The sequence below is a fragment of the Kordia antarctica genome (genome assembly GCF_009901525.1).
GTDB classification, from domain to species: Bacteria; Bacteroidota; Bacteroidia; order Flavobacteriales; family Flavobacteriaceae; genus Kordia; species Kordia antarctica.
Map to the genome: position 1 here is coordinate 4,192,034 of NZ_CP019288.1, position 115,343 is coordinate 4,307,376.

General features: G+C 33.3%; 107 protein-coding genes and 4 tRNA genes (2 of these 111 running past the window's edge). 60 read left to right on the plus strand and 51 right to left on the minus strand.

Features of this window, described 5'->3' with window-relative positions; genetic code table 11:
* From porG to IMCC3317_RS17485, 3 genes are all read right to left on the minus strand, one after another.
* Positions 1-430: the 5' portion of a type IX secretion system protein PorG gene (gene porG, locus IMCC3317_RS17475; RefSeq protein WP_160130774.1), read on the minus strand. Its footprint begins 257 nt before the window's first position; 430 of the gene's 687 nt are visible here — the first part of the coding sequence; its start codon is at positions 428-430; its stop codon lies beyond the left edge, outside the window.
* Between the two features lie 100 nt (positions 431-530).
* Complete coding sequence (locus IMCC3317_RS17480; protein ID WP_160130775.1) at positions 531-1,415, minus strand: NAD kinase; 885 nt, start codon at positions 1,413-1,415, stop codon at positions 531-533.
* 3 nt (positions 1,416-1,418) lie between these two features.
* Positions 1,419-2,075, minus strand: a complete 657-nt coding sequence (locus IMCC3317_RS17485) for a CBS domain-containing protein (protein WP_160130776.1) — start codon at positions 2,073-2,075, stop codon at positions 1,419-1,421.
* 94 nt (positions 2,076-2,169) lie between these two features.
* Here IMCC3317_RS17485 and IMCC3317_RS17490 point away from each other — a divergent pair, with 94 nt between their 5' ends.
* The 11 genes from IMCC3317_RS17490 to IMCC3317_RS17540 all read left to right on the plus strand — a co-directional run bounded on the left by IMCC3317_RS17490 (position 2,170) and on the right by IMCC3317_RS17540 (position 14,489).
* Positions 2,170-2,889: a pyridoxine 5'-phosphate synthase gene (locus tag IMCC3317_RS17490; RefSeq protein WP_160130777.1), complete on the plus strand. Its 720-nt coding sequence runs from the start codon at positions 2,170-2,172 to the stop codon at positions 2,887-2,889.
* Positions 2,886-3,656, plus strand: a complete 771-nt coding sequence (locus IMCC3317_RS17495; protein WP_160130778.1) for an alpha/beta fold hydrolase — start codon at positions 2,886-2,888, stop codon at positions 3,654-3,656. The genes IMCC3317_RS17490 and IMCC3317_RS17495 overlap by 4 nt, the downstream gene beginning before the upstream one ends.
* Positions 3,657-3,782: 126 nt before the next feature.
* Positions 3,783-5,036 carry an OmpP1/FadL family transporter gene (locus IMCC3317_RS17500; RefSeq protein WP_160130779.1) on the plus strand — a complete coding sequence of 418 codons (1,254 nt, stop codon included), beginning with the start codon at positions 3,783-3,785 and terminating at the stop codon, positions 5,034-5,036.
* A 21-nt stretch (positions 5,037-5,057) separates the two neighbouring features.
* Positions 5,058-6,566 (plus strand): SGNH/GDSL hydrolase family protein, encoded by a 1,509-nt coding sequence (locus IMCC3317_RS17505; protein WP_160130780.1) that lies wholly within the window; start codon positions 5,058-5,060, stop codon positions 6,564-6,566.
* A 232-nt stretch (positions 6,567-6,798) separates the two neighbouring features.
* The gene (gene tig, locus IMCC3317_RS17510) at positions 6,799-8,127 is read left to right on the plus strand and encodes a trigger factor (protein ID WP_160130781.1); all 1,329 of its coding nucleotides are present in this window, start codon (positions 6,799-6,801) and stop codon (positions 8,125-8,127) included.
* Between the two features lie 77 nt (positions 8,128-8,204).
* Positions 8,205-8,894, plus strand: coding sequence for an ATP-dependent Clp endopeptidase proteolytic subunit ClpP (gene clpP / locus IMCC3317_RS17515; RefSeq protein WP_160130782.1), 690 nt, complete (start codon positions 8,205-8,207; stop codon positions 8,892-8,894).
* A gap of 26 nt (positions 8,895-8,920) precedes the next feature.
* The gene (gene clpX, locus IMCC3317_RS17520) at positions 8,921-10,153 is read left to right on the plus strand and encodes an ATP-dependent Clp protease ATP-binding subunit ClpX (protein ID WP_160130783.1); all 1,233 of its coding nucleotides are present in this window, start codon (positions 8,921-8,923) and stop codon (positions 10,151-10,153) included.
* Positions 10,154-10,167: 14 nt separating this feature from the next.
* Positions 10,168-10,980, plus strand: coding sequence for a LytTR family DNA-binding domain-containing protein (locus tag IMCC3317_RS17525; protein ID WP_160130784.1), 813 nt, complete (start codon positions 10,168-10,170; stop codon positions 10,978-10,980).
* Between the two features lie 118 nt (positions 10,981-11,098).
* Positions 11,099-12,334, plus strand: a complete 1,236-nt coding sequence (locus tag IMCC3317_RS17530; RefSeq protein ID WP_160130785.1) for a serine hydrolase domain-containing protein — start codon at positions 11,099-11,101, stop codon at positions 12,332-12,334.
* Positions 12,335-12,810: 476 nt separating this feature from the next.
* Entirely contained in the window at positions 12,811-13,920 is a 1,110-nt protein-coding gene (locus IMCC3317_RS17535) for an ImmA/IrrE family metallo-endopeptidase (protein ID WP_228054836.1), read from the plus strand.
* The gene (locus tag IMCC3317_RS17540) at positions 13,917-14,489 is read left to right on the plus strand and encodes a DUF4411 family protein (RefSeq protein WP_160130787.1); all 573 of its coding nucleotides are present in this window, start codon (positions 13,917-13,919) and stop codon (positions 14,487-14,489) included. Before IMCC3317_RS17535 ends, IMCC3317_RS17540 begins: the two co-directional genes overlap by 4 nt.
* A 186-nt stretch (positions 14,490-14,675) precedes the next feature.
* On the opposite strand, the gene IMCC3317_RS17545 is transcribed toward IMCC3317_RS17540, so the two are convergent.
* Both IMCC3317_RS17545 and IMCC3317_RS17550 read right to left on the minus strand, forming a co-directional pair.
* Positions 14,676-16,292 carry an OmpA family protein gene (locus IMCC3317_RS17545; RefSeq protein WP_160130788.1) on the minus strand — a complete coding sequence of 539 codons (1,617 nt, stop codon included), beginning with the start codon at positions 16,290-16,292 and terminating at the stop codon, positions 14,676-14,678.
* A gap of 189 nt (positions 16,293-16,481) precedes the next feature.
* A complete protein-coding gene (locus IMCC3317_RS17550) occupies positions 16,482-18,002 on the minus strand; it encodes a GH3 auxin-responsive promoter family protein (protein ID WP_160130789.1) in 1,521 nt (506 codons plus the stop codon).
* Positions 18,003-18,132: 130 nt separating this feature from the next.
* Here IMCC3317_RS17550 and IMCC3317_RS17555 point away from each other — a divergent pair, with 130 nt between their 5' ends.
* Positions 18,133-18,927, plus strand: a complete 795-nt coding sequence (locus tag IMCC3317_RS17555) for a DUF2797 domain-containing protein (RefSeq protein ID WP_160130790.1) — start codon at positions 18,133-18,135, stop codon at positions 18,925-18,927.
* A gap of 640 nt (positions 18,928-19,567) precedes the next feature.
* Here IMCC3317_RS17555 and IMCC3317_RS17560 read toward each other — a convergent pair.
* A complete protein-coding gene (locus IMCC3317_RS17560) occupies positions 19,568-22,252 on the minus strand; it encodes an AsmA-like C-terminal region-containing protein (RefSeq protein ID WP_160130791.1) in 2,685 nt (894 codons plus the stop codon).
* A gap of 51 nt (positions 22,253-22,303) precedes the next feature.
* Complete coding sequence (locus IMCC3317_RS17565; protein ID WP_160130792.1) at positions 22,304-23,035, minus strand: queuosine precursor transporter; 732 nt, start codon at positions 23,033-23,035, stop codon at positions 22,304-22,306.
* 182 nt (positions 23,036-23,217) lie between these two features.
* On the opposite strand from IMCC3317_RS17565, the gene IMCC3317_RS17570 reads away from it, so the two are divergent.
* Positions 23,218-23,379, plus strand: coding sequence for a hypothetical protein (locus IMCC3317_RS17570; RefSeq protein ID WP_160130793.1), 162 nt, complete (start codon positions 23,218-23,220; stop codon positions 23,377-23,379).
* A gap of 80 nt (positions 23,380-23,459) precedes the next feature.
* On the opposite strand, the gene sppA is transcribed toward IMCC3317_RS17570, so the two are convergent.
* On the minus strand, positions 23,460-25,226 hold the full coding sequence (gene sppA / locus IMCC3317_RS17575) for a signal peptide peptidase SppA (protein WP_160130794.1): 1,767 nt from the start codon (positions 25,224-25,226) through the stop codon (positions 23,460-23,462).
* Positions 25,227-25,484: 258 nt separating this feature from the next.
* Here sppA and folK point away from each other — a divergent pair, with 258 nt between their 5' ends.
* The gene (folK, locus tag IMCC3317_RS17580) at positions 25,485-26,618 is read left to right on the plus strand and encodes a 2-amino-4-hydroxy-6-hydroxymethyldihydropteridine diphosphokinase (RefSeq protein ID WP_160130795.1); all 1,134 of its coding nucleotides are present in this window, start codon (positions 25,485-25,487) and stop codon (positions 26,616-26,618) included.
* A 630-nt stretch (positions 26,619-27,248) separates the two neighbouring features.
* Here folK and IMCC3317_RS17585 read toward each other — a convergent pair.
* Positions 27,249-27,779 carry an RNA methyltransferase gene (locus IMCC3317_RS17585; RefSeq protein ID WP_160130796.1) on the minus strand — a complete coding sequence of 177 codons (531 nt, stop codon included), beginning with the start codon at positions 27,777-27,779 and terminating at the stop codon, positions 27,249-27,251.
* Positions 27,780-27,861: 82 nt separating this feature from the next.
* Here IMCC3317_RS17585 and mutS point away from each other — a divergent pair, with 82 nt between their 5' ends.
* The 6 genes from mutS (at position 27,862) to IMCC3317_RS17615 (ending at position 39,560) form a co-directional block, all read left to right on the plus strand.
* A complete protein-coding gene (mutS, locus tag IMCC3317_RS17590; protein WP_160130797.1) occupies positions 27,862-30,471 on the plus strand; it encodes a DNA mismatch repair protein MutS in 2,610 nt (869 codons plus the stop codon).
* 124 nt (positions 30,472-30,595) lie between these two features.
* Positions 30,596-30,668 (plus strand) — tRNA-Gly (locus IMCC3317_RS17595).
* Between the two features lie 15 nt (positions 30,669-30,683).
* Positions 30,684-30,767, plus strand: a tRNA-Leu gene (locus tag IMCC3317_RS17600).
* A gap of 541 nt (positions 30,768-31,308) precedes the next feature.
* Positions 31,309-32,355, plus strand: a complete 1,047-nt coding sequence (locus IMCC3317_RS17605) for a T9SS type A sorting domain-containing protein (RefSeq protein ID WP_160130798.1) — start codon at positions 31,309-31,311, stop codon at positions 32,353-32,355.
* 12 nt (positions 32,356-32,367) lie between these two features.
* Complete coding sequence (locus IMCC3317_RS17610; protein WP_228055066.1) at positions 32,368-39,066, plus strand: polymorphic toxin type 23 domain-containing protein; 6,699 nt, start codon at positions 32,368-32,370, stop codon at positions 39,064-39,066.
* Positions 39,060-39,560, plus strand: a complete 501-nt coding sequence (locus IMCC3317_RS17615; RefSeq protein WP_160130800.1) for a hypothetical protein — start codon at positions 39,060-39,062, stop codon at positions 39,558-39,560. The genes IMCC3317_RS17610 and IMCC3317_RS17615 overlap by 7 nt, the downstream gene beginning before the upstream one ends.
* Before the next feature lie 191 nt (positions 39,561-39,751).
* On the opposite strand, the gene IMCC3317_RS17620 is transcribed toward IMCC3317_RS17615, so the two are convergent.
* A complete protein-coding gene (locus IMCC3317_RS17620) occupies positions 39,752-40,045 on the minus strand; it encodes a hypothetical protein (protein ID WP_160130801.1) in 294 nt (97 codons plus the stop codon).
* Positions 40,046-40,460: 415 nt separating this feature from the next.
* Between IMCC3317_RS17620 and IMCC3317_RS17625 the strand changes: the two genes are divergently transcribed.
* On the plus strand, positions 40,461-40,640 hold the full coding sequence (locus IMCC3317_RS17625) for a hypothetical protein (RefSeq protein ID WP_160130802.1): 180 nt from the start codon (positions 40,461-40,463) through the stop codon (positions 40,638-40,640).
* A 642-nt stretch (positions 40,641-41,282) separates the two neighbouring features.
* Here IMCC3317_RS17625 and IMCC3317_RS17630 read toward each other — a convergent pair.
* The 4 genes from IMCC3317_RS17630 to IMCC3317_RS17645 form a co-directional block, all read right to left on the minus strand.
* Positions 41,283-42,461, minus strand: a complete 1,179-nt coding sequence (locus IMCC3317_RS17630) for an acyl-CoA dehydrogenase family protein (protein WP_160130803.1) — start codon at positions 42,459-42,461, stop codon at positions 41,283-41,285.
* A gap of 150 nt (positions 42,462-42,611) precedes the next feature.
* Positions 42,612-43,325, minus strand: coding sequence for a tRNA1(Val) (adenine(37)-N6)-methyltransferase (locus tag IMCC3317_RS17635; RefSeq protein WP_160130804.1), 714 nt, complete (start codon positions 43,323-43,325; stop codon positions 42,612-42,614).
* 3 nt (positions 43,326-43,328) lie between these two features.
* Positions 43,329-43,856, minus strand: coding sequence for a ribosome maturation factor RimM (rimM, locus tag IMCC3317_RS17640; RefSeq protein WP_160130805.1), 528 nt, complete (start codon positions 43,854-43,856; stop codon positions 43,329-43,331).
* A 73-nt stretch (positions 43,857-43,929) separates the two neighbouring features.
* Positions 43,930-44,448, minus strand: a complete 519-nt coding sequence (locus IMCC3317_RS17645; RefSeq protein ID WP_160130806.1) for a 30S ribosomal protein S16 — start codon at positions 44,446-44,448, stop codon at positions 43,930-43,932.
* Between the two features lie 323 nt (positions 44,449-44,771).
* On the opposite strand from IMCC3317_RS17645, the gene dnaE reads away from it, so the two are divergent.
* The 3 genes from dnaE to IMCC3317_RS17660 all read left to right on the plus strand — a co-directional run bounded on the left by dnaE (position 44,772) and on the right by IMCC3317_RS17660 (position 51,100).
* Positions 44,772-49,154 (plus strand): DNA polymerase III subunit alpha, encoded by a 4,383-nt coding sequence (gene dnaE / locus IMCC3317_RS17650; protein ID WP_160130807.1) that lies wholly within the window; start codon positions 44,772-44,774, stop codon positions 49,152-49,154.
* 488 nt (positions 49,155-49,642) lie between these two features.
* Positions 49,643-50,059 carry a carboxypeptidase-like regulatory domain-containing protein gene (locus tag IMCC3317_RS17655; protein ID WP_160130808.1) on the plus strand — a complete coding sequence of 139 codons (417 nt, stop codon included), beginning with the start codon at positions 49,643-49,645 and terminating at the stop codon, positions 50,057-50,059.
* A gap of 27 nt (positions 50,060-50,086) precedes the next feature.
* The gene (locus IMCC3317_RS17660; protein WP_160130809.1) at positions 50,087-51,100 is read left to right on the plus strand and encodes a transglutaminase domain-containing protein; all 1,014 of its coding nucleotides are present in this window, start codon (positions 50,087-50,089) and stop codon (positions 51,098-51,100) included.
* A gap of 137 nt (positions 51,101-51,237) precedes the next feature.
* Here the strand turns inward: IMCC3317_RS17660 and IMCC3317_RS17665 are convergent, their stop codons facing one another.
* Together IMCC3317_RS17665 and IMCC3317_RS17670 are read right to left on the minus strand one after the other, a co-directional pair.
* Complete coding sequence (locus IMCC3317_RS17665; RefSeq protein WP_160130810.1) at positions 51,238-51,564, minus strand: ArsR/SmtB family transcription factor; 327 nt, start codon at positions 51,562-51,564, stop codon at positions 51,238-51,240.
* 3 nt (positions 51,565-51,567) lie between these two features.
* Complete coding sequence (locus tag IMCC3317_RS17670; protein WP_160130811.1) at positions 51,568-51,981, minus strand: SRPBCC family protein; 414 nt, start codon at positions 51,979-51,981, stop codon at positions 51,568-51,570.
* A 306-nt stretch (positions 51,982-52,287) separates the two neighbouring features.
* Here IMCC3317_RS17670 and trxA point away from each other — a divergent pair, with 306 nt between their 5' ends.
* From trxA to IMCC3317_RS17685, 3 genes are all read left to right on the plus strand, one after another.
* Positions 52,288-52,608, plus strand: coding sequence for a thioredoxin (gene trxA / locus IMCC3317_RS17675; protein WP_160130812.1), 321 nt, complete (start codon positions 52,288-52,290; stop codon positions 52,606-52,608).
* A 279-nt stretch (positions 52,609-52,887) separates the two neighbouring features.
* Complete coding sequence (locus IMCC3317_RS17680) at positions 52,888-53,817, plus strand: DUF58 domain-containing protein (protein ID WP_160130813.1); 930 nt, start codon at positions 52,888-52,890, stop codon at positions 53,815-53,817.
* Between the two features lie 86 nt (positions 53,818-53,903).
* Positions 53,904-53,977 (plus strand) — tRNA-Asp (locus tag IMCC3317_RS17685).
* A gap of 185 nt (positions 53,978-54,162) precedes the next feature.
* On the opposite strand, the gene IMCC3317_RS17690 is transcribed toward IMCC3317_RS17685, so the two are convergent.
* Positions 54,163-54,663: a DUF456 domain-containing protein gene (locus IMCC3317_RS17690; RefSeq protein WP_160130814.1), complete on the minus strand. Its 501-nt coding sequence runs from the start codon at positions 54,661-54,663 to the stop codon at positions 54,163-54,165.
* 137 nt (positions 54,664-54,800) lie between these two features.
* Between IMCC3317_RS17690 and IMCC3317_RS17695 the strand changes: the two genes are divergently transcribed.
* The 6 genes from IMCC3317_RS17695 to IMCC3317_RS17720 all read left to right on the plus strand — a co-directional run bounded on the left by IMCC3317_RS17695 (position 54,801) and on the right by IMCC3317_RS17720 (position 59,523).
* Entirely contained in the window at positions 54,801-55,169 is a 369-nt protein-coding gene (locus tag IMCC3317_RS17695; protein ID WP_160130815.1) for a BlaI/MecI/CopY family transcriptional regulator, read from the plus strand.
* Positions 55,166-56,656, plus strand: coding sequence for a M56 family metallopeptidase (locus IMCC3317_RS17700; protein WP_160130816.1), 1,491 nt, complete (start codon positions 55,166-55,168; stop codon positions 56,654-56,656). The genes IMCC3317_RS17695 and IMCC3317_RS17700 overlap by 4 nt, the downstream gene beginning before the upstream one ends.
* A 16-nt stretch (positions 56,657-56,672) precedes the next feature.
* Entirely contained in the window at positions 56,673-57,815 is a 1,143-nt protein-coding gene (locus IMCC3317_RS17705) for a tetratricopeptide repeat protein (protein ID WP_160130817.1), read from the plus strand.
* A 58-nt stretch (positions 57,816-57,873) separates the two neighbouring features.
* Positions 57,874-58,350 carry a hypothetical protein gene (locus IMCC3317_RS17710; RefSeq protein ID WP_160130818.1) on the plus strand — a complete coding sequence of 159 codons (477 nt, stop codon included), beginning with the start codon at positions 57,874-57,876 and terminating at the stop codon, positions 58,348-58,350.
* Positions 58,351-58,645: 295 nt separating this feature from the next.
* Positions 58,646-59,059 (plus strand): type II RES/Xre toxin-antitoxin system antitoxin, encoded by a 414-nt coding sequence (parS, locus tag IMCC3317_RS17715; protein ID WP_160130819.1) that lies wholly within the window; start codon positions 58,646-58,648, stop codon positions 59,057-59,059.
* Positions 59,059-59,523, plus strand: a complete 465-nt coding sequence (locus IMCC3317_RS17720) for an RES family NAD+ phosphorylase (protein ID WP_160130820.1) — start codon at positions 59,059-59,061, stop codon at positions 59,521-59,523. The genes parS (IMCC3317_RS17715) and IMCC3317_RS17720 overlap by 1 nt, the downstream gene beginning before the upstream one ends.
* 5 nt (positions 59,524-59,528) lie before the next feature.
* On the opposite strand, the gene IMCC3317_RS17725 is transcribed toward IMCC3317_RS17720, so the two are convergent.
* The 5 genes from IMCC3317_RS17725 to IMCC3317_RS17745 all read right to left on the minus strand — a co-directional run bounded on the left by IMCC3317_RS17725 (position 59,529) and on the right by IMCC3317_RS17745 (position 64,285).
* Positions 59,529-60,797, minus strand: a complete 1,269-nt coding sequence (locus IMCC3317_RS17725; RefSeq protein ID WP_160130821.1) for a hypothetical protein — start codon at positions 60,795-60,797, stop codon at positions 59,529-59,531.
* Between the two features lie 66 nt (positions 60,798-60,863).
* Complete coding sequence (locus IMCC3317_RS17730; protein ID WP_262887060.1) at positions 60,864-61,748, minus strand: IS3 family transposase; 885 nt, start codon at positions 61,746-61,748, stop codon at positions 60,864-60,866.
* Positions 61,749-61,759: 11 nt separating this feature from the next.
* A complete protein-coding gene (locus IMCC3317_RS17735; protein ID WP_160127525.1) occupies positions 61,760-62,071 on the minus strand; it encodes a transposase in 312 nt (103 codons plus the stop codon).
* A 145-nt stretch (positions 62,072-62,216) separates the two neighbouring features.
* Positions 62,217-63,347: a glycosyltransferase family 2 protein gene (locus tag IMCC3317_RS17740; RefSeq protein WP_160130822.1), complete on the minus strand. Its 1,131-nt coding sequence runs from the start codon at positions 63,345-63,347 to the stop codon at positions 62,217-62,219.
* A complete protein-coding gene (locus tag IMCC3317_RS17745) occupies positions 63,344-64,285 on the minus strand; it encodes a lysylphosphatidylglycerol synthase domain-containing protein (RefSeq protein WP_228054838.1) in 942 nt (313 codons plus the stop codon). Before IMCC3317_RS17745 ends, IMCC3317_RS17740 begins: the two co-directional genes overlap by 4 nt.
* Before the next feature lie 118 nt (positions 64,286-64,403).
* Between IMCC3317_RS17745 and ruvC the strand changes: the two genes are divergently transcribed.
* From ruvC to IMCC3317_RS17765, 4 genes are all read left to right on the plus strand, one after another.
* Entirely contained in the window at positions 64,404-64,979 is a 576-nt protein-coding gene (gene ruvC / locus IMCC3317_RS17750; protein WP_160130824.1) for a crossover junction endodeoxyribonuclease RuvC, read from the plus strand.
* A 64-nt stretch (positions 64,980-65,043) separates the two neighbouring features.
* Positions 65,044-65,334 carry a hypothetical protein gene (locus IMCC3317_RS17755; RefSeq protein ID WP_160130825.1) on the plus strand — a complete coding sequence of 97 codons (291 nt, stop codon included), beginning with the start codon at positions 65,044-65,046 and terminating at the stop codon, positions 65,332-65,334.
* Positions 65,335-65,356: 22 nt separating this feature from the next.
* The gene (gene hemW, locus IMCC3317_RS17760) at positions 65,357-66,481 is read left to right on the plus strand and encodes a radical SAM family heme chaperone HemW (protein WP_160131954.1); all 1,125 of its coding nucleotides are present in this window, start codon (positions 65,357-65,359) and stop codon (positions 66,479-66,481) included.
* A gap of 226 nt (positions 66,482-66,707) precedes the next feature.
* Positions 66,708-67,457, plus strand: a complete 750-nt coding sequence (locus IMCC3317_RS17765; RefSeq protein ID WP_160131955.1) for a cyclase family protein — start codon at positions 66,708-66,710, stop codon at positions 67,455-67,457.
* A 7-nt stretch (positions 67,458-67,464) separates the two neighbouring features.
* Here IMCC3317_RS17765 and IMCC3317_RS17770 read toward each other — a convergent pair whose 3' ends face one another.
* Positions 67,465-67,860, minus strand: coding sequence for a hypothetical protein (locus IMCC3317_RS17770; protein ID WP_228054839.1), 396 nt, complete (start codon positions 67,858-67,860; stop codon positions 67,465-67,467).
* 213 nt (positions 67,861-68,073) lie between these two features.
* Positions 68,074-68,466: a hypothetical protein gene (locus IMCC3317_RS17775; protein ID WP_228054840.1), complete on the minus strand. Its 393-nt coding sequence runs from the start codon at positions 68,464-68,466 to the stop codon at positions 68,074-68,076.
* A gap of 748 nt (positions 68,467-69,214) precedes the next feature.
* Here IMCC3317_RS17775 and IMCC3317_RS17780 point away from each other — a divergent pair.
* From IMCC3317_RS17780 to IMCC3317_RS17820, 9 genes are all read left to right on the plus strand, one after another.
* Complete coding sequence (locus IMCC3317_RS17780; RefSeq protein WP_160130826.1) at positions 69,215-69,475, plus strand: hypothetical protein; 261 nt, start codon at positions 69,215-69,217, stop codon at positions 69,473-69,475.
* A gap of 113 nt (positions 69,476-69,588) precedes the next feature.
* A complete protein-coding gene (locus IMCC3317_RS17785; protein WP_160130827.1) occupies positions 69,589-70,203 on the plus strand; it encodes a DUF4230 domain-containing protein in 615 nt (204 codons plus the stop codon).
* 413 nt (positions 70,204-70,616) lie between these two features.
* Positions 70,617-70,988, plus strand: a complete 372-nt coding sequence (locus tag IMCC3317_RS17790; protein WP_160130828.1) for an MmcQ/YjbR family DNA-binding protein — start codon at positions 70,617-70,619, stop codon at positions 70,986-70,988.
* A 13-nt stretch (positions 70,989-71,001) separates the two neighbouring features.
* On the plus strand, positions 71,002-71,298 hold the full coding sequence (locus tag IMCC3317_RS17795; RefSeq protein WP_160130829.1) for a DUF1272 domain-containing protein: 297 nt from the start codon (positions 71,002-71,004) through the stop codon (positions 71,296-71,298).
* Positions 71,299-71,430: 132 nt separating this feature from the next.
* Positions 71,431-71,841, plus strand: a complete 411-nt coding sequence (locus tag IMCC3317_RS17800; RefSeq protein WP_160130830.1) for a response regulator — start codon at positions 71,431-71,433, stop codon at positions 71,839-71,841.
* 151 nt (positions 71,842-71,992) lie between these two features.
* Entirely contained in the window at positions 71,993-74,056 is a 2,064-nt protein-coding gene (locus tag IMCC3317_RS17805) for a PAS domain S-box protein (RefSeq protein WP_160130831.1), read from the plus strand.
* A gap of 1 nt (position 74,057) precedes the next feature.
* Positions 74,058-74,381, plus strand: a complete 324-nt coding sequence (locus tag IMCC3317_RS17810) for an Hpt domain-containing protein (protein WP_160130832.1) — start codon at positions 74,058-74,060, stop codon at positions 74,379-74,381.
* 12 nt (positions 74,382-74,393) lie between these two features.
* Entirely contained in the window at positions 74,394-75,122 is a 729-nt protein-coding gene (locus IMCC3317_RS17815) for a LytR/AlgR family response regulator transcription factor (RefSeq protein ID WP_160130833.1), read from the plus strand.
* 125 nt (positions 75,123-75,247) lie between these two features.
* A complete protein-coding gene (locus tag IMCC3317_RS17820) occupies positions 75,248-75,472 on the plus strand; it encodes a hypothetical protein (RefSeq protein ID WP_160130834.1) in 225 nt (74 codons plus the stop codon).
* Here the strand turns inward: IMCC3317_RS17820 and IMCC3317_RS17825 are convergent.
* From IMCC3317_RS17825 to IMCC3317_RS17840, 4 genes are all read right to left on the minus strand, one after another.
* Positions 75,469-76,569 carry a DUF4407 domain-containing protein gene (locus IMCC3317_RS17825; RefSeq protein WP_160130835.1) on the minus strand — a complete coding sequence of 367 codons (1,101 nt, stop codon included), beginning with the start codon at positions 76,567-76,569 and terminating at the stop codon, positions 75,469-75,471. The genes IMCC3317_RS17820 and IMCC3317_RS17825 overlap by 4 nt on opposite strands.
* Before the next feature lie 171 nt (positions 76,570-76,740).
* Complete coding sequence (locus IMCC3317_RS17830) at positions 76,741-78,639, minus strand: M56 family metallopeptidase (protein WP_160130836.1); 1,899 nt, start codon at positions 78,637-78,639, stop codon at positions 76,741-76,743.
* The gene (locus IMCC3317_RS17835; RefSeq protein WP_160130837.1) at positions 78,636-79,007 is read right to left on the minus strand and encodes a BlaI/MecI/CopY family transcriptional regulator; all 372 of its coding nucleotides are present in this window, start codon (positions 79,005-79,007) and stop codon (positions 78,636-78,638) included. Before IMCC3317_RS17835 ends, IMCC3317_RS17830 begins: the two co-directional genes overlap by 4 nt.
* A 402-nt stretch (positions 79,008-79,409) precedes the next feature.
* A complete protein-coding gene (locus IMCC3317_RS17840) occupies positions 79,410-80,801 on the minus strand; it encodes a dipeptidase (protein WP_160130838.1) in 1,392 nt (463 codons plus the stop codon).
* A gap of 109 nt (positions 80,802-80,910) precedes the next feature.
* Between IMCC3317_RS17840 and IMCC3317_RS17845 the strand changes: the two genes are divergently transcribed.
* The 3 genes from IMCC3317_RS17845 (at position 80,911) to IMCC3317_RS17855 (ending at position 81,690) form a co-directional block, all read left to right on the plus strand.
* A tRNA-Leu gene (locus tag IMCC3317_RS17845) sits at positions 80,911-80,992 on the plus strand.
* Between the two features lie 188 nt (positions 80,993-81,180).
* Positions 81,181-81,414, plus strand: coding sequence for a hypothetical protein (locus IMCC3317_RS17850; protein ID WP_160130839.1), 234 nt, complete (start codon positions 81,181-81,183; stop codon positions 81,412-81,414).
* Between the two features lie 81 nt (positions 81,415-81,495).
* The gene (locus IMCC3317_RS17855; protein WP_160130840.1) at positions 81,496-81,690 is read left to right on the plus strand and encodes a hypothetical protein; all 195 of its coding nucleotides are present in this window, start codon (positions 81,496-81,498) and stop codon (positions 81,688-81,690) included.
* A 70-nt stretch (positions 81,691-81,760) separates the two neighbouring features.
* Here the strand turns inward: IMCC3317_RS17855 and IMCC3317_RS17860 are convergent, their stop codons facing one another.
* The gene (locus IMCC3317_RS17860; protein ID WP_160130841.1) at positions 81,761-82,042 is read right to left on the minus strand and encodes a hypothetical protein; all 282 of its coding nucleotides are present in this window, start codon (positions 82,040-82,042) and stop codon (positions 81,761-81,763) included.
* Positions 82,043-82,181: 139 nt separating this feature from the next.
* On the minus strand, positions 82,182-83,420 hold the full coding sequence (locus IMCC3317_RS17865) for a 3-deoxy-D-manno-octulosonic acid transferase (protein ID WP_170293883.1): 1,239 nt from the start codon (positions 83,418-83,420) through the stop codon (positions 82,182-82,184).
* A 97-nt stretch (positions 83,421-83,517) separates the two neighbouring features.
* On the opposite strand from IMCC3317_RS17865, the gene IMCC3317_RS17870 reads away from it, so the two are divergent.
* From IMCC3317_RS17870 to IMCC3317_RS17880, 3 genes are all read left to right on the plus strand, one after another.
* On the plus strand, positions 83,518-84,675 hold the full coding sequence (locus IMCC3317_RS17870) for a DegT/DnrJ/EryC1/StrS family aminotransferase (protein ID WP_160130843.1): 1,158 nt from the start codon (positions 83,518-83,520) through the stop codon (positions 84,673-84,675).
* A 95-nt stretch (positions 84,676-84,770) separates the two neighbouring features.
* Positions 84,771-85,796, plus strand: coding sequence for a UDP-glucose 4-epimerase GalE (galE, locus tag IMCC3317_RS17875; RefSeq protein ID WP_160130844.1), 1,026 nt, complete (start codon positions 84,771-84,773; stop codon positions 85,794-85,796).
* Positions 85,797-85,817: 21 nt separating this feature from the next.
* The gene (locus IMCC3317_RS17880) at positions 85,818-87,098 is read left to right on the plus strand and encodes a metal-dependent hydrolase family protein (protein ID WP_160130845.1); all 1,281 of its coding nucleotides are present in this window, start codon (positions 85,818-85,820) and stop codon (positions 87,096-87,098) included.
* Positions 87,099-87,165: 67 nt separating this feature from the next.
* On the opposite strand, the gene IMCC3317_RS17885 is transcribed toward IMCC3317_RS17880, so the two are convergent.
* The 7 genes from IMCC3317_RS17885 to IMCC3317_RS17915 all read right to left on the minus strand — a co-directional run bounded on the left by IMCC3317_RS17885 (position 87,166) and on the right by IMCC3317_RS17915 (position 92,052).
* Entirely contained in the window at positions 87,166-87,336 is a 171-nt protein-coding gene (locus IMCC3317_RS17885; protein ID WP_160130846.1) for a hypothetical protein, read from the minus strand.
* 163 nt (positions 87,337-87,499) lie between these two features.
* Positions 87,500-87,829 (minus strand): hypothetical protein, encoded by a 330-nt coding sequence (locus IMCC3317_RS17890; RefSeq protein WP_160130847.1) that lies wholly within the window; start codon positions 87,827-87,829, stop codon positions 87,500-87,502.
* Positions 87,830-87,915: 86 nt separating this feature from the next.
* On the minus strand, positions 87,916-88,422 hold the full coding sequence (gene lspA / locus IMCC3317_RS17895) for a signal peptidase II (RefSeq protein WP_160130848.1): 507 nt from the start codon (positions 88,420-88,422) through the stop codon (positions 87,916-87,918).
* Between the two features lie 15 nt (positions 88,423-88,437).
* Entirely contained in the window at positions 88,438-89,328 is an 891-nt protein-coding gene (fabD, locus tag IMCC3317_RS17900) for an ACP S-malonyltransferase (RefSeq protein ID WP_160130849.1), read from the minus strand.
* 120 nt (positions 89,329-89,448) lie between these two features.
* The gene (locus IMCC3317_RS17905; RefSeq protein ID WP_228054841.1) at positions 89,449-90,477 is read right to left on the minus strand and encodes a DinB family protein; all 1,029 of its coding nucleotides are present in this window, start codon (positions 90,475-90,477) and stop codon (positions 89,449-89,451) included.
* A gap of 147 nt (positions 90,478-90,624) precedes the next feature.
* Positions 90,625-91,557, minus strand: coding sequence for a dihydrofolate reductase (locus IMCC3317_RS17910; RefSeq protein WP_160130851.1), 933 nt, complete (start codon positions 91,555-91,557; stop codon positions 90,625-90,627).
* Between the two features lie 12 nt (positions 91,558-91,569).
* Positions 91,570-92,052 carry a hypothetical protein gene (locus IMCC3317_RS17915; protein WP_160130852.1) on the minus strand — a complete coding sequence of 161 codons (483 nt, stop codon included), beginning with the start codon at positions 92,050-92,052 and terminating at the stop codon, positions 91,570-91,572.
* 349 nt (positions 92,053-92,401) lie between these two features.
* On the opposite strand from IMCC3317_RS17915, the gene IMCC3317_RS17920 reads away from it, so the two are divergent.
* Positions 92,402-92,698, plus strand: coding sequence for an isoamylase early set domain-containing protein (locus IMCC3317_RS17920; protein WP_160130853.1), 297 nt, complete (start codon positions 92,402-92,404; stop codon positions 92,696-92,698).
* Positions 92,699-92,751: 53 nt separating this feature from the next.
* Here the strand turns inward: IMCC3317_RS17920 and IMCC3317_RS17925 are convergent, their stop codons facing one another.
* The 8 genes from IMCC3317_RS17925 to IMCC3317_RS17960 all read right to left on the minus strand — a co-directional run bounded on the left by IMCC3317_RS17925 (position 92,752) and on the right by IMCC3317_RS17960 (position 100,054).
* Entirely contained in the window at positions 92,752-93,345 is a 594-nt protein-coding gene (locus tag IMCC3317_RS17925; protein WP_160130854.1) for a GNAT family N-acetyltransferase, read from the minus strand.
* A 91-nt stretch (positions 93,346-93,436) separates the two neighbouring features.
* Positions 93,437-94,261 (minus strand): thymidylate synthase, encoded by an 825-nt coding sequence (locus IMCC3317_RS17930; protein WP_160130855.1) that lies wholly within the window; start codon positions 94,259-94,261, stop codon positions 93,437-93,439.
* A gap of 315 nt (positions 94,262-94,576) precedes the next feature.
* Positions 94,577-95,035, minus strand: a complete 459-nt coding sequence (locus IMCC3317_RS17935) for an RES family NAD+ phosphorylase (protein WP_160130856.1) — start codon at positions 95,033-95,035, stop codon at positions 94,577-94,579.
* Positions 95,032-95,628, minus strand: a complete 597-nt coding sequence (gene parS / locus IMCC3317_RS17940; protein WP_160130857.1) for a type II RES/Xre toxin-antitoxin system antitoxin — start codon at positions 95,626-95,628, stop codon at positions 95,032-95,034. Before parS (IMCC3317_RS17940) ends, IMCC3317_RS17935 begins: the two co-directional genes overlap by 4 nt.
* Before the next feature lie 153 nt (positions 95,629-95,781).
* Positions 95,782-97,539 carry a nucleoside transporter C-terminal domain-containing protein gene (locus tag IMCC3317_RS17945; protein WP_160130858.1) on the minus strand — a complete coding sequence of 586 codons (1,758 nt, stop codon included), beginning with the start codon at positions 97,537-97,539 and terminating at the stop codon, positions 95,782-95,784.
* 13 nt (positions 97,540-97,552) lie between these two features.
* Positions 97,553-98,200, minus strand: a complete 648-nt coding sequence (locus tag IMCC3317_RS17950) for a bifunctional nuclease family protein (RefSeq protein ID WP_160130859.1) — start codon at positions 98,198-98,200, stop codon at positions 97,553-97,555.
* Between the two features lie 94 nt (positions 98,201-98,294).
* Complete coding sequence (locus tag IMCC3317_RS17955) at positions 98,295-99,263, minus strand: electron transfer flavoprotein subunit alpha/FixB family protein (protein WP_160130860.1); 969 nt, start codon at positions 99,261-99,263, stop codon at positions 98,295-98,297.
* Positions 99,264-99,307: 44 nt separating this feature from the next.
* Positions 99,308-100,054, minus strand: a complete 747-nt coding sequence (locus IMCC3317_RS17960) for an electron transfer flavoprotein subunit beta/FixA family protein (RefSeq protein WP_160130861.1) — start codon at positions 100,052-100,054, stop codon at positions 99,308-99,310.
* Positions 100,055-100,219: 165 nt separating this feature from the next.
* On the opposite strand from IMCC3317_RS17960, the gene IMCC3317_RS17965 reads away from it, so the two are divergent.
* The 4 genes from IMCC3317_RS17965 (at position 100,220) to IMCC3317_RS17980 (ending at position 106,934) form a co-directional block, all read left to right on the plus strand.
* The gene (locus tag IMCC3317_RS17965; protein ID WP_160130862.1) at positions 100,220-101,197 is read left to right on the plus strand and encodes a pyruvate dehydrogenase complex E1 component subunit beta; all 978 of its coding nucleotides are present in this window, start codon (positions 100,220-100,222) and stop codon (positions 101,195-101,197) included.
* Between the two features lie 77 nt (positions 101,198-101,274).
* Positions 101,275-103,797, plus strand: a complete 2,523-nt coding sequence (locus tag IMCC3317_RS17970; protein WP_160130863.1) for a DUF5686 and carboxypeptidase-like regulatory domain-containing protein — start codon at positions 101,275-101,277, stop codon at positions 103,795-103,797.
* Between the two features lie 172 nt (positions 103,798-103,969).
* Entirely contained in the window at positions 103,970-104,497 is a 528-nt protein-coding gene (locus tag IMCC3317_RS17975; protein ID WP_160130864.1) for an inorganic diphosphatase, read from the plus strand.
* Positions 104,498-104,615: 118 nt separating this feature from the next.
* A complete protein-coding gene (locus tag IMCC3317_RS17980) occupies positions 104,616-106,934 on the plus strand; it encodes a sodium-translocating pyrophosphatase (RefSeq protein ID WP_160130865.1) in 2,319 nt (772 codons plus the stop codon).
* 229 nt (positions 106,935-107,163) lie between these two features.
* On the opposite strand, the gene IMCC3317_RS17985 is transcribed toward IMCC3317_RS17980, so the two are convergent.
* Both IMCC3317_RS17985 and IMCC3317_RS17990 read right to left on the minus strand, forming a co-directional pair.
* Positions 107,164-107,655 (minus strand): SAM-dependent methyltransferase, encoded by a 492-nt coding sequence (locus IMCC3317_RS17985; protein ID WP_160130866.1) that lies wholly within the window; start codon positions 107,653-107,655, stop codon positions 107,164-107,166.
* A 6-nt stretch (positions 107,656-107,661) separates the two neighbouring features.
* On the minus strand, positions 107,662-110,166 hold the full coding sequence (locus IMCC3317_RS17990; RefSeq protein ID WP_160130867.1) for a M48 family metalloprotease: 2,505 nt from the start codon (positions 110,164-110,166) through the stop codon (positions 107,662-107,664).
* Between the two features lie 158 nt (positions 110,167-110,324).
* Between IMCC3317_RS17990 and IMCC3317_RS17995 the strand changes: the two genes are divergently transcribed.
* Positions 110,325-110,567 carry a hypothetical protein gene (locus IMCC3317_RS17995; protein WP_160130868.1) on the plus strand — a complete coding sequence of 81 codons (243 nt, stop codon included), beginning with the start codon at positions 110,325-110,327 and terminating at the stop codon, positions 110,565-110,567.
* Between the two features lie 77 nt (positions 110,568-110,644).
* On the opposite strand, the gene IMCC3317_RS18000 is transcribed toward IMCC3317_RS17995, so the two are convergent.
* Complete coding sequence (locus IMCC3317_RS18000; protein WP_160130869.1) at positions 110,645-111,259, minus strand: deoxynucleoside kinase; 615 nt, start codon at positions 111,257-111,259, stop codon at positions 110,645-110,647.
* A 74-nt stretch (positions 111,260-111,333) separates the two neighbouring features.
* Positions 111,334-112,125 (minus strand): hypothetical protein, encoded by a 792-nt coding sequence (locus tag IMCC3317_RS18005; protein ID WP_160130870.1) that lies wholly within the window; start codon positions 112,123-112,125, stop codon positions 111,334-111,336.
* Positions 112,126-112,547: 422 nt separating this feature from the next.
* Here IMCC3317_RS18005 and IMCC3317_RS18010 point away from each other — a divergent pair, with 422 nt between their 5' ends.
* Positions 112,548-113,105: a hypothetical protein gene (locus IMCC3317_RS18010; protein WP_160130871.1), complete on the plus strand. Its 558-nt coding sequence runs from the start codon at positions 112,548-112,550 to the stop codon at positions 113,103-113,105.
* A 19-nt stretch (positions 113,106-113,124) separates the two neighbouring features.
* On the plus strand, positions 113,125-113,703 hold the full coding sequence (locus IMCC3317_RS18015) for a hypothetical protein (RefSeq protein ID WP_160130872.1): 579 nt from the start codon (positions 113,125-113,127) through the stop codon (positions 113,701-113,703).
* Between the two features lie 291 nt (positions 113,704-113,994).
* Here the strand turns inward: IMCC3317_RS18015 and IMCC3317_RS18020 are convergent, their stop codons facing one another.
* Positions 113,995-114,678 (minus strand): response regulator transcription factor, encoded by a 684-nt coding sequence (locus IMCC3317_RS18020; RefSeq protein ID WP_160130873.1) that lies wholly within the window; start codon positions 114,676-114,678, stop codon positions 113,995-113,997.
* A protein-coding gene (locus IMCC3317_RS18025; protein WP_160130874.1) for a sensor histidine kinase crosses the window boundary here: on the minus strand, positions 114,675-115,343 show its end. Its footprint extends 816 nt past the window's final position; 669 of the gene's 1,485 nt are visible here — the last part of the coding sequence; the start codon falls outside the window, past its right edge — the gene reads right to left on this strand; it ends in the stop codon at positions 114,675-114,677. Before IMCC3317_RS18025 ends, IMCC3317_RS18020 begins: the two co-directional genes overlap by 4 nt.

Here is a 115,343-nt window from a genome sequence, read left to right on the forward strand (position 1 = left end):
GAATTATGTTTCCATCGTCCAAAAATAAGGTGTCATAACTGAAATATGAAATTCCTGTATATATATATGGTGTTGATTGCGGATCTATGTTATGTAAATTGAAATCCCAAAACGTAAATTCTATTCCTAATGATAGCTCCGTAATTGTATTTGTAAACTCTAATCCTCTAAATTGCCTTGACGGATCATCTGATTTTATATCCTTGCCTTCTAAAAGCGTTCGTGTGATAGATGCTCTAAAGGAATGTCTCGCACTTCTATTCCATTTATAAATAGCTCCGTACGCTAAATGGTTTGGATTAATGTATTGTGTTGATCCTACATCACCAATAAAATTACTGTACCCAACATACGCTCCAATTTCATGGAGTTGTGCGTTTGCGGTTTGGGCTAAAGTAAAAGCGACCAACAATAAAACTAATCTTTTCATAAGTATCAAAAGTTTGCAAATATAGTATTCTATTTTGTTATAGGCAATTCATAAAATAATCCTATGGCTTTTAAACATAATTTGCAGGGTTTTATTGCTTTTAATTTCGTTTATCTTCTCCCCAAAGAAGCTTTTTACGAAGCGTCTTTAAGAAACTTTGCCCTTCTAGTTCTACTAATTTTACAGTAAAAGGAGCTTTTTTTATAGTTATGATGCTATTAATATCAACTGTAGCAATTCTGGAATCTAACGAAATAAGATGTTTATCTTCTCTTCCAGAAACCTCTAATTGTATGGTTGTATGATCGGGAATTACTAAAGGTCTTGCGTTTAAATTGTGCGGCGCTATTGGTGTTAATACAAAACTATTATTATTAGGTGTAATAACGGGTCCGCCGCAACTTAATGAATATCCGGTAGAACCTGTTGGTGTTGCTACAATCAATCCGTCTGCCCAATACGAGTTTAAATATTCATCGTTTAAATGTGTTTTTACGGTAATCATCGACGTTGTATCTTTTCGGGCAACCGTAACTTCATTCAAAGCAAAATTCATCGCAAGAATATCTTCATTTACGGGCGAAGTTTCAATTGCTAACACGCTTCTTTCAATGACTGTAAATTCTTTTTTGATGATTTTAGAAATGGCATTTTTTATTTCTTCTTTCTGAATCGTTGCCAAAAAACCAAGTCTTCCTGTGTTGATTCCTAAAATTGGAATATTCAAATCTTGCACAAGCGTGATGGTTCTCAAAATAGTTCCATCGCCACCAATACTAAAAAATAAATCGAAAGATTCATCTAAATCGGCATAGGATTCAAATGTTTTATACGTTTTTGTAACTTTTACTTTAGATGAGAAAATAGCAAAATATTGCTTCTCAATGTAAATTTCTACACCAAGCTGCTGTAAATTGTCTAGCAAATATGTAATGTATTCGCCAGAATCTTTATGGTAAAATTGACCGTAAATACCAACTTTCATAACTTAGATATTGAGATATTTATTTAAGTATTCCGAACGTTCTTTTAAATTTTGGATATAAGAATCTTCCGCAAATTCAGACACAATATTATAACTATACCTTCTGAACGATTGTACAATATCATTCAAGCCACCATTATTGAGCTTTATTGTAACTTGTATTAAATCGTTTTCTGCTTTCGAAATAAACGCGCCTAACAAGCGAGCATTATTCGATTCTACTATTTGACTTATTTCACTAAATGAATAATCTTTCACACCTTTTTCAACCACTAAAACACTTCCGAGTTCGTGTAAAAATGGAGTATTGTTAAAAACACTAATAATATCATTTAGTTCGTAATATCCTATATACTCATTCTGCTCATTCAAAATAGGCATTACGTTTGATGAATTTTGCGCAAAGGCTTCCAATACATCAATCCAATTTGTTTGTTGTCTCACAAAAAACTGTTCCAACGCATATCGATACTCTTTAATTGGAGTGTCGGAATCAAAACAATGTGAATCTGTCTCAGATAAGCAACCCAAATAGGCACCATCTTGCGTGATAGGAATGTGCGAAAAGGTGAGTTGATTAAATACCAATTGCGCCTCTTTCACAAGATCATTTACAGATAATGGAGTTACGTCATTTAGAATGTATGGGGCAATATTCATAGAACAAAATATTTGTGGGTGCAAATTAATTAAAAATAACTACTTCTTAGCATGCTAACTTTGTATTTTTGTGCTCAGATATAAAATAAACGCAATGACAACGAAACTCAGTGTGAACATAAATAAAATTGCCACATTACGAAACGCTAGAGGTGGCGATGTTCCTAATTTGGTAAAATTTGCCAAAGATGTGCAAAATTATGGTGCGCAAGGAATCACAATTCATCCACGACCAGACGAGCGACATATTCGCTATCAAGATGCACGCGATTTAAAATCAATTGTACATACAGAATATAATATAGAAGGAAATCCGATTCGTAAATTCATGGATTTAGTGTTGGAAGTAAAGCCTATGCAAGTAACATTAGTGCCAGATTCAATTGATGCAATAACATCAAACGCAGGCTGGAATACGATACAACACAAGGACTTTCTCACGGAAGTGATTTCAGAATTTAAAAAGAACGGAATTCGTACGTCTATCTTCGTAGATCCTGATCTTGCAATGATTGATGGCGCAAAAGAAGTAGGCGCAGATCGTATTGAATTATACACCGAAGAATTTGCGCACCAATACAGTTTGGGCAACAAAAAAGCAATTCAATCGTATATAGATTGTGCAGTTCGTTCCAACGAATTGGAAATTGGAGTTAATGCAGGACACGATTTAAGCTTGGAAAATATTGAATTTTTTGCGAAAGAAATTCCAGGATTATTAGAAGTTTCTATTGGACATGCATTAATTGCAGAATCGTTATATTTAGGAGTTGACAATGTAGTAAATATGTATCTAAAAAAGCTGAAGCAATGATTTTGCATTCAAACATACTAGGAGAAACTGGAAAACCATTACTCATATTGCATGGTTTTTTAGGAATGTCAGATAACTGGAAAACACTCGGAAAGAAATTTGCCAAGGAAGGTTTTCAAGTACATTTAATAGATCAACGAAATCATGGACGAAGTTTTCATTCGGATGAATTTAACTATGATGTCCTTACGGAAGATTTAAAACGTTACTGCGAGCATCACAAGTTGGACACTATTTCGCTTATCGGACATTCTATGGGCGGAAAAACGGCGATGTTATTTGCTGTGAACAATCCGGAAATGCTAGATAAATTAGTTATTGTAGACATTGGTCCAAAATTTTATCCAACTCATCACGAACAAATATTAGCAGGTTTATCAGCTATTCAAGAAGAAATGTTGGCAAGTAGAAGTGATGCGGAAGATGTTATGAAAAAGTTTGTGCCTGATTTTGGAACGCGTCAATTTTTGCTTAAAAATTTATATTGGAAACTAGATAAAACACTTGGTATGCGTGTAAATTTGGATGTTTTAATAGAAAATGTAGAAGAAATTGGGGAAGCACTTTCAGGAGTTGCTACGTATGAAAAAGAAACATTATTCCTAAAAGGAGACAAATCAGAATACATTCAAGTTGGAGATGAGGCGTTAATTCATCAATACTTTCCGAAAGCAACCATTCAAGAAGTTTCAAAATCGGGACATTGGTTACATGCGGAAAATCCTAAAGAGTTTTTCGAAAAAACCTTACGATTCTTGAATTCTTAAAAATCAGCATAAATTTACTGTGAACGCATAATAAATTCGTATAAACCTTGTGTTTATAATAATTTGTATTATTTTTGAACCACTGATTTTACAAAAATTTAACCTTAAATCAACAATTTTATAATTATGAAAAAACTTTTATTGATATTGACCATCGCATGTTCGGCTTCGGTAATGTATGCTGGAGGATATAGAGTCGGAGTACAAGGTCATAAGCAATTGGCAATGGGACATACAGGAGTTGCAGTTGTAACAAGTGCTGAATCAGCATTCTTTAATCCTGCAGGTTTGGTATACTTAGATGGAAAACTTAATGTTTCTCTAGGAGCCGCAGCAGTACTTTCAAAAACATCTTACCAAAATAGAGAATTCGGATATAAAGCAGAAGCTGACAATCCTGTAGGAACACCATTTTATGCATACGGAGCTTACAAAATTACAGATTGGTTATCTGTAGGTTTAGCAGTATACACACCTTACGGAAGTAGCGTAGAATGGCCAACAGATTGGGAAGGTTCTCATTTAGTAAATAATATTGAATTATCTGCAATCTTTATTCAACCTACAATTGCAATAAAAATTAGTGACAAATTAAGTGTTGGTGGTGGACCAATATATGTTTCAGGAGCGGTAAACTTTAACAGAAACTTATCTAGAAACTTATCAGATGAAACTGGTGCACGTTCAAATGTAACTATTGACGCTTCAGGAATCAACGCTTGGGGATATACTGTAGGAGCAATGTTTCGTCCAACAGATAAAATTAACATCGGATTCAACTATCGTTCACGAATTGACATGAATGTAGAAAGAGGCGATGGAACAGCAGATTTCGAAAACTTACCAGCAGCATTAGCACCTGGTTTTGCAGATGGAGACTTTACAGCGTCATTACCATTGCCAGCAGAATTAACGTTTGGAATTGCTTTTGAACCAGCAGACAAATGGTTAGTTGCCATAGATTATACAAGAACATTTTGGGATGCATATGAATCTTTAGATGTACAATTCTTCAACTCAGCAGGATTATCTAGAAATCCAAGAGCATACAAAAACTCTTCAATCTATAAAATTGGAGCACAATACGAAGCAACTCAAAAAGTAACTGTAAGAGCTGGATTTTACTTTGACGAATCGCCAATTAGAGACGGATTCTTCGCGCCAGAAACACCAAGACCAGATTCAGTAAACTTTACAACTGGTTTCTCATATAGCTTTAACAGTAAATGGGCAATTGATGCGTCTGTATTATATGTACATTCTAACGAAATTCAAAACTCTTACGATCATTTCGTAGAAGCTGGACAACCTTTATCATTCGGAGGAGAATATAAGTCGAATGCTTTAGTAGCAGGAATTGGAGTATCGTACAAATTATAATAAAAAAAGAGCAGAAAAAAGATGAAAAATAATATAAAATATATAGCAGTATTGGCGTTAGGGTTTTTTGCCTGTGAGCCAGAATTTGATAATCCAGTTGATGAAAGCGGAGCGTATACAAACGGATCAGCAGACTTTTCTACATTTGTAGCTGTCGGAAACTCATTAACGGCGGGTTACATGGACGGAACCGTTTATAAAAGTAGTCAAGAAAACTCTTTTCCAAACATCATGGCGCAACAATTTGCGTATGCTGGCGGAGGAGAATTTACACAACCATCTTACGATGATGATGTAAATAATGCTGGAGGATTTTTATTAAATGGAAGTCCATTACCTGGTTTTGGAACACGTTTAGTATTAGACGCAAGTCAAGGACGTCCAGAACCTTTAAATGTTACTTCAACAATTGAACTATCAAGTTTGCAAGCGAAAGCATACAACAATATGGGAGTTCCTGGAGCAAAATCGTTTCACTTGGCGTTTCCAGGATATGGAAACTTAGCAGGATTGCCAAATGCAAATCCATATTTTATCAGACATGCAACAACGCCTAATGCAACGGTAATTGGAGACGCAACATCATTAAATCCAACGTTTTTTTCGCTTTGGATAGGAAACAACGATATCTTAGGATTCGCTACTTCTGGTGGTATTGGAGTTGACCGAACAGGAAATCCAAATCCATTGGCACATGGACCAGCGGATATAACAGATCCAGGATTATTTGCAGCAACATACCAAGGTTTGGTAAACGCATTAACAGCAAACGGAGCAAAAGGTGTCGTAGCTACATTGCCAGATGTGACATCAATTCCGTATTTTACAACAGTACCTTACAATCCAATTCCAATGGATGCGGGAACAGCAGCTTTTGTAAACAATGCATATGCTACCTATAATGGTGGATTGCAATTTGCAGTAGGGAATAGTTTAATTACAGCGGCAGAAGCAGCACAACGTACTATTACATTCTCAGCAGGTCAAAACGCAGTTGTAATTATTGATGAAGACTTAACAAACCTTACTGGATTTGGAATACCAAGTTACAGAATGACAACCGTAAATGACTTACTTATACTTCCATCTTCTGGATTTATTGGGACACTAGCTGATCCAGCAGATCCTACATCCGTAAATGGTGTTGGAGTACCATTAGCTGATAACTGGGTTTTAACTTCAACAGAAGTTGAAATGGTAAGAACGGCAAGAACTGCATACAACAACGCTATTGTATCAATTGCAGCAGCAAGCGACTTAGCAGTAGCTGATATGGGCGTAAAACTAGAAGAATTAGTATCTGGTTTACGTACAACAGACGGACAAATATATACAAATAATTACTTTAATGGTACTAGTAACTCAATTGCAACGGTAGTATTCTCTTTAGATGGAGTGCATCCTAATGCAAGAGGTTATGCAATTGTAGCAAACGAATTCATTAGAGTCGTAAATGAAAAATATGGTTCAGATGTTCCAGGAGTAACAGCAGGATACTATTCAGGTGTTACCGTAGTTCCATCAAACTAAAACAAACTAAAAATATTGATAAAGAAGCACTGAGAAATCGGTGCTTTTTTTATGCTTTAATCTTTTGTGAACGATGCTTTAATCTAGTAAAATCTACAAGCAAGTAGAATACACTTCAAAATTTCTGTAATTTCAGTAAAAATAAACTGATACACAATTGATTAAATAACTTGATTGGCTTTTAAAAAAAACGTACTTTTGCACACCAATTTTCATATTACAAATAACGAAGATGAATATAACAAAGAATAATATAGACGATTTAAACGCAGTTGTTACAGTAGAAATCAACAAAGAAGATTACAGTGACAAAGTGGAGAAAATTTTAGTAGACTACAAAAAAACCGCTAACATTCCAGGATTTAGAAAAGGGCATGTGCCAATGGGATTAGTGAAAAAGCAATATGGGAAAACAGTACTTGTAGATGAAGTAAACAAACTTTTACAAGAAAACCTAAACAAGTATTTAGTAGACGAAAAACTTGATATTCTTGGAAATCCATTGCCTAGAATGCAAGAAGAATTTGATTGGGAAGCTGAAAATTTCTCTTTCGAATTTGAATTAGGATTAGCGCCTACGTTTGATATCGATCTAAAGAAAAATGCAATTACTCAGTATGCTATTGTTGCAGATGATAAAATGATTGATGGACAAGTAGAAAACATTAGAAAGCAATACGGAAAACTAACGAGTCAGGATGAAGTTACTAAGGAATCTGAAGTAACAGGTGTTTTTACAAACGAAGAAAAAGAAATTGAAAACAACGCTACATTCAGTCTTGATAAACTAGAAGGTAAGAAAAACAAAGATAAATTTATCGGAGCTAAAGTTGGCGATACTATTGAATTGAATACGAAGAAATTGTTTGAAAACGATCATGACTTAATGAACTTCTTAAAAGTAGCCCATGATGATGTGCATGATTTAGACATTGAAGTATCTTTCAAAATCAATGAAGCCAACACAAGAGAATTGGCAGAATTAAACCAAGAATTGTTCGATAAACTATTCGGAGAAGGAAATGTATCTAACTTAGAAGAAGTAAAAGCGAAGATCAAAGAAGATGCGGAAAAGCAATTTGTGCAACAATCTGACCAACGTTTACTAAATGATGTAACAGAAGAATTAATCGAAAATACGAAATTCGATTTACCAGCTAACTTCCTTAAAAAGTGGATTCAATCAGCAGGTGAACAAGAATTAACGGTGGACCAAGCGGAAGAAGAATACGCAAAATCTGAAAAAGGATTGCGGTACCAACTTATTCAAGACAGGTTAATAAAAGACAACGAAGTACAAGTTCAATTTGAAGACTTAAAAGCATTTGCAATGCAAATGATAAGAGCGCAAATGGCACAATTTGGTCAATTAAATCCAAGCGATAAAGAATTAGAAGACATCGCAGCAAGAATATTATCTAACCAAGATGAGGTTCGTAGATTGACAGATCAGTTGCTGAGTCAAAAATTATTAGACCTTTTCAAAGAAAAAGCAAACCTTAAAAAGAAAGAAGTGACGTACGAAAACTTCGTTAAAGAAGTATACGGAGACAGTCATTAAAAAATAAAATTCTTATATTTAAGGCGTTAAAATAATTATTTTAACGCCTTTTTTAATCAAAAAATACAAAGACACAAATGGATCATAAAAAAGAATTTCACAAATACGCGACTAAACATCACGGTATCAGTAACATGTACTATGATAAAATTGTAAGTCGTATGTCGCCTTCCATTACAAATCCAATAGGAATGACTCCATATATCATAGAAGAGCGCCAAATGAATGTAGCGCAAATGGACGTATTCTCTCGATTAATGATGGATAGAATCATATTTCTAGGAACAGGAATTGACGACAATATTGCAAACATAGTACAAGCGCAATTACTATTCATGGAAAGTGTAGACTCGGCAAAAGACATTCAAATCTACATCAACTCTCCAGGTGGTGGCGTTTATGCAGGTTTGGGAATCTATGATACGATGCAGTTCATAAAACCAGACGTAGCAACAATTTGTACAGGTATGGCGGCTTCAATGGGCGCAGTATTATTATGTGCAGGTCATCCGGGAAAACGCTCTGGATTAACACACTCAAGAGTAATGATTCACCAACCACTTGGTGGCGCGCAAGGACAAGCGAGTGACATTGAAATCACAGCGAGAGAAATCATGACATTAAAAAAAGAATTATACGATATCATTTCTAAGCACTCTGGACAAACGTATGAAAAAATACACAATGATTCTGATAGAGATTATTGGATGAAGGCAGACAAAGCAATGGAATACGGAATGATTGATGAAATACTTGTAAGAGAATAACGGTTACAAGTCAATAAAAAGGAATAATGGCGAAAGAAGAATTAGAATGTTCATTCTGTGGTAGAAAAAAACCAGAAACCAATCTATTGATTGCTGGTTTAGATGCTCATATCTGCGACAGATGTATTGAACAAGCGCATGGAATTGTATTAGAAGAATCAAAACAGTCCAGTAATGACGACTTATCGTCAGAATTGGTACTGCGCAAACCAAAACAGATAAAAGCGTTCTTGGACGAATTTATCATTGGGCAAGCTGCAACCAAAAAAGTAATGTCGGTTGCGGTATACAATCACTACAAACGATTGTTGCAACCACCAACAAATGATAGTATTGAAATTCAAAAAAGTAATATCATCATGGTTGGGCAAACTGGAACAGGAAAAACATTAATGGCAAAAACCATTGCTAAAATGTTAAATGTTCCGTTGGCAATTGTAGATGCAACTGTCTTAACCGAAGCTGGTTATGTTGGTGAAGATGTAGAAAGTATCCTAACACGTTTATTACAAGCAGCTGATTACAGTCTAGAAAAAGCAGAACGCGGTATTGTTTTTATTGATGAAATAGACAAAATTGCACGTAAAAGTGACAATCCATCCATTACGCGTGATGTTTCTGGTGAAGGCGTACAGCAAGCTTTACTAAAACTTTTAGAAGGAACTGTTGTAAATGTTCCGCCAAAAGGTGGACGTAAACATCCAGATCAAAAATTTATCGAAGTAAACACAGAAAATATCTTGTTCATTGCCGGTGGAGCTTTTGATGGAATCAACAGAGTCATTACAAAGCGACTCAACATGCAAGCAGTTGGATATAGCGCATCCAAAGGTGAAGAAACATTCGACAAGGAAAATATCTTACAATACATCATTCCAAAAGACTTAAAAGATTTTGGGTTAATTCCTGAAATCATTGGTCGTTTGCCTGTATTGACATACATGGATCCATTAGACGCGGATACATTAAGAGCGATTTTGACGGAGCCGAAAAATGCGATCATCAAACAATACAAAAAATTATTCTCAATGGATAATATTGAGTTTGATATCACAGAAGGAGCTTTAGGATTTATTGTTGAAAAAGCAATTGAATACAAACTTGGTGCGCGTGGATTACGTTCTTTATGTGAAACAATCTTAACTGATGCAATGTTTGAATTGCCAGGTTCTGATGAAAAAGAATTAAAAATCACGAAAGCATACGCTGAGAAAAAAATATCGAAATTAGTTATCAAAAAATTAAAAGCAGTATCATAAATTCTTTGTAGCTAATGCAGATAAAAAGTTTTTACATCCAATCAATACCGAAACAGTTATTGATTGGATTTTTTATTGGACTTTGGTTATTTCTATTTCTCTTCTTTGTAGAACCTTTTGATATGTATCAATTGGAACCAAACGAACGCAGTTTTGCAGCATTAGGATATAGTATTGTTGGCGTATTAACATATGTAATCGTGATTCCGATGCAAAAAATACTCTACAATATTGGTCATTCTTGGAGTTTACTTAAAGAAATTCTCTTGCTAGTTTCGTTACTAGTAATCTCAGGAATTACGAGTTTTCTATTTTTCAAATTTATATTATTACCAAATGAGCCAAATACGTATGACTTTGGTTTCTTCTTCTCGCAACGCGTATTTCCAACGGTTTTACTAATGTTGCCTGTAATGATTTTTTTAAGATGGATTTTTGGCGATAAAACGCAGATGGAAACTTTAACAGCAGTACCAAAAGAACAATCAATTGTAATCAAAGGCGAAAACAAAGCAGAAGTATTACATCTAAAAGACGCTGAATTGGTTTTCATTGAATCTGCAAACAATTATGTGAAAGTTCATTACTTATTGCAAAATGAATTGAAGAACGAACTCTTTCGAACCAAAATATCTGTCTTGCAAAAAGAATTTCCGTTCTTACTAAAAACGCATCGATCATTTCTCATAAATCCGATTCACTTTTTAGAATGGAAACGAGAATCTTCACAATCAATATTGTTATTAAAGCCAAACGTTACAGAAATTCCTGTGTCCAAAACGTACAAAAAAGCATTGGTAGCGAAATTCATTAATCCCGCAGAATAATACGTTCGCCAAAGCGGAAAATTTTCACCACTCAAACCGATTCATTCGCCACAAATAGTTGTAAACACTCATAAAAAGTCGGAATATTGAACTGTCAAACACAAACAAAAAATTCATTATGAAAAAGACAATCTTCAAAGTATTCGCCCTAACACTATTAGTAATTACAGTTTTTTGCTGTGAAAGTTGCACCATGGTTTATAGAACTATTGCGCATGGACAAGCAGACATTACAGATAACGAATGGCAACCAAATGTTACGGTAGCAAAAGGAACAGACGATTTCATGTTTGCTGCAAAAACCGACACAGAATTAGCTTCTTTCTTAGATGAAACTTTGCAAGGAACAAATACAAATGCTTTTATGGTCATTAGAAACGATACCATTATCTACGAGAAGTTTTATAATGAATATGATAAAAACTCGCTTTTAACATCTTTCTCGGTAGCAAAATCTTTTGTATCGGCGTTGGTCGGAATTGCGCAAGAAGAAGGTTTGTTGGACGAAAACGCATCGATTACAACGTATTTGCCAGAATTATTAAAGCAAGACAAAGACTTTGAGAAAATCACGGTAAAACACTTGCTAAACATGCAAAGCGGAATCAAATTTGACGAATATCCAAGAATCAATCCATTTACAGGAATGGCACGTTTGTATTACGGAACCAACATTCGCTCCAAAGTAACCAACGGAATGAGCATTGCAGAAGCGCCAGGACGTTACAATTACAGAAGTATAGATACGCAGGTTTTAGGTGTAATTTTAGAGCGTGTTACAAAAATGCCTTTAGAAGAATATCTATCTCAAAAAATATGGAAACCACTTGGAATGAAATCAGATGCAACTTGGTCTGTAGATAGCGAAAGTAGTAAAATGGTCAAAGCATTCTGTTGTTTAAACGCTACAGCCGAAGATTTTGCAAAATTTGGACGCTTATATTTAAATGGCGGAATGTACAATGGTGTTCAAATTGTGCCAAAAGCTTGGGTTGAAAAAACGAATAGTGGGAAAAAAATCAGAAGTCATTCAGGATACAAAAACAAATGGTGGACAAGTACACATTACGATGTATTTGACACGGAAGCAGAAGGCGAAGCATACGCAGAAGCGAACGGAAAGCAGTTTCTAAGCACGAAAAAGTTAAAAAGCGGTAAATATGTTTCGTATTTCCAAGGAGACGATTACAACGCATTAGGAATCCTTGGGCAACATGTCTATGTAAATCCAACAGAAAACCTTATTATAGTTCGTTTGGGCGATTCTTGGAGACATAATAAATTCTACTTATCTGAATTAATTTATACCTACGTTGGAAACGGCAGATATAAAAAGATGTTGGAGAAGGAGTAATATGTTTATAGTATACTAACAGCCAAAAGTTAATAGATTGCTATTAGCTTTTGGCTGTATGCTTTTAGTAGTTCTCGTCAAACTGAACTATGTGCTGAACTTGATTCAGTATTGATTCAGTTTTCATATAATCATTTACAATCAATATGGTGAGATTCTGAATCAAGTTTAACAGGTGTTCAGAACGAAGTTTTTAAGTTTTTTTTTAACAGTTTTCTGCTTAAAAAGATTAGTTGTTGTTGAGGTTTTTTGTAAGTTTCTTTGATATTTTTACTCACCTTACGGGAAAGCACATTGTTTAGTTATAGTATTTATTTTATATTTATGGGAAATCAATGGAATGGAGAGTAGAAATTATGTATATATTATTAGTTACAATCTAGACCAAGAAACAAATTTGTACCTTTGAATTCTGAAATTTAAAAACATTCTTGAAAGTAGAACATAATATATCTCGATTAAAGCACCTGCTGAAAATGTATAAACTTTCACTATCTGAATTTTTATTGAAAATCAGTGAAGGTTTAAAGATGCCTATAAGTGAAAAAGATGTTTTTTCTGAAAGAATAGAAGTTAAGTACTTAAAAAGGATAGATAAAATTTTTGAAAAAGGGATTCATTACTATTTAGACCCAAAAGCACCTGAAAACTCGAAGGAAGCAAGTGTTTTTTTTAGAAAAGAAAGTTTTGGAACTGAATTAAATTTTAGAGCAAAAAAAATAGTAAGTCAATTTGAGGAATTAAAAATATCAATTACTGCAATTTCAAAATTAGCAGAATTGGATACAAAAAGAAAAATTTCAAAATTTAGCATAAGGGATAATCCAGAAAAAATAGCAAATGAATTTAGAAAAATTTTATACCCTAACTTCACTTCAAAACGCAGGGATTTTCTCAAATCCCTGATTTCAAAACTAGCGGAAAGTAATGTTTTAGTTTTTGAGTTTGTGGAAACTCATAATAGAAAAGAGAAAGCTAATATTGATGGCTTTTTTCTAAAACCAAATGTTATAGTCCTAAAAAGGCATCAATCTTTTCGAAGAGAAATATTTACCTTAGCTCATGAGTTGGGTCATTTTTTACTTGATAAAGAAGAAATTGAATTACTTGATTACAGTGTCATCGCAGATAAGCATTTATCTTCCATTGAAAGATGGTGTAATGATTTTGCGTATTATTTTCTAGTTGGCGAATATGGAAAAGTAATTAAGCACCTTGAGGTTGCTAAAGAGTCTAATGACTATCATTTTGATTTGATAAAAACAATTTCAGATAACACTCATTTGAGTCAAATCGCATTATTTACTAGATTGTTATTTAAAAATCAAATTAGCCAAACTAATTATAACAGAGTCAGGAATGAATTTGAAGAACAATTTCAAAAATATCAAAAAGAAAAAGATAGAGAAAAAGAATTACAAAAAGAAAAAGGCATAAAACTAAGAGGTTCAGTTGCAAAACCAATTTCTTCACCTTTGTTTATTTCAACCATTCAAACTGCATTTTATGAAGGTATAATAAGTGAATATGAAGTTTGTAAAAAGTTGAACATCAAACCTGAAAAGTTAAATAAAATTATTCAATGATAGTAGTAATAGATACAAGTTCTTTGTTGTCCTTGGTTCGTTATTACTTACCATTTGACCAAGATAATAGACTTCTGAACTTTATAAAAAAAGAGATACAAAATCATAACATTATTGTTATAGATGAAGTATTAAATGAGTGCAAATTGGTCTCTGGAAAATTAGTTGTAAAAAAATTAAATTTTTTACTTGATAAAGAATTTTTAAAGAAGAACAAAGTCCCAATTAAAACAGATAATTTAATTCCACCGTCACCTAAAAAATTCTATAACCTTGTAGATAATACATTCAAAACAACTAATGCAAAAAGATTAAATAGTGCTCAATTTGAACAGCAAAAAAAAGAATTTTTAGAATCAGCAGATGCACGAATGATTATTTATTTACTAATTCAAATTAGTAAAAATTCATTTGAAAATTTAATTCTTGTAACTGAGGAAACAGAAGGAAGTAATGACTTAAAAGCTTTTAAGAAATTGCCAGCGATTTGTAAAATATTGGATATAGAAGTGAAAACCCTACCTGAATTATTAGAATCGTATAATGACATAAATTTATCATTTGAATGATAAATTTCCAATACATAAAAAGAGAAACTGTTTAGAAAGTCTTAAAAAACATTAAATCGAATTTACACCAAGCCCTTTTAAGGGCTTTATTTAGTTATGGGGCTGATTTACTTAAACTTTGCAAAACAAAAAAAAGAGCACTCAAACGAGCACTCTTTAATTGGGCAATATCAGTTTATTTACAATTTACTCCACGATAACAAACTCAATTCTACGGTTTGTTTCGTGTTGCGTTTCCGAACATGTAGTTCCACAATTCTCTTTAGGTTGTGTTTCTCCATATCCTTTTGAAACCAAACGTTCCGCATCAACTCCGTTCGCAATTAAATATGCTTTTGCAGAAGCAGCTCTTTTGTCAGACAACTTATAGTTGTAACTAGCTTTTCCTCTTGCATCGGTGTGCGCATTGATTTCAATATTCATTTCTGGATGCTCATTCAATACGTCAACAATCTTATTTAAAGATAATGTAGACTCATCTTTGATGCTCCATTTATTATAATCGAAATAGATGTTTTCTATTTTAATCACTAATTTTTCAGCTTCTACTACAATTTCGGCTTTCGCTTGTGGCAACTTAATCGTAACTGTATGTTTAAAATCGTCACCTCTAAAAGATTCAAATTCTTCGTCAGTTTCAATAAAACCATCTTTAGAAGCGTGTAAAGTATACGAATTATAAGGAATTACGGTTGTTGTAAAAACACCTTTATCATCCGAAGTAATCTTATCTACAACTCTACCATACGTATCAACAACGGTTACCGTTGCATTTGGTAACACCATGTTCGTTTTAAAATCAACAATAGTTCCTTGTAACTGTTGTGTTGTTTTTTTTCTTTTAAAATAATAAATATCATTTCCACCTTTTCCACCAGCTCTATTAGAAGTGAAAAAACCAGAATTTGATTGATCCATTAAAAACCCAAAATCATCTTCCGTACTATTCAAAGAACTTCCCATATTTACAGGGAAATTAAATTTTCCATCAATAATTTTACTTTCAAAAATATCTAAACCACCTAAGTTATAATGTCCGTTAGAAGAGAAATACAAAGCACTATTATCGCCCATTACATACGGGAACTTTTCGTCTTTGTGCGTATTAATTTCACTTCCTAAGTTTTTTGGAGCGTTATAAGTCCCATCTTCGTTTATAGTTACTGAAAAGATATCAAAACCACCTTTTGAACCTGGAATATTCGCAGAAAAGTAAATTATTTTATCATCTGGAGATAAAACTGGATTCTCAATAGCGTATCCAACTTCATTAAATGGTAGCATTTCAAAGTTTGACCACTGGTAATCTACCATTTCAGCTCTGAATATTTTTAAATTGTGCTGTCCGTTCTCTTCAATACTTCTTGTAAAGAAAACTACATTTTCTGCACTAGAAAGTGCTACAGAACCTTCATTACTTTCTTTAGTATTAATTGCTCTTGAGAAGTTGACTAAATTTTTAATAGCTCCTTTTTGATTCAAATCTCCACAATATAAATTATAAAAACCTTCTTCCTTGCTACTAAAAGCTCCAATTCTTTTGGAGGAAGAAACAATCACTTTATCTCTAAAAAATGCAGTTGCATGTTCTGAATAAGAAGTATTAATATTAAGATTTTCGAAATGGTATAGGAAACCGTTTGGATCTAAAGCTTTGATCGCTCGGTTTTCAATGTCTTTTGTGGTTACATCGCTGTAATATTCACTCGTTTCCATCGCTAATGCCTCTGGCCCTTGTGCATTTGCGAAAGTCACAGTGAAAAATGCTGAAAGAATCAGCATGGTAGGTGTGAATTTTTTCATTTTAAAATTTGGTATTGTACTATTGTTAATAATCTGATATTGTAAAGATAGCAAGCGAACACCGATACTTTTATTTTATTAGACAAATGACTCGAAAATCCGACAAGGAGAGTTTTAAAGGGAAATCGGTAGGAAAAAAACAGGTATTTTCCCCTGTAAAAAGAGGCTAATATATTGAACTACAAAGAACTATTGTGTAGAATTCATTTGAAGTAAATCATCCAAATAGATGCGTTCATTGGACAATCTTGGGATTTTATGTTGTCCGCCAAGTTTGTCTTTTTTCTTTAACCAATCGTAAAATAATCCGTTGCGCGCGACATGTAATTTTAGACTATTTAACGTTAAATTATTAAAGCGTTTTGCTTCGTAATCAGAGTTGATATTTTGCAGTGCTTCATCCAATAAAAAAGCAAATTCATCAATATTTTCTGGTGCTTTCTTAAACTCAATAATCCATTCGTGCGCACCTTTTTCACGATCAATCATAAAAATGGGTCCTGCAGTATATTCTACAATTTCTGATTTGGTAGCAATACAAACTCTTTTCAAAGCGTCTTTTGCATTTTCAATAATTAATTCTTCACCAAAAACATTAATGTGATGTTTGGTGCGTCCTGTTACTTTAACGCGATGCGGACTCGTAGATGTAAAGCGAATTGTATCGCCAATTCTATAGCGCCATAAACCTGCATTTGTCGTAATAACAACGGCATAGTTTTTCCCAATTTCAACATCAGACAACGGAATCACTTTCGGATCTAATGTATGAAAAGTATCCATCGGAATAAACTCATAAAAAATACCATAATCGAGCATTAACAACAATTCATCAGAATCATTTCGATCTTGAATGGCAAAGAAACCTTCCGAAGCATTGTAAATTTCGTAATATTTAAATTCAGGTTTTGGCAATAAATTTCGATACTGTTCTTCGTAAGGTCCAAAACTTACGCCGCCGTGAAAATATACTTCTAAATTCTCCCAAACTTCAAACAAATTTGCTTTCTGGGTTTGGACTAAAACTTCGTTCATTAACACCAACATCCACGATGGAACGCCAGCCAAACTTGTTACGTTTTCACGAATTGTTTCTTTAATAATAGCATCAATCTTCACTTCCCAATCGCCCATTAAAGACACTTTATTGCTTGGCGTACTGCTAAATTCCGCCCAAAGCGGTAAATTATCAATCAATATAGCAGACAAGTCGCCAAAATACGTTCCGTTTTGTTCGTACAATTCTTTGCTTCCGCCCAAGCGTAAACTCTTTCCATTAAACAATTGTGAACCTTCATTATTATTCAAATACATAGACAGCAAATCTTTGCTTGCTGCATAATGGCATAACTCTAAAGAATCTTGACTTACGGGAATAAATTTACTTTTAGCGTTCGTTGTTCCACTCGATTTTGCAAACCAACGAATTGGTTTTGGCCAAAAAATATTCGATTCTCCTTTGCGGGAACGTTCAATCATTGGTTGAATGTCCTCGTAACAAGTCACAGGAATTCGTTCCGTAAAAGTTTTATAATTGGTAATAGTTGGAAAATCGTATTGTTTTCCAATTTCCGTTTTTTGTGCAGTATTCACCAAAGACATCAGCAATTCTAATTGTACTTCGTTTGGGTTCTTCAAAAAATGCTCTATTTGATAGATGCGTTTTTTCAAAAACCAAGAAGCGATAGAATTTACTAATGGTATCGACATTGTATTTGAGTTATTCGGTTGTGATTTTAGTTGATAAAATATGGTTGCTCGCGAAAAGTTTTTTACTTTCGTGAACGATCTTCTTGGAAGCAATCATACTTTAAGTGAATAAAAATAGCAAAAATCTTTAATGATGTATCAAGGTGTTTTAACAAAAATGCAAACAGAGTTTGGAAAACCGATTCAATATTACCTAAATTTTGAGGATGATTTCCTGAATATGAACCAATTACTAGATAAAACACTGACTTTAAATTTTGAAAAATTTGAATGCTTAAATTGTCATTTAAATAAAGAAATTTACCGTCAGGGATTCTGTAAAAGCTGTTTTTTCGAAATTCCGACTGCTGGCGACTGGATTATGCGTCCCGAATTGAGCACTGCACATTTGGATGTTGAAGACCGCGATTTGGAGTATGAGAAAAAAGTACAACTAAAACCACACATTGTCTATTTGGCATTATCTAGCGAAATAAAAGTTGGTGTTACCCGAAAAGGACAAGTGCCTACACGTTGGATAGATCAAGGCGCTGTAAAAGCCGTAGAAATTGTAGAAGTGCCAAACAGATATTTGGCTGGAATTACGGAAGTTGCGTTAAAATCTTTTGTGTCTGATAAAACAAATTGGCGAAAAATGCTTCAAAATCTCAATGAAGATGCTGATTTATTAGCAAAAAAAGAAGAATTAAAGCAATTTATTCCTGAAGAAGCAAAACCTTATTATTTACCAAATAGGGAAGTTGTAGAGTTGGAATTTCCTGTATTATCGTATCCAGAAAAAGTAAAAAGTCTGAATCTTACCAAAACACCAAATTATTCAGGTGTTTTAAAAGGCATCAAAGGACAATATTTAATATTTGAAGACAATACTGTTTTCAACATTCGCGGAAACGAAGGTTTGGTGGTGAATCTTTCGATTGATTAAAAGATTGAAGAATTTAATAATTGAAAAATTCTCAACCGTTCTCGATACAATTTTCTATCGAAAATCACTCGAACTGACGCACGCTAGCGCGAGTTTTTAACTCGTGTCCCACTTTAGTATGTATAAAACAGCTTGTTTGACGGCACAAGGTGCAAACTTGCGCTAGCAGTGAATCTTTCGATTGATTAAAAGATTGAAGAATTTAATAATTGAAAAATTCTCAACCGTTCTCGATACAATTTTCTATCGAAAATCACTCGAACTGACGCACGCTAGCGCGAGTTTTTAACTCGTGTCCCACTTTAGTATGTATAAAACAGCTTGTTTGACGGCACAAGGTGCAAACTTGCGCTAGCAGTGAATCTTGCGATTGATTAAAAGATTGAAGAATTTAATAATTGAAAAATTCTCAACCGTTCTCGATACAATTTTCTATCGAAAATCACTCGAACTGACGCACGCCAGCGCGAGTTTTTAACTTGTATTCCATCTATATTTTACTTCAAAAAACTAAAAAGCCTCTTTTAAACTCAATTTTCAAATTAACACATTTTCAAATCATCAAATAGAATTCGTAGAATTCAAACACGCAACACGCATTTTCAAATTGACTAATCTTCAAATCAAACAATCGTTAAAATCAATTCACAGAATCTTTCGCTTTCTCCTGTTGTTTCTTCGCTGCTGCTTCTCGCTTCGCTTTTTCTTCCGCTTCTTTTTTCTTCTTCCGATTTCCTAAAAGACTTCCCAAAACACTTGTCACTTTATCGCTCGTAGAATTTGGCGTTGTTACAGTAGAATCTTTTTTAGTATCATTTCCTTTAATCAAACCACCCAAAATATCATCCACAGTATCGTTTCCTGTGTTGATGTTTCCCAACGCTTCTTGCGCTTTTAATTTACCTAATTTGACAAGCAAATCTTTCGTGGCACTTGCCAAATCGGTTGTGAAATTTGGACTTGTGAAGTTTCCAGTAATCTTTGTAGAAACAGGAATGGTAACATTTTTCGCTTCTTCTGATTTTATTTGAGAAAGCAACGAAGTCACTTCCGTACCTAAATATTTCGCAGGAATTTGAAATGTTGCATTGTAATTCAACGATTGATCAAATCCGTGACTTCCTGCAATCGTGATTTCAATTTCTTTATAGGTAAACGAAAAAGGCTTTACGTTTACTTTTCCATCTTCAAAAGATAATCTCGTTTTAATATCTTCAATACTAATTTTGTTCAGATCAATAAAAGTCAGTTTCTCATTAATCGTATTAAAAAAGTCAATATTTGTAGATTTTAACGTTGTCGTCAATAATTCTGCAAACGCATTTCCTGAAATTGTTGTCAAATTTAGTGTATAGCTTTCGCTTAAATTACCTTTCAGAGAAATAGTCGTATTTAGTTTTCCATTTAATGCTTTTGCAATTGGCGCAATGCTTTGAAGCAATTCTAATCCATTAAATGATTTCGAAAGATCAAACGAATTCATATCTAAATCCATTGCAAAAGTTGGCACTTCATTTCTGGTAGAAACCAAGCCGCTCATTTTTATTTTTCCATCAAAAAGATCGGAAGTCACATCGTTTAAAATCGCTTCTCCATTATCCAACGCTAAGTTTCCTTTTACATTAGTCAATTCAATGTTGTCATAAAATACCTTTTGTGAATTTACATTGATGTTACAATCCAAAAACGCTGGAATTTTTAACGCTTCTCCTTTTTTAACTTCTGAATTTTGATTTTTGCTTCCTGCGGTACTTGCCACCATAAAATCATTTACATGAAATTCATTGGAATTCACATTGAAGTTTCCTTTCAATTTTCCTTCATTAAACAGAAAACCAAGTAAATTTTCAATAGTTCCTGTGGCGTTAAAATCACTCTTTCCGCTTGTAGCATCAAACTTTTTCAAGGTTATTCTTCCTGGTACAAAGTCAATACTTGCCTCTGAAATTGCCAACGGATTTACTACATCTTTCGAAGAAAATAAAAAGTCAGTTATTTTTAAGTTTCCATTATTTTTAATACGATCATACTTTTGATTTTCAATCGCAGCCATGTCAAAACTAGTCGTCAAATTTGCATCTAAAATTCCGCTCAATTCTTTATTCAATTCTATCGGATATGCTTTTGAAATATTACCTAAATTCAACTTTCCAACAATCGTCGCATCTACTTTCGGGTTTGTCATTAATTGTGAAAGTATTCCGTTTCCACGAAAAGAATCTTCATCAATCTTAAACGCCAAATTGTTAATATCCAAATATGTATCTGCAACTTTTCCTGTAGTATTTTTTAATTGCGCATTGATATTGATATTTTCAACACTTTTTGGTAAATCAGGATATTTAAAAGATGCATTAGTTGAAACCACTTTAATATCAATATTCGGAATTCTTTCTGCATTTGAAATTCCTTTGATTTCTCCAGAAACTTCAAAATTTCCTGCCGTTTTTACGTCTGTAATATTTTTAGCATATGCTTCAGGAATGACAGCCAAAAAGTTTTTAAAATCGGAAGAAGGCGTTTGTAATGTGAGTTGAATTTCCTGCGAATCTGCATTTACTTTTACAAAACCATCAAACTTCAACGGCAACTGATTTATTAACGCATTATTTTCTAAAAACGTATACGTATTTGTTGTCAAATCCATACCAATTAAGGCGTCTAAGGCAACTTGTTGTTTATTTATATACTTCATTCCATCAATTCCAAAAGAAACTAATGCGTCAGTTTTTGTGTCCAATTCAGATTTCTCCAATGAAAAATCGCCAAAACCTTCATGTTGTAATTTATGAATGATTAAAGATGTTTTGCTTTTTGCATCGTAATATTGAATATCAGTATTGTAAACGTGATAATTATCTATTTTGAATTTAAAATCGGAAGTTTCAGAAGCATTCTCAGCTGTTGGAGTTTCGCTTGGTTTTGCAATATCGTAGTTTGCGTTTCCATCTTCATCAACAGTAATGTTCAATTTTGCGTTATCAATCGTAAAACTATAAATATGAATGGCTTCGTTTGGACCTTTAAAAAGTTCGCCAATTGCAGTTGTTACCGCAACTTCTTTTCCGTAAAAAAGTGTGTCATTTTCAAAAGGTGCATTATTTATAACTTTCACGTCTTGTAAAACAATAGAAGCTTTTGGGAAATTTCTGAAAAAACTAACGTCTACATCTGCAAAATCAACTTTTGCATTTACGTTTTCGTTGATCGTTTCTTTCACCATTGCAACAATTTTTCCTTTAAATAAAAAAGGAGCTGCTGCTAATGCGATAATCAAAACTAATATGGTTATTCCTGTTATTTTTAATACTTTTTTCACTTTCATGGATGCATTTTTTTTCACTAATAAATAAAGTAAAATTATAAAGAATTAATGTTAAGAAGATGATAAATTTTCTGCATAATCATCTAAGTCGATTTCTTCTCCAATTTTCAAGCCAAAACGTCTTCTGAAGAGGTAAACTATCAAATATAAAAATGGTGTATCGAGAAAAGCAACCAATACTTTAAATATGAATCCGCTTAAAAGCAATCCTAAATAAATATCCCACGGTAAAATTTTAAACAGACATAATAAAGTAATGACCGAGAATGTATCTACAAATTGTGAAGCGAACGTGGAAAAGTTATTTCGCAGCCACAAATGTTTTCCTTTGGTTAGGTTTTTCCAATAATGATACAATTTAATGTCTATAAACTGCGCAAATAAATACGAAAGCATGGAAGCCAACACAGCCAAAGGCGCATTTCCGAATACGTGTGTAAATGTTTCGTCGCTTACGCGAGAATCGGGAAGTGCAGGAACATATTTTGCAATGTAAATGATTCCTAACGAAAAGAATGAAGCAAAAATACCTGCAATTACAACTTGATTGGCTTTCTTTTTACCATAAATCTCAGAAATTGCATCTGTAATTAAAAACGTAATTGGATACGGCAACAATCCAACTGAAATTTTAAATAAACGTTCACCAAAAATCTCCATGTCAAACGGATACCAATAAAAAAACTTTAGAAATATTAAGTTAGAAACTACTAAAGAAGTAATAAACAATGCTGCTAAATACAAGTAGATTTTAGCGGCTAATTTTTTGTCGGCTACGGTCATTTTGTAAAGATAGTAAACTTTAAAATGTAGCATGTGCTGTAATGCTAAACATCGTGATTCATTAGCAGTCGTAATATATAAATAGCGAGTCGTTATTTATAAATGGTTGATTATAAGTGTTTTGTTTTCACTTTAGACTGGTGTATGTTTGCTTCAATATTAATCACATAAAATTTATTATTATGAAAAAAAAGAATTTAAAAAATTTGAAACTTAACAAGAAGTCTATTTCAGCTATCGATAATTCGACTAAAACAAGAGTAGTAGGAGGATCTGATCAACGAGGTTGTGGTCATCCAATTTCTATTATATTAGGTGGTGGATCTTTTTGTTGGTGTTTATAATACGTTGTAAACCAAATAACACAAAAAGCCTTTCCATTTTAATGGAAAGGCTTTTTCATTGTGATTAACAACTAACAAAATTATTTAATCTCAATTTCGTAAGGTAACAACAATTGCGGTCCTTGCATTTGCGTTAGTTTCTTCATTTTTTGTAAAAGCAAGTAGTTTTTCTCACCTAATTCTTCCTTCATTAATTCTTCTTTACTTTGAATAAATCCGCCTGTATATTGACTTAAAAGGCTTTCTAAATCCATTTCATAAATTGGCAATTCTTTAATTTTATAAGTTTTCATTTCGGCAGCATCTGCGGCAGCTAGTATTGCCATATCCAATCCGCCAATTTCATCAACCAAACCAATTTTAATTGCATCGTTTCCTGTCCAAACTCTTCCTTGTGCGATAGAATCTACTGCGGCTTGCGTCATTCCGCGTCCGTCAGCAACACGTTGCGTAAACAAATCGTAAATATCTTCAATTCCTTCTTTAATTAAAGTACGTTGTTCGTCGCTCATTGGTTCAAAAACGCTATAACCAGCGGCATTTTTATTCGTGCCAACTTGTTCTGCATTAATTCCTAAATCTTCTGCTAATTTGTGCATGTTCGGAATCGTTCCAAAAACACCAATACTTCCAGTAATTGTATTTGGTTCTGCAAAAATCTTATCTGCGTTACACGCGATGTAATATCCGCCAGAAGCTGCCAAATCTCCCATAGAAACAATAACTGGCTTTACTTTCTTCGTCAATTCAATTTCTCTCCAAATCAATTCGCTCGCCAACGCACTTCCACCAGGAGAATTTACACGGATTACAATTGCTTTCACTTTGTCATCTTCTCTAGCTTCTTTCAAGGCTTTATTAATGATTCCTTGTCCAATAACATCTTTGCTACCTTCGGTATACATAATTTGACCTTGTGCATAAATAACCGCGATTTTATCATCACTTTTCTTTACAGTTACTTTCTTTCCAGTATATGCTGCATAATCGTAAATAGTAACTCTATTCACTTTACTGTTTTCGCCTAGCGCATGTTGAATTCCAGCTTCATATTCATCTTCGTAACCAATTTTATCAATCAACTTAGAAGCCAATGCCAATTTTGCAGTTCGTCCAGCTAATTCGTCTGCGAGCGTATTTAGTTGTTCAGAAGTCATATTTCTACTTGCGCCGATTTCCTTTTTCATTTCGTCCCAAATAGACATTAAAAAGACAGAAATTTGCTCACGGTTTGCTTCACTCATTTCTTGGTTTAAATAACCTTCCACGGCACTTTTATATTTTCCGTGACGAATTACTTCCATTTTTACGCCGTATTTCTCTTGAAAATCTTTGTAATACATGCGTTCCATTGCCAAACCTTTAAAGTCTAATCCGCCAACAGGGTTCACATAAATAGTATCAGCTACAGAATTTAAGTAGTAATCTTTCTGAGAATAATAATCGCCATAAGAAACAATGAATTTCCCTGATTCTTTAAATTTCAATAAAGCATCACGCAACGCTTTTGTTTGCGCCATTCCTGCTTGAATGAAATTGTTTTTAATAGAAATTCCTTTAATTTTACTATCTGTGGCAGCATAATTAATAGCATCAATAATATTGAACAATCCATCAAATTTTGGATCATTTGGGAAAAATGGAATTTCGCTGTAATCGAATTTTCCAGCATAATCGTAAATAGGTGCGTCTAAACTTAATTCTAAAATAGAATTATTTTTTACAACAATTGGATTTTTGTCAGCTCCTGCACTTGCGAAGATGAAGAACAATAGTAAGATAAAGCACAAAGCGCAGAAAACTCCGATTCCGACAATTGTTGAGAGTACTCGTTTAAAAAAATTCATAAGTATATATATTTATTTGCTTTTTTTTGTAAAAGTATTTATTAATTGAATAACTAGAAAGTAAGTATGCTTAAATGTTAAAATGTTACACTTTTTGTGAAATTAATATCGTTTGAAACTTTCAAACCAAAAAAGAAGCCGTTTTTAATAGTGTAGTTTACAACTAAAAAGACGCCTAAACAAAAGTTTTTGAGAATCTGATCCGTATATTTTAACTATATTTGGCGCAGCTATTTTTAGCCAAGAAAACGTATTCAATTGCATCCTAATTTGTTACACACTACATATATATCTATCGGAAGTAATGTTGGCGACAAACGCGCACATTTACAGAATGCTGTTCAGCAACTTTCTGTTAAAATTGGTCGCGTTGTAAAGATTTCTCCAATTTATGAAACACCTTCTTGGGGTTTTGATGGCGGCGATTTTTACAATGCTTGTGTATGTTTGAAAACGGAATTATCTTCTTCAGAAGTGATGACTGAGATTTTGGAAATAGAAACAACACTTGGACGCATTAGAAGTGAAACGAAAGCATATAAAGATCGAAGTATTGATATTGATATCATTTTTTATGAAGATGAAATATTAAAAACCGATTTGCTACAATTGCCACATCCGCTTGCGCATGAACGTAAATTTGTGATGCAACCTTTGTGTGATATTGCTCCGAGTAAAATTCATCCAATCTATAAAAAAACAGTTTCGCAACTCAATGAAGCAATTTCTAGCGACGGAATTGAAAAAAGTGAGGAAGTTTTACAAAATCCAAACTGTAAGAAAGATTTTTCTCGGTTTAATTACATTGCCATAGAAGGAAACATTGGCGCGGGAAAAACGTCGTTAGCAACTAAAATTGCGGAAGAATTTAATGGAAAGCTGATTTTAGAACGTTTTGCAGACAATCCGTTTTTGCCAAAATTCTATGAAGATAATATGCGTTATGCGTTTCCGCTAGAAATGTCCTTTTTGGCAGATCGCTATCAGCAAATTTCAGACGATTTATCACAATTAGACTTATTCAAAGATTTCATTGTGTCAGATTATGATATTTTCAAATCATTGATTTTTGCAAAAGTCACGTTGCAACGAGATGAATTCAAATTGTACAGAAAGTTGTTTGACATTATGTACAGCGAAATTCCAAAACCAGATTTATACGTTTATCTCTATCAAAATACAGATCGTTTATTGCGAAACATTAAAAAGCGTGGACGCGATTACGAACAAAAAATTCCTTCCGAATATTTGGATAAAATCAACAATGGCTATTTAGAATTCATCCGAACACACAAAGACCTCAACGTAAAAATAATTGATGTTTCTGATTTGGATTTCGTTGCAAATGACAATGATTATCAAAAGATTATTTCGGAAATTCAGGAAATTTAGACTCGCTTCGCTCAATTCAAGAATTTAAAAATTCAATGATTCAAGGTTGTTTATCGACTTACGCTAGCGCGAGTTTTGCAACTCGTGCCGATAAACATGCTAAAAGATTAGACTCGCTTTGCTGTTAGACTTGCTTCGCTCTTGTAATGTTAGAATCAGCTTCGCCTGTTAGTATTTTAGTAATTGTTACATTTTCAAATTAACACATTGACACATTAATATTACTTCGCTTTTGGACTTAAAAATCTTGTTAGGTTTTGAGATAATCAGAACGTCATTTCGAGTGATTTTTTGTAATGTAATGAAAAAAAAGTGTATCGAGAAATACTTTAAAACGAAAAAGGTACTCTAAATAAAATTCTGGAAAGTGAGCACTTCTCGATACTAATTTGCGTTGCAAATTCACTCGAAGTGACGTTCGGAAATTATAAACGTAAAAGTTATTTTCTAACAAATCTAAAAATCTAAGAGCAAAGCAAGTTTAAGTCAATCTAACAATCTAACAGAAAAATTTCAGTTTAAAAGTTGAAAGGTTTATAAGTTTATTTCATTGGGTAAATGATTCACCTACCAAAATACCAAGAGCGTAGCGATACCAAAGGCGAAGCCGTCTCTAACAGCGAAGCGAGTCTAAAGCGAAAGCTTCGAAAACACATCCCAAATCACAACACCTGCACTTACTGAAATATTCAACGAATGTTTGGTGCCAAACTGTGGAATTTCAATCACGTAATCACTTGCAGAAACTACTTCTTGTTGCACGCCTTTTACTTCGTTTCCAAACACTAATGCGTATGTATTTGGTTTTTTAGGTGAGAATTCATTCAGCATAATTGCATTTTCAGCTTGTTCAATGGAAGCGACTTTTACGCCATTTTCTTGCAGTTCTTTTACCAATTCAAGTGTATCTTCTCTATATTCCCACGCAACGGAATCTGTTGCGCCAAGTGCCGTTCTATGAATGTCTTTATGTGGCGGTTTTGCAGTGATTCCGCACAAAAATATCTTCTCAATTAAAAAGGCATCACTCGTTCTAAATACTGAACCAATATTGTTTAAACTGCGAATATTATCAAGAATTACAATTATGGAAGTCTTTTCTGAAGATTTGAATTCGTCTACATTAAGTCGATTTAGTTCACTATTTTTAAGTTTTCTCATAGGTAATTCGTGAGTTTTCCTTGAATTTAATTAAATTCGCAATTAACGATTTCTGCAAAAATAACATTAAAAATAGCAAACTTTGGCAAAAAAACCTGCGAAAAAAGTAACTCCTTTGATGAAGCAATACAATGGTATTAAAACCAAGTATCCGGATGCTTTGTTGCTATTTAGAGTTGGAGATTTTTACGAAACTTTTGGTCCAGATGCTGTAAAAACAGCTACTATTCTAGGAATTGTATTGACGCACCGAAATAATGGTGGCGAACAAGTGGAACTCGCAGGATTTCCGCATCATTCCTTAAATACCTATCTGCCAAAGCTTGTAAAAGCTGGCGAACGTGTTGCTATTTGTGATCAATTAGAAGATCCGAAACAAACTAAAAATATTGTAAAACGTGGTGTTACGGAACTAATAACGCCAGGAGTTGCATTTAGCGATGAAGTGTTGCAAGCCAAAACAAATAATTTTTTGTGTGCCGTTCATTATGGAAAAAAGTTGTTAGGTGTTTCTTTTTTAGATGTTTCTACGGGAGAATTTATGACCACACAAGGAAACGCAGAATACATTGATAAACTGTTGCAAAACTTTAAACCAAGCGAAATTTTAATTCCAAAACAACGAAAGTTAGAATTTGCAGACGTTTTCGGAACGAATTTGCATGTATTTTATTTGGAAGATTGGGTTTTTAAAGATGATTACGCTCAGGAAAAACTCATCAATCATTTTGATGTTACTTCCTTGAAAGGATTCGGAATTGAAGATTTGAACGAAGGAATTATTGCTTCTGGTGCAGTTTTACATTATTTATCAGAAACACGACATAATAAGTTACAACACATCACATCTATTGCTCGAATTGCAGAAGATGAATATGTTTGGATGGATCGTTTTACGGTCAGAAATTTAGAATTATACGCTTCGACATCATTCAACGCGATTACATTAATCAACGTAATTGATAAAACCATTTCGCCAATGGGCGGACGTTTACTGAAACGTTGGTTGGCATTGCCATTGAAGAATAGTCAAAAGATAAAACAACGGCACGAAGTTGTGAATTACTTGTTGCATCAATCCGTAGAATTAGGCAAAATTCAGCAGCACATTCGTCATATAAGCGATATTGAACGCTTGATTTCTAAAGTTGCAACGGGAAAAGTCTCGCCAAGAGAAGTGATTCAACTGAAAAATTCTTTAGAAGCGATTGTTCCGATCAAACGAATTACAAGTGCGAGCAAAAACGAAGCATTGAAAGTTATTGGCGATACTATTCATGAATGTGAGTTGCTTCGTTCAAAAATTAAAGAAACTTTAAATGAAGATGCGCCCGTCAATATTTTAAAAGGTAATACTATTGCAAACGGTTTTTCGGAGAAGTTAGATGAATTGCGCGCGATTGCATTCTCTGGAAAGGATTATCTAGACAAAATGCTGCAACGTGAATGTCAAACCACAGGAATTCCATCTTTAAAAATAGCTTCTAATAACGTTTATGGTTATTATATTGAAGTTCGAAATACGCATAAAGCGAAAGTCCCAGAGGAATGGACGCGAAAGCAAACGTTGGTGAATGCCGAACGTTATATTACCGAAGAATTGAAAGAATACGAAACAAAGATTTTGGGTGCGGAAGAAAAAATAATGCAAATAGAGCAGGAGTTGTTTGCGGATTTAGTCGTTTGGATCAATCAATATATCAAAGCCGTTCAGCAAAATGCAAATATTATTGCAAAGCTTGATTGTTTGTGCGGATTTGCAACGCTGGCGAAAGCAAATAAGTATGTGTATCCTGAAATTGACGATACGTTTGATTTAGAGATTAAAAACGGGCGTCATCCTGTGATTGAAAAACAATTGCCCATTGGTGAAAGTTATATTGCGAATGATTTGTATCTCGACAGAGACGCGCAACAAATCATTATGATTACAGGCCCAAATATGAGTGGAAAGTCGGCTATTTTGCGTCAAACCGCATTAATTGTACTCTTGGCTCAGATGGGAAGTTTTGTGCCCGCAGATTCCGCTAGAATCGGTTTGGTTGATAAGATTTTTACACGTGTTGGCGCAAGTGATAATATTTCCATGGGAGAATCTACTTTTATGGTAGAAATGAACGAAACGGCTTCTATTTTGAATAATGTTTCCGAACGTAGTTTGATACTGTTAGATGAAATTGGGCGTGGAACGAGTACGTATGACGGAATTTCGATTGCGTGGGCGATTTCAGAGTATTTACATGAGCATCCATCGCGCGCAAAAACATTGTTTGCGACACATTATCATGAGTTGAATGAAATGACGGAGATTTTTGATCGGATTAAGAATTACAACGTTTCCGTGAAAGAATTGAAAGATACAGTATTATTTTTGCGAAAATTGGTCAAAGGTGGAAGCGAACATAGTTTCGGAATTCACGTTGCTAAGATGGCTGGAATGCCGCAGCAAGTCATTCACAAGGCAAATAAAATTTTAAAGCGTTTAGAAAAATCACATTCAAGCGAAGAACTTGCGGACGATTTGAAAGGTGTTGAAAATGACATGCAATTGAGTTTTTTCAATATGGATGATCCGCTGTTGGAAGAAATCAAACAAGAAATTTTGATGACAGATATTGATACATTGACGCCAATTGAAGCATTAATGAAGCTTAACGAGATAAAACGCATGTTGCAACGGGCAAAAAAGTAATTGATTCTTAGTGGATTAAAAAATAATTGATTCTTTTTCCTGAAAACGTTTTGGTATTTAAAGAAATGTTTTAAATTTGCATCCGCAATACAGCAGTAGTATTGCACGTTCTTTAGAATAATTTGCGAAAATAGCTCAGCTGGTAGAGCGTAACCTTGCCAAGGTTGAGGTCGCGGGTTCGAGTCCCGTTTTTCGCTCTATATAAAATCCACGCTCGAGTGGTGGAATTGGTAGACACGTTGGACTTAAAATCCAATGGCCCTTGGGCCGTGCGGGTTCAAGTCCCGCCTCGAGTACGAAAGCCCTTCTTAATCTGTTGATTTTGAAGGGTTTTTTTATGGGTTTATTTTTTTGTTTACAATAGTTAGAAAGGAAACTTTCTTTGTATGTGACTAGAAAAGCTTATAAGAAAACAATACTCTTCAGTTTTCTTTAATTTTCCCGTTTTAATCAGTGTTTTGCAGGTTCATAGATATTCTTACAATTCATAAATTCCGAGTATGATTCTTTTTTTTAAGGTTTGTTTCTGTATACATTTAGTAAGGTAAATTTTAGAAAACATAAATAATTCATGAGAAAATAAATTAGAATTTCCTAAGATTTTTCTCATTGATTCATATTCAAAATAATTTAGCATTTATGGTTTTACCGTAACAATTTTACTCTAAGGTTAATGTGTGATTTTATTGAGAAGTGGTAAGTTGTTTTTTTGTTTCTTTAATTTAAAACAAAGTTTATTATAATAAAATAAATGGATATTCTATGAATTTAAAATTTCTTCCTTATTGCCTAACAATGCTTTTTTGCTCAATTTTTTATGGGCAAACGGATACTAATATGCTAGATACTTCAACTTGGACAGTTGGGACTGGTTCTGTTTCTGGATTTTCTCAATATGGCATTACATCAGAAAATTCAAGAGTTATTGGAAATAACCATGTAGGAGACAATGTTGTTCTTTGGAAAGCTAGTCCAGATGTAAATGGAACTCAAAGTGGCGGTTTTGGGTCTTCTTATGAAAATATTAATCATACAAAGGATTATCGCTTATCTGTTTGGATAAAGAAAACGAATTCGAATGATGGTAGTTCTTATTTTAAGCTAACAAGTTATACTGGTGGTGTACATCATACATTAAAACTAGACGGAGCAGCAGTAAGTTATCCGGCTTTTTGGGTTGGAGATTTGCCAAAACTCGATAGATGGTATTTGTTCGTTGGTTATATTCATAAAAGCAGCTATTCTTCAACCATTAATCTCGGGAAAATTTATGATGGTGTAACTGGAGAAGTTGTTCAATCAATTACTGATTTTAAATTTAAGTCTTCAGCGACAAATTTACAGCATAGAACTTTTTTATATGGCGATACAAATATTATGGACAGACAATATATGTATGCTCCAAGAATGGAAGTTATAGATGGTACAGAATGGTCATTGAACCAATTATTAAGAATAAATCCTGGTTCTAAATTATTGTTTGTTTACGATAATGCAGGAAATCAAAAACAACGATTTTATTGTGCTGTTGCTAGTTGTTCTGTACCAAATCCTCCAGCAGGAAGAGCCGCGTCTGAAGAAGTCATAGTTTCAAAGGAATCAGAGATAATAGAAGATGGTATATCTGTATTAGAAAAAGAGTTTTCACTTTATCCAAATCCTACACAAGGATCAGTTTTATTGAAGTTTAGCTCCAATTCAGGCGTATCTCTATCAGACGATATTAATGTATATAACAGCTTAGGTATATTGGTCAAAACCATACCAAGTGAATCTAAAAATGAATTGGAAATTGATTTAAGTAATTTATCTACAGGAATGTATTTGGTACATATACATTTAAGTAACGGCGAAAGTATAACTAAGCAAATCATCAAAAAATAAAACGAGTTGGACATGAATATAAAAAATTACTATATAAGTTGCGTATTACTTTTAATGGGGTTTGTTGGTTTTGCACAAAAAACACCTGAAAATTTAATTAGAGGTACAGAAAGTTCAAAAAATATAACTTCTAAGCCAATTTTTAGCGATAATAGGAAAGTAACAATACAAGACAGATCTGATACTAATGAAAAGCCAAGTGCTGTTTCGAGTAAGACATCTTCAGAAGCTGGTACAACTCCGGCTGATTTTTCTGTATCCTTATCAGGAGGAGCGACCTACAATATTCCTATTGCTATACCACCTGGAGTAAGAGATATTAGCCCAAACATAGGATTAAATTTCAATAGTCAAGCGTCTAATGGTTTGGCAGGTTGGGGATGGGGATTCTCTGGCTTATCTACAATTAGTCGAGTTTCTTCTACAGAGTTTCATGATGGTTTTGTTGATGGAGTTGATTTTGACCTTAATGATCGTTTTTCTTTAGATGGACAAAGATTATTGCTTAAATCAGGAACTTATGGAGCTACCAATTCTACTTATCAAACGGAAACCTATTCCAATATAAAAATTCAGGCTTATGGAACTTCTTCTTATGGCGCTTCTTATGGTCCTTCATATTTTATTGTTTATTATCCAGATGGTTCAAGAGTTTGGTATGGTTTAGCTTCAGGCTCCAGAAACCGATTAGAATGGGCTGTATATAAAAAAGTCGATGCTCAGGGTAATAAGATGGAATACTTTTATATTTACGATGGTGAATTAAGAGCTATTAGTAGAATTCGATTTGGAAGTAGAACAGGAATTGGGCCAGGAGAAATTTTATTCTCTTATAAAACAAGGAAAAGACCCGAACTGTCTTACGTTAATGGTATAGCTTTTAAAAGAACAAGAATTCTAGATAGAATAGAAACTAGAGGAAATGGCCAAACATATAGAAAATATGTATTAACGCATGATGAAACACCTTTGGGCTATGAACGATTAACTTCTGTTGAAGAATATAATAAAGCGAATCAAAGTTTGACGCCTGTAAATTTTAGCTATGATAATTCCTCTTCAAACCCAAATCCAGATACGTATGCTGGGTCTTTATATCCAGGATATAACTATCAGACTGATAATATTTTATCAGGTGAGTTTAATGGAGATGGAAAATTAGATTTTATTCTATATAATAAAAATACTAGAAATAAACTCCACCTTTTCGATAATATTTATGAGTCATCCTATAATAATACGGAAATAGGACGGACATATAATGTTTCAAATTTTGATGATGTCATAGGAAATAGTATGCTCAATCATCAAGGAAAAAAACTAGGCCAACAAGGAATTACGCTGATCAAAGAAAATATTAGTGGCAATACATCTTCGATAGAGTTCAAGAGTTATTATCATGGCGCTGTGGGATTATATTATCATTACACTAAAACATGGAATGCACCAACCTATTCATATGAAAGTTATTGCGGTAATTCTACAAGAAAGAAAATTCCAAAAGAATATATATCAGGAGATTTTAATGGTGATGGTTTAACAGACGTATTAGCAATAGGAAAGCCATATACAAATAGATATTGTTATGAATATGAGTGCCCAGGAGGTGGAGGTGATCCTTGGAGTTATGAAACAATACAACAAAAAGATGAAAGTGATGAGGATTTTGCAGTCAGAAAGCAAAAAGCTTTAAAACAAAATAAAGAACAGGTGGCTGAACGTACTCCAATTACTATTGATCCAGGTGATGGTGGTGGAGGCGGAAATGGAAGTTGTTGCTCTTGTAGTTCGTATACAACGAATTATAGAACAGCATATTTTATTGATTTAGATAGAAACTTAACTTCAGGATTTGCTAATTGGGCAGGAAGTTTACAGCAAGAAATAAAGTCTGATGATAGAGTTATGGCAGCTGATTTTAATGGAGATGGGAAAACAGATTTATTCCATTTTACTGAAGGGAAAGCTTTCGTTTATGAGCTAAATAGCAACAATCAACTATCTTTAATTTACACAGAAACGGATAGTTATATTAAAATGAACCGTCCTATTCTTTTAGGAGATTATAATGGTGATGGAAAAACAGATTTTTTAGTACCTACAGCAAATAATAGTAGAAACTGGCGATTCTTTTTATCTAGAGGGACTAACATTCTAAAATATACTAAATATTTAGATTTAATCACTTATGTGGAAAGTCAAGTATCACAATATTATAATTACAGTGACGGTCCAATTACGGATGCCGTTGTAGAAATTAAATTTATTGCTCAAGATGTAAATGGAGATGGAAAGACAGATTTAATTAAACATTGGATAGCGAGTGCATACTCTACAAATCATGAATACTCAGAAGATGTAGTGAATATTCATGTAAATAAGTTTACAACCAGCGATACAACACCTTCTTTTGAACATACGTCAAATTATCTTCAAACAAATACAGGAATCAAAAAATTTGGAGTGCCTATATTTTTAGATTCTCATTCTGAAACAGATAATATTGAATACGCATATGTTAGTGCCAATCATTTATCGGCATATGAATTTGAAGGAGACCATAGAAAAGATGTAACATTAGAACAAATAAATAACAATGGCACTTCTCATTTAATAGATTATGCGGGTTTAACTAATCAGGGAAATTATTATGAACAAGCTTATACTGGGAGTTATGACGAAATTTATCCATATGTAAATGTCAATATTGTACCTTCTTTAAAACTAGTCAGTAAAGTAAGGGAAACTAGTAGTGGATCAACACGAACTCAAAATTTTAAATATTCTGGAGCAGTCTCTCATGCAGATGGTTTAGGTCTGTTAGGGTTTAAACAGGTTGCAAAATCAAATATCAATGGTTATGGAGTCCAATCATTATGGAATATTACAGACTTTGATATTCAAAAAAGAGGATCTCCTACACGAAATTGGATCTCTACGAGTTCTTCCACTACTCCATACAGCTACATAAGTAAGAACGATTATACGTATCAAACACAGCTAACAGCAGATAAAGTTTTTATTAATCTTAAATCTCAAGTTATTTCTGAAGATGCTTTAACTGGTATCACAAGTACTAAAGCATTTAGCTATGATTCGTATTATAGTCCAACAACAGTTACGACAACATTGCCTGGAGGTTCGGAAACCATTACACAACAATACATCAACAATCCTAGCCCTTTTGATCAAACATATACTATTGGAAGATTATCTGAAAAAACAACTACCAATGTTTTAAACGGAGATACATTTAGTACAAGTAAAAAATACTTTTACAGTAATAATTTAATGACACAAGTCAGACGACAAGGAAATGGTACACCGTGGTTATATGAATATTATCAATACGATATTTTTGGTAATATTTTACAAAAAAAAGTTACAGGAATTGGTGTTTCAGATAGAATAGAAAATTTTGAGTTTGATGCTTCGGGCAGATACATGACTAAATCTATTGATGATGAGGGACTTGAAACTACATATGCATACAATATAGCTACGGGCGATCCAATAAGTGTTACCAATGCATATGGTTTGCCAGTAACGTATCAATATGATGATTGGAATAGAGTTACTAGAGAAACCAATTATTTAGGTAAGCATACTTATACTACCTACGCAAATAATTCAACGTATGGTACAGGAGGATTACTAAAAACTACTAATTATGACCAAGGCGAAGATCAAAAGATCTATTATAATGCATTAGGTTGGGTTATGAAAGAAGGAGTTTTAAGTATTAATAATAAGTGGATATTTAAGAACTACGAGTATGATGTAGCAGGGAAAAAGCTAAAAGAAAGCGAACCGTATTTTAGTACATCTTCTCCCGCACAATGGAATCAATATTTTTTTGATCAATACGGTAGATCAATTGCACAGCAATTATTTACAGGAAAAGTAATTAATACAACTTATAGCGGTTTGTCTGCAACAGTAGATGATGGTACTAAAACAGTTACTTCAACTAAAGATGCTTTGGGCAATATTATTAGTATTCAAGATGATGGAGGAACTATAAACTATACATATTATGCGAATGGGAAAATGAAATCTACCAATTATGATAGTCATATTGTAAATGTTACCATTGATGGTTGGGGAAGAAAAATAGCGTTAACTGATCCTTCAGCAGGAACGTATACGTATCAATATAATATTCTAGGAGAAACATTACAAGCAGTAACTCCTAAAGGTACCACAAGCTATCAATATAGTCCAGAAGGTAAATTAATTCGTAAGGAAGTTGTTGGAGATCAAACGAATATTGTTACAGATTATGAGTATAATCCTGCTACAAAGCTTTTAAAACGAATATTAGCTATAAATAATGAGACAGGTACTCATTACGATTACAATTATTTCTATGATAGTAGTAAACGAATTAATAAAATTACGGAAGGTAATGGAGCTGCTGATTTTGAAAAACAATTAACGTATGATAGTTATGGACGAATTAATAAAGAAGTATATATAACCAATACTACCTCTGCAGCAACCAGTAATATTGTAAGTGTAAAAAATGTATACGACACAACGACAGGAATATTAAGAGAAATAAGAGACTTTAATACAAACGTACGCTTGTGGCGTATAAATACTGAAAATGCCAGAGGAAAAGCTTTGAGTATTAGTTTAGGAAATGGAATTATTAAGACAAAACAATATGATCAGTATGGTTTTTTAACGAACGTTTATGATCGCAAGCTTGGATTAGGCATAATAGGTTCGCCACCACCTACGCCTATAGTAGCTTTAAATATGGACTATAATTTTGATTATCAACGAGGTATTTTAAACAGTCGTAAAAACTATGCATTCGCTAATTGGAATGAAAATTTTTCTTATGATAGTTTGGATAGGCTAACTCAAATAAGTGGTGCAGTAAATCAGCAACAAGAATACGACCAACGAGGTAGAATAACGGATAATTCTTCCGTAGGTGTATACAACTATAATAATTCAAATGCTTACAGGTTAGAAAACATAGACTTAAATAATCAAGGTGATTTATACTATCAACAAAATGAATTACAACAAATAACCTATAACGCGTTTAAAAAACCTATTAAGATTTTTCAAAAAGATAAAGGGATCGTAAACTTTGAGTACGGGCCTTTTATGAACAGAACACATGCTTATTATGGCGGTTTGCAAGAAGATAAAAACCTGCGGCAATATCACAAACAATACTCAAGTATTATTCCTGTAGAAATTATTGAAGACAATAACATAGGAAGCACAAAAATAATTACATATATAGGAGGAGATGCTTATAGTGCTCCTATTGCTCACATAAAAAAAGAGGTTTCCGGATCAAGTTCTATAGATGAATACCATTATTTACATCGTGATTATTTAGGTAGTATTCTAGCAATTTCAAACGCTAGCACAGAAATTGTAGAAAAGCGCCAGTTTGGAGCATGGGGTGCAACAGATCAATTTGTAAATATACAAGGAGATACTTCTTTTGGTCATGATTCACTCATTGGAAGAGGGTTTACAGGTCATGAACATTTCTTTGAAGTAGCTCTTATTCATATGAATGGTCGTATGTATGATGCTAAATTGGGCCGTTTCTTATCTCCTGATAATTTTATACAAGATCCGTACAATACACAGAGTTTTAATCGTTATGGATATGTATGGAATAATCCTTTATCTTTTAGTGATCCAAGTGGTGAAATTATTTGGGCCGCAGTTTTAGTGGGAGTAATTGTCGGCGCAATTTCAGGTGCTGCTGCTTATATTGGTCATGCAATACAAACAGGAAACTGGAGTTGGGGCGGTTTTGGAATGGCTATATTAGGAGGAGCTATTGTAGGCGGTTTAACTTATGGAATTGCCCCCTCAATGGTCTGGAGTACTGGCTCAATACTCTCTATTGCAGCTGGAGGTTTCGTGGGTGCTTTTTTACCATCCTTTAATATTCCCATAGGCGATTGGAATATAAGTATTAGCCCATCTATAGCATTTGGTAATGCTGCAGGTATAGGTGCTAGTTTAAGTGTTGGATATAGTGATGGTAATTGGAGTTTTTCGGCAGGTATAGGTTACATGAATTATGGTAACTATAATGGTTTTGGAAATGGCGTTGAAATTAGAAAATCTATACTAGCAGCTTACGACGATGGTAAAACAGGGTTTTCATTAGGAACAAATTGGTGGAGCGGAAATTTAGGAGGTGGAAATGATAATTTTCATCAGCAAACTGGTATGTTAGGTATTCGATCAGGGGATTTTAGACTTCGATATGAAAATGACGGAAAGCCTTTTAGTGGCTTATCAGGGGACGGAAATGATCAATACAGAACTGCTGCATTAGAATTGGGAGTTGGAGAATACTCTGTTGGTTTCAATTTATTTACGGGAAAAAGAAATAAAGAAAGTTATAAAGCAGAAAAAAGTGGACAATGGGATGGAAATTTAGGCGAGATAGGTCCATACAAATCCGGCAAATATGGAGAACATTATAAAAATGGTTTAGTAAAAGAGGTAGGAACAAAATATAGACTTGGTGCCTTAACTTTTGGTTATAAAGGTTACAAGTTGGGAGTAAATAGTGAATGGGTTAGACATGCAATACAGAATGTAGCAATTCATGGTTCACCTAAATGGCTTGCTGGACAAAGAATGTTTGAGATGCAAAGTAACTCATGGAATAGATATTTTCAATATAAAACACCTAATATGTTTACATCATGGTAAATAAAACAACAATTGTGGTTCTTTTGATAGTATTAACTTCTTGTGTAACAAAATATCATATTGAAAATGATGAAAATGGAGAGCCCATTGTAAACAAAAATAACTATTCATTTAATCAGAAAATGACTTTAGATTCTTCTGATTTAATTGATACCACATCAATATATATAGAGCTACTTTCGGAAAAAACCTTAAAAAGTAATAACAATAATTTTGATATTTTAATATTTCATAATGATGGCTATTTTGAAAAAACATCAAAAAAATATTTTAGAAAGTTCAAAAGAAATAAAAACTCTGTTTATTATGGAGGAAAATTTTTTGCTGACGGAGATAAAATTTTCATTGAAGAATTCTATCCAGCAAAAGAAGGTAAAACCAATTATTATATAAAAGAAATAAGTGAAGGGCAAATTAATAAGGATACTGTATATATTACTGTTTTTGGTAGTCAGCATAAATATGTAAGAAAGGATTACAGTGAAATTTTTTGATAAAAAGCTATCATTACATTTACATTCTGGTAAAAAAATGGTATTATAGTAATCGTTTTTAGTTGTATTTCGACTAAAAACGATTGCTAAATAGTACGGTTTAAGCCTAGCAGATTTTGTATTAAACCCAATAAATAAAACTATATAAAGTACATTAATACTTCTGTGTTCAACTCATAAGTGCAATACACTTACTTTTTAAAACTTACACAGTTTATGAGATACTGCCGATCTATGTTTAAATAAGATGTATAAAACCCTCCATCTGCAAAAGTAGTATCATCTGGTAGCGATTTCCATAAAATTACTTCACTGCCAACATGGTTGAGCCCTAGTTCTCGATAATTTTTTTGAGCTGTTCCATACATGCCGAAACCATTAACTACACCTGTTCCAACAGTCCAAGAAGTAGTATTTAGTAAATTTTGAGAATAAACAGTACCTATAAAAAGCAGCAATGTTAAAAGAGTAATTTTTATCTTCATTTGTATATTATTTATATGATTGATCAGTTAATTTAATTGCAATATAGTTTGTCCTTTATTTTGAATTGAATATTTTTTATAAGCGTCGCGTTTTTTAAACAAGCGTTGAATTTTTGATTGAAAAACAGGGTTTTATATACAGATTTTAATTTTTTAAATTCTAATGTATAATTCCAAATGCCAACATAAAATGTTAAAATCTCTTTATCCAAAATGCTAAAGTGTAGTTTAAGTTCAAGAGAATGAAAAAGTTTAGAATTATATATACTTGGAGTTGAGGGTTTATTATGCATTAAATTTTCATCATAAATACTTACTCATAATATATCCCATACCATAAACTAAGGTTTCCCCGTAATTAACTCTTATTCAATTACTTTACCTTAACACATTAATTAACTAAAAACTTTATATCATGTTAAAAAACATCATAGAATTAAAAGGAATTCAAACGTTAACCAAGCCTCAACAACAATCAATCAATGGCGGAGTTAGTAACTGTATCAGAAATTGTAGACAAGATTTCGCTGATTGTAGAGAACTTGGAGGTCCAAATTGTTCGGCAAATTTAGCCGCTTGTAAAGCCGCTTGTTAAAACTTTAAATATTTAGGAAAAAATATTTTCGCTTGATTATCAATCACTTAACGATTTTTAAATTCAAAACGTACTATAATTACGGTTTTACCGTAACACAAGTAATGTTTTATCTTATCCATCTCTTAAGATATAGTTTAATTTAGCTGAAAACATATTGAGGTTTAGGGGAATCTCATTATAATAGTATTATTCTATTAGATAAAAGGGAGATCATTCTTGTGACTACTCCCTTTTTTTTAGTGTTGCTGAGGAAACTTAGAGAAATATAAAAGTTAGTTATTTATTAAATTGAGAAATTAGGGGGTCTCATTTAGTAATCAAAATAACTTCCACAAACCTAAAAAGGGATTTCCCAAACTTTCATAAGTTTAGAAAATCCTCCTAAAACATATTCAGAAAAAGAAAACTATTTTATTTAGATTAAATAAAAATAATTATATTTGTAGCCGAATATAATTATTTAGTTTTATGTCTTTTTTAATCGATATAGAAGAAGTTCAAAAAAAGTCGAAGAAGAAAAAAAATAAAGCAGCCAAAAACTGTAAAAGTAAATGTTGCGATAAATTTAAAAAGGGCAATCGCTGTAAACGTTGCCCAATGTTTGATTTATTGAAAAAAGCTTCTTAAAAGCATTCTCTTTTATTTAAAAGCGTTCAATCCTGTAACGTCAAATCCTGTAATTAATAAGTGAATATCGTGTGTTCCTTCATATGTAACTACGCTTTCCAAATTCATCATGTGTCTCATAATTGAATATTCTCCACTAATTCCCATTCCACCTAACATTTGTCGTGCGTCGCGCGCAATTTTCAAAGCCATATCTACATTATTTCGCTTTGCCATAGAAATTTGAGCAGAAGTAGCTGTACCATTCTCACGCATAACTCCCAAGCGCCAAGCTAACAATTGTGCTTTTGTAATTTCAGTAATCATTTCGGCTAACTTCTTTTGTTGTAGCTGAAACTGACCAATAGGTTTGCCAAACTGAATCCGTTCTTTACTATAACGCAAAGCTGTATCGTAGCAATCCATTGCAGCTCCAATTGCGCCCCAAGCAATACCAAAACGCGCTGAATCTAAGCATCCAAGTGGAGCTCCAAGACCAGACTTGTTTGGCAATAAATTTTCTTTAGGAACTTTTACATTATCAAAAATAAGTTCTCCAGTTGCGCTTGCGCGAAGTGACCATTTATTATGGGTTTCAGGTGTAGAAAACCCTTCCATGCCACGTTCCACGATTAATCCATGAATTCGTCCTTCTTCATTTTTAGCCCAAACAACTGCTATTTGACAAAAAGGAGAATTTGAAATCCACATTTTTGCACCATTCAAAAGATAATGATCGCCCATATCTTTAAAATTCGTTGTCATTCCGCCAGGATTACTTCCGTGATCTGGCTCTGTAAGACCAAAAGATCCAATCCATTCACCAGAAGCTAACTTTGGTAAATACTTTTGGCGTTGTTCTTCATTTCCATATTTCCAAATAGGATACATTACTAATGACGATTGCACAGAAGCTGTAGAGCGAACTCCAGAATCTCCGCGTTCAATCTCTTGCATAATCAATCCGTAGCTAATCTGATCCAATCCAGCACCGCCATATTCTTCTGGAATATACGGTCCGAAAGCACCAATATCTGCTAATCCTTTAATAATTTGTTTTGGAAACTCAGCACGTTGTGCGTAGTCTTCTATAATTGGCGAAACGTCTCTTTTTACCCATTCGCGGGCAGCGTCTCTAACTAATTTATGTTCTTCTGTCAAAAGCTCATCTAAATTGTAATAATCAGGAGCCTGGAATAAATCTGGTTTCATTGATTGTATTTTAATAGCATTTTTAATTATACCAAATAGTACTTAAACTATCATTTTAAATTTTATTTAGTATCACTTAAATTTATGAAAATTCCACAAATCTGCATTACAAAAGTAACCATTGAAATCTCACAAAACAAAAACGAATTGTTATAATTTTAAATAAAAATCTTTTGTCAATAAAATGTATGCTTCTGTGTATTGATGTCTTGTGGTTTCTATAACTAATTCTTCTGTGGTAGTCTTTGTTTCTTCAAATGAAAATGTCAACAAACTACGTTTAAAATCGACTTTAGGATTTCCTTTTACATGACATATTTTTCTTGGAAATAATCCGTTGGCTTCCGCCAGATTTATAAAATGCTCGCATTCTTTATATGGAATAACAGTGCAAAATGTTCCAGATGGTTCCAATAATTTAGAAACGCCTTGTAGTAATGCTGAAAAAGGCAACGCGTCTGTAAAACGAGCCGTATCTCGTTGCATATTCTTAGTTTTAAAATCTTCTGTATAAAAAGGAGGATTCGACACAATCAAATCATATGTATCTTCAATTTCATCAACAAATTCATCCAAACCTGCATGATAACAAAACAGGCGATTGCTCCAAGGAGAATTTTCAAAATTATCAACTGCTTGTTCGTACGCATCATCGTCAATCTCAATAGCATCAATTACTTCCGCAGTAGAGCGTTGCGCTAGTTGCAAAGCAATCAAGCCTGTTCCTGCGCCAATATCTAAAATTGCAAACGGATTACTTTCAACAGAAGCCCAAGCGCCAAGTAAAACGCCGTCGGTACCAACTTTCATAGCAGTTTTATCTTGTTGAATAGTAAATTCTTTAAAGCGAAAAGGTTTGCTCATAAGTTACTGTAAATACAAATCTATCAAACCTTCTGGAGCTTCAATATAAATCGTTTTTGCTTTTCGGTCTACTTTTTTAATAATAGCGTCATTAATCGGAATCAAAATTTCAATCGTATCACGTAAAATCTCAAACAAAGGTTGTGAAGTAGAATCATTCACACCAGAAATTATTCCAACCTTTCCAAAAGAAGCATCTTCCACTGCAAAACCAATAACTTCGTGGTAATAAAACTTATTTCCTTCTAGCTTTGGTAGAAATTCTAATGGCAAGTACAATTCACTTTTCAGTAACTGATCCGCTTCTGCTTCAGTATTTACATCTTCAAACTTCAATCGCAACAAATCTGACTTGTGTAACGATGATTTCTCAATAAAAAACGGAATAAAATCGCGTCCGAGTTTAATAAAAACAGCATCCAAATCATCGTACAAATCGGGTTGATCTGTATCTAGTTTTGCTAGCAATTCGCCTTTAAAGCTATACTTCTTAACAATCTTTCCTAAAAAAAAACAATCTTCAATTCGCATATCTCATATCATAAAAAAAGCCTAGCAAATTTACGATTTACTAGGCTCAAAATTATATGTAAAAAACTATAATTTATTCTTCTTCACCAGCTGCAGGAGTTTCTCCAGCATCTTCAACTACATCCGCTACAACTTCTTCCACAACAGGAGTGTTTGCAACAATACGAGCATCATTAACAGCTTTTTCTGCTTCCAAAGCTTTCGCTTTCGCATCAGCTTCAGCTTGTGCTAATGAACCTACTTTACCTTCAACTTGTCCTTCTTTCTCAGCAATCCAAGTGTTAAATTTCTCATCAGCTTGTTCTTGTGTTAAAGCACCTTTACGGATACCACCAAGTAAGTGATTCTTGTACATTGCACCTTTATAAGAAAGGATTCCTCTTGCAGTATGAGTTGGTTGCGCACCATTCTGTAACCACTGTACAGCACCATCAACATTTAAGTCAATAGTTGCAGGATTTGTGTTTGGATTATAAGTACCTAATTTTTCTAAGTATTTACCATCTCTTTTTGCACGTCCGTCAGCGGCAACGATCCAGTAAAAAGGTTTTCCTTTTTTACCGTGTCTCTGTAATCTAATTTTAACAGGCATAAATAATTAATTTGTGAGGTTCTCGACCTCTGTTATTAATGAGTCGGCAAAGATACTAATATTTCTGAAAAACAAATACTTATATCCTTTTATTTGGGTATTCCCACATGAAAAAATGTGGTCGTGCCTTCGTTAGTCGCTTTTTTAGCGAAAAATTACCGTTCCTAACTTCCAAATTACAATTCAAAAATTCGCTAAAAAGAGCTCCAACATACCACTCTGTCACTAATACGGCTTTTGAATACTGTTAATAACTATCTGCTAAAAACACAAAAGAAATTCGTAATTTTATCCATTCAAATTTCTCCACACAAAAACTGCATATGTACTTAATATTTGATACCGAAACTACCGGATTACCAAAACGATGGGACGCACCTATTTCAGACACGGATAACTGGCCTAGATGTATTCAAATTGCTTGGCAATTGCACGATGAATTGGGAAATCTCGTTGAGCATCAAGATTATTTAGTGCAACCAGACGGTTTTAACATTCCGTATGATGCAGAAAAAATTCACGGAATATCTACGGAATTAGCAGCCGAACAAGGAATTTCGTTGCAAGAAATGTTAGCGAAGTTTAATGTTGCATTATCAAAAGCAAAATTCATCGTTGGACAAAATCTTAAGTTCGATCTCAACATTATGGGCGCAGAATTTCACCGAGAAAATGTTGCTAACAAATTGCAAGAGCTTCCCGTATTAGATACCTGTACGGAAGCGACAGCCAGCTTATGTCAATTACCAGGAGGAAGATTTGGGAAATTTAAACTTCCAACACTAACAGAATTACACAACTATCTTTTCGGAGTCGGATTTGGAGAAGCGCACAACGCAACTGCCGATGTAGAAGCAACAACACGTTGTTTTTTAGAATTAATTCGAAGAAAAGAATACAGCATTGAAAAACTAGATGTTACGCCAGATTACTTTGAGCGTTTCTCAGAAAACAATCCGCAGCCGATTAAATTAATTGGTTTAAAACACATCAATCTCAAAAAAGCATCTGAAAAAATTCGGCAGCGTTTGGCAAAAATTCAGCCAGACGACGGAATTTCTAAAGAAGAACTTGCGGAGAACATTCAAACCTTGCAAGATGCGCCATTTTCGCACTTGCACAATCATTCGCAATTCTCAGTATTACAATCAACTTCAAGCATTACCGACTTAGTAAAAGCGGCTTCCAAATACAATATGGAAGCGGTTTCCATTACAGATCATGCAAATATGATGGGCGCGTTTCACTTTGTGTCAGCAGTTAGCAATCATAATAGAGGAGTCAAGGAACGAATCGCGGAAGCGGAAGCAAAAGGAGAAACAAGTGACGAGAACATTCTAAAGCCAATACTAGGTTGTGAATTTTTTGTCTGCGAAGATCATTTAGACAAAACAAGAAAAGACAACGGATATCAAATTGTATTCTTAGCCAAAAACAAAAAAGGCTATCACAATTTGGCAAAAATGTCCTCAATTGCATATACACAAGGATTTTATTACGTTCCGAGAATCGACAAAAAAGTAATAGAACAATACAAAGAAGATTTAATTATTTTGACAGGAAATCTCTACGGGGAAGTTCCAAGCAAAGTTTTAAACATCGGAGAAGTGCAAGCGGAAGAAGCATTGCTCTGGTGGAAAGAAACCTTTCAAGATGATTTGTATGTGGAAATCATGCGGCACGATCAAGAAGATGAAAATCGTGTAAATGATGTGTTGTTGAGACTTGCCAAAAAGCACGAAATTCAATTAGTTGCGACGAATAATACGTATTACATCGCACAAGAAGATGCAAATGCACATGATATTTTATTATGTGTAAAAGATGGCGAAAAACAAGCAACACCAATTGGACGCGGACGCGGATATCGGTATGGAATGCCAAACCAGGAATACTATTTCAAGTCGCCAAACGAAATGAAAACCTTGTTTAAAGATTTGCCAGAAGCAATTCTTTCCATTCAAGAAATTACAGATAAAGTAGAACCATACGAACTTGCTCGTGATGTATTATTACCTGCGTTTGATATTCCAGAAGAATTTCTGTTTGAAGAAGATAAAGCTGACAAAGGAAAACGTGGAGAAAACAAATATTTACGACACTTAACATATGTAGGTGCCAAAAAAAGATACGGCGAAATTACGACAGCAATTGAAGAACGACTCGATTTTGAACTTGCTACGATTGAAAAAACAGGATATCCAGGGTATTTCTTAATTGTTGAAGATTTTATCCGCGAAGCCCGAAATATGGACGTTTCGGTAGGTCCAGGTCGTGGATCTGCGGCAGGTTCAGTAGTTGCCTATTGTTTATGGATTACGAATATTGATCCATTGCTGTACGATTTGCTTTTTGAGCGTTTCCTAAATCCTGATCGTGTGTCGATGCCCGATATTGATATTGACTTTGATGATGAAGGAAGAAGTCGCGTAATGGATTACGTAATTGATAAATACGGTAAAAACCAAGTTGCGCAAATTATTACCTACGGAACAATGGCGGCAAAATCGTCCATTCGTGATACTGCGCGTGTGTTAGATTTGCCTTTAAGTGATGCAGACAGAATAGCCAAATTGATTCCAAATGCAAAACTTGCTAAGATTTTCGGAAAATCGGATGCGGAACTCAAATCAAAATTCCGAACAGAAGAAATACTGCTAATTAACGAATTGGTGAATCTTTCGGAAGAAGATGGCTTAGAAGCGGAAACCATAAACATGGCACGTGTCTTAGAAGGTTCGGTTCGAAATACAGGAATTCATGCGTGTGGAGTTATCATTACGCCAGACGATATTACAAAATTCGTTCCGGTTGCTTTGGCGAAAGATTCCGAAATGTACTGTACACAATTTGATAACTCAGTTGTGGAAGATGCTGGTCTGTTAAAAATGGACTTCTTAGGATTGAAAACCTTAACCTTAATAAAAGATACCGTAAAGCTTGTCAAATACAAGCATGATATTGACATTGATATTGATGAAATTTCCTTGGATGATGAAAAAACTTATGAGTTGTTCCAAAAAGGAGAAACCGTAGGTGTATTTCAATATGAATCGCCCGGAATGCAAAAACATATGAAATCGCTCAAACCAACAACGTTTGCCGATCTCATTGCAATGAACGCATTGTATCGTCCTGGACCAATGGAATACATTCCGAGTTTCATTCGTAGAAAACATGGAGAAGAAGATATTGAATACGATTTAGATGCGTGTGAAGAATATTTAAAAGAAACTTACGGAATTACAGTCTATCAAGAGCAAGTGATGTTGCTGTCGCAGAAATTAGCAGATTTTACCAAAGGTGAAGCCGATGTTTTGCGTAAAGCAATGGGAAAAAAGCAGAAATCGGTGTTGGATAAGATGAAGCCGAAATTTATAAAACAAGCTTCAGAAAAAGGACATGCAGCTGATAAATTAGAGAAAATCTGGAAAGATTGGGAAGCATTTGCAGCGTACGCCTTTAACAAATCGCACTCTACATGTTATGCTTGGATTGCGTATCAAACGGCATACTTAAAAGCGCATTATCCTGCGGAATATATGGCGGCTGTACTTTCTAATAATATGAATGATATTAAAACGGTTACCTTCTTTATGGAAGAATGTAAACGTATGAAATTGGACGTTTTAGGACCAGATGTAAATGAATCGTTTTACAAATTTGCGGTAAATGATTCAGGTGCTGTTCGTTTCGGAATGGGCGCAATAAAAGGCGTTGGACATGGCGCAGTAAAAACAATTGTAAAAGAACGCGCAGAAGGAAAATATAAATCTGTATTTGATCTCGCGAAGCGAATAGATTTACGCGCAGCCAATAAAAAAGCATTTGAAAATTTAGCGCTCGCTGGCGGATTTGACTCGTTTGGAGATACGCACAGAGCCCAATATTTACACACAGAAAACGATAATATTACATTTTTAGAAAAAGCGGTAAAATATGGCGCAAAATTTCAAGAAAACGCAAACTCTGCACAAGTAAGTTTGTTTGGAGAAGCAAGTGATGTGCAAATAGCCGAACCGTTAGTTCCGCCATGTGAAGAATGGGGAACCATGGAGAAATTGGCGCGTGAAAAAGAAGTCGTAGGAATCTATATTTCTGGACATCCGCTAGATGATTTTAAAGCGGAAATGGATTATTTCTGTAATGGAACGCTTGGTCAATTTTCACAAATGGAGAATTACTTGAATCGTGAAATTGCGTTTGGTGGCGTTGTTACAGATGTGCAACACAGAGTTTCTAAAAACGGAAAAGGTTGGGCATTATTTACTGTGGAAGATTATACAGAATCGTACGAATTTAGAATTTTTGGAGAAGAATATTTAAAGTTTAGACATTTCTTTGTGCCAAACTCGTTTGTGTATATCAAAGCGTTTATTAAGGAAGGTTGGACTAATAGAGACACAGGAAAAAAAGGTGATCCGAGAATTCAATTCAACTCCATGCAACAACTCCAAGACGTCATGGAAACTACGGCGCGAAAGTTGACTATTCAATTAGATGTCAATAGATTAAAGGAGAAAAAACTCAATTTTATAAACGAAATTTTATCAACGCACAAAGGTGATAAATCATTGCATTTTACGTTGTACGAACGAAAAGAAAAGATAAAATTACAAGCACCAAGCAAAAATCAAAAAGTAAATATTACACAAGAATTATTGGATGCATTGACTGAGGAAAATGTACGATATAAGATTAATTAGATATATTTTAAATGCTAAATGCTAAATGCTAAATGCTAAATGCTAAATGTTGAATTTTAAATAATGAATTTCTAGTAACGTGAGTTCGATCTAACTTTGTTGCTATATAATTGATTTTCAAAAATTTATTAAAAATGTCAAATCGAGTATTATTGAAATCAAAATATATTTTGATTGGGTTCTCGACTGCGCTCGAACTGACAAACAGTTGATTTAATTGACTTTTCATTTATTACTAATGATTTCTTATGTCGAACTCACGTTAGTAGTGAAAAGCATGTAAAATTGTAAAAAAATAGCTTTTCAAGGAGCAAAATATCATTTTACTAACTTTGAAGCGTTTGATATGAAATTATTGTGAATCAATAAGATATCATAATAATGTCGTAAATTACACATTCACTCATTCAAAAAGGCGGTTTACTCAAAGTAGCTTTTCTATATAGATTTCGAGTGCTAGATTTGATAAAAATAAAACAGTTATACTTATGAAAACACAAGTAACATTTACACGAAAATTATGGATTGCTACAATTTTGATGGTTGTTGCATTCACGTTTAATCCAATGTATGGACAATCTGACACAAAAACTACAGCAGAAGCACAAAGTGGAAGAACTATTAAAGGAATTGTTAGTAATGAATCTGGACCTTTGGATGGCGTTAATATTACGTTGAAAGATTCAAACTCGGGAACTGTAACAAATGCCAAAGGAGAATTTACGTTTCCTAAACCTTTGAAAACAGGAGATGTTTTACTAATTAGTTATTTAGGGTACCAAACAGCCGCAGTAAAAATTAAAGCCAATACGAGCTTTATAAGAACCGCATTAACTGAAGAAATACTTGAGTTTATGGGAAGTTTAAATTCGAATAAGCGGTACAAATCTAAACGCACAAATTAGGAAGTATTCACAGCATAGTATTTTTTAATGAGCATTATAAAATATAGTTTTCTATTCATTTTTGTATTCCAAATTCATGCGCAAGCTTCTGATTTTCCAACGATTAGTTTTGAAAAGGCAGATAAAATTGCATTGGAATACAAAAATGAAAATCTTAGTAATTTACCTGAGTTATCGTATAAACTCACTTCAGATTTAACAACCGATGTTGAGCGTTTTAGAGCTATTTTCAAATGGGTTTGCAGTAGTGTTTCCAATGATTATAAGTTGTATTCAAGAAACATGCGAAAGCGGCAACGATATAAAAATGATAGCTTAAAACTTAGCGATTGGAATGAAAAGTTTCAAAAAATAGCATTTCGAAAACTCTTAAAAGATAGAAAAACCATTTGTACAGGGTATGCGTATCTTATTAAAGAATTGGCGAATTTGGCAAATATAGAGTGTGAAATTGTTCATGGTTTTGCCAGAACAAGTACGATGAATATTGAAAAACTCGATACACCAAATCATTCTTGGAATGCTGTTAAACTAAATGGAAATTGGTATTTGTGCGATCCAACTTGGGCAAGCGGAATTCCTAATCCAACTTCATATCTATTTGAATTTCAATTTAATGACGGTTTTTTTCTGTCTGATCCAAAAATATTTTCTATCAATCATTTTCCTGCTGAAGAAAAATGGTTTCTTTTAGAAGATGAAAAACCTTCATTTGAAATGTTTCTGGAAGCTCCAATTATTTACGGAAAAGCGTACACACATTTTAGCAATCATACCAAACCAAAAAAACTGGAAAATACGGTGCTGAAAAACGAGAATATTCTTTTTGAACTTCAACTTTTAAATCCTGTAAATAAAGAAGATATTATTCTTTTAATTGATACAAATTTTAGTAGTAAAAAAATACATCCTGAGAAAATTTCAATCAAAAATCAATCACTAAGTATAGCATATAAATTTGAAACGACAGGATATTATGATGTCCATTTATATGTGAAAGATGATTTAATTTCGACCTACACTTTTGAGGTTAAGAAATAAAATCAACTATTCGTCACCCTGAACTTGATTCAGGGTCTCACTCATTATTATATTCCGAATTCTTAGTCATGTGTGATTCTGAATCAAGTTCAGAATGACGTACTGTAAGCCTTTATGACACTTAACGGATATGAAATTCAACTGTTTTTCGAATCTAAATAGTTTCCTAAATCCTGTAAAGAATCATCCCAAAATTGTTCGTAAAACTGTAGCCAATTATTGACTTCTTTCAATGGATTTGTATTTACATTGCAAAATCGTTCGCGACCTTTACTTTCAATCGTAACTAAACCGGCTTCTTCAAGTGTTTTGATGTGTTTTGTAATTCCTTGTCGTGTAATTTCAAATTGATTCGAAATCTGCGAAATAGACAATGCGGAAGTTGCAATGACTAAAGCGTGAAAAATATCACGCCGAGTCGGATCTGCAATTGCCTTAAATAAACGTGTGATTTTATCTTGCATATATTATTTTTTTAAATAATCACGTAATTGTGTCATGCAATGATCCCAACCGCCACTGAAACTTTCAAACATAGCAATAGCCGTTTCGCCTTTATAATCAGCAATACCTGAGTGTTCTAAGTGTAATTTTGTTCCTTCTGCTACGGTTTCTAATCTCCAAGAAACCGTAGTTTCAACAGTTGTATTTTCTACTTGCCAGGTATAAATTAATGTATAAGGATCTGCATTTTTTATTTCTCCAGTAATGGTATCACAACCTTTATCTTCCGTAGGGAAAAAAGTATATTTAAATCCTTTCTCAGCTTTGAAGTTGGTTTTTATAAACCAAGTAGATATTTCTTCAGCATTTGTGATAGCATTCCATACAGCATCAATTGAATGTTGAAATATGGTTTCTTTTTGTATTACATCTTTCATAATGGGTTTTATTTTTAATTAATATGCAGCTAACTGGTTGCTAAATTACGAATTAATTTCAGATAAGCAACTTTTTGGTTGCATATATTTCACAAAGAAGTATATGGCAGTTTTTATAAAATGTACAAAAAAGAGTTTTATTCAGTATCTTTGTACATCTATATGAGTATAAAGTAAATGAATAAATAAAATCAATATAGATATAACCAAAACGAATACTTGCTGTGTAAGTTTTGGTAGAATATTTGACTAATATTGCATATATCACAAATAATAAATAAAATAAAAATTTAAAACATACATATTATGGCTTTAGAAATCACAGATGCTAACTTCGAAGAAATAGTAATGAATAGCGACAAACCTGTACTAGTTGACTTTTGGGCAGCTTGGTGCGGACCTTGTAAAATGTTAGGTCCTGTTGTGGAGCAAATTGCAAAAGAATATGAAGGAAAAGCTGTCGTAGGAAAGTTAGACGTTGATGCAAATCAGCAATATGCGGCTCAATTTGGAGTTCGTAACATTCCAACAGTATTAATGTTCCAAAACGGAGAATTAGTAGGACGTCAAGTAGGTGTTGCGCCAAAAAACGCATATACAGAAGCTATTGACAAGTTATTAGTATAAAAATATATTTTCGATTAGAAGATGAAAGGTTTGGTGTATTGCCAAACCTTTTTTATTTTAGTGAAACTCAACTTTGAGAAGTCCAATAGACGCACTGAAATTTGTAAGTTGAACTAATTTCGCTGGATTGCGAGATTTTAAGAATGATATTTTAAAGTTTTTTAGGTTTTAGCGTTTATTTTGAAACTTAATATTCCAAATCGATTCAGCAGTAAAGTGGAATCTCAGATTGCATACATTTTGTGTCAACACGTACATCATTAATCAAAGAAAACGCTTGTGAATTTACAACAAGAATTTAATAAAACGGCAGGATTTAAGAATCTCGAATTGCTTGCACAACAAGTAGTGGAAGGATTTATTTCGGGAATGCATAAGAGTCCATTTCATGGTTTTTCTGCGGAATTTGCTGAACATAAAATTTACAATCAAGGTGAAAGTACGAAGCATATTGATTGGAAATTGTTTGCCAAAACCGATAAACTTTACACAAAGAAATACGAAGAAGAAACCAATTTACGCTGTCATATTATTATAGACAATTCGTCTTCAATGCATTATCCAGAAGTGGAAGCGCCATCAATTGCCAACTTAAATAAAATTGGATTTTCGGTACTTGCAACAGCTTCGTTGATGAATATTCTAAAAAAACAACGTGATGCGATTGGTTTGAGTATTTATTCTGATAGTTATGATTTTTATGCGCCTGAAAAAGGAAGCGAACGTCATCATCAATTGTTATTGAATGCACTTGATAAAACGGTCACTACAAAGCGAATTAATAAAAAAACAGACACATATACATATCTACATCAAATTGCGGAGAAAATACACCGTAGAAGCCTTATTTTCCTTTTTACAGACATGTTTCAAGATGGAGTAGAAGATGAAAAGTTGTTTGAAGCATTACAGCATTTAAAATACAATAAACATGAAGTGGTTTTATTTCATGTGTTTGATTCTGAAAAAGAATTAAATTTTGAGTTTGACAATAAACCAAAACGATTCGTTGATGTAGAATCGGGAGAACATATCGATATTTATGCTGATACGGTTCAGGAAAATTATCAAAAAGCGGTTGAAACTTATTTTCAGCAATTAAAAATGAAATGTGCGCAATACAAAATAAAATATGTTACTGCAGACATTACAAAAGATTTTGAAAAAATATTAGTTACGTATTTGGTTGAAAGACAAAAGTTTGCATAGTTGGGTAAAAAAAAGTTCAATTTTTTATTCAAATATGTTTGCATAAATAGAATTGTAGTGTATATTTGCATCCGCAATCAAGCAACGGTTTGGTAGTTCAGCTGGTTAGAATACATGCCTGTCACGCATGGGGTCGCGGGTTCGAATCCCGTCCAGACCGCTACAATTGCAAAAAAAGCTTCTCTTTATTGAGAAGCTTTTTTTAGCAAAATGATTTAGTTGTGTTGTTTGAGGTAAATCCTTGATTTACCTTTGGTTTAGTAGTTAAACCAATGAAAAGCTTTCCTTTTTTCTGTATAGAAAATTGGGATGCTTTTTTATTTTACGGCAGTTTTTCTTCCAGATTTAAAAAATAACACCTTTATATTCCCAAAAGTCACTAATAAAAAAGCCTAAATAAATTAGTGCGACAATAAGCTTCAAGAAAGTAGAGAATAAGAAACCTATAAGTGACCCAAAAGCAGCTTTAAAAGCACTTGAAGCATCTTTATTTGCAAATGCAAGTTCTCCAACTAATGCGCCTAAAAACGGTCCAATTATAATTCCAAAAGGTCCTAAAAACAGCAATCCGAGTAGTAAACCAATTGTAGTTCCGTAAATTCCGTATTTGCTGCCACCAAAACGTTTGGTTCCGATTGCAGGAATAATATAATCCAACACAAAAACTATAATAGCAATTGCTAATGTGATTCCTAAAAACGTCCAATTGTTCGGAATAGCTTCCGTAAGATGCATGAATAACAATCCAAACCAACTTGTAATTGGCCCTGGAATTATAGGTAAAAAACTTCCGATGATTCCGAGTAGCATCAACAAAAAGCCGAGTATCGTAAAGAAAATATCCATACATTATTTTTTCAGTAAGACGCGTGCAATGAAAAAACGTTACAATTTTATAACTAATAAATTAGTTTAAACTAAAAATTTAGTTATATTTGTTTCGTTGAACTAAGGAATTAGTTGAAAAAACACAATGAAAATATATGAAGCAACTAACGAAAGCAGAAGAGGAAATTATGCAAATTCTGTGGCAACTGGAAAAAGCAAATGTAAAAACTATCATAGAAAACTTTGAAGGTTCCAAACCTGCGTATAATACGGTTTCTACGATTGTACGAATTTTAGAAAGCAAAGGATTTGTCGGATATGAAAAAGTTGGGAAAGGACATATATATTTTCCGCTGTTAGCGCAATCAGAATATAGCAATCAATCTATTTCGAAATTGGTGAACGGTTATTTTCAAGGATCTTTTAAAAGTATGGTTTCGTTTTTTATGGAAAAAAATGATATCAAAACTTCAGAATTAGAGGATATTCTCAAAGAAATTGAAAAAAATAACAAGAAATCATGATTCTATACCTAATTCAAGTCGTTGCGTTTCAGCTATTATTTTTACTTAGTTACGATCTGTTTCTCAAAAAAGAAACATTTTTCAACTGGAATAGAGTCTATTTAATTTGCTCTTCGTTGATTTCTTTTCTGTTGCCATTTATCAAAATTGAAAGTTTTCAAAAAGCCATTCCGCAAGAATATATCATTCTTTTGCCAGAAATTGTATTAACGCCACAAAAAGCAGTCGAAACCATTGCGCCATCTTGGAATTGGTATCTTATTATTGGAATTACAGTAAGTAGTTTGTTGTTTCTGTTTAAAATTTCTCAATTAATTCGATTAAAATTAAAAGGAATCATTATTCACAAAGGAAGTTACAAAATCATCAAAATTCCTAAAAGCACGTTGGCGTTTTCCATCTTTAATTATGTATTTATTGGTGAAGAAATTCAGGAAGAAAAACTAGCAGATATTCTTTCGCACGAGTTGGTTCATATTCGTGAAAAACATTCACTCGATTTACTATATTTTGAACTTTTACGCATCTTATGTTGGTTCAATCCGTTGGTATACATTTATCAAAAACGAATCTCAGAATTACATGAATATATTGCAGATGCAGCAATTGTTCAAGACAATAATAAATCCGATTATTATGAAAAATTGTTGACTGAAGTCTTTCAAACACAGCATTTTTCATTTACCAATCAATTCTTTAAACATTCATTAATCAAAAAACGAATCAGTATGTTAACAAAACAAAAATCTCGAGAAATTTTAAAATTAAAGTATTTAGTATTAATTCCTGTATTGGCTTTGTCTTTACTCTACACTTCGTGTGAAGATACAACGGTTGCAAACACGGACGATAAAGTAGAAGTTGTTGATGCCGAAGCAAAAAAAGAACTCATGAATGATTTGATGGAAGAACTAAATAAGCTCAATGAAAGTCATAAAGGAGTTCAAATTTTGTCTGAGGATCAATATGAAAAGCAAACCGCTATTTTAACGCGAATTGCAGAATTGTTAGGCGATGAAAATGGTGGAGAGAGAATAAAGTTTGGCGAAGGACGTTTATATGACGACTATGTTATTGCTCGTAAAAAAAGCATCGCAGAAGATGATAGTTATAGCGAATTAGAAAAAGAATCTATTGATTTTAACGTTCTTGATAAAGTACCTGTTTTTCCAGGGTGTGAAAGCAAAGGAACATTTGAAGAATTGAAAAAATGCTTCTCACAAGGAATTTCGAAGCACGTTGTCCAAAACTTCAATATGAAAGAAATGGAGCATTTAGAATTAGTTGGTCGTCAAAAAATATTTACTAAGTTTATTATTGATAAAAACGGATCTATCAAAGACATGATTATAAGAGCGCCACATCCTGAATTGAGTGCAGAAGTAGAACGTGTGTTAAATACATTACCAAAATTAATACCTGGAATGAAAGATGGAAAACCAGTAAGTGTAAAATATGTGTTGCCAATTGCTTTCGATTTGAAATAATTTTTAAAATATAGACATGAATAAAGTACTGTTATTATTCATCACACTAATATGTATAAGCAAAGTCGGAGCGCAATCTTCGGCTTTTGCTGTTGCAGATAGTTTATATCGTGTTGGAAACTATTCCAAAGCGATTGAAGCATATAAAAAACTTGAAAATAGCAGTTATGCAAACACGCAAATTGCAAAAGCATACAAAGCCTTAGGAAACTCTAAAAAAGCCATAGAAAATTACGAAAAGGTGTTAGATAGAGATTCTTTAAATATGTTGGTATTGTATGAGTATGGAAAGTTATTGTTTTCGGTGGGAAAGTTGAAAAAATCATTGACTATTTTTGAAAAGTTAAAATTGAAAGACACACTAAATCCAAATTTTCACTATCAAGTTGGATTGGCGAAAGAAGCGTTACAGCAAGAAGACTTTATACAATCGTATAAAACAGCTTTTCAATTGGATTCGCAACATCAAAAGAGTATTTATAAGCTTATTAGAAATAGTTTGCAATTTCAAAAATTTGAAAAAACAGCAACATATATTAAAGTTGGTTTAGATAATAATTCAGACGATTTAAAAATAATTGGATACAATGCACAATTATTCTACGCGCAAAAAAAATATAGAAAGGCTTTGATGTGGTTCGAAAAATTAATTGATCGAAAAAAAGCAACAAAATATGTATATGAAAAATCAGCATATTGTGCGTATCGTATTGGGAAAATTTTAAAGTCGATTGCCTATTATGAAGAAGCATTAAAACTTGAAGATGGAAATTATTTCTATCATTCGCAATTGGCAAAACTATATTATCAAGATGGAATCATTGAAAAAGCGGAACATCACGCTTCGCAAGCAATTATAGCCAAAATGACTGATCCTTCAGGCGATTATTATATTCTTGGTTTGGTACATTTTGATCGAAAAGAACACGGAAAAGCAATCAAACTTTTCAAAATGGCGTTGGAGGAAAATCCTGAGTATGAAGCAGCGCAATTTCAGCTAGCATTATGTACAGATAATTATTATTCAGATTTAAAAGAAAAATTAAAAATGTACGAACGTTTCAATGAAAAATTTCCAAAAGCAAAAATTGAAATGCGAACAATTATCAATACGCGAATTCGGGAACTCAAATCAGAAATTCACTTAAAAGGAGAATAATCGAACTAAAATTGCGGCAAAATGTCTAAAAGTTGTATTTTTCATCATATTTGTAGTAATGAAACGACTGTGGACATATTGTATAATACTTTTTCTATGTGTTTCTTGTGAATTTATAAATGGTTCTGTTGTAACAGAAGAAACTATTGTAGCGCAAGAAAAACAGAGTATTGATTTAGATACGGTTGATGAATTTCCCTCATTTGCAAGTTGCGATCATTTAGAAAAAGAAGCACAAAAAAACTGTTTTTTTAAAGCCTTAACGGATCAAATTTACGAACGTTTATCGCAAAACAATTTAATGGTTTCTAAAGCCATTCGCGATACGATTCAGGTAGAATTACATATAGATTCTTTGGGAAGTATTAAGATTTCTAACATTCGAAAAGCAGCATTTACAACCAAGCAACTACCAAGTTTAGACAGTTTAATTCGCGAAAGCATCAACAATTTACCAAAAGCTTCTCCTGCTAACAAACGCGGAATTCCCGTAGCGACAAAGTTTGTGTTGCCGATTATTTTGAATGTTGAATGATTTTCTCTGTTTCTCTGTTTTTTGTTGATTTGTTTTTCGTTGATTTGTTTTTCGTTGATTTGTCTGTTGTATCTTCAAAAAAATTATTTTAAACTCACAAACTCACAAACTCACAAACTCACAAACTCACAAACTCACAAACTCACAAACTCACAAACTCACAAACTCACAAACTCACAAACTCACAAACTCACCTGTTGAATTTCGTTAAATTAATAAAAAAATACTCTTTTTGGTTTAAACCTCGTAAAATATCCGTAAATTTACGCAACACATTAGGTAAAAATGCTAAAATATGGAAGCTTTAACATTAACAAGCTATATTGACAACCGAAACGATTCGCCACAAAATAAACTGAAAATCATTCATGCTACACGAAATGGTGTCACACGTTCACAACTCAAAAAATTCAGTCTGCGCGTTGCGTTGACACTGACTAAAATATCAGAAATTGTTCCTGCTTCCTATTCTACATTATCCAAAAAGTCAAGTTATGACAAAGAAGTAAGCGAACGTTTATTCGAAATTGCAGAAGTATACTCAAAAGGATTTGAAGTTTTTGGTGATGAAAAAAAATTCACACGATGGCTCAATAAAAAGAGTAAAGTTTTAGGCAGTCAAACACCTTTTTCGCTACTTGATACAAGTTACGGCGTTAAATTAGTGATAGACGAAATTAGACGTATTGATTACGGAATTTTTGCTTAATGATTATATACAGAATAGACAGAGCAAAGCGTAGAAATAATTTACTTTCAGGAGTTGGCGCAGAAAAAATTGGCGGTCGTTGGAACGAAATCGGCACACGCGCTATTTATACTTCACAACACATTTCATTAGCGTATTTAGAAGTTGTCATGCACTTAGATATCACAGAAGATTTACCAAGTGATCGTATTTTAGTTCATATTGAAATTCCAGATGAGGTTTTTATTTATGAATTCACAAAATTACCTAAAGACTGGAACACATTTCCATACAATAGTAGAACCCAAGAAATATTTACCAAATTCGTTGAAGAAAACAAATCTGCTGTTTTAAAAGTTCCTTCCGCAATTGTAAAAGACGAATACAATTATATAATCAATCCATTACACATAGATTTCCACAAAATTAGCGTTGCTAAAGTTCAAAAATTCACGTTTGATTCACGTTTGTATTATGATACTTAATGTTTTTAACGATTATATGGCGATTCATTAATCCAATGAAAACCTCTATTAATTAATCTGAATTTCTTTAAATCAAATTGTTTTGCTTCCATAAAAATAGAATCTCCATTATGTGTGCCTTTCAGTGAAAGTATACTGTCTTTTAATACATACTTAAATTTATATGAATCTTCATTTCTATCTATAGAAAGTGTTTTATATACAGTATCTAGTTGCGAGCTAAATCGAAGTTGTTCATCTTCCATTGTAAAAATTGAAAGATGTCTTTCACGTTGAATCACGATTCTTTTCCACAAAGTTTTATCAGTAATTATTAACGGAATTGTATCATTATTTTTTACAATTTGCTTGAGATCATAAATTCCATACATTGCTGGTTTTGGCGCGCTAGAACCTCTTGTGTTTTCCAATCCAATAGCACGCGAAAAGTTTGAATACAGCAAAAAACTGATAAAACATATTTTTATAACTAGTAAACCAATATTCAATTTACGCTTTTTAAAATAATGTGGAAAACTTCTCGGAATCGTTGTAGCTGTTGTAAAAAATACGGCAAAAACGCGTTTCCAATCTTGCAAGAAAATAAATAGCGAAAACAATAGTAAGTGAAACGAAAATAATTTTACAGGAATATCATAACTCATATTCATTACAAACACATTCAGCATCACACCAACACAAACAAAAGCACCAAATGTGCGTGTGCGGCGTGAAATTAATAACAAACCTCCGAGAACTTCACTCAAGCCCGCAAAAAATGTATAAAATTTGGACGCGCCCATGAATGTCCAAGCAATTCCCATTGGAGAAGAATCTCCGTAAGGTTGAATTAATCGTGTCAATCTTGGATCTGGAAATTGCAATTTATACACTTTCATAAATCCGTATACCAACATAAAAAAGATGAGGTAATACGTAATGTAAACAACCAAAATGCGCAATAATTTCCAGTAATGTGGTCGTTTGCGATCAAGAATACTCCAAATTAGTGTTCCCAAAAGAGCAACCAAAAAATAGCAAAACACTTGAACATAATCGTATGTTGTATCTCCACTTCCCGAAAATGCTGCCGAACTATCAATTGTAACATTGAATACAGTTTCTCCAATATAAGGTACTATTTTTGACCACAATATGTCATCAATTTTATCTGTAAATCCATCTAAAAAAGTAAATGCAATTAATGGAAATGGAAGCGCAAATAAAAGTGTGTAAATAACGCAAAAGCGAAATCCTATTTTCTGAAAAATATTCCAAGAAGTTTGTATAAACATTTGGTAGTTTAGTTGTGTTTTGACCCCTGTAAAACAAGAGTATTCTTTTAAATTTCGTTAGTTAAATTATGCGGTTAATTTTTTCATTAAAATTAGGTGTTTATCTTGATTCCATTTTTCAATTGGGGTTATTTTTCCTAGTAATCCATGTAGCCTTTCATTATTATAAAACAGCACATATTGTTTAAGGATTTTTTCTATCTCTCCAAAGGTTCTATATTCAAATCTCTGAAAAACTTCTTTTTTCAAAATGCCATGATAAGCTTCTATATGAGCGTTCTCTTCTGGTGTTGCTATATGCGTAAATTCTTGACTTACACCTATAAGTTCTAAATACTCTCTTACATTTTTTGCAATAAACTGACTCCCGTTATCACTTCTAATAACAACATTATTTGGATATTGATAATTTAAAAACAATTCAGACAATAACGCTATCACTTGCGCTTGTTTAATTGAAAAAGCAAATAGATCTATTAATATTCTTCGCGTATGAACATCTATTATAGAAAGTAAATAAGCGTTTTTACCAGCACTTGGTATCCAAACTATCTTTATGTCCATCTCTAGGCAGTCAAAGGGTTTTACGGTTTTTACTTTCCTGAATTTAACAAACTTACGTCCAGAACCACTCCTATTAATACGATTTTTTAATTTCAATAGATTTGCTTGTTTTAGTATTCTATATAGTTTTTTATGGTTTATTGTATAGCCATCCCGATTCAAATAGCAAGTCATTAACCTGTAACCACAATCTATAAATGGATGACTTAGTATTTTCTTTACAGATTCAACCACAATATCTTGAGTGACAAATCCATTGTTATTATGATAGGTAAATTTACTTGGTTTATTACCTTTTTTTCCAAAACTTGGTTTACGATAGTAACTGCTATGAACAATACCAACCATATTAATTACCTTAGTTTTGCTAATCTTGTGCTTACTCAAAATAGCATCAACTAAATCTTTCTTGGATCGGATGTCCCAAACTTTTTTTTTAAGAGTTCTCGTTGAATTTCTAATTCAATTTCTTTATTACTCAATAGCTTACGGAGTATTCTATTTTCTTCTTCTGCATGCTTTAATTCCTTACTACGAGTATCATAAGTAACTTTTAAGCCAGCTTCTCCTTGGGTATCATGTTTCTTCTTCCAACTATAAAAAGTGCCAGTACTAACACTATATTTACGACAAGTCTCAACAATACCAAGTTCCTCAGAACAGGATAGTATTTCTAACTTTTCTTGTAAACTCCATTTCTTGTATTTCATCTCTCAAAGGTATTATTTGAAATTTAAAAGAACACTCCGAAATTATTTGGGGCTAAAGTAAGTTGGATTATACTTTAAAAATAGCTGGTTTTTTTGAAAAAACAGTGTAAAACGCTCATTTTAAGAAATAAAACACCTTTTCTAATTACATTTTAAACTTTCTATTCTTCCAGGTGTAGTTTTTAAATAAAGATTGAAAGAGGATAAAAATCGTGAAAAAAGGATATAAAATTGCACTTAAAATAAAGTATAAAAATCTAAATTTTTGTTCTGTAAATTGAATAGTTTGAAATAATAATATTCCATCTACAATAATTTTTAAATAAAATAAAAGTAGCATAAGTTGCCATGAAATAGTTGTAAATAAAAGTAAAAATGGAAACATGCAACACGCTAAATTCATTAAAATTACACTAATGCCAATTAGTTTTCCAGTAGGTAAATTATAATTCGCACTTTTTGAAGCCCAACGTACGCGTTGCGAAACTAAATCGCGAAAAGTAGCAACAGAAAATGTAGTTACCAACGCTTTTTTTGATTTTAGATAGCACACTTTTTTTGGCCATTTTTGTACAAATTTTTCTAACAGAAATACATCATCGCCACTTGCAATTGTATCATTTCCTGTGAATCCTTGAACTTCCAAAAAAGCACTTTTTTGATATGCTAAATTGGCGCCATTACACATAAAAGGTAATTGTAGACCAAAACTTCCAATTGTTGTTCCTTGCAAGCTCAAAAAATCGAGTAATTGAAAATAATTAAAAAATGAAGCATCTTCTTTGTACGTAACTGGCGCAGCAATCATTTTGTGTTGTTTCAAAATAATTTCTTGATTGTAAAGTTGTAACCAATGTGTTGGAAGTATGCAATCTGCGTCGGTAGTAACAATCCAATCACTTTTTATTTGTGTAATTGCTGTTAGAATTGCATCTTTTTTTGGCGAATTTGAAACACGCTTATTTTCTAAAATTTTTATGTTTACAGATGAATTTTCTTTGCAAAATGTTTCTATGATTTGGCACGAATCATCTTCAGAAGCATCATCTACAAACCAAAAAGACACATTCGCGCTCGGATATTGCAATTCTTTTATAGAAGCTAACAACATCGGTAAACGTAGAGTTTCATCCCGAAAGGGAATAATTACAGAAAAATTTGTTTTTGCTTCAAGATGTTTGTTTTTGAGAGTAGTTTCTATCCAAAAACCAAATATCAAACTCAGTATCAGCAAGATATAAACAATTGCTATTAAGAAAATAATTCCTATCATCATGATGCCATTGATTTTTCTTCTGTAAAAGAAGGATTAAAATTCAATACAAAATAACTACCAACAATACTCGGAAGCACAAAATTGAAAATCCACATCAATGAAACTATGGAAAGAATGCTTAATTCGGGAAAATCAAGATATCCAAAAAGCCAAACGGCAACACTTCCTTTTACAATTACATCAAAAATGAACAACATCGGAATTAATGAAGTAATTAAATACATTGCTGTAATTGCGCTCATTGCAGTTAAATATGAAGTATTTAAACCGAAAAGTAGCAGTAAAAAGTAAAATTGATGTGCAAAAATTATATAGCGAATGAATGAAAAACTTATGTTTTTTAAATGAATTTTATTGGAGATTTTCTTTGTGAAACTTTTCAAACTATTCCAAGAAAATCCTTTGATTTGAAAACGTTTTTGTTTGATTCCTAGTATAAAAATACCACCAATAAGTGTTATGATTACAAACATGCGCAATATTTTATGCCAAGGTAATTCTACTCCAAATTGATATACAAAAAAAGAAAATCCAATCATGCCAAAAAAAGCAGTTGCTACTAATTGCGCTATGTTTCCAAGAAAATTTAAACCCAACACTTTTTTACGTTCCGATTTCGGAAAATACAATGCTTTTGCGCCATATTCGCCAATTCTGTTTGGTGTAAATAATGAAGCTGTTAATCCACCTAAACTATGCGCTGTACTTTCCCAAAGTGAGATGTATTTTATGTGCTGAACCAACGTTTTCCATTTGATAATTTCTACAAACCAATTTAAAAAAGTAGCCAATAATAATATAGAAATCGTTGAAATTTTAAAAACTCCAGAAGCTTTTAATTGTGCTGAAAACACATCAAAATTTAGCTGCGAATTGTGTGCTAACTTATCATAAATAAAATAAGCTGCACCAATAATTATGGCTAGTTTTATTACCAAAGCAAAGAATTGCTTAGTTTTGTGAGATACCGAAATCTGCATGCTACAAAGTAACGCATTTCGCAAAACAAATCTATCATGGAAATGATTTTCGCAATAGAGATATAGTTTGAATTAGATGAAGCAAGACAAAAAGCCGCCGAAAACAGAGAAAATTATACTAGGAATTGATCCAGGAACTACGATTATGGGTTTTGGCTTGATAAAAGTTGTAGGCAAAGAAATGAAGTTTTTGCAACTGAATGAATTGCAATTGCAAAAATACAGCGATCATTATTTGAAATTAAAATTAATTTTTGAACGTACGATTGAATTGATTGATACGTTCAATCCTGACGAAATTGCGATTGAAGCTCCTTTTTTTGGTAAAAACGTACAATCGATGTTAAAACTTGGGCGCGCGCAAGGTGTTGCAATGGCAGCAGGTTTATCGCGTGAAATTCCTATTACTGAATATTCTCCCAAGAAAATAAAAATGGCAATTACCGGAAACGGAAATGCTAGCAAAGAGCAAGTTGCCAAAATGTTACAAAGTTTATTAGGCTTGAAAACATTACCAAAAAATTTGGATTCTACCGATGGTTTGGCTGCAGCAGTTTGTCACTTTTACAATGCAGGACGCATAGAAATTGGTAAAAACTATTCTGGCTGGTCAAGTTTTGTTAAGCAAAATGAAAAAAGAGTAAAAAAGTAAAATGTGATGGACTTTTCAAATGATTTCTATATTTTCGGCATAAAATTAAAACAATCAATATTTTATGAGTCACCAAATTGAATTTTGCAAGAAATGTGTTAATAAATCTTTTTCCTCTTCTCAAGGAATTATTTGCGGATTGACCAATGAGAAACCAACATTTCAGTTTACCTGTCCAGATTTTGTAAAAGATGTCAAAGAAGAGCGAAGATTAGCAGAACGTGCAGCAGTTCAAGATGAAACGCATAGTTATGAAGATGCACAAGGAAGTTCAACACCAGTTTGGAAAACCATATTGGGTATTATTATCTTTATTGTTGCAATTATTCGACTCGTAGCGGTTTTTGCACGATAATTAGTAGTTAAATATAGAACGTATCGCTGGAATTTATATACATATCCCATTTTGTAAACAAGCATGTCATTATTGTGATTTTCACTTTTCTACGTCTTTATCGAAGAAAGATGAAATGATTTCTGCGATTCAAAAAGAATTATTTTTACGAAAATCAGAATTGTCAGAAACTACGATTGAAACCATTTATTTTGGCGGCGGAACACCAAGTATGTTATCGCTAGAAGAAATACAAGCGATTTTGAAAACTGTATATGAAAACTATAAAGTTTCACACAATCCAGAAATTACCTTAGAAGCAAATCCTGACGATTTAACCGAAATAAAAATTAAAGAATTGGCGGCTTCTCCGATTAATCGATTGAGTATTGGAATTCAATCGTTTTTTGAGGAACATTTACAAGCAATGAATCGTGCGCATGTTGCTGAAGAAGCTAAAAAGTGTTTGGAATTGGCAACTCATTATTTTGATAATATTACTATCGATTTGATGTACGGTGTGCCGAATATGACAATTGAACAGTGGAAAACGAATTTGGAGACTGCGTTCAGTTTTGGAATCAATCATATTTCAAGTTATGCATTAACGGTTGAACCGAAAACGGCGTTGGAAAAATTCATCCGACAAGGAAAATATCCAAATGTTTCAGAAGAAGAAGCACTTGCGCATTTCACCATTTTGGTGGAAGAAACTGAAAAACAGGGATTTATACATTACGAAATTTCCAATTTTGGAAAACCTAACTATTTTTCCAAACATAATACCTCGTATTGGAAAGGCGCAACGTATATAGGAATTGGTCCTGGCGCGCATTCGTTTCAGAAAACAATGAGAAGTTGGAATGTTTCAAACAATCCGTTGTACATAAAAAGTATTAAAGAAAACAACTTGCCTTCTACAACAGAAAATCTCTCTTTAGACGATCAATATAACGAATATGTAATGACAGGTTTGCGTACCATTTGGGGAATTTCTTTGGTATATATTCAACAAGAATTTGGAGGAAGTTACGTAGATCACACCTTACATATTGCAAAAACGCATTTACAAGAAAAAACAATTTCACAAGAAGCAATATTTATCAAAACAACACAAAAAGGAAAGTTTTTGTGTGACGGAATTGCTTCAGATTTTTTTAGGATTTAATTCTTCCAGCATATAAGGTAGCAATTAGTAAAATTATATTTAACGGTAATCCGATAAAAACAAACACAAAGAAATCCCAAGGTCCATTTTCTTGCAATAACCAACCTGAAAGCAGAAAAGAAAGCAATAGTAAAATAAGAAGAAAGCAAAAAAATTTTTTTTGAAAAGGATTCTTTTTCATGTTTTTGCTTCAAGATATGAAAAATCATTTAGTATTTTTGTGCTTATGATTTGTACTATTCAACGTAAAACGACAAAACACCAAATAGATTTATCAAAACCATTGGATATTTCCATTCCTTTACGCGCTTCTAAAGAAAACGTAAATGCGTGGTATTTGGATGCTCCAGAAATTTCGCCTGTTCGCACGGAAAATTGGGTTGGAAGTGTAAAAGAAGGCGGCGACGTTAATTTTAATAATATTTCATTTAATCCGCATTCGCACGGAACACATACAGAATGTGTTGGACATATTACGGAAGAAGTATTTTCTGTAAATCAACAATTAAAGCAATTTTTCTTTCATGCAGAGCTCATTACGGTTGTTCCTGAAAAAAAAGGTGGAGATTATATAATTTCTAGAAAACAGTTGCAAAACGTAATCGGAAACAAGAAACGAGAAGCGATTGTGATTCGTACATTGCCAAATTTTAGAGACAAGAAAAATAAACAGTATTCGAATACAAATCCGCCGTACATAGAAGAAGATGGCGCAATATATCTTAGAGAAAAGGGAATTAAACACTTATTAATTGATCTTCCAAGTGTGGATAAAGAAAAAGATGATGGTAAATTGTTAGCGCACAATGCGTTTTGGAATACAGGTGGCGATATGCGTATGAACGCGACAATTACGGAGTTTATTTTTGTTGCAAATAGTATAAAAGACGGCGCGTATTATGTAAATATACAAATTGCACCTTTTGAAAATGATGCTTCACCGAGTAAGCCAATTTTATATAAAATAGAAAAGTAATTAATAATTAGTTGCCTTTCAGATTTTTTTGAATCTCTTTACTAATTTGGTCCAGCGTAGGGAAATTTTCCAGCTTTTTGCTAAATTCTTTAAATTGTTGTTCTACAATACGCTTGATTTTATTTTCTATAATTTCGTCAATTGTTTCTCCATAATCTGGAAGTGGCTCGTCAGTTTTCTTTTCAGGATCAATAATCATTTTTCCTTGCCCAGTAACCAACCAAAGCGGGCTTAAATCAAGATATTGATCAAATATTTTTTCTAAAACGTCACTACCTACAGAAGCACTTGATTTGGCTTGCTTACTAGTGTAACCGTTACCTACGCCAATTGAAATGTCAAATGCACGCATACTCAAGTTTTTATGTTTGATAAATATAACGATCCGTTCTATTATTTTCATATATTGAGAAATTAAGCCATAAAAAACCTTATTTTATAGAAAATAGGTTTTAATATGTGCTTTAGGTTATACAAACTGACAGTAAATCAGCACAAATGTAACAATTAGTAAATATACATAAATCAATAGAATCTACACAAAAGTCTTATAATTTTATGCTGTAGTTGCAGTATTGTAAGCTTTTTAACGGAAGATTTTTAAGATATAATAGTGTTATTTACCTTTTAAATTTTTCTGAATTTCTTTACTAATTTGGTCAAGTGTTGGAAAGTTTTCTAGCTTATTGCTAAAATCTTTGAGTTGATCTTGAACAATACGCTTTATTTTGTTCTCTAGAATTTCATCAATAGTTTTTCCGTAATCGGGAAGTGGCTCATTAGAATTGTTGAAATCAATAATCATAGTATCTTTTCCTGTAACCAACCAAAGTGGATTTAGTTCAGGGTATGTATCGATTATCCGCTCTAAAACATCACTTCCGACAGAAGCGCCTGATTTTGATTGTTTGCTCGTGTAGCCATTGCCCACTTTTATTGAGATGTCAAACGCTCGCATGCTCATGTTTTTATGATTGATAAAGATGATTATTCTATCGATTATTTTCATTTTATTTCGAAATAAGACTATGAAAAATAAAATTTCATAGAAAATAGTTTTTAAAGTTAATAAATCGCCACTCAAATTGACAGTAAATCAGCACAAATGTGTTAATTTGTAAATATACACATTTTTACTATATGTATAGCGTTTTTTCGGAAAAGACAGGAATTGTATACCATTGATTCTCAATATAATGTTTGAATCTTAAGGAATTATACATATAAAATAGAGGCTTTGTTGTGTTGAAAATGTACTTAATCACCTTTCAATTTTTTGACTAATTTGAGTTAATGTTGGAAAGCTTTTTAATTTTTTGCAGCTTTTTTTAAATTGCTTTTGTGGAATGTGTTCAATTTTATTTTCTCTAAATATTTCTATAATTAGGAAATGAATCGTCTAAATTTTCAAATCATATCGACTTCTCTCGAAATTAACTAAAGTTTATTTAAATCAAATTAGTTACCGATTATTAACTATAAAACAGCACTATTTACAAAAGTGAGAATCTTAAATCGCTCGTCTGTGTAGCTGTTTGCAGCGTATATTGATATATAAAGTTTGTGAATGCTGATTTTTTTTCGCATGCTTAAGAAGATTATTCTGTCGATTATTTTCATCATATTTTGAAATTTTTCTATATAAAGTTTTCTTACATAGAAAATAGTTTGTAATATTATACCGTCAGCTCTATATAATGTGGTGTAAAATCGACATTATTATAGAGATTATTAAATATTAAAACTTAGGAATACATATGATACGCAAAGAACAACGTAGAAAACTCAAAGAAGTTTTGGGATATCATTATACAGAAGGCGTTTTAAAAATCTTAAAGGAAAAGAAAATAACGAGTAGAAACAACAAACCTTATGGTTCGTCAATGATTCGAAATGTGTTTAATGGTTTGAATGAGAACGAAGACATAGAAAATGCTATTATAGCGTTGTTTATTCGTACGCAAGAAGACGTTAAGGAGACTTTTGAAGAACGAAATCGAATATTAGGCATTTCATAAGCTCATATGTAGTAGTTTACATCTGAAATTCCCCCAATAATTGTAGCTAACTAAAATTAGTTTAAATTTACATTCACAATAATTGAGGAATAGTTATTGTAAATGTCTAATATATGGATATAGTTTTAGCAGTATTAATTGGAGGAATTGTCTCTTATTTTTTATATGATTTCATCGGTAAAAGACAATCGGAAAAGCGTACAATACATCAATCACAGGTATTAATTGATAAAATTAAGAGTGTTTGTAGGCTAACAACTGTTGAAGGCGATTTCAGTGAAATTTATCATTACGAAGATAAATCAGCACACTTTCTACGTATGCTTTTTAGTAAAAAACGCGCGCTTATTGTAATTAAAGCAAAAGCAAGTGTTGGATATGATTTGAAAAAATTACGTTTGGAATCAGACAAGGACAAAAAACAAGTGCGAATTATTCATTTTCCACAACCAGAAATTTTAACCGTTGAGACAGATTTTACATATTATGATAAAAAAGATGGTTTGTTGAATAAATTTAGCGCTGAAGATCTTACAAAACTAAACAAAGAAGCAAAACAACACATTATTGATAAAGTTCCGCAAAGTGGTTTGCTAGAATCTGCTAAAAAAGAAGCCTTAGACGCAATTTTGATTATTGAAAAAATTGTAGAAACTATCGGTTGGGAATTGGATTACTCTGAAATAACACTTCCAGAAGAAGATATATCATATTTGAAGAAGAACTAAACAATCAATAGTTGTTCTTAAAATACTACATACTAGAAGCTTGCATTTATTTTTAAAGCTAAAAGCGGCTCAAAATTAAAAATATATAGAAGTTGATTTATCACTATGTATTTCATCGATAATTTATATTCATTTAAAGAAAACTTCCTCAGTTTCTAAACATTCTTGCCGTATATTTGCCGCAATCGAAATAACAAATACGATGTCACTAATTGATAAAGTAGTTTATTATCTGAATGATGTTCTTATAAGCCTGGATATCGCGCCTACTCAAAAAACAGATATTAAAGAAAAAAATAATAGTAAAACTTCGCACAACAACTCAGATGTAAACGCCTAGTTCTTGGTGTTTCAATTTTAAAATACATGGATGAATTCGTAGGATTTTTATATCTTGCTTTCAAATTGAGTGTATGAATATTGAATTGCTAAGAGAATATTGCATTTCCAAACCAGCAGTTACAGAGGAATTTCCTTTTGATCAAGACGTATTGGTTTTCAAAGTTTTAGGTAAAATGTATGCGCTAACTTCTCTAAAAGGTTGGGAAGCAGGAACAGCTTCAATCAATCTAAAATGCGATCCAGAAAAAGCAGAAGAACTTCGTGAAGCATATGAAAGTATCAAACCAGGATTTCATATGAGTAAAACACATTGGAATACTGTGGAACTTTATCAAGGAGAACTTTCAACAAAATTCATTCAAGAACTTATAGATGATTCCTATTATTTAGTCATCCAAGGAATGACCAAAAAACAAAAAGCAGCATTAGAAAATTACCAGTAAATACAATCGCTATATGTTAGAAATTCGACCAAACTGCGAACATTGCAACAAAGATTTACTTTCTGATTCGCAGGAAGCAATGATTTGCACATTTGAATGTACGTATTGCGAAAGCTGTGTAACTGGAATTTTAAAAAATGTATGCCCAAATTGTGGAGGAGATTTTACCAAGCGACCAATTCGCCCTGAAAAACTGCTAGAAAAATATCCGCCAAGCGCAAAACGTGTGTACAATCCTACTGATTTGTCAGCACATTACCAGCGAATTACCGCAATAAAAGCGGAAACAATCAATAAAACAAAAAATTAACAAAACCATTAGTCTATATTAAAAGGTTATTCAACCCTTATTAATTTTCGTTTAATCGAAAGATGCTCACTTTCTAAAAGATAAACAGGAAATTTACGAATCAATTGCTGAATAGTACACTAAAACTAATAAATGGAAAATCTTTCGTTTTTATTTATCGAAGATGACGAGATTGAAGTATTAAAGTTCAAAAAATCCTTAAAAAAACTAGGATTTACGCACCGAATACTTGAAGCTAAGAATGGAGAGGAAGCACTAGAAATCTTGAGAAAAAAAGAAGATTTGCCTAATGTCATTCTGTTAGATTTGAACATGCCTAAAATGAACGGACTTGAGTTTTTAAAAGAACTTAAAGATGATATCCACTTGCGTTATATTCCAGCAATTATTGTAACCACATCTAACAATCACCAAGACATGTTGGAAAGTTATAAACTTGGAATTGCAGGTTACATCATAAAACCATTACGATACGAAGATTACATAGCTAAAATACAATGTGTTGTAGACTATTGGATGGTAAATGAAGTCATCAACTTCTAATTACAATACACTACTAAAATTCTTCCTTTTTTATATTTCTTCTACCTCGCAGAAATATAGGTTTTCAGTTAATTTCTTTAAAGAACTAAAAAAAGTATACGGAATTTAGTATATTCAAGCGCAAAACCCCAAGCATTTAGATTAGCGTTCAATGAAAGATACAATTCAATCCCTCAAACTAGCTCTTCAGAACGAAAAAAAAGCACGCGAACAAGCGGAAGAAATACTCTTACATCGCACAAGCGAATTGTTAGAAGTACGCGAAGCACTACAAGCCAAAATTACGGAATACGATGTTTTTTTTGAGAATTTACTCGACTCATTTATTGTCATGGACACAATGGGAAATGTGATCAAAATGAATGATGCTGCCGTGAAACTATTTGGCTATGACATTAAAGAAGAAGAGTTTAATGTTGTCAATATCATTTACAGAGAAGACTTCGAATATGCAATGAATTCTTTTGCAAAACTCATAGAAAATGGCTCTTTTCCAAACTACGAAGCAAGAGTTTATACCAAAGATAAACAGGTAAAATGGGTTCAAATCAACTCAAGCTTAATCTATAATGAAGAAGGTGAAATTATTGCAGCGCAAGGTGTTGTAAGAGATATTACGGAAGCCAAAGAAAATGCCGCTGACTATGAAGAACAACGTGAACAATTGGCAACTATTGTAGATAATTCTACATTAGGAATTGTGTTAGCGCAAGATCGAAAAATCATTAAAACGAATAAAGCTTTCCAAAAACTAGTGCAATATTCAGAAGAAGAATTAGTAGGATTTCCTTATGAAAAACTATCTTTTGATGAATCAATTGGAGAATTACGACTGTTGTATGACCAAATGCACAATGGAGAAATAAATCAATACAGCACTAAAAAAAAATACAAGCGTAAAGACGGAACTTCTTTTTTATCCAAAACAAATGTAACAGGAGTTCGTGACGCGCAAGGAAAAATAAAATATCAATTGGCGCTCATTGAAGATGTAACAGAAAAATACAAAAGGCGTTTGATGTTAAATACATTAAACAGTTTAACACGTTCGTTTATTGGAAAACTGACCATTCACGATATTGCTTGGGAAATAGCAAACGTAACAGCACACGATTTAGAATTTGAAGATTGCGTCGTGTATTTAGTCAACAAAAAAACAAAACTCTTAGAGCAAATTGCAGGTTACGGCGCACAAGTAGACAAGAATAAAGAAATCATAAACAAAATTTACATTCCGTTTGGCAAAGGACTTGTCGGTCATGTAGCGCAAACAGGAAAAGCCGAATTGATAAACGACACAACCAAAGATAAACGTTATGTAGTTGACGATAAAAGACGCTCTTCTGAAATTACAGTTCCTATCATTGTCAATGGTGAAGTTGTCGGGATTATAGATTCTGAAAACTCAGTCAAAAACTTCTTCACCAAAGAACACTTGCGACTTCTAAAAAATGTTGCAGACTTAGTGTCAATTCAATTGACAAATGCTGTAAACCTAGAACGTAGAATAGAAGCGGAAAGTCAAAACGAAGAATTGTTAGAAAACTTAAAACGAAGTAACAAAGAACTTCGTGATTTCGCACATATTGTTTCGCACGATTTAAAATCGCCTTTGCGAAGTATAAATGCGTTAGTATCTTGGTTTCAAGAAGATTATGAAGAAGTTTTAGATGAAGGTGCTAATGAAACTTTCGAGAAATTAAACAACAAATTAGAGCAAATGGACGCGCTGATTGACGGGATTTTGCGGTATTCTAGTGTGAATGATAAAAGTGTATTAATCGTACAAAAAGTTAAAGTCAAGGAAATTTTAGAAGAAATACAAACAATTTTATACATTCCGGAGCACATTCAATTTATCTTTCCAGAAGATTTACCAATAATTAAAGCCGATAAAACACGTATCAAACAATTGTTTCAAAACTTAATTAGTAATGCAATTGATTACGTAGATAAGGAAGACGGAAAAATAGAAGTGAAGTTCAAAGAGTTGAAATACTATTGGAAGTTTTCTGTTTCTGACAATGGAATCGGAATTGCTAAAGCGTATCATGATAAAATTTTCAAAATATTTCAAACCTTAGATACAAAAGGAAAATCTACAGGAATTGGATTATCTATTGTGAAAAAAATTATTGAGCTTTACAAAGGAGATATTTATTTAGAATCTGAAGAAGGAAAAGGAACAACATTCTTCTTTAAACTTAAAAAATAAAATGCAGCTAGAAAGTCCAAATTTATCCTACATAAAAGAACTTGCCGATGGCGACACGGAGTTTGAAGCAAAATTAATTTCAATCCTAAAAAAAGAACTTCCAAAAGAAAAAGAAGCGTTTATAAAAAGTGTTCATGCAAAAAACTATCAAAATTCAGCAGAGCTCGTGCATAAAATTAAACATAAAATTAGTATTTTGGGGCTTGAAAAAAGTTATGAGTTTTCAATTTCCTTTGAAGAAGAACTGAAAAATGACAATCCCCAACATTATGAGGCATTTCTCAGCATTTTGCAAAACATGGAAGAATTTTTAATTACTATATAAGACTACCTACTTATGAAATGTATAATTGTAGATGATGAAGCCACTGCAAGAGCAATCACAAAACAGTTGTGTAAAAAGATTGAAATGCTCACAATTGCAGAAGAATTTGATAACGCGATTGACGCTATAAAATATCTAAACACGAATGGAGTTGATCTTATCTTTTTAGATATACACATGCCAACATTCTCAGGATTTGATTTCATTCAAACCTTAAAAAACCCGCCACAAATCATTCTCACAACTTCTGATAAAAACTTTGCGTTAGATGCGTTTGAATATGATTGTGTCATTGATTACTTAGTAAAACCAATAACACCAGAACGTTTTGCCAAAGCTGTTGCGCGTATAAACGATCGAAATACGACAGCTGCAACAACAACGATTGAAGATGCTGCGCCTGCAATTCCTGAAGAAACGTCAATAGCAGGAAACAATCTATATGTAAATATTGATCGTCGTTTGGTAAAAATCAACATTCCAGATATTTACCTAATAGAAGCAAAAGGTGATTACATAAAAATAAAGGCAGAAGACAAAAACTACATTGTACATTCTACACTGAAAAAAATTGAAGAAAAACTACCGAGTAACTTATTCTTAAAAGTGCATCGTTCATACATAATTAACACGACTAAAATTGTTGATATTGAAGACAATAGTGTTTTAATAAAGCAAGACGTCATTCCTGTAAGTAGAGCAAACCGAAAAGAACTAATGCAACGCTTAAATCTTTTATAAGTTTAGAACGTTCGTCGAAACTTTCATTACTATTCGTCTTACGCTTATAGTATTTGATGGTAAAACCGTAATTTATTTATAATAAATTTCTTATCTTTTTGTTTCCAAATTTAACCTACGAACCTATGAGATGGAAAGGAAATAAAAAGTACAAGGAAGTCATTACGGAAGATGGCTACCATTTAAAAGCGGAATATATGAAAGACAGTAAGTACTGGTGGATCGTTTATAAAAACGGCGCAGTACTATATCGAGCAATCGCTGAAAGTGAATTTGCCACAAGTCTTCAAACTGCACAAGCAAAAGCACAACAACAAATGATTAAACATCTAAAAAGTACAACTACTTAAAATTGTTTTTTCTGTAAATTAAAAAAAGCATCAGCCTGTAATTGCATTAATTCACGGGCTTTTTTGCGTTTGTAGGTGTATAATTCTTCTTCTTCGGCAATATCAGCATATACTTTATTGTTCAATGACTGATCTGTTTGTAACAGCGTTTTACGTTGATGAACTTTTTGCGTAACCCAAGTTTTTACAGCATCTTCTGCATCTTGAAACTTAAAATCATATTCGCCTTTTGAGGTAAATAATTTGGCAAAAATTGGAGAAGTTTCTATTGCTAAAAACAATAAAAATATAAAAAATGATGGAAGCCAAGCCAACTCGCCAAGTGCATTTACGCGCGCCATCAAACCATCAAAACCGTCAATAATTGGTTGTGTGGTAGCTTCTTGTTCTTTCTGTTTCGTAATCAAATCAGTAATTGCGAGTTCTTTTGCGGCTACTTTTTCACTATTTTCAGCACGAAATGCTTGTAACTCTTGCAAAGCAGCATCATGTTTATCACGCTTTTCCTGATATACTGGACCTTTTCCGATCAATTCTGTGCCTTTTCGTCCTTCCGCTTCCGCGATATACGTTTCGTACAAACCATTCACTTCTTGTTCTTTTGCAGTTACATCGTTTTTTAACCGTGTAATTTCTTGTGAGATTTGCTCGATTTCAGGTGTAAATTGTTGTGCAATTTGAGTTTTATTTGAAAGTGTCAATTCATTTTTCTGTTCCAACAACACTTGATTGATCTCTTTTTCAAAGATTTTCAATTCCAATGGTTTCGAAATAACAATCGCAATAATAACGGCTAAAATAATTCGTGGAGTTGCTTGTAAAAACTCATCAAACTTATTTTTTCGTTTTCGAAGCGTAGAAACAATAAAACGATCCAAATTAAAAATTAACAATCCCCAAATAAGTCCAAAGCCAACGGCTGCAAACGGATTATCAAAAACGGTATACAAAGCGTACGCACTTGCAATAAAAGCCATAAGCGCAGTAAAAAAGACGGTTGCGCCAATTCCGGCGTATTTAGTTTGTTCGCCATCGCTACAATCGCGTATAAGGTTGAGGTCAACGCCTGAACAGACGAGAAAAAATTGTTTTAACATAATTTGATTTTTTGATTGATTGATGATGTTGAACTCGTTTAAATTTTTTCAATTTGCTGAAAAATCCAAAAAGTTTAAACGAGTTCATTATAAGAACGCAAAATGTGCAAAAATGTTACAAAAAAAAGAGTCTCATAATTGAGACTCTTTTATAAATTAGTTGAAACGATTTTAAATTTTATCTTTCTTTTTATGTTTTGGTTTTGGCGGCGGAGGTGGCGGAGGCGGAATTGGTTTTCCGTTTTCATCTACTAATTGACTTTTTTCATTATAGATGAATTTTACGCCATTTTTCACAACATAATAATGTTTTTTACCATTAATCTCCATGGTTTCTACTTTCTGACCTTTCATGTTTTCCTGCATGTGCTCAACATTTCGCTTTTCTTTAGAAGAAAGTTTGGGTGCATGTCCAGGCGGTGGCGGTGGCGGAACATCAGTAATGTTGATCGTTTCAATATTATAAATCTTATTTGCTTTTAAAATTGCAGTTACTTTTGCTATAAATTCTTTACGATCTTCATGATAAATGATAAGTGAATTCCGGGCTTTTTTGTGTAAAATATGACTAAGTTCTGTTTTAATATTTTTATCAAGTTCTGCAAAAGTACTTTTAAGTGTATAGTTTACGATGAAGCTTCCATCTTTAGTAATGTTAACTACAATATCTTTTCTATCAATGTTTTTGACAATATTTACTTTCTTATTATTAAGTTTTGTTTTATGTGAATTTTCTTTGAAATGTAAAACGGCACCTTCAGGCAATGGGCTTGCTATATTTTTTTTCAATACTTCAAAACCAGATTCGGTATATAATAATATTTGATTTTCTTGAGGAAAACGTATACTTCGAGCATTTTTGTATACAAAACTTCCTGTGTAATGCACAATGTCATAGTTTGAAATTTTACTATTGTCAATCACCTTTCCATCTAACCAAATAGCAAACGCTGTTTTGTTTTTCCAATCGTTTAAAAGTTGCGTTGTCGGGCGTTTTGCTACAGGTGTTTTTGGTGGAGGAATTAATTTTGTTTTATCTTTCGCAGTAAGTTCTGCGTACGTTTTTGTGACTTTAGTTCCGTGTTCATCTTCAAAAATCAATGTCGCATTTTTATAATAATCAGCTTTTGGATCGTTTTGATTTTGTGGAATAGTCGTTTGTGTTTTTGTAGTTTCTATCAATTCTGCAGTCGCTTCATGCGCAACTACTTTTGTGCTAAATAGAAACAGCGCGCCAATAAATACTGGAATCGTGAGCGAGGCAACAAGCCAAGCACGAACACGCGATGTGTGTTTTGTCATCATTTCTAATCTTTTTTTAGTTACAGAAAAATTTAAATTACTGGCCAAGTATACGTCATGATTCCAACTTGCGTTATCGAGTAATAATTGTTGATAGGCTGGAATCTTTGTGTTTGATTTTATCACAGCATCATCCGCTAAAAATTCGTGGTTCAGCTGAATTGCTTTTTTATAATACATTAGTAACGGATTGAACCAACATACAATCTGGATCAATTCAATCAAAATAATATCTAACGTATGTTTTTGCGAAACATGCGCGAGTTCATGTGTGTACAATTCGTTTGCAATAGTTGCCGTGTCATATGCTTCTTTTTCAATAAAAATATAATGCAAAAATGTATGTGGCAATACGTTTTCTTTCAATAATACCAACGAAGCTTTTTTGTAAATTGCCTTTGTATTTTTGGCAATTTTTTGAAAAATCTTGTGAATATTTGCGATGAATCGAGAAAAGAAAAATAAGCAGCCAATTCCATATAAAACCACTAAATAGACGAACCATGAAATTGGGTTTGAAACTTCATTGGAAGCAACTTCTATTGACAATCCTTGTGTACTTTCAATAAGTAATGCAGGATTATTTTCTACCATTGGAATTGTTACCGAACTCACCATTGGAATAAAAGGAACTAAAAGCGAAAAGCACAATCCGAAAAGCAAATAGTATCTATTAAACACATATATGCGTTCGCGCTCAAGCAATACTTTATATACTAAAAGTACCAATGCCAAACATAATCCTGATTTTATGAAATATGAAATCATTTGTTATTATCTTTTAGTTGTTGATCGATAACCTTTTTTAATTCTTGCAATTCGGCATCCGTTAAATTGGTTTCTTTCGTGAAAAAAGAAGCAAATTGCGAAGCTGAATCGTTAAAGAAATTTTTGATAAGTCCATTGAGATGTTTCGAAAAATAATCTGCTTTTTTAATCAATGGAAAGTATTCTCTCGATTTTCCAAACGTTGCATACGAAATATATCCTTTATCGTTCATACGTTTCAATAACGTGGCAATCGTAGTTGTTGCAGGTTTTGGTTCGTCATATTGTTCCAAAATATCTTTCATGAATGCTTTTTCAAGTTTCCATAAATGTTGCATTAACTGTTCTTCCGTTTTTGATAATTTCATCTGTTAATTATTGTTTTTTGATTCGATTGTAAAATTTACGTTGTATCATTTCGGTCGACATCAAAATGATATTTTGTTCATTTCACAGGAATCGGTGTAATATTACTCTACAAATGTAGAACTAAATTTTGTATTCTACAAGTGTAGAGGTAAAATAATTTGAAAGTTATAGTTGGAGTTTACCATTTTCATGGGAATTTCCACGTTAAGGATTGTAGTGAAAAGCCCGGAACGATAGTGAGGACTTGCAGCGGAAAGCCTGACCATAAAAGTTCATTGAGGTTTTCTCGAAATGAACTTTTGTGGTAACGCCCAAATGTAAAATTTAATTGTGATGAGATACTGAAACAAGTTCAGTACAAAAGAAAAAATCCGCACGAAGCGGATTTTAAAGTTGTTATTTTATGACTTAGAAAGTTCAGTAAAGTATTTGTAGAATAGCGGAATAGTTTCAATTCCTTTGAGATAATTGAAGATTCCGAAATGTTCATTTGGTGAGTGAATTGCGTCACTATCAAGTCCAAATCCCATTAAAATCGTTTTACTTTTGAGTTCTTTTTCGAATAGTGAAACAATCGGAATGCTTCCGCCAGAACGTTGTGGAATGGCAGGAACGCCAAAAGTTTCTGAGTACGCTTTATTAGCTGCTTGGTAGCCAATATTGTCAATTGGAGTTACATAACCTTGTCCGCCGTGATGTGGCGTTACTTTGACTGTGACACCTTTAGGCGCAATGTTTTCAAAGTGTGTTTTGAATAATTCTGTGATTTCTTTCCATTCTTGATTTGGCACTAAACGCATCGAAATTTTCGCATACGCTTTACTTGCGATGACGGTTTTTGCGCCTTCGCCAGTGTATCCGCCCCAAATTCCGTTAACATCTAACGTTGGACGAATTGAGTTGCGTTCGTTGGTTGTGTAACCTGCTTCTCCGTAAACTGCGTCAATGTCTAAGGCATTTTTATATGCTTCTAGCGAGAAAGGTGCTTTTGCCATTTCTGCACGTTCTTCTTTTGATAAGTCTTCTACTTTGTCATAGAAACCAGGAATCGTAATGTGATTGTTTTCGTCATGCATGGAAGCAATCATTTTTGCTAATATATTGATCGGATTCGCCACAGCGCCACCATATAATCCTGAGTGTAAGTCACGATTTGGCCCTGTAACTTCCACTTCTACATAACTTAATCCGCGCAAACCTGTTGTGATAGAAGGTTGCGTATTGCTAATCATTCCGGTATCGGAGATTAAAATGACATCATTGGCGAGTTTTTCTTGATTGCGTTCAACAAACCAAGCTAAACTTTCCGAACCAACTTCTTCTTCGCCTTCAATCATAAATTTTACATTGCACGGCAATTGATTGGTCTCCGTCATCAATTCCATTGCTTTTACGTGCATGTACATTTGTCCTTTATCATCACAAGCACCACGTGCGTAGATTGCACCTTCTGGATGCGTTTTTGTTTTTTTAATGATTGGCTCAAATGGACCGCTTTCCCAAAGTTCTAAAGGATCTGGCGGTTGAACGTCATAATGTCCGTAGACTAAAATGGTTGGTAAGTCGTCTGAAATATGTTTATGTCCATAAACAATAGGATATCCTGGCGTTTCACAGATTTCTACATGATCGCAACCAGCTTTTTCCAAGCTCGTTTTGATAACGGCAGAAGTATCAATGACATCTTGTGTATATGCGGGATCAGCACTTATTGAAGGTATTTTTAAAAGTTCGATGAGTTCATCAATGAAACGATTTTTATGTGTTTCGATATAAGATTTTATAGTATTCATGAAATATATTAAATTTATCTAGATACTCAAAAGTACTAAAAAAAGAAGTAAAAATAGTGGTGAGTTCCTTTGAATATTAAAAATGTTCTTTATATTTGCAGCCACATTTGCGGGTGTGGTGAAATTGGTAGACACGCTAGACTTAGGATCTAGTGCCTCACGGTGTGAAGGTTCGAGTCCTTTCACCCGCACAACAAGCGAAAGCTGAGATTGAAAAATCTTGGCTTTTTTTGTTTATTAAATTTTCAGAAAACTTCTTTACTATTTTATGAGTATTTTTTTAAGATTTCAACTGATTGATTATGTGTTAATTATGTTAAAAATATTTAAACGGAAGAAATTATTTCTTACTTTGAAAACTAATCAAAACCATTAAATCATGAAAAAAAAGCATTTAAAAAATTTGAAATTGAACAGAAAACTAATTTCTAGCCTTACTGCTTCACAAAGTCTAGGAGGAAATAATTCAGTAATAGTTTGTATTCGCACATTTGTAGATGCAAATGGTAACAATATATGCTTGAGAACAGTATTAAATTGTGACAGAACTAGAGTAATAAATGGTTGTGTAAAAACGAATGAAGTAGACACAAACACATATGCTATTTGCTAAATTGTTGATTTTATGGTATTACCGTACTTTACATTTATATAATTATGGTATTTTTAAACTATTAACTTAAAAATACATATCATGAAAAAGCAGAATTTTAAAAATTTGAAATTGAACAAAAACTTAATATCAAACTTAGCAAAAGAAACAGTTGTTGGAGGAACGAATTGGACACATCAAGAAGAATCGAAAAGTTGTTTTGGAGATTGTGGAGAAACTGAAACAGGACAAACAGGTTCTTGGTGCTTAACTGGTAACGGGACAAACTGTCAATAAGCATAAAAAAAGCTTCTCCAATTGGAGAAGCTTTTACTTTATATGTCAAAAGAATTACTTCTTAATAAATTTAGTTATCATCATCTAAATCTTCAACCGCTTTCTTAGTATCGTCAACAACTTTTTTAGCACCTTCTTTCACATCTTTAGCTACTTCTTTAGTACCATCAACTGCATCATCAACTGCTTTCTCAGTAGCGTCTATAGCTTCATCAATTTCTTCTCCGACCGTTTTAGAAGTCTCTTCCATTTTCTCTCCAGCTTTGTCAGCTTCTTTTTTTACTTCTTCACAAGAAGTTGCGCCAAATGCAAGGGCAATAACCAATGCAGTGCTCAAAATTACTTTTTTCATCTCTTAATCTATTTATTGTTAAATTGTAATAACAATGTTAAGACTTCTTTTACAAATTCACAAAGAATATTTTAACATCTTTTTAACATTCTGTAAAATTATCATTTTAACAGTTGAAAGGTAATTTTTTAAGAATTTTTTATCTTTTGGAGAGATATTCCATAATAATCTCACTTGCATTTCCATGAGAATGAACATAGTTGTGATTCATAACACCAACAGAAGTTTTAAAATTAGCATCTTCTAACAAGCGATTCATCGTAGTATTAAACTCTGTTTGAGATTTTACAGACAAAACACCACCAAGTGCAACTAAATCTTCAGCTTCTTTAAAACCTACATAATTTTTTCCAATCACGACAGGAATTCTAAAAACAGCAGGTTCTAAGGTATTGTGTAAACCAGTGTTTCCCATGCCGCCACCAACATATGCAATATCCGCATAACTGTACACTTTTGTCAAAATCCCGATTGTGTCCACAATAAAAACAGCAAACTGACTCAAATCTTGATGTTGATCCAACTCAGAAAATAACACCGTATTCTTTGTAATACTACTTTTTAGCTTTTCAATTTCTTGCGATTTAATAGTATGTGGCGCAATAATATATTTGCAATCTTTAGTAGAATCATTAATAAAAGGAACAAAAAGTGCTTCATCTTCTTGCCAACTACTTCCAATGACAACACAGGTTTTATCACCTTTAAAATCTTCAATAAAAGCTAAAGAATTATCTCGTTGTAAAATCTCCAAAACCCTGTCAAAACGTGTATCGCCACTAATCGTTGTATTTGTATAATGTATGCTTTCTAATAATTTCTGAGAAGCTTCATCTTGCACAAAAATATGGTTAAATGCATGCAACGACTTTCGCATCCAACCGCCATAAAACTTAAAAAATGCTTGCGAAGGTCTAAAAATAGTAGAAATAGAAATCGTGTGAATCTGCTGTTTTTTCAATTCAGCTAAATAATTCGGCCAAAACTCATACTTCACAAAAACCACCAATTCAGGATGAATCAATTTGAGAAACCTCTTTGCGTTTGCTTTCGTGTCCAATGGCAAATATGTAATCACATCTGCAACGCCGCTATCTTTTTTTACTTCATAACCTGAAGGCGAAAAGAAAGTTAATACAAATTTATGAGTTGGGTATTTTTTTTTCAATGCTTCTAAAACAGGCAAACCTTGTTCATATTCGCCCAAAGAAGCGGTATGAAACCAAATGACAGTATCTTCTTTTTTAATTTGATTAGATAAAATATCGAAAACAGTCTTTCTACCGTGAACAAAAAGTCCAAGTTTCTTGTTAAATAGTGCGACTATCTTTAGGAAGAATCCAGCGATATAAACTAATATGTTGTAGATAAAATACAAAAGCAATGAGTTTGGTGCTAAAATACATCTTTCCTTTAAATTCATTGGGTATCGTTGTACAATTTTGTAATATTGTTAGAACAAAAGAAAGATACGAATGAAGAAAATCCAAATGGTCGATTTGAAAGGGCAATACGCACAAATCAAAGACCAAGTTGATAAATCCGTATTAGATGTAATTGCATCTTCAGCATTCATAAACGGACCCGAAGTACATGCTTTTCAAAAAGAATTAGAAGAATATTTAGACGTAAAACACGTAATTCCATGTGCCAACGGAACGGACGCATTGCAAATTGCCATGATGGGACTTGGATTAAAACCAGGCGATGAGGTAATTACCGCAGATTTTACATTTGCAGCAACGGTTGAAGTCATTGCATTATTACAACTAACACCAGTTTTAGTTGATGTGGAAAAAGATTCATTCAACATTGATCCAGAAGCAATTCGGAAAGCAATTACGCCAAAAACAAAAGCCATTGTTCCTGTGCATTTATTTGGACAATGTGCCAATATGGACGCAATTCAAGCTATCGCAAAAGAACACGATTTATATGTCATTGAAGACAACGCACAAGCCATTGGCGCGAGTTATACATTTGCAGACGGAAGCGTGAAAAAAGCTGGCGCAATTGGTCATGTAGCTTCCACTTCTTTCTTTCCATCAAAAAATTTAGGTTGCTATGGAGATGGCGGCGCAATCTTTACAAATGATGATGATTTAGCACATAAAATCAGAGGAATTGTAAATCACGGAATGTACAAACGTTATCATCATGATGTTGTTGGTGTAAACTCTCGATTAGATTCCATTCAAGCAACGGTTTTACGTGTGAAACTTCCAAATTTGGACACCTACAATGCAGCGCGTCAAGATGCAGCTCGTAAATACAATGCGGCTTTCTATGGAAATAATAAAATAATTACTCCGCACATATCAAAATCGTGCGAAAATCCAATCTGTACAGGTTGTAACTGTCACGTATTTCATCAATATACATTGCGTATTGTTGATGCAGATAGAGACGCGTTGGTTCAGCACTTAAACGAGAAAGGAATTCCTTGTGGCGTGTATTATCCGATTCCATTGCACTTACAAAAAGCATACAAAGACGAACGTTACAACGAAGCCGATTTTCCAATTACAAATCAATTGGTAAAAGAAGTAGTTTCATTGCCAATGCATACGGAATTGGACGACGATCAAATCGAATTTATCACAAAAACGATCTTAGATTTTGTAAACGGATAAAAGATACTTTTAAAGAACAAAGAACAAAGAACAAAGAACAAAGAACAAAGAACAAAGAATCAAAATCTAACACCAAAAATCCAAATCAAATAAATTTGAAAAAAATAATAGTCACTGGCGGATTAGGTTATATTGGCTCTCACACGGTTGTAGAGTTGCAATTGGCAGGATTCGAAGTTGTGATTATTGATAACTTGTCTAACGCTTCCGCAGATGTTTTAAGCGGTATAAAAAACATTACGGGCATTCAACCACAATTTGAAAAACTGGATTTGCGCGATAAAGCAACGACGATTTCTTTCTTTGAGAAACATCAAAATATAGAAGGAATCATTCACTTTGCGGCGAGTAAAGCGGTTGGCGAAAGTGTTACGAATCCGTTGTTGTATTACGAAAATAATATCTCAACGTTAATTACCGTTTTACAGCAAATTCAACACAAAGAGAACATTTCCTTTATCTTTAGTTCTTCGTGTACGGTTTATGGTCAAGCCGAAAAAATGCCGATTTCAGAAAATGCTTCGATACAAAAAGCATTCTCTCCGTATGGAAATACCAAACAAATTGGCGAAGAAATTCTGCAAGATACTGCTCAAATAGCAAAAGGATTACAGGTAATTTCATTGCGATATTTCAATCCGATTGGTGCACATTCAAGTACTGAAATTGGCGAATTACCCGGTGGCGTTCCGCAAAACTTAGTGCCTTTTATTACACAAACTGCGATTGGTTTACGCCAACAATTATCTGTTTTTGGGAATGATTATCCTACGGAAGATGGAACCTGCATTCGTGATTATATCCACGTGGTCGATCTCGCGAAAGCGCATGTAATAGCTTTAAAAAGATTACTAAATAAACAGCATAAAACTTCGTTTGAAGTATTCAACATTGGTACAGGAACCGGAAGTTCGGTATTAGAAGTCATTGAAAGTTTCGAACGTGTAAGTCAACAAAAATTAAACTATAAAATTGTAAATAGGCGAGAAGGCGATGTAATTTCTGCGTATGCAGATACAACAAAAGCGAATACTGTTTTAGGTTGGAAAGCGACTTCTACATTAGATGAAGCGATGCTTTCTGCTTGGAAATGGGAACAGAAAATAAGAAAAACGAACTAAACTAACCATAAATACAACCAAATGAAAAAACTACTCATTTTATGCTTGAGTATCTTGTGTTCTACGATTATGATGGCACAAGAAACGTATCTGCATTGCGGAAAAATTATTGATACCGAAAGCGGAAAAATTCTAACAGAAAAAACAATTATCGTTTCTGGAAACAAAATAACAGGTATTGCAGACGGTTATTTGCAACCAAAAAAGGCAAATGTTACCATGATTGATTTAAAATCGAAAACGGTGATGCCAGGATTGATTGATATGCACGTTCATATTGAAAACGAAACCAATCCGAAAGCATACTTAGAAAAATATACATTAAATGATGCAGATGTAGCTTTTCGTTCAGTTGGTTTTGCCAACGTAACACTCAAGGCAGGATTTACTACGGTTCGTGATTTAGGCGGAACTGGCGTAAATATTTCATTGCGAAATGCGATCAATCAAGGAAGAATTGATGGACCACGGATTTTTACCGCAGGAAAATCGTTGGCAACAACTGGTGGACATGCTGATCCGACAAACGGAAGTCGTAAAGAAATTAGTGGCGATCCAGGACCAAAAGAAGGTGTTGTGAATAATGTGAGCGACGCAAAAAAAGCAGTACGTCAACGTTATAAAAACGGCGCAGATGTTATTAAAATTACGGCAACTGGAGGCGTTTTAAGTATGGCAAAAAGTGGAAGTAATCCACAGTTTACCATTGAAGAAATTAAAGTTATTTGTGAAACTGCTAAAGATTACGGAATGCACGTTGCGGCGCATGCACACGGAGACGAAGGAATGCAACGCGCAATTATTGGTGGCGTAAAAACCATAGAACACGGAACGTATATGAGCGACGAAACTATGGAACTCATGAAAAAGCACGATGCGTATTTAGTGCCAACGATTACCGCAGGAAAAGAAGTAGCCGCGAAAGCAAAAATTAAAGGATATTATCCAGATATTATTGTGCCAAAAGCATTGGCAGTTGGACCAAAAATTCAAGGAACATTTGCAAGAGCTTATAAAAAAGGTGTTGGAATTGCCTTTGGAACTGACGCTGGTGTTTACGAACATGGATTGAACGGAAAAGAATTCGGATTTATGGTAGAAGGCGGAATGCCAGCAATGGAAACCATTCAATCGGCAACGGTTACCAATGCAAAAATTCTAGGAATGGAAGATCAGTTGGGACAATTGAAAGTAGGATTTTTAGCTGATATTGTTGCGGTTGACGAAGATCCGACAAAAAATATTAACACGATGGAAAACGTAACTTTTGTAATGAAAGACGGAAAAATTTACAAGAAATAATTTTTCTAAAAGACACAATACTAAAAAGGAGAAGTGAATAATGATTCGCTTCTCCTTTTTCGTTTTACTACCATGTACAATTTCTTGGTTGTGTTTGACACCAAGCGGTTGGACAGGCATCAATAAACGAAGTGCATGCGCCTTGTGTTTCCTTTTTTCCTCCTTTAATTTCCTCGTTTCTTAACTTGGAAATTGAACTCTTACGGAGTTTCAATGACTTTACATTTCTTTTTTTCATAATCTAAAGTTTTGGTTACATCGGAGATTAAGATAAAGAAATAGTATAAAAACTCTTTACGGGAATGCCGTAGTTAACATTTCGACTTCGCTCAATGCAGGCATTTCGACTTCGCTCAATGCAGGCATTTCGACTTCGCTCAATGCAGGCATTTCGACTTCGCTCAATGCAGTGCAGGCATTTCGACTTCGCTCAATGCAGGCATTTCGACTTCGCTCAATGCAGGCATTTCGACTTCGCTCAATGCAGGCATTTCGACTTCGCTCAATGCAGGCATTTCGACTTCGCTCAATGCAGGCATTTCGACTTCGCTCAATGCAGGCATTTCGACTTCGCTCAATGCAGGCATTTCGACTTCGCTCAATGCAGGCATTTCGACTTCGCTCAATGCAGGCATTTCGACTTCGCTCAATGCAGGCATTTCGACTTCGCTCAATGCAGGCATTTCGACTTCGCTCAATGCAAGTATTTTGACTTTGCTCAATGCAAGCATTTTGACTCTGCTTAAAGCTGTAACATTTTAATTTTAAAAAGTAAGGTTTAAAAAAGAAAAGCCTAGTTTTCACTAAGCTTATGTATTTATGATAAAGAAACTTCTTTTCGTTTGATAAAGGAAAGAATGAGCAATCCTGTTCCGAGCATGACGGAAACATCAGCCATATTGAAAATTCCTGTTTTAAAAATTCCGCCTAAATCAATATGCATAAAGTCGGTTACCGAACGATATAAAATTCGGTCGTATAAATTTCCAATTCCGCCACCAATAATACAACACAATCCAAAAATCATGTATTTATCTAAATCGGTGGTGATAATAATCATTCGTAAAATGATAAATAATACTGCAATTGGAAGTAGAATTAGAAAGATAGTTTTCAAAATAGGGTTTTCCATAGAAGATAAAAATCCTAAAAACGCGCCTTTATTTTCAGTTTTCATGAGTACGACATATTCTCCAATAACGGAAATACGTTCGCGCGCATCAATATGATTTCTTGCAACAGATTTTGAAACTTGATCGCAACCAACATTCAACAAAATCAGTCCAAAAATCAACGACATTCGAAGCGATCTGGAAATCTTCATACTAGTTTACTTAGTTTATTCGTCACTCAAAGTTGCATTTTTTGCCTCTACAGAACGATCAATTCTACGTAACAATCCTCTCAATACTTTTCCTGGTCCAACTTCTGTAAACGAAGTTGCGCCATCGGCAATCATTTGTTGAATTGTTTGCGTCCATTTTACAGGCGCTGTCAATTGTAACATTAAATTCTTTTTGATTTCATCAGCATTAATTACTGCTGTTGTTGTTACATTTTGGTAGATAGGGCAATTTGGTTTGCTAAATACGGTGTTTTCAATAGCTGCAGCCAATTCTTCACGCGCAGGTTCCATTAATGGTGAATGAAATGCGCCACCAACTGGCAATACTAAGGTTGCTCTAGCGCCAGCTTCTTTTAATGTTTTACACGCTTTATTGACAGATTCAATTTGTCCTGAAATAACAATTTGTCCTGGGCAGTTATAATTTGCAATCGCTACCATTCCTGGAGTCTCTGCACACACTTTTTCGACAATTTCATTGTCCAAACCAATAATGGCTGCCATACTACTGGGTTGAAGTTCACATGCTTTTTGCATCGCCATAGCGCGTTGAGAAACTAACTTTAAGCCATCTTCAAACGTTAAGGTTGCATTTGCTACCAAAGCAGAAAGTTCACCAAGTGAATGTCCTGCAACCATATCTGCCTGAAATTTTTTACCAAGTGCTTTACCTAAAATTACAGAATGTAAATAGACTGCAGGCTGCGTTACTTTTGTATCTTTTAAATCTTCCGCAGAACCTTCAAACATGATGTCAGTGATGTTAAATCCTAAAATGCTGTTGGCGTCTTCAAAAAGGTGTTGTGCAATATCAGACTTCTCGTACATGTCTAATCCCATTCCAGTAAATTGGGCACCTTGTCCTGGAAATATAAATGCTTTCATATGTGTGTCTTTAATATCTTCTACTAAGAGAAGAAAAGGGGTTTGTTAAAGTATTGTACGGCAAAAATAAGCAATTCTAAACAATGTTAAATGTTAAAAAATTTAATGTGATTTTAGGAGTTAATCTATCTTCTTTTTTTCTTTTAGATTGATATTTGGTTCAGGAGGAATTCTCTTTCTTAAAAATAGAATTTGACCTAAATGACTTGATTGATGTTCCATAACATGAAACCAATAGTAATGATTGTTATCAGTTGAGCCTGGACGAATTTTAGCAAGCCAATTATCATCTAATTTTTTGAATTCTTCCAGCGTTTTTGCTCTTACTTCTTTATAAATATTTAAGTAGTAATCCACGTCTTTCCCTTTAAAAGCTTCTCTGCCGGCATCATCTAAGTTTAATGCAGGTCCCCAAAATTTTTCTTCTTCTTCGTTGAAACCTCTATTTTCGAATGTATATAATTGATAAATTTTTTCGGCTGCAGCCAAATGCATAATAAGCGCACCGATTGAGTTTGCTTTTTCATCATGTAAATGGTCAATTTCTCTTTGATCGAGATTTTTAACAACACGTTCAACACGTGAACTTAAATTATTTAGCATAGAAATTAATGTGCCAACTTGTGGAGAATAACCTTCTCGTTTACCTATAATATATGTCTGGTCAATTTCAATGTTCGCTCCAATAATACAAAGCGAAAGATTTTTAGAAAGATTGTCATTTGCTAATTTAAAATTAAATTTTTTGTTAGAGGGATTAGGTAATGCTCGGTCATTATGATCCCAACCTGGAACTTTATTATTCACAATCTCTTTTTCAAAATTTTGATTATCGAGCTTAATGACTTCTAATTCGCCTGTGTTTTTATTTTCTACAAATAGTTTAAAATCATCAAAATAAAATTGACCATTGTACATGCAAAGTCCACCAAAATTTAATGATAACGTGTTTTTATCAATGTATCCATTAATTTCATACGTATCCCAAGTATTGGATACAACAGGACGATCGCCCATGTTATCAAAGAAACCAGTTTCGTTATTTTTATTGTCAACTCTTACCCAAATAGCTCCCCAACTTGAAGGATTTCCATCAACTAATTTTACAGAAGCTGTAAGTTTGAATTTTAATTTGACATCTGTAGTCATTTTAAGGGACTTTGCAAATAATGTCCATTTTTGATCCTGACTGTATCCGCTAGTAATGTTAGAAAAGCAAAAAAGCAAAAAAAGCAAAAAACTCTTTTTAGAAAGTAAATTGAGAAGATTCATGTAATGTGTGAATATTTTGTTTAATTATACGCGTTCATAAGTAATAAAAGAGAATTCATACTCATGATTGTCATCTTTTGTGTGGAACGTATTTGCAGTTTCTTTCCAATCTTTTGTTTCGATTTTTGGAAAGAATGTATCGCCTTCAAACTCATGATGTACGCGCGTCAATTCAATTTTTGTAGCAAACGGAAGTGCTTGTTTGTATATTTCGCCACCGCCAATAACAAAAGGTTCTGCATCGCTTAATGTCGCAACGCTCACGGCTTCTTTCATAGTATGTACCACAATAACGCCTTTTGGAGCTTTGTAATCTTTTTGACGCGTAATGACAATATGCGTTCTGTTTGGAAGTGGTTTTGGAAAGCTTTCAAACGTTTTACGTCCCATAATTATATGATGACCCGAAGTTAGTTTCTTGAAACGTTTCAAGTCGTCACTCAAATGCCAAATTAATTGATTGTCTTTTCCAATGACGTTATTTTCTGCCGTAGCAACAATTAATGATAATGAACTTCGATCAACTATTTCAGGTGTTGGCGTATTCGTAATTTCTGCCATTGCCTGTTCTTTGGCAACTTTAGTTTCTTGTTCTAAGAATTTTTGTTTTAGCTTTTCAATTCTGTACTCTTGCTTGGCAACCAAATTTTCAAGTTGTTTGGCTTCCCAATCTTTCCCCATAAATTTGTTCGTAATATATACATCAAACACATGAAATATAAATAAAAATAGCCAAGCCAATACTGCCCAAACAAACCATTGTGTTTTGAAAAGTGTGACATCTTTTCCAAATCCTAAAACTACATTTAGGAGTACTAAAAGTGCAGAGCCAATAATGAAAATAACCAAATGATAGTACAGGCGCTTTTTTTGCTTGATACGATTTTGAGCAGTCTCAATCAGCGCGAGTTGTTCTTTATCTATTTGTGTGGTAGGTTTATTTTTGTTGCCGAACATGGTAAAGGTTTTCTAGTTATTTACAGCATTTCTAAGCAATCTGTCTGCTTGTAATGTTAACGAATATGAAACAGTAACAGCGTTTCCTTGATGTGTTCCACGAGAGAATTTGGGCAAAGTTTTAAGTATTCTTTCCACTTCTCCCTTAAGTTTACTATTATTTGCACGTACACCAACATTTTCTATAGCTCCTTGTTTGTTTATGATAAAACGAACATATACTGCATTATTAACACTATCATTTGATAACGAGCGAGCAATGTCTTTGTCAAATGCTTTTTGAATAAATGTTTCAATCTTATCTGCGGTACATTTATTTTGTTTTTTTGAAGAACCTGCATTTTCACAACCTTCTAATACTGGTGCTTTGTCCATTACTGCAAAATGAATGGTTCCATTTGCAGAAACTTTAGGTGTTGACATATCAGTTGCTTTTTGAGCAAAACTAAATTGTACTATTAGACAGAATAAAGCAGGAATAATAAATTTTTTCATCTCGATTTTAATTTTAATGATATAAAGATACTTTTCTTTTTTGAATACTTCATTCTGTTGTTGTGAAAAGATAAAGTTTCACTATGAAATGCACTTTTTTTGGTTGAATGTAATTTGATCGTTTTGATAGGAATGTGAAAATTTACGAAAACGATGTCGTTGAAAATCAAGGTGAAAACAACTCAAAGTGCTGTTATTGATCTGTTAATTAATGCTGGCTTTTTTTCAATTCTTTATGATTTTGAAACCTATTTTTTAGCAAAATGATAATTCTTTCAATTTTATGAATTTTTTCATTTGTTTGCTGAAAATTCTTATATACATTTGATCGTAATAAACACTTGAAATTATGGCAATTAAGAAACAATATTTAAAAAGCAAACCACTTTGCAAAGTAACATTTAGTGTTGCGGCTGAAGAAGCAGAAACAGTTTCCGTAGTCGGAAATTTTAACGAATGGAACACAGAAGCAACCAATTTAAAAAAGTTAAAAAACGGAACTTTTAAAGGAACTGTCGATTTAGAAAAAGACAATGATTACGAATTTAGATACGTAGTTGACGGAGCTTATACAAACGACGAACAAGCTGACGCGTATAAATGGAATGCCTACGCTGCCGCAGAAAATGGAGTTTTGAGTTTGTAATAAAATTTGAATTTTTATAAATAAAGCCTTCTAGGAAACTAGGAGGCTTTGTTTTATAGTTTTTTCATCAACTCTCGCTTTACACGACTAAACCATTCGTAGCGTAAAATACTAAATACAATACTATCGCGTCTTCCGTCTGCGGCAGCGCAATTGCTACGTAAAACGCCTTCTTCAGTACAACCAATACTTTTCATGGCGGCAATACTACGTTTGTTATTATTGTCGGCTCTAAACTCTACACGTTGTACTTTCATGTGTTCAAAAGCAAATTGAAGCAATAGAAATTTACAGTTCTTATTTAAGCCTGTTCCTTGAAATTCTTTGCCATACCAAGTATAACCTAAGGAAACTGTTTGATGTGTTTGGTTAAAATCGTAAAATCGAGTAGAACCAGCAACTATTTTAAATCGCTTGTCGTACACAATAAAAGGATATGAATCTTTATTCGCTCTTCCTTCTAAAGCAAATGCAATATATTTTTTTAGATTGGTTTCTCCGTTGCCTGGCGTCAATGAATATTTCCACAATTCAGGTTCTTTCATAGAAAATGGTAGTAAATGATCAAAATTATCTGCCTGCAAAGGTCGCAATTGCACAAAACCATTGTCTAAAATATAATTTTTCTTAAAGTCTAATAATATCATTTTGTGCTAAATTCCATGAATATCTAAGTTACAATTCATTCTTATAAATATATCTATTTTTCATCATGATTATATTAGTAAAAAGGTAAATTTAAACTGCCACAGCTCCTTTAATTCTCGGATGCGGATTGTAATCAACCAATTCGAAATCTTCAAAAGTAAAGTCAAAAATACTTTTTATTTCAGGATTCATTTTCATGGTTGGTAATGGTTTTGGTTCTCTTGTGAGTTGTAATTCTACTTGCTCAAAGTGATTGCTGTAAATGTGTGCATCTCCAAATGTGTGAATAAAATCGCCTGCTTCATAACCACAAACTTGCGCCATCATCATCGTTAATAAAGCATACGAAGCAATGTTAAACGGAACGCCTAAAAAAACATCTGCACTTCGTTGATACAATTGACACGATAATTTTCCATCAGCTACATAAAATTGAAAAAACGCATGGCAAGGTGGCAATGCTGCTTTTCCGTTGGCAACATTTTCACTAAACGAAATTTTAGTATTTGGTAGTACGCTAGGATTCCACGCTGAAACCATCATGCGTCTGCTATCTGGATTATTTTTTAAAGTTTCAATTACTTGCGCCAATTGGTCAATGCTTTCGCTATTCCAATTTCGCCATTGATGTCCGTAAACAGGTCCTAAATCGCCGTTTTCATCTGCCCAAGCATTCCAAATTTTTACGCCATTGTCTTGTAAATATTTGATATTTGTATCACCTTTTATGAACCATAATAATTCATGAATGATCGATTTTAAATGTAATTTTTTCGTGGTTACCATTGGAAAACCTTCGCTGAGGTCAAAACGCATTTGATGTCCAAATACACTTTTGGTTCCAGTTCCTGTACGATCTCCTTTTTCATTTCCGTTTTCTAATACATGTTTGACTAAGTCTAAATATTGTCTCATGATGGTTTCTTTTAATAGCGTTGCAATACAATTTTGTAGTTTGTAAAAATAAAAAAAACACGTTGATTATGTACCAAAGCATTTGTATTTTATCAATAGGTTATTAACTGTTTATTATAATTATTTAAATTATCTTGAAGTCTATTTACAATTGAAGTTTGAGTGTTTTGCAGTGTTAACATCTTGCCTTTGGAATTGCTGCTGTTTATCAAATAGTTAATATGAAGTCTACATTCTTGACTCTAAAAGCGGCTTGTGCTGAGCAAAGTCGAAGTAAGCGGTCTTTCTTCTTTTAAAAAATATTAATGATATTGTTTATTTTTTGAATAATTTCCCTTGTATTGGAAATGCTAATGAATCTATTATTTTGACCTTATCAAAATCTTTATGGTTTGGATTTATTAGATAATTAAAGCATGAAGAAATCATTGCAGAAGGAACTTTCATCATCAAATATTCGTTTTCTTGAATAAAAAAATCTCCCAGTGTTTGTGTAACTGTTAATTGGTCAATCCATTTTTCGCTATCAAAAAATGATGCATCAACTACTAAATAATCTTCATCTGGAATCTCTATTCGAAGTAAAGAATAATTTTCAGGAATAAATGATGGTGGAAGATATTGATGCAATTCTACAGCGCACAAAGCTGGACTGTCAGACGTATACAACATTGGAATTCCAAAAGAATTCCAGCGATTATTCTTCTGTTTTCTAGAACCTTCGCCTGAAATATTAGTTGAATATTTGGAACTGCAAACCCTGTAAACAATCATACTAAATTACCTGTCTCAATTTTAAATAAATGCTCACGTAGCATATTAATTCCTTGAAACGTATCAACATAATCAATCGGAGCTTTACCTTGTAGTGATGGAGATTTATAGTTAAGCCATTCATCAACATTCTTTTCGTTTCCAAGCACACTTAAAGCGTATTCTATTAAGGTTAAAAATGACAAAAGTTTTTCAGATTTATTTTGATCAAGATTTTTTCTTTCTTTGATGATACTTTGCATAGTTCGCTCGCTGATTCCAATAATTTCCGCCCATTTATTATTGGGTAATTTCATTAAATCATAGATATTTTTGAAATTGTTGAATTTTATGCCGCTTCTTGCAGATTCAATAGCGTCCAAATCTGAATATGAAAATTGAATATGTACATCTTTATCTCTCGTTTTTTTAGCAAAAGAAGTTATAACTGCTTTGCGAGCAGCAATTGTTGCGGCTATATTTTTTGTTGAATATCCAACCTGATAAACACTAGCTTGTTCTTCTACAGCGACTGTTTTTGGTTGAATGATTCCATCGAATGCTTCTAAGAATAGCAACTTTGATTTTTCTTTATGTGAAGATTTATCTTTCATGAACAACGTTTTTTAAACCAGCAATTTTTCGTCTGTAAACGACAAGTTACTGTTTTGTTTTGTAACTACAAAAGAAGTACTAAACTTTAGGAGCCAAAGTTGTATAATTATAAATGCTGTTAAGAAATTAATATAGGTTTTGAAAAGAATTAATTACCCAATCAACATTCCTGCAATGGTAGCAGAAATTAAAGAAGCAATTGTTCCTCCAATTAATGCCTTGATTCCGAATTCAGAAAGTGTTTTACGTTGTCCTGGTGCTAATGAGCCGATTCCTCCAATTTGAATTCCGATAGAAGCAAAGTTGGCAAAACCACATAACATATAAGTTGCCATAATAATAGACTTATTATATGTTAAATGCACAGCATTGGTAGCGTCTTTTAGTTCTGCTAGTTGAATGTATCCAATAAATTCACTCGCAGCTAATTTGATTCCTAATAATTGTCCCATCAAAGACATATCTTGACTATCAATACCAATTAACCACATTAAAGGCGCAAATAAATATCCTAAAATAAATTCTAACGATAATGAATCATAAGGTGTGTTGGCGGCAATAATTTCATTAAGTGATGTGAAATGCCAATTTAGATGAATACGTTCTATAATAATTCCGTCAAAGCTAGCGACAAATCCTAAAATACCATTCAGCATGGCAATAAAAGCAACGAAAACTAGCAACATAGCGCCAACATTTACTGCAAGTTTTAAGCCTTCTGTTGTTCCGTTTGCAATGGCATCTAAGATATTAGAACCTATCTTTTCTTGAGATACTTCTACATTGTTATCAACTTTTTCTTGTTGAGGATATAACATTTTAGAAATCACAATTGCGCCAGGTGCTGCCATTACAGAAGCTGCTAATAAGTGTTTTGCATAAATTAATTTCAAAGCTGGATCGTCGCCACCTAAAAACCCAATGTATGCTGCTAAAACAGCTCCTGCAACAGTTGCCATTCCACCAATCATGACAAGCAAGATTTCGGAACGCGTCATTTTTTCTAAATATGCTTTTATAAGTAATGGTGCTTCTGTTTGACCTAAAAAGATATTTCCGGCAACGGATAAACTTTCAGCACCAGAAATTCCTAAGATTTTTGTCAAAACCCAAGCCATTCCTTTTACAATTCTCTGAATGATTCCTAAGTAGAATAATACAGAAGTTAGCGCAGAGAAAAAGATAATTGTAGGCAATACTTGAAATGCAAAAATGAACCCGAAAGATTCTATATTCATCATGCCACCAAATAAAAATTCGCTTCCCGCTTTGGTATATTCTAATATCTCAATGAATAATTTTCCAACTGCTTCAAATGCAGTTTCTACGAATCCAACTTTTAAAACTCCGATAGCAATAATTAGCTGAAAAACAAGTCCTACACCAACCGTTTTCCAATTGATGGCTTTGCGATTGCTACTTAATAAAAAGGCTATAATAAGCAATACTAACATTCCTAAAACACCTCTTATTAAACTCTTTGTACTAAAACCTTCACTTGGTATAATTTGTGAAGTATTTTCAGTAGAAGCGACAACTTCTTTAGCCTCAACTTTTTTCTCAAAACTATACGAAACACCTTTTTCATTAAATACTAAGGTAGAATCGGTAAGCGAAGTAATTTTGTATTTGCGAATGGTATCTGTTGGCGTATTGTAGTAAAAAACCAATAAATTATTTTGGTAGATGTAATCACCAGTTGCTTTTAAATTGTCTTTTGCAGCTAATTGATATTGAAATTCTCCAGCTTTTAACGTTAACTTATCAGCATTTGTAGTTGGAATGATGCTTTCACTTTGGGAGTTTTGGATACTGCTAAAATTCCATGTTCCATCAATTCCAGTTTCTTGAGCTTGTACGCTAAAAAGTACACAACACATCGTAATAATACTAACTACAAATTTTTGCATTTGAATAGGTGTTTTATTTTTCGTCTTTATTGGCTCTTTTAGAAATTTCATCTCTGAGTCTGGCTGCTTTTTCATAATCTTCATCAGCTACAGCGCCATCTAACATCGTATATAATTCTTGAATAGAGAGTGATTTTAATCCATTGTCAACTACACTTTCTACGGTATTTGTATCGTCGTCGTCAGGAAACAACTCATCAACGACAATACTTTCTTTTTCGGCAGCTTCTTCCTCTTCTTTGGAAGTTAACTTTAAGAAAATACCAGCTTTGTCTAAGATTGTTTTATAGGTAAAAATTGGTGCATCAAAACGAAGTGCTAACGCAATAGCATCGGAAGTTCGAGCATCGATGATTTCTTCAATTTTATCACGTTCACAAATAATACTTGAATAGAAAACGCCATCAACCAATTTATGGATAATGACTTGTTTTACAACCACATCAAACCGATCTGCAAAATTTTTGAAAAGATCATGGGTTAATGGTCGTGGAGGTTTTATTTCTTTTTCGAGGGCAATAGCAATAGATTGAGCTTCAAAAGCACCAATTACAATTGGTAACTTTCGGTCTCCGTCAACTTCATTCAAAATAAGCGCATAGGCTCCATTTTGAGTTTGACTGTATGAAATTCCCTTAATATTTAGTTTTACTAAACTCATTTGTCTGTTAATGCATTCACATAAAAAAAGGGCTGTCTAAAAAAAAGGATCACTCATTTTAGACAGCCCTTAGTTGGGCACAATTTAAAAAAAATTATGCGTTATTCGCTTTAAATTCTTTCAATTTTTCGATTAGCTGTGGCACTACTTCAAAAGCATCTCCAACAATACCGTAATCAGCTGCTTTAAAGAAAGGCGCTTCAGGATCTGTATTGATCACAACTTTTACTTTAGAAGCGTTGATTCCAGCTAAATGCTGAATGGCTCCAGAGATTCCAATGGCAATGTATAAATTAGCAGCAACTGGCTTTCCAGTTTGTCCAACGTGTTCTCCATGTGGTCTCCATCCTAAATCGGAAACTGGTTTAGAACATGCGGTTGCAGCTCCTAAAACATCCGCTAACTCTTCTATCATTCCCCAGTTTTCTGGACCTTTTAATCCTCTTCCAGCTGAAACTACAATATCTGCATCTGCAATTGTTACTTTTCCAGATACTTTATCTACGGAGTCAACTTTTACACCAAATAATGAATCGTCTAAGCTTGGCGCGAAAGATTCCACAGTAGCAGCACCTGAATTTTCAACCAATCCGAAAGAATTATTTGAAACTCCAACGATTTTTACATCAGAATTAATCTCTGTAATGTTGAATGCTTTGTTTGTAAATGCTGTTCTTTTTACTGTAAATGGATTGGTGCTTGTTGGTGCAGCTACAACATTAGATGCGTATCCTGCATGTAAGTTAATCGCTAAAATTGGCGCTAAAGTTTTGCTATCAGTACTTGAACTTACAATAACTACTTTTGCACCTTCTTTTTCTGCTGCTTGACGAAGTGTTGATGCGTATGCTTTTGCATTAAAGTCTTTTAAACTATCCGCAGATACATTTAAAACTTTATCAACACCGTAATTTGCTAATTCAGAAGCATCTTCAATATTAATTGCAACTGCGGTAACAGTTGTTCCTAATTGATTGGCAACTTCTTTTGCATATGAAGCAACTTCAAAAGCTACTTTCTTAAATTTTCCTTGTTCTGATTCTGTATATACTAAAACTGACATGATTTTTAATTTAAAGATTAAATAATTGAAACATTAAAAAATGATTAAATCACCTTTGCTTCGTTGTGAAGTAGACTAATTAATTCATCAATATTGCCTGCATCAACTAATTTCACAGCGCCTCTTGGAGCTGGTTTCTCAAATTTTACAGCAGTTGTTTCTTTTTCTGCGTCTGTTGGTTCTACGACATTTAATGGTTTTTTACGCGCCATCATAATTCCTCTCATATTAGGAATACGAAGATCACTTTCTTCCACTAATCCTTTTTGTCCACCAATAACTAACGGAAGTGATGTAGAAGAAGTTTCTTTTCCACCATCAATTTCGCGTATTGCTGTTGCGGCAGTTCCGTCAACTTCTAAATTAATACAGTTGTTTACAAAATTTGCACCGATTAACTCCGCTAACATTCCAGGAACCATTCCTCCATTGTAATCAATAGATTCTCTTCCTGCAATGATTAAATCATAACCACCATTTTTTGCAACTTCAGCTAATTGTTTTGCAACAAAAAATCCGTCTGTCGCTGCTGCGTTTACACGGATTGCTCCATCAGCTCCAATAGCTAATGCTTTTCGTAACGTTGACTCAGTTTCTGCGCCTCCTACATTTACAACATCTACGGTTGCTCCTTGCTTTTCTTTGAACCACATTGCACGCGTTAATCCAAACTCATCATTTGGGTTTATAACAAATTGCACACCATTTGTGTCAAATTTAGTATCTCCTTCCGTAAAGTTGATCTTTGACGTAGTGTCGGGTACGTGACTAATACACACTAATATCTTCATTGGTATTATATATTTTGTTAGTTTTTTTGAAATTTTTTACGAAGATACAGATAATTTCTTTAAAAATGTTATGCGCGCATAATAAATTTTAATCAAATCCGTGTCCTTTTATTTTTTAATAATAGTTACTTTTGTTTTTCACTTTTTTAAAATAACAACAATTGTATGAGAACAATACAGTTTAGAGAAGCGGTAGCTGAAGCTATGAGCGAAGAAATGAGAACTGATGACTCCATTTATTTAATGGGAGAAGAAGTTGCCGAATATAATGGAGCATACAAAGCCTCCAAAGGAATGCTTGATGAGTTTGGTGCTGATAGAGTTATAGATACACCAATTGCAGAGTTAGGTTTTGCAGGTATTGGCGTTGGTTCTGCTATGGGCGGAAATCGACCTATTATTGAGTTTATGACGTTCAACTTTGCGTTGGTAGGAATTGACCAGATCATTAACAACGCAGCAAAATTGCGTCAAATGTCAGGTGGACAATTAAATATTCCGATTGTATTTCGTGGGCCAACGGCTTCGGCAGGTCAATTAGGAGCAACACATTCACAAGCTTTTGAAAGTTGGTTTGCAAACTGTCCAGGTTTAAAAGTAGTAGTTCCTTCAAATGTATATGATGCAAAAGGTTTATTAAAAGCAGCCATTAGAGATAATGATCCTGTTATTTTCATGGAATCTGAGCAAATGTATGGTGACAAAGGAGAAGTTCCGGAAGGAGATTATACAATTCCATTAGGTGTTGCTGATATTAAACGTGAAGGAACAGATGTAACGATTGTTTCTTTTGGAAAAATTATTAAAGAAGCATACAAAGCTGCAGATGAATTAGCAGAAGAAGGAATTTCTTGTGAAATAATTGATTTACGTACAATTCGCCCGATGGATCAAGAAACTATTATAAAATCTGTAAAGAAAACAAATAGATTGGTCATATTAGAAGAAGCATGGCCATTTGGAAATGTTTCTACCGAAATAGCATTTCAAGTACAAGCGCAAGCTTTTGATTATTTAGATGCGCCAATTCAAAAAATAAATACAGCTGATACTCCAGCACCATATTCTCCAGTTTTATTTGAAGAATGGTTGCCAAATAAAAACGATGTTATCAAGGCTGTAAAAAAAGTTATGTACAAATAAAAAATATACATTTAACATGATAAAAGCTTCATCGGCATATTTGTTGATGAGGTTTTTGTTTTTAAATAGATAAAAATTTGAAGACTACACTCTATTGTTTTTTAGCACTATTATTTTGTTACACAGGATATTCGCAAACGAAAGTCAGCGGATTAATTAAAGATGCCTCAGGCGAAGCTGTACCTTTTGCGAATGTGGTATTTGAAAATTCCATAGAAGGTACGATTAGTAATGAAGACGGACGATTTTACTTAGAATCAGATAAAACGTATGATGTAATTATTGTTTCATTTGTTGGCTACACAACTCGGAAAATTACACTAGAAAAACGTGTTAACTACAAAATGGAAATAATCCTTGAAGAAGGCGAACAGCTAAATGCCGTTGTCATCGTTACTGGAAAGCAATCCAAAAAGAACAATCCAGCTATTGACATTCTACGCAAAATTTGGGAGCGAAAACGTTTCAATGGTGTTCGACAATTCAAGCAATATGCATATGATAAGTACGAAAAAGTAGAGTTCGATCTGAACACGATTGATAGTGCAATGATGAAAAGCAGACTGTTTCGTGGCATGGAATTCATCTTTCAAGAGCTTGATACTTCTCGCATTACAGGGAAAACATACTTGCCAATATTCATCAATGAAGCGGTTTCCAAAGTGTATGGAGACAATGAAATGAATAAGGAAAAAGAAGACTTAATCGGAAACAAAAATTCAGGATTTAGTAGCAACGAAACTATTACGGCATTCATCAAAGATTTGTACGCTGAGTATGATATTTATGATAACTATTTAAAGTTTTTTGATAAAAGTTTTACGAGTCCATTATCAAAAACAGGAATCAACACGTATAACTATGTATTGTCAGATACGGCGTATATTGATAACAAATTGTGCTTCAATATTATTTACTATCCGCGAAGAAAAAACGAACTTACTTTTAAAGGTGATTTTTGGGTGAATGATTCTACGTTTGCCATCAAAAAAATCAATCTTCAAGCAAGTAAAAGTGCCAATATCAACTGGGTAAAAGAAATTTACATTGAGCAGGAATTTGATGTGGTAAATGATTCTGTCTTTCTGCTGAAGCGAGATTATATGTTGTCTGATTTCGCATTAAACAAGAAAGAAAAATCAAAAGGTGTCTACGGAAAACGTACCACTTTATATGATAATTACGTATTTGACGAAAAAAAACCGAACGATTTCTACAGTCAAGAAATCAATCCGTTTAACGAAGAAATTTACGAACGCGATGAAGCTTTTTGGGATGCCAATCGAATGGAAAGTTTGAACAAAGACGAAAAAGGTGTTTACAAAATGTTGGATACGTTAAAAACAGTTCCAAAATTCAAACGTTTATACAGTTTAGCTTCAATTTTAGCTTCTGGTTATGTAGAATTTGACCAATATAATTTAGATTATGGACCAATATTTTCAACCTTCGGATTCAATGATGTAGAAGGAATTAGATTGCGCGCCGGAGGAAGAACGTATTTTGGACCAAACGATAAATGGCGAATTGAAGGGTATGGAGCGTACGGTTTTAGAGATGATAAATTCAAATATGGAATCTCTGGAAAGTGGCTTTTAAATCCTAAAAATAGATTGATTATCTCTGGTGGAAATCGGCGCGATGTAGAACAAACAGGCGTCAGTTTAACTACAAATGATGATGTTTTGGGACGAAGTTTTGCTTCTTCCGCATTATTTGCGAGTGGAAATAGTGATCGATTGACAGACATTAATCTGACAACAGTTGCTGTACAAATGGAGCCTTGGAAAAATGTAACGATGAGTTTTGGAAGTTCTTATAAAACAACAAAATCCGCTTCGCCAGAAACCTTTAGTTTATCCTATATAGATACAAATTCTCCAACAGGAATTGCAGATGAATTAAGACAATCAGAAGTAAATTTTGCGATTGATATTACACCAGGAAAAAGAACCATTCGTCATGGAGTGGAACGTAAAATTGTAAATGATGATTTTCCACGCATTTTCTTAAAATACAGTAAAGGTGTTGAAGGAGTATTAAATAGTGATTTCAACTATTCCAAAGTTCAATTATTCTACCGACAACCATTTCAATTAGGCGGTTTTGGACGCACATACACAACCTTAGAAGTTGGAAAAACGTACGGAGATGTTCCACTTAGTTTATTGAGTGTTGTACCAGGAAATCAGGCATATTTCTCTATTTACAATACATTTTCTCAACTAAACTATTACGAGTTTGTGACAGATACGTACGCGTCATTACATATAGAGCATAACTTTAACGGACGTATATTTTCAAGAATTCCATTCTTACGAAAACTAAACTTACGAGAAATAGTTGGGATTCGTGGAGTTTGGGGAGAAATTTCAAATGAAAATGTTGCCATGAATACGCCAGCATTTCAAAGTTTGCCATTTAGTAGTATTACGCCTGACGGAATTGCGCCTAACAAAGAAATTTATTGGGAATATTCAGTTGGAGTCGGAAACATTTTTAAAGTATTTCGGATTGATTTTAACTTCCGTGGAAACTACAAAAACAACATTGACGCGCGACAATTTGGAGTTACAGGCGCATTTGGATTTCACTTCTAGAAGAAAAAATAAAATACATTATACCAAATAAATTCAATCAGTCATTCTGAAGTTTATTTGGTATTACAAGTTCGCTTTTTTCTTTAAATTATAACACTTCTTAATTTGTGAATCAGAGCGATTTACGTAAATTTGCACCCGATTTCAGAAAAACGAATAAGAAAAGAAGATTATGACAGCGAAAGAGAAAATTACATTTGATGCACTCATTGAAATTCCAAAAGGAAGTAGAAACAAATACGAATATGACTTTGATTTAAAAAAAATCAGATTCGACAGAATGTTGTTTTCATCAATGATGTATCCTGGAGATTATGGCTTCATTCCTGAAACGCTTGCGCTAGATGGAGATCCGTTAGATGTATTGGTATTAGGAACAGAACCTACATTTCCAATGTGTGTCATGGAAATAAAACCAATTGGAGTTTTCCACATGGCAGATGAAAAAGGACAAGATGAAAAAATAGTATGTGTTCCTGTAAGTGATCCAATCTGGAATAGCTACAACGATATTGACGATTTGAATCCGCACAGAATCAAAGAAATTACACACTTCTTCCAAGTATACAAGGACTTAGAAAAGAAAAAAGTTGATGTTGGCGGTTGGGGAAATGCTGCAGAAGCATACGAAATTGTTGACAAATGTATCGAGCGTTACGAAGCTAGCGAACACAAAAAAAACGGCAACTTTACCATATAAAGAAAACAATACCTTACAAATGTTTATAAAAAACCTTCTAAATCGATTTAGAAGGTTTTTTATTCTCCTTGATTTTGTTACATTTACGCCGCTAAATAACAAAATCAAACAGAAAAATATGGAATCAATGATGATTTATATGCCAATAGCAGCAGCTTTGCTAGGCTTAATCTATATGCTTATTAAAAGGTCTTGGGTTATGAAACAAGATGCCGGAGACGGAAAAATGAAAGAGATTTCAGATCATATCTACGAAGGCGCATTGGCGTTCTTAAATGCAGAATATCGCTTATTAGCAATATTTGTAGTAATTGTAAGTATCGCTTTATTTGTTGTCTCTGTATTTGTAGAAACAACACACTGGTTAATTGTAATCGCATTTATATTCGGAGCTATCTTTTCTGCATACGCAGGAAACGTAGGAATGAAAATCGCAACCAAAACAAACGTACGAACTACACAAGCAGCACGTACAAGTTTGCCAGACGCACTAAAAGTATCTTTTGGTGGTGGAACTGTAATGGGACTTGGAGTTGCTGGCTTAGCTGTTTTAGGACTAACAGCATTCTTTATCTTTTTCTACCAATATTTTATGGGAGGAGTTTGGACTGCAACTGGAACTAAAGATATGACGGTCGTATTAGAAACACTAGCAGGATTCTCTCTAGGAGCTGAATCAATTGCATTATTTGCACGTGTTGGTGGAGGAATCTATACAAAAGCAGCCGATGTTGGAGCAGATTTAGTTGGAAAAGTAGAAGCAGGAATTCCTGAAGATGATCCAAGAAATCCAGCAACAATTGCAGATAACGTTGGTGACAACGTTGGAGATGTTGCAGGAATGGGCGCAGATTTATTCGGTTCATACGTAGCAACTGTATTAGCTGCAATGGTATTAGGGAACTATATCATTAAAGATATGGGCGGAAGTATTTCTGATGCTTTCGGAGGAATTGGACCTATATTATTACCAATGTCAATTGCAGGAGTAGGAATTATTATTTCTATGATCGGAACAATGTTGGTGAAAATAAAAAGTAATGATGCGAAAGAAACTCAGGTAATGGGCGCATTAAATGTTGGAAACTGGGTATCAATTGTGTTAGTAGCAATTGCTTGTTTCGGATTAATTAAATTTATGTTGCCAGAACAAATCGCAATGAAATTTTTTGGTGAAAACTTAAATGAAGCTGGAAAATCTATGCCAATAGTTATAGACTCTATGCGTGTATTCTATGCAACGTTAGTTGGATTATTTGTTGGTGGAGTAATTTCATCAATCACAGAATACTATACAGGATTAGGTAAAAAACCAATCTTAAAAATTGTACAACAATCGTCTACTGGAGCAGGAACAAATATTATTGCAGGTTTGGCAACAGGAATGATTTCTACGTTTCCATCAGTACTTTTATTTGCAGCAGCAATTTGGTCATCATACGCATTAGCAGGATTCTACGGAGTTGCATTAGCAGCTTCTGCAATGATGGCAACAACAGCAATGCAATTAGCAATTGATGCTTTCGGACCTATCGCAGATAATGCAGGTGGTATTGCTGAAATGAGTGAACAAGAACCAATCGTACGAGAACGTACAGATATCTTAGATGCAGTAGGAAATACAACAGCAGCAACAGGAAAAGGATTTGCTATTGCTTCTGCGGCGTTAACATCATTAGCATTATTTGCTGCGTATGTAACGTTTACAGGAATTGACGGAATCAACATTTTCAAAGCGCCAGTATTAGCAATGTTATTCGTTGGTGGAATGGTGCCAGTAGTTTTTTCTGCTTTAGCAATGAATGCAGTAGGGAAAGCAGCGATGGAAATGGTAGAAGAAGTGCGTCGTCAGTTTAGAGAAATTCCAGGAATAATGGAAGGAACTGGGAAACCAGAATATGACAAATGTGTAGCAATCTCTACAAAAGCATCGTTAAAAGAAATGATGTTACCTGGAGTGCTAACCATAGGTTTTCCATTAGCAATTGCTTTTATTCCAATGATTTTTGGAATGAATCATTTAGCGATCGCAGAAATGTTAGGTGGATATATGGCAGGAGTTACCGTAAGTGGTGTACTTTGGGCAATATTCCAAAACAACGCTGGTGGCGCTTGGGACAACGCTAAAAAATCTTTTGAAGCTGGTGTTGAAATCAACGGAGAAATGACGTTTAAAGGTTCTGAAGCACACAAAGCTGCTGTAACTGGAGATACAGTTGGAGATCCTTTCAAAGATACTTCTGGTCCATCAATGAACATCTTAATCAAATTAACATGTTTAATTGGTTTGGTAATTGCGCCAATCTTAGGAGGACATTCTGATGAAACTATAACAGCAGAAGAAGTAAACAAAAATGTAATTCAAGTGAATGTTGAAGATACTACTGAAAATAATGTAGCATTGAATGTTATCACACTAAAAGAAGAGAATTTATAAAGAATTCAAACTCATATATTCGAAAAGCTGTAATTGTAAAATTGCAGCTTTTTTGTTTTAATAACAGTTTTACAAAACTCAAAAAAAACCATTCTCGATACATTTTTTTATCAAAAAATACTCGAATTGACGTTTTTTGAATTAGAAAAGCATCAAATGGAGAATATATGTTTCTCAAATATAAGCATTAAGTCTAAAATCTTGAATCTAAAAGCGTAGCGGTCTTGAATCATTTTTTACAATACAAATAAAACGTAAAATGAATCGCTTCTTTTGATACAAAAGGAATCACTTTCTCAGCTTCCCAACCTGGAATATCAAAATCATGTGTTACAATTCGCGCGCCAACAGGCAATTCGTTTTCCAATTTCAACGAAAGTTGACCCAACATATTACGAGTTAAATATAAAATTAACGCATCAATTTTAGAAAAATCTGCATCAAAAAAGTCTTTTTTTATAATTTCTATGAAATCGGTTGCGCTTGCTTTTTTAATATTTTCAGAAGCAGCTTTCAATGCTGTTGGTAATATTTCATAACCAATACAAGTTACCTTTGCCATTTTTGAAGCTGCAATCAAATTTCTGGCATCGCCACAACCTAAATCAACAAGTGTTTCGCCATCTTTCAAATCTAAAAGGCGTAATTTTTCTAACACAACTTCTTCAGGTGTCAGCTCATAAGGTTCGCCCGCTGGTGTAAATAAAGTTTGTGATTTCATATAAGTTTATGCTGAATGCAATTGTTTTTTTAAAGTTTCAAAAGTATCTGATAAATAGAAAGCGCACATACTTTTCAATCGGATAATTAATTCTTGATGGACAAACTCGCCATTTTCATTCGTTCGAGCCAAAAAAGCCTCTACACCATATTGCGAAATAATGTGACAATCTTGTTCAAAAGTAGGCGTGCCAACTAACAAACCTTTCACAGCAGCTTTTAAATCGTCACAAAATAATAGTGCAACTTTATCCGCCACAATTTCCATCAATCGCGAAGTAATCAGTAAATTTTGAGAATCATTGCTTTGCGATGTATCTCGACTAAAAGGATTCAAATTAAATTTGTCACTAACGTCCATAATTCCTTGTCCTTTATCTGCAACACTTGCCACTTGTTCCACACGATTTATGATTTTTCCGTATTTTTCTACGTTTGCAATATTTCCAAAAATTGCACCAATATTTCCAACAAAAGGCAACACCGTTAATAACATACTTACCACGGTAAATCCTTTATCAGCCGCGCCGCGCCAAACATCGGTTGAGGTAATTTTAGAATGTTCAAAATACATATGCGCCAATTCAATTGCAATTAAAAAAGTCAATGCGTTTATCTCTAAATACCGAACATTTTCTTTGTCTAAAAAGTCAATTCCAATCACAAGAAAAGACGGTTTTCCTTCCACGCCAATTACCGAAGTTTCATAAGTGCCGCGCCCAATATAACATTCAGGAACGTTGATTTGCAACGCATAACAAATCGCGGTAACGCGTTTCATAATTTCTGGATGATTATGTGTGTTTAATCGATCTGAAAAAGAAATAACCGATTCATAATCTGGCGGATTCAGCGCAGCAATAAAATTATTCAACGAGTCAAAAAATCCTGACGCATTTTTAAAACAACTTGGCACAACTTCTTTCAAAACTTCTTTCTTTTCAAGTCGTTGATAATCGGTTGAAATTTCGGTTTCATTCGTCACTAAATCTTTCGCAAGCAAAACCTCTCTAATTGTTTTTGCCTTTTGTTCATATGCCAAATGTGCTGCTAACGCGTTGATTCGAGTATGCACTAATGGTTGTAATTCCGCAAGTCTGTGAACTGTTTCAGAAACATCATCATTCAATTTTTTTTGAATATATAAAATGGATTCTAAAATGGTAATTTTCAACTGTTGTCCGCCTTCTCCTTCCAAAAGATTGGTCGTATTTGTTGGTAACAAATCAATAATACTATCATCTGGCAATGTTTCGTAAATTGTTCTATATAAGGAAATTGCTTCTGTAAATCGTTCCGCATTCGTTAGATGTTTGGCATAATTCAGATTAAACTCAAACACAACTTCGGCTTTCTTTTCTTTTTCAAGGAATAACGCATACATATAGTCGTGAAATGCAATCGTATATTTGGCAGTTGCCTTTTTTTGAAGCGGTTGTAAAATGTTTAGAAACTTCTTTTTTTCAGCATAGGAAAGATTCCAATCTTCCGTAATTAAGATTAAATTTTCGCCAAAAGTTTCCTGTGCATTTGCATGTTTTGTGAAAATTCCCAACACTATTTCTTGCTGCGTAGTATCAATTTTTAATCGTTTTAAATGTGGAATCAACGTTGCTTTCAATTCATTCAATAACAAATCTGAAGTCGTACTTTGTAATTGAAATAAACGCGAAGCCAATTGCAAATGAATGTCTTTTTTGTTGTATTTCTTCACTAAAATATCTGCAAAAATTGCCAAGCGATTTCCTGTATTTTCAATCACTGGTAATAATTCACGATATAAATAATCATTCATAAATTCGGTGTAAAAAGACAGCGAATCTGTGGTAATTAAATCTTTTCCTGTTTTATTTTCAATCGTAAAGCTTTCGCTAGAAATGTCAATCAACTCCATAATGTCATCTGTTGATTTTCCAATTAGAAACGTTCGTTTAGAAGTCAACATAAAGTACCAAGAAGTATTTTTTGGAGCTACTTTTTCGGTAGTTTGAAACGTTACTTCACTAATTCCCAAAATACTCAATACACATTCTGTATGTTCTAATTGATGAAAGATGAAATTCTGCGTTTCCAAATCAACCGATTGCACAAACGAAACGGCTTCTTCATTGGCAAGCGCATATAAATGATCGTTTTGAAGTGCTAACAAATGCTTCTGTAAGTGTATAAAAAATGCTTGTTTCTTTAAATCAAAATCGGCTGCTTTTTTAGTTTCTTCATACGAAGAAAGATCAATTTCTACACGTTCTGCAATGACATAAATACTAGTTTCATTCTGAATGTATTGCAATCGCGTTGTTGTAACAATTCTTTTCTTTTCGTTGGTTTCTAAATTCGTGTCAACGGTAAAACCATTGGAAATCCTCTTGAAAATCAGCTTAGTTTGTGATTCAGTTTCGTGAAAAGCAGCCAACGATGTTTGTAAATCGTACACTGAAAAATTACGAGAAACATATAATTTTGCAATTGTTTTTTTGTTTTCGTCTTTAGTTCCTTTAAAAAAGTTGAGCATAGGTGTGAAAAATAACTTTGAGAATAGAAAAATAAACAATTTTGAGCAGAATTGACACTTTTTCATGTATCCACGTACAAATCGTACGGTTAAACATTAAGTGTCAGTTAGATAAGTTTGTAAATTGTGTACTGTATTAACCAAATAAATTTTAAATCATGAAAAAAAAGAAATTAATTACAAAGTTATCGTTAGGAAAAAACCAAATTTCTGATTTGTCAAAAATAAACGGAGGAAATGTACCGCCAGACGATGATACAGATGGCGACGGCGGTGGAAGTGGCGGCGGAAGCGGATCGTACTCCAATAATTGTAGCGGACAAACCTGCGGATATTGTATCACAGCCAATCATCCTGCAAGTGATCCAATTCATTGCAGAACTTGTGGCGGTAATTGCTAAGAAACGCAGAAAATATATTGAAAACAAAAAAGCCATTCTTTACGGAATGGCTTTTATATTTTTATGTTGAAATTGCTCTAAAACAATCCGTGTATTTGTGCTTCAATTTTATTAATCACACTTCCTAAATCTTCTGGATTATCTACAAAATCTAAATTATCTACGTTCACGATCAATAATTTTCCTTTGTCATATGTTGAAATCCAAGCTTCATAACGTTCATTCAATCTGCTTAAATAATCAATACTAATGGAGTTTTCATAATCGCGTCCACGTTTGTGAATTTGAGCAACTAACGTAGAAATATCTGCGCGTAAATAAATTAATAAATCTGGTGGATCAACTAATTTTTGCATCAATTCAAACAATGATTGGTAATTTTCATAATCACGATTCGTCATCAAACCCATTGCATGAAGGTTTGGTGCAAAAATGTGCGCATCTTCATAAATAGTACGATCTTGAATGATCTTTTTTCCGCTTTCGCGAATTTTTAATACTTGTCTAAAACGACTGTTCAAGAAATAAATTTGAAGATTAAAACTCCAACGTTCCATTTGCGTGTAAAAATCATCCAAATACGGATTATCTACAACATCTTCAAAATGTGGTTCCCATTTATAATGTTTCGCTAAAAGCTTAGTTAAAGTCGTTTTTCCTGCGCCAATATTTCCTGCAATTGCAACGTGCATGTGATTCTGTGATTAGGTGTTCGCTTTAAAATACAACTACTTTTACAATCGTATTCTAAAAATATTCGTTCGAGTTATTCTTTAGTTGGTTTCTTCAGTTGAAACTGATATAATACAATTCCGTCGTAAATATACAAGATATCATCGTGAAGCGAAAACTGTTTGATGGCAATTCTGTCAGACGGTAAATTTATAAGATAAACGTCGTCAGTATTGGTGTAATAGAGTTGTTCGTCTTTTAAAAAAATCACTTCTGTATTTGTCATGGAAAAATCGGTAACGCCAGCTAAATCTTGTTGCGACAACAAACTTCCGTAAATATTATAAGTGTATAAAATAGTTTCTGTGAGCACTCTACAATAATTATAATTACTTTTTAAGGTGATAAATTTCTCCGAGATCGGAAGATTTTGAATCGGAGTTTTCTCTTGAACATAATTAAAAACTTCCAATTGTTGCGTATTCGTGTCAAAAACCCACAAATTTCTGTCGTTTGCAGTGGTGGCTGCCGCCAGATTTTTGAATTGAGCAATTAGATTAAAATCAATTCGTTTGATTTCGTTCAATGTATTATCAAGAATAATTACGGTATTGAAATCTTCGTAGAAGAGTGTTATTTTTAGCGGATTTAGAATATCTACGGAAGTAATTTCGCCCAATTGAAAATTATTGTATTGCCACTTTTTGGTGTCTTTCTGTTTGATTAAAATATTATCTTGAATTGCATACGACGCGCCAAAATTATCCATTCCTACAAATCGATCAACGGACAAACTATCTTGCTTTTGCAAAACGGTTGTGATGGTTTTCTGAGCGAACACTAAACTAGAACAACACAATAAAATACAAAGTATGAAACTTTTCATGGTTGACAAATTACAAAAAATACGCCAAATTTGATGTAACAATTTTTTAATGTATCAATAAACTAATTTGAAAATGTATCGATTTGAAAATTTGAAGATGGTTTAATTTGAAAATGCAGTGTACACAAGTAGATTTCGATACAAAATTCTTGCAGAATTTTACTCAATCTGACGAGCCTTGAATTCGAAGAACGGCAATTCGAGTAATTTTGAATTAAGCATAACTTAAGTGAAAATTTGTTGTTTGTTTGAAGCGTCAGATCGAGTGGAAAATGTGATAATATTTTTTGTATCGAGATCTACTAACGTTTCAATTTGATGATTTGAAGGTGATTTAATTTGAAAATTAATTTTGTGCTATTATAGAAATATTTGAAATTCTATTCATACATTTAAACTCTATTTGAATAAACAATAAATTTATGTTTAAGAAGTTTTTATGTGTGCTATTATTGGTAATAGTAAGCTGTAAGTCATCAGTAATACCTTTAAAAGAATCTGCAAATAATGCAATTAAAGAACTTGGTCCAAATCCATATTTTGAAGTCGATGGAAAAGGTGTAAGTCAAAAAACTTTTACATCACTAAATGAAGCAGATATAACATCTTTATCAATTATTTATGGTAAAGAGGCAACTGACTTGTTTGATGAGAAAGGAAAAGATGGCGTAATTATAGTTCAAACAAAAGCGTATGCACGAAAGAAATTTCAAGTATTATTCAAGACTTTATCGCAAGAATATAGTGAAGTCATTACGAATTATGAAGATGATGAAATTCAGTATATTTTGAATAAAAGGGTTTTAGAGGAAAATTTTGAAGGATCATTAGCAATGATTGATGAAAATTTGTTAAAAAGCATAAAAATTATTGATAGCACTAAGCTGAGTCGAAAATACGGAGTTTCTGGTAAAAAAGTTGGCGTTGTCATAAAATCCAAACGTCCAAAAGATCTTTACGATTCAAAAGAAAAATTTTAAAAAAACATTTTACAACAATATGAAAAAGAGCCTATTTATTGTATTAGCCGCGCTTCTACTAATTTCCTGCTCAAAGAAATTAATTCCAAATTCAGATGATGGAAATGCTTTGATACGTATTATTAACGAAGAAATTAAATCTGGAAACGCAAATCATAAAATGCCCATTTATATTGATAATGTTGAAGTGTTAAAGAAAGATTTGATATTGTTCAATACATTTAAATCAAAAGATTTCACAGCTATTAAGGTACTAAATAAGTTAGAAGCAAAAAAAGCTATTAATACCAAAATTAATGAAAAAGTAATTCAGGTAACTGCTTTTAAAGATGAATTGTTTGATTTAAAATATTACACTAAAATTGACAATGAGCTTATAGAGAAAACAATTGCTAGTTTATTTGAATCTGGACAAATTAATAGGAATCCAATACTTGTATTAAACGGAATTCCGCTTCGTGGAGATGATATTTTCTTAAAAATAAATTCAATTAAAAAAAGTGAGATTAAAAGCATAAGCTTACTTAAAAAACAAGCAGCTTACGCTATATATGGAATTAGAGGAATAAATGGCGTGATCGTAATTACTACTAAATAGTTTTGAATCATTCAATCATTTAATTCATTTCTAAAAGATCAATTTGTACCTAAAATCTAGTTTAAAAGTTGAAAGGTTTATAAGTTTATCTAATGTGTAAATAATTCACAGACCAAAATACTAACCCCAAAGTTTCTAAAGTTGAACTTTTTGATAGATGATTTAAAAGCTATCAACTTATTTAAAAAAGAACATGCTGACTTGCACATTGTATCTTAAAATCATAAAACAATGTCAACAAACAACCTTGAATCATTGAATTTTTAAATTCTTGAATTGAGCGAAGCGCGTCTAACATATCAATTTATATCCAAAACCTCTCACATTTACAATCTGAATCTCCGAATCTTTTTTTAGCTTTTTACGAAGTTTTGAAATAAAAACGTCCATACTTCGTGCGTTGAAAAAATCATCATCGCCCCAAAGTTTTTTTAAAATAAATGTTCTGTCTAAAACGGCATTCCGCTTTTCAGACAAAAAAAATAGCAGCTCCGATTCTCTATGTGTCAATTGTACAGGCGTTTCTTCCCAAATCAATTGTTGTTGTGTATGATTGAAAACGAATTTCCCAATCGGAATTTGTGTGTGATCTTGTTTTAGATGAACTCTGTCCAATAATGCATGAATCCGAACAATCAATTCTTCCATGCTAAATGGTTTTTTTAAATAATCATTTCCGCCATGTTGAAAACCTTCTAATATATCTTTTACTTGTGATTTTGCAGTTAAAAATATAATCGGAATCGTCGGATTTTCTTGTCGAATTTCTTTTGCCAACGTAAAGCCATCTTTCTTCGGCATCATGACATCTAATACTAAAATTTCGGGTTGTACTTTTTGATAGATTTCGTATGCTTTTTCGCCATTTTCACATAAAAAAACTTCAAAATCGCGCGATTCCAAGCTTTCTTTTACAATTTGTCCCAACGCAGATTCGTCTTCGGCAAGCAATAATTTTATTTTATTTTTCTTCATCCGAGCAGCGTTATTTTAAAAATGGTGAGTGTTGTATCTGAAACTAACTGAATCGTTCCGTTGTGTTTCTCAATAATTTTTTTCGTGTAATACAATCCAATTCCGAAACCTTTTACATCGTGTGTATTTCCTTTTGGAATTCGGTAAAACTTATCAAAAATCTTTTCTCGTTGCGATTTGTCAATAGAATCGCCGTTATCAGCGACAGTAATTTCAATAGATTTCACCGTTTTCTTAACATTCACTTTAATTTCACTTCCACCATATTTCAACGCATTATCAATCAAATTTGTAATGGCGTTTTCAAAATGAAAAGGATCTAAATCTAACAATTGACTTTCTATATTGCTTCTAAATTCAATCGTTTTTTCAGTAGTTAGCGCTTGTTGCTTTTCGGTGATGTTTTGAGTGAAATTGACAATATCAATCGTTTCCTTTTTTAGCATCAAATTTTCGCTATCCAACGTGGCAGTTTCGAGTAATTTCTCCACCATTAAGTGCAACTTTTTCAATTGCTTATCAGAAATATCTAAATATTTTTGTGCTTTTTCGGGATCTTTCAACGCGTCAAAATGTTGAATCGCTTCCAAAGCCGTAGAGATTGTGGTAATTGGCGTTTTAAATTCGTGTGTAATATTACTAATCAAATCATTTTTAATTTCTGC

Coding starts and splice junctions, on each gene's coding strand:
- IMCC3317_RS17665 (WP_160130810.1), bottom strand. CDS start 51,564: ATGCAAGATAAAATCACACGTTTATTTAAGGCAATTGCAGATCCGACT.
- IMCC3317_RS17570 (WP_160130793.1), top strand. CDS start 23,218: ATGAAAAAAAAGAATTTAAAAAATTTGAAACTTAACAAGAAGTCTATT.
- IMCC3317_RS17700 (WP_160130816.1), top strand. CDS start 55,166: ATGATTCTATACCTAATTCAAGTCGTTGCGTTTCAGCTATTATTTTTA.
- IMCC3317_RS17935 (WP_160130856.1), bottom strand. CDS start 95,035: ATGATTGTTTACAGGGTTTGCAGTTCCAAATATTCAACTAATATTTCA.
- IMCC3317_RS17870 (WP_160130843.1), top strand. CDS start 83,518: ATGAAGAAAATCCAAATGGTCGATTTGAAAGGGCAATACGCACAAATC.
- IMCC3317_RS17720 (WP_160130820.1), top strand. CDS start 59,059: ATGATTATATACAGAATAGACAGAGCAAAGCGTAGAAATAATTTACTT.
- IMCC3317_RS17890 (WP_160130847.1), bottom strand. CDS start 87,829: ATGCTTGCATTGAGCAAAGTCAAAATACTTGCATTGAGCGAAGTCGAA.
- IMCC3317_RS17880 (WP_160130845.1), top strand. CDS start 85,818: ATGAAAAAACTACTCATTTTATGCTTGAGTATCTTGTGTTCTACGATT.
- fabD (WP_160130849.1), bottom strand. CDS start 89,328: ATGAAAGCATTTATATTTCCAGGACAAGGTGCCCAATTTACTGGAATG.
- IMCC3317_RS17710 (WP_160130818.1), top strand. CDS start 57,874: ATGAAACGACTGTGGACATATTGTATAATACTTTTTCTATGTGTTTCT.
- IMCC3317_RS17805 (WP_160130831.1), top strand. CDS start 71,993: ATGAAAGATACAATTCAATCCCTCAAACTAGCTCTTCAGAACGAAAAA.
- IMCC3317_RS17560 (WP_160130791.1), bottom strand. CDS start 22,252: ATGAAAGTGAAAAAAGTATTAAAAATAACAGGAATAACCATATTAGTT.
- IMCC3317_RS17485 (WP_160130776.1), bottom strand. CDS start 2,075: ATGAATATTGCCCCATACATTCTAAATGACGTAACTCCATTATCTGTA.
- IMCC3317_RS17755 (WP_160130825.1), top strand. CDS start 65,044: ATGAGTCACCAAATTGAATTTTGCAAGAAATGTGTTAATAAATCTTTT.
- IMCC3317_RS17840 (WP_160130838.1), bottom strand. CDS start 80,801: ATGAATACTATAAAATCTTATATCGAAACACATAAAAATCGTTTCATT.
- IMCC3317_RS17550 (WP_160130789.1), bottom strand. CDS start 18,002: ATGTCGATACCATTAGTAAATTCTATCGCTTCTTGGTTTTTGAAAAAA.
- IMCC3317_RS17615 (WP_160130800.1), top strand. CDS start 39,060: ATGGTAAATAAAACAACAATTGTGGTTCTTTTGATAGTATTAACTTCT.
- IMCC3317_RS17740 (WP_160130822.1), bottom strand. CDS start 63,347: ATGATGATAGGAATTATTTTCTTAATAGCAATTGTTTATATCTTGCTG.
- IMCC3317_RS17860 (WP_160130841.1), bottom strand. CDS start 82,042: ATGAAAAAAGTAATTTTGAGCACTGCATTGGTTATTGCCCTTGCATTT.
- IMCC3317_RS17585 (WP_160130796.1), bottom strand. CDS start 27,779: ATGAGAAAACTTAAAAATAGTGAACTAAATCGACTTAATGTAGACGAA.
- IMCC3317_RS17980 (WP_160130865.1), top strand. CDS start 104,616: ATGGAATCAATGATGATTTATATGCCAATAGCAGCAGCTTTGCTAGGC.
- IMCC3317_RS17725 (WP_160130821.1), bottom strand. CDS start 60,797: ATGTTTATACAAACTTCTTGGAATATTTTTCAGAAAATAGGATTTCGC.
- IMCC3317_RS17830 (WP_160130836.1), bottom strand. CDS start 78,639: ATGATTTCATATTTCATAAAATCAGGATTATGTTTGGCATTGGTACTT.
- IMCC3317_RS17800 (WP_160130830.1), top strand. CDS start 71,431: ATGGAAAATCTTTCGTTTTTATTTATCGAAGATGACGAGATTGAAGTA.
- IMCC3317_RS17525 (WP_160130784.1), top strand. CDS start 10,168: ATGCAGATAAAAAGTTTTTACATCCAATCAATACCGAAACAGTTATTG.
- IMCC3317_RS17825 (WP_160130835.1), bottom strand. CDS start 76,569: ATGTTAAAACAATTTTTTCTCGTCTGTTCAGGCGTTGACCTCAACCTT.
- IMCC3317_RS17965 (WP_160130862.1), top strand. CDS start 100,220: ATGAGAACAATACAGTTTAGAGAAGCGGTAGCTGAAGCTATGAGCGAA.
- IMCC3317_RS18015 (WP_160130872.1), top strand. CDS start 113,125: ATGAAAAAGAGCCTATTTATTGTATTAGCCGCGCTTCTACTAATTTCC.
- IMCC3317_RS17770 (WP_228054839.1), bottom strand. CDS start 67,860: ATGAAAATAATAGAACGGATCGTTATATTTATCAAACATAAAAACTTG.
- IMCC3317_RS17910 (WP_160130851.1), bottom strand. CDS start 91,557: ATGTTCGGCAACAAAAATAAACCTACCACACAAATAGATAAAGAACAA.
- IMCC3317_RS17815 (WP_160130833.1), top strand. CDS start 74,394: ATGAAATGTATAATTGTAGATGATGAAGCCACTGCAAGAGCAATCACA.
- IMCC3317_RS17630 (WP_160130803.1), bottom strand. CDS start 42,461: ATGAAACCAGATTTATTCCAGGCTCCTGATTATTACAATTTAGATGAG.
- IMCC3317_RS17645 (WP_160130806.1), bottom strand. CDS start 44,448: ATGCCTGTTAAAATTAGATTACAGAGACACGGTAAAAAAGGAAAACCT.
- IMCC3317_RS17955 (WP_160130860.1), bottom strand. CDS start 99,263: ATGTCAGTTTTAGTATATACAGAATCAGAACAAGGAAAATTTAAGAAA.
- IMCC3317_RS17930 (WP_160130855.1), bottom strand. CDS start 94,261: ATGAGACAATATTTAGACTTAGTCAAACATGTATTAGAAAACGGAAAT.
- IMCC3317_RS17915 (WP_160130852.1), bottom strand. CDS start 92,052: ATGAAAAAATTTATTATTCCTGCTTTATTCTGTCTAATAGTACAATTT.
- IMCC3317_RS17690 (WP_160130814.1), bottom strand. CDS start 54,663: ATGGATATTTTCTTTACGATACTCGGCTTTTTGTTGATGCTACTCGGA.
- IMCC3317_RS17505 (WP_160130780.1), top strand. CDS start 5,058: ATGAAAAATAATATAAAATATATAGCAGTATTGGCGTTAGGGTTTTTT.
- IMCC3317_RS17610 (WP_228055066.1), top strand. CDS start 32,368: ATGAATATAAAAAATTACTATATAAGTTGCGTATTACTTTTAATGGGG.
- IMCC3317_RS17775 (WP_228054840.1), bottom strand. CDS start 68,466: ATGAAAATAATCGATAGAATAATCATCTTTATCAATCATAAAAACATG.
- IMCC3317_RS17620 (WP_160130801.1), bottom strand. CDS start 40,045: ATGAAGATAAAAATTACTCTTTTAACATTGCTGCTTTTTATAGGTACT.
- IMCC3317_RS18010 (WP_160130871.1), top strand. CDS start 112,548: ATGTTTAAGAAGTTTTTATGTGTGCTATTATTGGTAATAGTAAGCTGT.
- IMCC3317_RS17810 (WP_160130832.1), top strand. CDS start 74,058: ATGCAGCTAGAAAGTCCAAATTTATCCTACATAAAAGAACTTGCCGAT.
- dnaE (WP_160130807.1), top strand. CDS start 44,772: ATGTACTTAATATTTGATACCGAAACTACCGGATTACCAAAACGATGG.
- IMCC3317_RS17850 (WP_160130839.1), top strand. CDS start 81,181: ATGAAAAAAAAGCATTTAAAAAATTTGAAATTGAACAGAAAACTAATT.
- IMCC3317_RS17990 (WP_160130867.1), bottom strand. CDS start 110,166: ATGCTCAACTTTTTTAAAGGAACTAAAGACGAAAACAAAAAAACAATT.
- IMCC3317_RS17705 (WP_160130817.1), top strand. CDS start 56,673: ATGAATAAAGTACTGTTATTATTCATCACACTAATATGTATAAGCAAA.
- IMCC3317_RS17545 (WP_160130788.1), bottom strand. CDS start 16,292: ATGAAAAAATTCACACCTACCATGCTGATTCTTTCAGCATTTTTCACT.
- IMCC3317_RS17920 (WP_160130853.1), top strand. CDS start 92,402: ATGGCAATTAAGAAACAATATTTAAAAAGCAAACCACTTTGCAAAGTA.
- rimM (WP_160130805.1), bottom strand. CDS start 43,856: ATGCGAATTGAAGATTGTTTTTTTTTAGGAAAGATTGTTAAGAAGTAT.
- parS (WP_160130819.1), top strand. CDS start 58,646: ATGGAAGCTTTAACATTAACAAGCTATATTGACAACCGAAACGATTCG.
- tig (WP_160130781.1), top strand. CDS start 6,799: ATGAATATAACAAAGAATAATATAGACGATTTAAACGCAGTTGTTACA.
- IMCC3317_RS17480 (WP_160130775.1), bottom strand. CDS start 1,415: ATGAAAGTTGGTATTTACGGTCAATTTTACCATAAAGATTCTGGCGAA.
- IMCC3317_RS17660 (WP_160130809.1), top strand. CDS start 50,087: ATGAGCATTATAAAATATAGTTTTCTATTCATTTTTGTATTCCAAATT.
- parS (WP_160130857.1), bottom strand. CDS start 95,628: ATGAAAGATAAATCTTCACATAAAGAAAAATCAAAGTTGCTATTCTTA.
- IMCC3317_RS17785 (WP_160130827.1), top strand. CDS start 69,589: ATGGATATAGTTTTAGCAGTATTAATTGGAGGAATTGTCTCTTATTTT.
- IMCC3317_RS17625 (WP_160130802.1), top strand. CDS start 40,461: ATGTTAAAAAACATCATAGAATTAAAAGGAATTCAAACGTTAACCAAG.
- IMCC3317_RS17950 (WP_160130859.1), bottom strand. CDS start 98,200: ATGAGTTTAGTAAAACTAAATATTAAGGGAATTTCATACAGTCAAACT.
- IMCC3317_RS17530 (WP_160130785.1), top strand. CDS start 11,099: ATGAAAAAGACAATCTTCAAAGTATTCGCCCTAACACTATTAGTAATT.
- IMCC3317_RS18020 (WP_160130873.1), bottom strand. CDS start 114,678: ATGAAGAAAAATAAAATAAAATTATTGCTTGCCGAAGACGAATCTGCG.
- IMCC3317_RS17780 (WP_160130826.1), top strand. CDS start 69,215: ATGATACGCAAAGAACAACGTAGAAAACTCAAAGAAGTTTTGGGATAT.
- IMCC3317_RS17695 (WP_160130815.1), top strand. CDS start 54,801: ATGAAGCAACTAACGAAAGCAGAAGAGGAAATTATGCAAATTCTGTGG.
- IMCC3317_RS17535 (WP_228054836.1), top strand. CDS start 12,811: ATGTATAAACTTTCACTATCTGAATTTTTATTGAAAATCAGTGAAGGT.
- IMCC3317_RS17885 (WP_160130846.1), bottom strand. CDS start 87,336: ATGAAAAAAAGAAATGTAAAGTCATTGAAACTCCGTAAGAGTTCAATT.
- clpX (WP_160130783.1), top strand. CDS start 8,921: ATGGCGAAAGAAGAATTAGAATGTTCATTCTGTGGTAGAAAAAAACCA.
- IMCC3317_RS17655 (WP_160130808.1), top strand. CDS start 49,643: ATGAAAACACAAGTAACATTTACACGAAAATTATGGATTGCTACAATT.
- IMCC3317_RS17670 (WP_160130811.1), bottom strand. CDS start 51,981: ATGAAAGATGTAATACAAAAAGAAACCATATTTCAACATTCAATTGAT.
- IMCC3317_RS17635 (WP_160130804.1), bottom strand. CDS start 43,325: ATGAGCAAACCTTTTCGCTTTAAAGAATTTACTATTCAACAAGATAAA.
- IMCC3317_RS17495 (WP_160130778.1), top strand. CDS start 2,886: ATGATTTTGCATTCAAACATACTAGGAGAAACTGGAAAACCATTACTC.
- IMCC3317_RS17790 (WP_160130828.1), top strand. CDS start 70,617: ATGAATATTGAATTGCTAAGAGAATATTGCATTTCCAAACCAGCAGTT.
- ruvC (WP_160130824.1), top strand. CDS start 64,404: ATGAAGCAAGACAAAAAGCCGCCGAAAACAGAGAAAATTATACTAGGA.
- IMCC3317_RS17735 (WP_160127525.1), bottom strand. CDS start 62,071: ATGAAATACAAGAAATGGAGTTTACAAGAAAAGTTAGAAATACTATCC.
- IMCC3317_RS17945 (WP_160130858.1), bottom strand. CDS start 97,539: ATGCAAAAATTTGTAGTTAGTATTATTACGATGTGTTGTGTACTTTTT.
- IMCC3317_RS18005 (WP_160130870.1), bottom strand. CDS start 112,125: ATGAAAAGTTTCATACTTTGTATTTTATTGTGTTGTTCTAGTTTAGTG.
- IMCC3317_RS17540 (WP_160130787.1), top strand. CDS start 13,917: ATGATAGTAGTAATAGATACAAGTTCTTTGTTGTCCTTGGTTCGTTAT.
- IMCC3317_RS17925 (WP_160130854.1), bottom strand. CDS start 93,345: ATGATATTATTAGACTTTAAGAAAAATTATATTTTAGACAATGGTTTT.
- IMCC3317_RS17995 (WP_160130868.1), top strand. CDS start 110,325: ATGAAAAAAAAGAAATTAATTACAAAGTTATCGTTAGGAAAAAACCAA.
- IMCC3317_RS17565 (WP_160130792.1), bottom strand. CDS start 23,035: ATGACCGTAGCCGACAAAAAATTAGCCGCTAAAATCTACTTGTATTTA.
- lspA (WP_160130848.1), bottom strand. CDS start 88,422: ATGAAGATTTCCAGATCGCTTCGAATGTCGTTGATTTTTGGACTGATT.
- IMCC3317_RS17820 (WP_160130834.1), top strand. CDS start 75,248: ATGAGATGGAAAGGAAATAAAAAGTACAAGGAAGTCATTACGGAAGAT.
- IMCC3317_RS17855 (WP_160130840.1), top strand. CDS start 81,496: ATGAAAAAGCAGAATTTTAAAAATTTGAAATTGAACAAAAACTTAATA.
- IMCC3317_RS18000 (WP_160130869.1), bottom strand. CDS start 111,259: ATGCACGTTGCAATTGCAGGAAATATTGGCGCAGGAAAAACGACTTTA.
- IMCC3317_RS17835 (WP_160130837.1), bottom strand. CDS start 79,007: ATGAAATTATCAAAAACGGAAGAACAGTTAATGCAACATTTATGGAAA.
- trxA (WP_160130812.1), top strand. CDS start 52,288: ATGGCTTTAGAAATCACAGATGCTAACTTCGAAGAAATAGTAATGAAT.
- IMCC3317_RS17905 (WP_228054841.1), bottom strand. CDS start 90,477: ATGACTACAGATGTCAAATTAAAATTCAAACTTACAGCTTCTGTAAAA.
- IMCC3317_RS17490 (WP_160130777.1), top strand. CDS start 2,170: ATGACAACGAAACTCAGTGTGAACATAAATAAAATTGCCACATTACGA.
- IMCC3317_RS17975 (WP_160130864.1), top strand. CDS start 103,970: ATGACAGCGAAAGAGAAAATTACATTTGATGCACTCATTGAAATTCCA.
- IMCC3317_RS17795 (WP_160130829.1), top strand. CDS start 71,002: ATGTTAGAAATTCGACCAAACTGCGAACATTGCAACAAAGATTTACTT.
- clpP (WP_160130782.1), top strand. CDS start 8,205: ATGGATCATAAAAAAGAATTTCACAAATACGCGACTAAACATCACGGT.
- IMCC3317_RS17765 (WP_160131955.1), top strand. CDS start 66,708: ATGATTTGTACTATTCAACGTAAAACGACAAAACACCAAATAGATTTA.
- IMCC3317_RS17500 (WP_160130779.1), top strand. CDS start 3,783: ATGAAAAAACTTTTATTGATATTGACCATCGCATGTTCGGCTTCGGTA.
- sppA (WP_160130794.1), bottom strand. CDS start 25,226: ATGAATTTTTTTAAACGAGTACTCTCAACAATTGTCGGAATCGGAGTT.
- IMCC3317_RS17605 (WP_160130798.1), top strand. CDS start 31,309: ATGCTAGATACTTCAACTTGGACAGTTGGGACTGGTTCTGTTTCTGGA.
- IMCC3317_RS17985 (WP_160130866.1), bottom strand. CDS start 107,655: ATGAAATCACAAACTTTATTTACACCAGCGGGCGAACCTTATGAGCTG.
- IMCC3317_RS17960 (WP_160130861.1), bottom strand. CDS start 100,054: ATGAAGATATTAGTGTGTATTAGTCACGTACCCGACACTACGTCAAAG.
- IMCC3317_RS17555 (WP_160130790.1), top strand. CDS start 18,133: ATGATGTATCAAGGTGTTTTAACAAAAATGCAAACAGAGTTTGGAAAA.